At 47.6% G+C, this 115,343-nt stretch carries 108 protein-coding genes and 18 tRNA genes (1 of these 126 cut by a window edge); 53 read left to right on the top strand and 73 right to left on the bottom strand.

Features of this window, described 5'->3' with window-relative positions:
* From rpsI to zapE, 3 genes are all read right to left on the bottom strand, one after another.
* On the bottom strand, nucleotides 1–54 hold the beginning of the coding sequence (gene rpsI, locus MKA69_RS06975; RefSeq protein ID WP_000829823.1) for a 30S ribosomal protein S9. 339 nt of this gene lie to the left of the window's left edge; 54 of the gene's 393 nt are visible here — the first part of the coding sequence; its start codon is at nucleotides 52–54; the stop codon falls past the left edge of the window.
* A 15-nt stretch (nucleotides 55–69) separates the two neighbouring features.
* Nucleotides 70–498 carry a 50S ribosomal protein L13 gene (gene rplM / locus MKA69_RS06970; protein WP_000847599.1) on the bottom strand — a complete coding sequence of 143 codons (429 nt, stop codon included), beginning with the start codon at nucleotides 496–498 and terminating at the stop codon, nucleotides 70–72.
* Nucleotides 499–721: 223 nt separating this feature from the next.
* Nucleotides 722–1,825, bottom strand: a complete 1,104-nt coding sequence (gene zapE, locus MKA69_RS06965; RefSeq protein WP_000188006.1) for a cell division protein ZapE — start codon at nucleotides 1,823–1,825, stop codon at nucleotides 722–724.
* Between the two features lie 153 nt (nucleotides 1,826–1,978).
* On the opposite strand from zapE, the gene zapG reads away from it, so the two are divergent.
* The 3 genes from zapG to degS all read left to right on the top strand — a co-directional run bounded on the left by zapG (nucleotide 1,979) and on the right by degS (nucleotide 5,163).
* Nucleotides 1,979–2,419, top strand: a complete 441-nt coding sequence (gene zapG, locus MKA69_RS06960; protein WP_055029848.1) for a Z-ring associated protein ZapG — start codon at nucleotides 1,979–1,981, stop codon at nucleotides 2,417–2,419.
* 130 nt (nucleotides 2,420–2,549) lie between these two features.
* Nucleotides 2,550–3,917, top strand: a complete 1,368-nt coding sequence (locus tag MKA69_RS06955) for a DegQ family serine endoprotease (RefSeq protein ID WP_055033955.1) — start codon at nucleotides 2,550–2,552, stop codon at nucleotides 3,915–3,917.
* Nucleotides 3,918–4,101: 184 nt separating this feature from the next.
* Nucleotides 4,102–5,163 carry an outer membrane-stress sensor serine endopeptidase DegS gene (degS, locus tag MKA69_RS06950; protein WP_000911598.1) on the top strand — a complete coding sequence of 354 codons (1,062 nt, stop codon included), beginning with the start codon at nucleotides 4,102–4,104 and terminating at the stop codon, nucleotides 5,161–5,163.
* Nucleotides 5,164–5,266: 103 nt separating this feature from the next.
* On the opposite strand, the gene rplS is transcribed toward degS, so the two are convergent.
* From rplS to ffh, 5 genes are all read right to left on the bottom strand, one after another.
* Nucleotides 5,267–5,620, bottom strand: a complete 354-nt coding sequence (rplS, locus tag MKA69_RS06945) for a 50S ribosomal protein L19 (protein ID WP_000065250.1) — start codon at nucleotides 5,618–5,620, stop codon at nucleotides 5,267–5,269.
* A gap of 41 nt (nucleotides 5,621–5,661) precedes the next feature.
* Complete coding sequence (trmD, locus tag MKA69_RS06940) at nucleotides 5,662–6,405, bottom strand: tRNA (guanosine(37)-N1)-methyltransferase TrmD (protein ID WP_000270020.1); 744 nt, start codon at nucleotides 6,403–6,405, stop codon at nucleotides 5,662–5,664.
* A 26-nt stretch (nucleotides 6,406–6,431) separates the two neighbouring features.
* A complete protein-coding gene (rimM, locus tag MKA69_RS06935) occupies nucleotides 6,432–6,986 on the bottom strand; it encodes a ribosome maturation factor RimM (protein ID WP_000061901.1) in 555 nt (184 codons plus the stop codon).
* A gap of 24 nt (nucleotides 6,987–7,010) precedes the next feature.
* On the bottom strand, nucleotides 7,011–7,259 hold the full coding sequence (rpsP, locus tag MKA69_RS06930; protein ID WP_000256449.1) for a 30S ribosomal protein S16: 249 nt from the start codon (nucleotides 7,257–7,259) through the stop codon (nucleotides 7,011–7,013).
* Nucleotides 7,260–7,494: 235 nt separating this feature from the next.
* Complete coding sequence (ffh, locus tag MKA69_RS06925; protein ID WP_305847743.1) at nucleotides 7,495–8,883, bottom strand: signal recognition particle protein; 1,389 nt, start codon at nucleotides 8,881–8,883, stop codon at nucleotides 7,495–7,497.
* 211 nt (nucleotides 8,884–9,094) lie between these two features.
* Between ffh and MKA69_RS06920 the strand changes: the two genes are divergently transcribed.
* Nucleotides 9,095–9,889, top strand: a complete 795-nt coding sequence (locus MKA69_RS06920) for an inner membrane protein YpjD (protein ID WP_000369276.1) — start codon at nucleotides 9,095–9,097, stop codon at nucleotides 9,887–9,889.
* 82 nt (nucleotides 9,890–9,971) lie between these two features.
* Entirely contained in the window at nucleotides 9,972–11,252 is a 1,281-nt protein-coding gene (locus MKA69_RS06915) for an HlyC/CorC family transporter (RefSeq protein ID WP_305847742.1), read from the top strand.
* An 83-nt stretch (nucleotides 11,253–11,335) separates the two neighbouring features.
* Here MKA69_RS06915 and luxS read toward each other — a convergent pair whose 3' ends face one another.
* The 27 genes from luxS to cysP form a co-directional block, all read right to left on the bottom strand.
* Nucleotides 11,336–11,854: an S-ribosylhomocysteine lyase gene (luxS, locus tag MKA69_RS06910; protein WP_055031748.1), complete on the bottom strand. Its 519-nt coding sequence runs from the start codon at nucleotides 11,852–11,854 to the stop codon at nucleotides 11,336–11,338.
* 52 nt (nucleotides 11,855–11,906) lie between these two features.
* Entirely contained in the window at nucleotides 11,907–13,481 is a 1,575-nt protein-coding gene (gene gshA / locus MKA69_RS06905) for a glutamate--cysteine ligase (RefSeq protein ID WP_055064079.1), read from the bottom strand.
* A 111-nt stretch (nucleotides 13,482–13,592) separates the two neighbouring features.
* Nucleotides 13,593–16,448 carry a pitrilysin family protein gene (locus MKA69_RS06900; RefSeq protein ID WP_305847741.1) on the bottom strand — a complete coding sequence of 952 codons (2,856 nt, stop codon included), beginning with the start codon at nucleotides 16,446–16,448 and terminating at the stop codon, nucleotides 13,593–13,595.
* Between the two features lie 9 nt (nucleotides 16,449–16,457).
* Complete coding sequence (locus MKA69_RS06895; RefSeq protein WP_305847740.1) at nucleotides 16,458–16,919, bottom strand: YqaA family protein; 462 nt, start codon at nucleotides 16,917–16,919, stop codon at nucleotides 16,458–16,460.
* Nucleotides 16,913–17,863, bottom strand: coding sequence for an NADP-dependent oxidoreductase (locus tag MKA69_RS06890; protein WP_305847739.1), 951 nt, complete (start codon nucleotides 17,861–17,863; stop codon nucleotides 16,913–16,915). Before MKA69_RS06890 ends, MKA69_RS06895 begins: the two co-directional genes overlap by 7 nt.
* A gap of 122 nt (nucleotides 17,864–17,985) precedes the next feature.
* A complete protein-coding gene (locus MKA69_RS06885; RefSeq protein WP_055029838.1) occupies nucleotides 17,986–19,116 on the bottom strand; it encodes a sodium ion-translocating decarboxylase subunit beta in 1,131 nt (376 codons plus the stop codon).
* A 9-nt stretch (nucleotides 19,117–19,125) separates the two neighbouring features.
* Nucleotides 19,126–20,907, bottom strand: a complete 1,782-nt coding sequence (oadA, locus tag MKA69_RS06880) for a sodium-extruding oxaloacetate decarboxylase subunit alpha (protein WP_305847738.1) — start codon at nucleotides 20,905–20,907, stop codon at nucleotides 19,126–19,128.
* 25 nt (nucleotides 20,908–20,932) lie between these two features.
* Nucleotides 20,933–21,193 (bottom strand): oxaloacetate decarboxylase subunit gamma, encoded by a 261-nt coding sequence (locus MKA69_RS06875; RefSeq protein ID WP_000581307.1) that lies wholly within the window; start codon nucleotides 21,191–21,193, stop codon nucleotides 20,933–20,935.
* 367 nt (nucleotides 21,194–21,560) lie between these two features.
* A tRNA-Arg gene (locus MKA69_RS06870) sits at nucleotides 21,561–21,637 on the bottom strand.
* Between the two features lie 71 nt (nucleotides 21,638–21,708).
* A tRNA-Arg gene (locus MKA69_RS06865) sits at nucleotides 21,709–21,785 on the bottom strand.
* A 55-nt stretch (nucleotides 21,786–21,840) separates the two neighbouring features.
* Nucleotides 21,841–21,917: transfer RNA gene (locus tag MKA69_RS06860), tRNA-Arg, on the bottom strand.
* Between the two features lie 71 nt (nucleotides 21,918–21,988).
* Nucleotides 21,989–22,065 (bottom strand) — tRNA-Arg (locus MKA69_RS06855).
* Nucleotides 22,066–22,120: 55 nt separating this feature from the next.
* Nucleotides 22,121–22,197 (bottom strand) — tRNA-Arg (locus MKA69_RS06850).
* Nucleotides 22,198–22,263: 66 nt separating this feature from the next.
* Nucleotides 22,264–22,356: transfer RNA gene (locus tag MKA69_RS06845), tRNA-Ser, on the bottom strand.
* A 22-nt stretch (nucleotides 22,357–22,378) separates the two neighbouring features.
* Nucleotides 22,379–22,455 (bottom strand) — tRNA-Arg (locus tag MKA69_RS06840).
* Nucleotides 22,456–22,488: 33 nt separating this feature from the next.
* Nucleotides 22,489–22,581 (bottom strand) — tRNA-Ser (locus MKA69_RS06835).
* 181 nt (nucleotides 22,582–22,762) lie between these two features.
* On the bottom strand, nucleotides 22,763–22,960 hold the full coding sequence (gene csrA, locus MKA69_RS06830; protein ID WP_000906485.1) for a carbon storage regulator CsrA: 198 nt from the start codon (nucleotides 22,958–22,960) through the stop codon (nucleotides 22,763–22,765).
* Nucleotides 22,961–23,051: 91 nt separating this feature from the next.
* Complete coding sequence (locus MKA69_RS06825; protein WP_000743112.1) at nucleotides 23,052–24,239, bottom strand: aspartate kinase; 1,188 nt, start codon at nucleotides 24,237–24,239, stop codon at nucleotides 23,052–23,054.
* Between the two features lie 203 nt (nucleotides 24,240–24,442).
* A complete protein-coding gene (gene alaS / locus MKA69_RS06820) occupies nucleotides 24,443–27,025 on the bottom strand; it encodes an alanine--tRNA ligase (protein ID WP_305847737.1) in 2,583 nt (860 codons plus the stop codon).
* Between the two features lie 172 nt (nucleotides 27,026–27,197).
* Nucleotides 27,198–27,656, bottom strand: coding sequence for a recombination regulator RecX (recX, locus tag MKA69_RS06815; protein WP_055033962.1), 459 nt, complete (start codon nucleotides 27,654–27,656; stop codon nucleotides 27,198–27,200).
* A 128-nt stretch (nucleotides 27,657–27,784) separates the two neighbouring features.
* The gene (recA, locus tag MKA69_RS06810; protein WP_000344156.1) at nucleotides 27,785–28,849 is read right to left on the bottom strand and encodes a recombinase RecA; all 1,065 of its coding nucleotides are present in this window, start codon (nucleotides 28,847–28,849) and stop codon (nucleotides 27,785–27,787) included.
* Nucleotides 28,850–28,982: 133 nt separating this feature from the next.
* Nucleotides 28,983–29,489 carry a nicotinamide-nucleotide amidase gene (pncC, locus tag MKA69_RS06805; RefSeq protein ID WP_095468479.1) on the bottom strand — a complete coding sequence of 169 codons (507 nt, stop codon included), beginning with the start codon at nucleotides 29,487–29,489 and terminating at the stop codon, nucleotides 28,983–28,985.
* A gap of 63 nt (nucleotides 29,490–29,552) precedes the next feature.
* A complete protein-coding gene (locus MKA69_RS06800) occupies nucleotides 29,553–30,404 on the bottom strand; it encodes a bile acid:sodium symporter family protein (protein ID WP_055043657.1) in 852 nt (283 codons plus the stop codon).
* Between the two features lie 133 nt (nucleotides 30,405–30,537).
* The gene (locus MKA69_RS06795; protein ID WP_248341198.1) at nucleotides 30,538–31,668 is read right to left on the bottom strand and encodes a sulfate/molybdate ABC transporter ATP-binding protein; all 1,131 of its coding nucleotides are present in this window, start codon (nucleotides 31,666–31,668) and stop codon (nucleotides 30,538–30,540) included.
* A complete protein-coding gene (gene cysW / locus MKA69_RS06790) occupies nucleotides 31,665–32,528 on the bottom strand; it encodes a sulfate ABC transporter permease subunit CysW (protein ID WP_305847736.1) in 864 nt (287 codons plus the stop codon). Before cysW ends, MKA69_RS06795 begins: the two co-directional genes overlap by 4 nt.
* Nucleotides 32,529–32,538: 10 nt before the next feature.
* Nucleotides 32,539–33,390 (bottom strand): sulfate/thiosulfate ABC transporter permease CysT, encoded by an 852-nt coding sequence (gene cysT, locus MKA69_RS06785; protein WP_000531809.1) that lies wholly within the window; start codon nucleotides 33,388–33,390, stop codon nucleotides 32,539–32,541.
* Nucleotides 33,391–33,466: 76 nt separating this feature from the next.
* A complete protein-coding gene (gene cysP, locus MKA69_RS06780) occupies nucleotides 33,467–34,468 on the bottom strand; it encodes a thiosulfate ABC transporter substrate-binding protein CysP (RefSeq protein WP_305847735.1) in 1,002 nt (333 codons plus the stop codon).
* A 256-nt stretch (nucleotides 34,469–34,724) separates the two neighbouring features.
* Between cysP and cysM the strand changes: the two genes are divergently transcribed.
* Entirely contained in the window at nucleotides 34,725–35,612 is an 888-nt protein-coding gene (gene cysM / locus MKA69_RS06775) for a cysteine synthase CysM (protein WP_305847734.1), read from the top strand.
* A gap of 266 nt (nucleotides 35,613–35,878) precedes the next feature.
* Nucleotides 35,879–38,467, top strand: a complete 2,589-nt coding sequence (mutS, locus tag MKA69_RS06770) for a DNA mismatch repair protein MutS (RefSeq protein ID WP_305847733.1) — start codon at nucleotides 35,879–35,881, stop codon at nucleotides 38,465–38,467.
* A 78-nt stretch (nucleotides 38,468–38,545) separates the two neighbouring features.
* On the opposite strand, the gene rpoS is transcribed toward mutS, so the two are convergent.
* The 11 genes from rpoS to folB form a co-directional block, all read right to left on the bottom strand.
* A complete protein-coding gene (gene rpoS / locus MKA69_RS06765) occupies nucleotides 38,546–39,556 on the bottom strand; it encodes an RNA polymerase sigma factor RpoS (RefSeq protein ID WP_055029829.1) in 1,011 nt (336 codons plus the stop codon).
* Nucleotides 39,557–39,629: 73 nt separating this feature from the next.
* Nucleotides 39,630–40,568, bottom strand: coding sequence for a murein hydrolase activator NlpD (nlpD, locus tag MKA69_RS06760; RefSeq protein WP_305847732.1), 939 nt, complete (start codon nucleotides 40,566–40,568; stop codon nucleotides 39,630–39,632).
* The gene (locus MKA69_RS06755) at nucleotides 40,568–41,194 is read right to left on the bottom strand and encodes a protein-L-isoaspartate(D-aspartate) O-methyltransferase (protein ID WP_095457710.1); all 627 of its coding nucleotides are present in this window, start codon (nucleotides 41,192–41,194) and stop codon (nucleotides 40,568–40,570) included. Before MKA69_RS06755 ends, nlpD begins: the two co-directional genes overlap by 1 nt.
* Entirely contained in the window at nucleotides 41,187–41,939 is a 753-nt protein-coding gene (gene surE, locus MKA69_RS06750; protein ID WP_055029827.1) for a 5'/3'-nucleotidase SurE, read from the bottom strand. Before surE ends, MKA69_RS06755 begins: the two co-directional genes overlap by 8 nt.
* 1 nt (nucleotide 41,940) lies before the next feature.
* Nucleotides 41,941–43,026, bottom strand: coding sequence for a tRNA pseudouridine(13) synthase TruD (truD, locus tag MKA69_RS06745; protein WP_055035068.1), 1,086 nt, complete (start codon nucleotides 43,024–43,026; stop codon nucleotides 41,941–41,943).
* 29 nt (nucleotides 43,027–43,055) lie between these two features.
* Nucleotides 43,056–43,532: a 2-C-methyl-D-erythritol 2,4-cyclodiphosphate synthase gene (gene ispF / locus MKA69_RS06740; protein WP_305847731.1), complete on the bottom strand. Its 477-nt coding sequence runs from the start codon at nucleotides 43,530–43,532 to the stop codon at nucleotides 43,056–43,058.
* A complete protein-coding gene (gene ispD, locus MKA69_RS06735) occupies nucleotides 43,529–44,227 on the bottom strand; it encodes a 2-C-methyl-D-erythritol 4-phosphate cytidylyltransferase (protein WP_305847730.1) in 699 nt (232 codons plus the stop codon). Before ispD ends, ispF begins: the two co-directional genes overlap by 4 nt.
* Nucleotides 44,224–44,508 carry a cell division protein FtsB gene (gene ftsB, locus MKA69_RS06730; RefSeq protein ID WP_055029823.1) on the bottom strand — a complete coding sequence of 95 codons (285 nt, stop codon included), beginning with the start codon at nucleotides 44,506–44,508 and terminating at the stop codon, nucleotides 44,224–44,226. Before ftsB ends, ispD begins: the two co-directional genes overlap by 4 nt.
* 114 nt (nucleotides 44,509–44,622) lie before the next feature.
* Nucleotides 44,623–45,426, bottom strand: a complete 804-nt coding sequence (locus MKA69_RS06725) for an undecaprenyl-diphosphate phosphatase (RefSeq protein WP_305847729.1) — start codon at nucleotides 45,424–45,426, stop codon at nucleotides 44,623–44,625.
* Complete coding sequence (gene folK, locus MKA69_RS06720; protein ID WP_055033971.1) at nucleotides 45,423–45,929, bottom strand: 2-amino-4-hydroxy-6-hydroxymethyldihydropteridine diphosphokinase; 507 nt, start codon at nucleotides 45,927–45,929, stop codon at nucleotides 45,423–45,425. The genes MKA69_RS06725 and folK overlap by 4 nt, the downstream gene beginning before the upstream one ends.
* Nucleotides 45,926–46,279: a bifunctional dihydroneopterin aldolase/7,8-dihydroneopterin epimerase gene (gene folB, locus MKA69_RS06715; protein ID WP_055027872.1), complete on the bottom strand. Its 354-nt coding sequence runs from the start codon at nucleotides 46,277–46,279 to the stop codon at nucleotides 45,926–45,928. Before folB ends, folK begins: the two co-directional genes overlap by 4 nt.
* 188 nt (nucleotides 46,280–46,467) lie before the next feature.
* Between folB and plsY the strand changes: the two genes are divergently transcribed.
* On the top strand, nucleotides 46,468–47,070 hold the full coding sequence (gene plsY, locus MKA69_RS06710; RefSeq protein WP_055029818.1) for a glycerol-3-phosphate 1-O-acyltransferase PlsY: 603 nt from the start codon (nucleotides 46,468–46,470) through the stop codon (nucleotides 47,068–47,070).
* 82 nt (nucleotides 47,071–47,152) lie between these two features.
* On the opposite strand, the gene MKA69_RS06705 is transcribed toward plsY, so the two are convergent.
* Together MKA69_RS06705 and tsaD are read right to left on the bottom strand one after the other, a co-directional pair.
* Complete coding sequence (locus MKA69_RS06705) at nucleotides 47,153–47,965, bottom strand: alpha/beta fold hydrolase (protein ID WP_305847728.1); 813 nt, start codon at nucleotides 47,963–47,965, stop codon at nucleotides 47,153–47,155.
* 153 nt (nucleotides 47,966–48,118) lie between these two features.
* On the bottom strand, nucleotides 48,119–49,138 hold the full coding sequence (gene tsaD / locus MKA69_RS06700) for a tRNA (adenosine(37)-N6)-threonylcarbamoyltransferase complex transferase subunit TsaD (RefSeq protein ID WP_055029816.1): 1,020 nt from the start codon (nucleotides 49,136–49,138) through the stop codon (nucleotides 48,119–48,121).
* Nucleotides 49,139–49,378: 240 nt separating this feature from the next.
* Between tsaD and rpsU the strand changes: the two genes are divergently transcribed.
* The 7 genes from rpsU to MKA69_RS06665 all read left to right on the top strand — a co-directional run bounded on the left by rpsU (nucleotide 49,379) and on the right by MKA69_RS06665 (nucleotide 57,638).
* Complete coding sequence (gene rpsU / locus MKA69_RS06695) at nucleotides 49,379–49,594, top strand: 30S ribosomal protein S21 (RefSeq protein ID WP_001145625.1); 216 nt, start codon at nucleotides 49,379–49,381, stop codon at nucleotides 49,592–49,594.
* Between the two features lie 29 nt (nucleotides 49,595–49,623).
* Complete coding sequence (locus MKA69_RS06690; protein ID WP_001173865.1) at nucleotides 49,624–50,067, top strand: GatB/YqeY domain-containing protein; 444 nt, start codon at nucleotides 49,624–49,626, stop codon at nucleotides 50,065–50,067.
* A gap of 90 nt (nucleotides 50,068–50,157) precedes the next feature.
* Entirely contained in the window at nucleotides 50,158–51,921 is a 1,764-nt protein-coding gene (dnaG, locus tag MKA69_RS06685; RefSeq protein WP_055029815.1) for a DNA primase, read from the top strand.
* Between the two features lie 98 nt (nucleotides 51,922–52,019).
* Nucleotides 52,020–53,906, top strand: a complete 1,887-nt coding sequence (gene rpoD, locus MKA69_RS06680; protein WP_055027877.1) for an RNA polymerase sigma factor RpoD — start codon at nucleotides 52,020–52,022, stop codon at nucleotides 53,904–53,906.
* Nucleotides 53,907–54,048: 142 nt separating this feature from the next.
* Nucleotides 54,049–54,124, top strand: a tRNA-Ile gene (locus MKA69_RS06675).
* A 418-nt stretch (nucleotides 54,125–54,542) separates the two neighbouring features.
* Nucleotides 54,543–56,303: a lysophospholipid acyltransferase family protein gene (locus tag MKA69_RS06670; protein ID WP_095475094.1), complete on the top strand. Its 1,761-nt coding sequence runs from the start codon at nucleotides 54,543–54,545 to the stop codon at nucleotides 56,301–56,303.
* Nucleotides 56,304–56,558: 255 nt separating this feature from the next.
* The gene (locus tag MKA69_RS06665; RefSeq protein ID WP_305847727.1) at nucleotides 56,559–57,638 is read left to right on the top strand and encodes a TRAP transporter substrate-binding protein; all 1,080 of its coding nucleotides are present in this window, start codon (nucleotides 56,559–56,561) and stop codon (nucleotides 57,636–57,638) included.
* A gap of 60 nt (nucleotides 57,639–57,698) precedes the next feature.
* On the opposite strand, the gene glmS is transcribed toward MKA69_RS06665, so the two are convergent.
* Both glmS and MKA69_RS06655 read right to left on the bottom strand, forming a co-directional pair.
* Complete coding sequence (glmS, locus tag MKA69_RS06660) at nucleotides 57,699–59,531, bottom strand: glutamine--fructose-6-phosphate transaminase (isomerizing) (RefSeq protein WP_055035062.1); 1,833 nt, start codon at nucleotides 59,529–59,531, stop codon at nucleotides 57,699–57,701.
* Between the two features lie 65 nt (nucleotides 59,532–59,596).
* Nucleotides 59,597–60,367, bottom strand: coding sequence for a DeoR/GlpR family DNA-binding transcription regulator (locus MKA69_RS06655; protein WP_305847726.1), 771 nt, complete (start codon nucleotides 60,365–60,367; stop codon nucleotides 59,597–59,599).
* 428 nt (nucleotides 60,368–60,795) lie between these two features.
* Here MKA69_RS06655 and pykF point away from each other — a divergent pair, with 428 nt between their 5' ends.
* Nucleotides 60,796–62,208: a pyruvate kinase PykF gene (gene pykF, locus MKA69_RS06650; protein WP_305847725.1), complete on the top strand. Its 1,413-nt coding sequence runs from the start codon at nucleotides 60,796–60,798 to the stop codon at nucleotides 62,206–62,208.
* A gap of 612 nt (nucleotides 62,209–62,820) precedes the next feature.
* On the opposite strand, the gene MKA69_RS06645 is transcribed toward pykF, so the two are convergent.
* Nucleotides 62,821–63,516 (bottom strand): oxidative stress defense protein, encoded by a 696-nt coding sequence (locus MKA69_RS06645; RefSeq protein ID WP_055028456.1) that lies wholly within the window; start codon nucleotides 63,514–63,516, stop codon nucleotides 62,821–62,823.
* A 100-nt stretch (nucleotides 63,517–63,616) separates the two neighbouring features.
* Nucleotides 63,617–64,513, bottom strand: coding sequence for a LysR family transcriptional regulator ArgP (locus MKA69_RS06640; RefSeq protein ID WP_305847724.1), 897 nt, complete (start codon nucleotides 64,511–64,513; stop codon nucleotides 63,617–63,619).
* A gap of 166 nt (nucleotides 64,514–64,679) precedes the next feature.
* On the opposite strand from MKA69_RS06640, the gene MKA69_RS06635 reads away from it, so the two are divergent.
* The gene (locus tag MKA69_RS06635) at nucleotides 64,680–65,315 is read left to right on the top strand and encodes a LysE/ArgO family amino acid transporter (RefSeq protein ID WP_055032129.1); all 636 of its coding nucleotides are present in this window, start codon (nucleotides 64,680–64,682) and stop codon (nucleotides 65,313–65,315) included.
* A gap of 131 nt (nucleotides 65,316–65,446) precedes the next feature.
* On the opposite strand, the gene mscS is transcribed toward MKA69_RS06635, so the two are convergent.
* The 5 genes from mscS to MKA69_RS06610 all read right to left on the bottom strand — a co-directional run bounded on the left by mscS (nucleotide 65,447) and on the right by MKA69_RS06610 (nucleotide 72,275).
* Entirely contained in the window at nucleotides 65,447–66,310 is an 864-nt protein-coding gene (gene mscS / locus MKA69_RS06630) for a small-conductance mechanosensitive channel MscS (RefSeq protein ID WP_055032130.1), read from the bottom strand.
* A 287-nt stretch (nucleotides 66,311–66,597) separates the two neighbouring features.
* Nucleotides 66,598–67,674, bottom strand: coding sequence for a class II fructose-bisphosphate aldolase (gene fbaA / locus MKA69_RS06625; RefSeq protein ID WP_055028334.1), 1,077 nt, complete (start codon nucleotides 67,672–67,674; stop codon nucleotides 66,598–66,600).
* Between the two features lie 153 nt (nucleotides 67,675–67,827).
* The gene (locus tag MKA69_RS06620) at nucleotides 67,828–68,991 is read right to left on the bottom strand and encodes a phosphoglycerate kinase (protein WP_000111264.1); all 1,164 of its coding nucleotides are present in this window, start codon (nucleotides 68,989–68,991) and stop codon (nucleotides 67,828–67,830) included.
* 148 nt (nucleotides 68,992–69,139) lie between these two features.
* Entirely contained in the window at nucleotides 69,140–70,165 is a 1,026-nt protein-coding gene (gene epd / locus MKA69_RS06615) for an erythrose-4-phosphate dehydrogenase (RefSeq protein WP_305847723.1), read from the bottom strand.
* 151 nt (nucleotides 70,166–70,316) lie between these two features.
* Nucleotides 70,317–72,275 carry a ligand-gated channel protein gene (locus tag MKA69_RS06610; RefSeq protein WP_305847722.1) on the bottom strand — a complete coding sequence of 653 codons (1,959 nt, stop codon included), beginning with the start codon at nucleotides 72,273–72,275 and terminating at the stop codon, nucleotides 70,317–70,319.
* Nucleotides 72,276–72,419: 144 nt separating this feature from the next.
* Between MKA69_RS06610 and MKA69_RS06605 the strand changes: the two genes are divergently transcribed.
* Complete coding sequence (locus tag MKA69_RS06605; RefSeq protein ID WP_001153529.1) at nucleotides 72,420–73,316, top strand: LysR family transcriptional regulator; 897 nt, start codon at nucleotides 72,420–72,422, stop codon at nucleotides 73,314–73,316.
* Between the two features lie 71 nt (nucleotides 73,317–73,387).
* Here the strand turns inward: MKA69_RS06605 and tkt are convergent, their stop codons facing one another.
* Nucleotides 73,388–75,385, bottom strand: coding sequence for a transketolase (gene tkt, locus MKA69_RS06600; protein ID WP_305847721.1), 1,998 nt, complete (start codon nucleotides 75,383–75,385; stop codon nucleotides 73,388–73,390).
* Between the two features lie 329 nt (nucleotides 75,386–75,714).
* Here tkt and metK point away from each other — a divergent pair, with 329 nt between their 5' ends.
* The 7 genes from metK (at nucleotide 75,715) to ruvX (ending at nucleotide 81,236) form a co-directional block, all read left to right on the top strand.
* Nucleotides 75,715–76,872 (top strand): methionine adenosyltransferase, encoded by a 1,158-nt coding sequence (gene metK, locus MKA69_RS06595; RefSeq protein ID WP_000985187.1) that lies wholly within the window; start codon nucleotides 75,715–75,717, stop codon nucleotides 76,870–76,872.
* 110 nt (nucleotides 76,873–76,982) lie between these two features.
* Nucleotides 76,983–77,471: a SprT family zinc-dependent metalloprotease gene (locus tag MKA69_RS06590; RefSeq protein WP_305847720.1), complete on the top strand. Its 489-nt coding sequence runs from the start codon at nucleotides 76,983–76,985 to the stop codon at nucleotides 77,469–77,471.
* Between the two features lie 127 nt (nucleotides 77,472–77,598).
* On the top strand, nucleotides 77,599–78,294 hold the full coding sequence (gene xds / locus MKA69_RS06585) for an extracellular deoxyribonuclease Dns (protein WP_305847719.1): 696 nt from the start codon (nucleotides 77,599–77,601) through the stop codon (nucleotides 78,292–78,294).
* A gap of 138 nt (nucleotides 78,295–78,432) precedes the next feature.
* Complete coding sequence (gene rsmE, locus MKA69_RS06580; RefSeq protein WP_305847718.1) at nucleotides 78,433–79,164, top strand: 16S rRNA (uracil(1498)-N(3))-methyltransferase; 732 nt, start codon at nucleotides 78,433–78,435, stop codon at nucleotides 79,162–79,164.
* Nucleotides 79,165–79,177: 13 nt separating this feature from the next.
* Nucleotides 79,178–80,134, top strand: coding sequence for a glutathione synthase (gshB, locus tag MKA69_RS06575; RefSeq protein ID WP_000593310.1), 957 nt, complete (start codon nucleotides 79,178–79,180; stop codon nucleotides 80,132–80,134).
* 35 nt (nucleotides 80,135–80,169) lie between these two features.
* A complete protein-coding gene (locus MKA69_RS06570; RefSeq protein WP_305847717.1) occupies nucleotides 80,170–80,733 on the top strand; it encodes a YqgE/AlgH family protein in 564 nt (187 codons plus the stop codon).
* An 80-nt stretch (nucleotides 80,734–80,813) separates the two neighbouring features.
* Complete coding sequence (gene ruvX, locus MKA69_RS06565; protein ID WP_000091869.1) at nucleotides 80,814–81,236, top strand: Holliday junction resolvase RuvX; 423 nt, start codon at nucleotides 80,814–80,816, stop codon at nucleotides 81,234–81,236.
* Nucleotides 81,237–81,274: 38 nt separating this feature from the next.
* Here the strand turns inward: ruvX and tyrS are convergent, their stop codons facing one another.
* The 4 genes from tyrS to MKA69_RS06545 all read right to left on the bottom strand — a co-directional run bounded on the left by tyrS (nucleotide 81,275) and on the right by MKA69_RS06545 (nucleotide 85,737).
* Entirely contained in the window at nucleotides 81,275–82,555 is a 1,281-nt protein-coding gene (tyrS, locus tag MKA69_RS06560; protein ID WP_305847716.1) for a tyrosine--tRNA ligase, read from the bottom strand.
* A gap of 108 nt (nucleotides 82,556–82,663) precedes the next feature.
* The gene (locus tag MKA69_RS06555) at nucleotides 82,664–83,461 is read right to left on the bottom strand and encodes a helix-turn-helix transcriptional regulator (protein ID WP_057567699.1); all 798 of its coding nucleotides are present in this window, start codon (nucleotides 83,459–83,461) and stop codon (nucleotides 82,664–82,666) included.
* A gap of 117 nt (nucleotides 83,462–83,578) precedes the next feature.
* The gene (locus tag MKA69_RS06550; protein ID WP_305847715.1) at nucleotides 83,579–84,685 is read right to left on the bottom strand and encodes a PilT/PilU family type 4a pilus ATPase; all 1,107 of its coding nucleotides are present in this window, start codon (nucleotides 84,683–84,685) and stop codon (nucleotides 83,579–83,581) included.
* A gap of 14 nt (nucleotides 84,686–84,699) precedes the next feature.
* The gene (locus MKA69_RS06545; protein ID WP_000350195.1) at nucleotides 84,700–85,737 is read right to left on the bottom strand and encodes a type IV pilus twitching motility protein PilT; all 1,038 of its coding nucleotides are present in this window, start codon (nucleotides 85,735–85,737) and stop codon (nucleotides 84,700–84,702) included.
* Nucleotides 85,738–85,762: 25 nt separating this feature from the next.
* On the opposite strand from MKA69_RS06545, the gene MKA69_RS06540 reads away from it, so the two are divergent.
* The 7 genes from MKA69_RS06540 to hemW all read left to right on the top strand — a co-directional run bounded on the left by MKA69_RS06540 (nucleotide 85,763) and on the right by hemW (nucleotide 90,564).
* Nucleotides 85,763–86,473, top strand: a complete 711-nt coding sequence (locus MKA69_RS06540; RefSeq protein ID WP_001256647.1) for a YggS family pyridoxal phosphate-dependent enzyme — start codon at nucleotides 85,763–85,765, stop codon at nucleotides 86,471–86,473.
* A gap of 52 nt (nucleotides 86,474–86,525) precedes the next feature.
* Nucleotides 86,526–87,344, top strand: coding sequence for a pyrroline-5-carboxylate reductase (gene proC / locus MKA69_RS06535; RefSeq protein WP_305847714.1), 819 nt, complete (start codon nucleotides 86,526–86,528; stop codon nucleotides 87,342–87,344).
* Nucleotides 87,345–87,398: 54 nt separating this feature from the next.
* Complete coding sequence (locus MKA69_RS06530) at nucleotides 87,399–87,956, top strand: YggT family protein (protein WP_009356065.1); 558 nt, start codon at nucleotides 87,399–87,401, stop codon at nucleotides 87,954–87,956.
* Complete coding sequence (gene yggU, locus MKA69_RS06525) at nucleotides 87,956–88,246, top strand: DUF167 family protein YggU (protein WP_305847713.1); 291 nt, start codon at nucleotides 87,956–87,958, stop codon at nucleotides 88,244–88,246. The genes MKA69_RS06530 and yggU overlap by 1 nt, the downstream gene beginning before the upstream one ends.
* A gap of 45 nt (nucleotides 88,247–88,291) precedes the next feature.
* The gene (locus MKA69_RS06520; protein ID WP_001233671.1) at nucleotides 88,292–88,723 is read left to right on the top strand and encodes a DUF4426 domain-containing protein; all 432 of its coding nucleotides are present in this window, start codon (nucleotides 88,292–88,294) and stop codon (nucleotides 88,721–88,723) included.
* 69 nt (nucleotides 88,724–88,792) lie between these two features.
* Nucleotides 88,793–89,395, top strand: coding sequence for an XTP/dITP diphosphatase (locus MKA69_RS06515; RefSeq protein WP_305847712.1), 603 nt, complete (start codon nucleotides 88,793–88,795; stop codon nucleotides 89,393–89,395).
* Complete coding sequence (gene hemW / locus MKA69_RS06510) at nucleotides 89,389–90,564, top strand: radical SAM family heme chaperone HemW (RefSeq protein WP_305847711.1); 1,176 nt, start codon at nucleotides 89,389–89,391, stop codon at nucleotides 90,562–90,564. The genes MKA69_RS06515 and hemW overlap by 7 nt, the downstream gene beginning before the upstream one ends.
* Nucleotides 90,565–90,628: 64 nt before the next feature.
* On the opposite strand, the gene glsB is transcribed toward hemW, so the two are convergent.
* Both glsB and trmB read right to left on the bottom strand, forming a co-directional pair.
* Complete coding sequence (gene glsB, locus MKA69_RS06505; RefSeq protein WP_305847710.1) at nucleotides 90,629–91,549, bottom strand: glutaminase B; 921 nt, start codon at nucleotides 91,547–91,549, stop codon at nucleotides 90,629–90,631.
* Between the two features lie 110 nt (nucleotides 91,550–91,659).
* Complete coding sequence (gene trmB, locus MKA69_RS06500; protein WP_055043573.1) at nucleotides 91,660–92,379, bottom strand: tRNA (guanosine(46)-N7)-methyltransferase TrmB; 720 nt, start codon at nucleotides 92,377–92,379, stop codon at nucleotides 91,660–91,662.
* A 239-nt stretch (nucleotides 92,380–92,618) separates the two neighbouring features.
* Here trmB and mutY point away from each other — a divergent pair, with 239 nt between their 5' ends.
* From mutY to MKA69_RS06435, 13 genes are all read left to right on the top strand, one after another.
* The gene (gene mutY / locus MKA69_RS06495; protein ID WP_305847708.1) at nucleotides 92,619–93,680 is read left to right on the top strand and encodes an A/G-specific adenine glycosylase; all 1,062 of its coding nucleotides are present in this window, start codon (nucleotides 92,619–92,621) and stop codon (nucleotides 93,678–93,680) included.
* A gap of 13 nt (nucleotides 93,681–93,693) precedes the next feature.
* Nucleotides 93,694–93,966, top strand: coding sequence for an oxidative damage protection protein (locus MKA69_RS06490; protein WP_000124737.1), 273 nt, complete (start codon nucleotides 93,694–93,696; stop codon nucleotides 93,964–93,966).
* 110 nt (nucleotides 93,967–94,076) lie between these two features.
* Entirely contained in the window at nucleotides 94,077–95,204 is a 1,128-nt protein-coding gene (mltC, locus tag MKA69_RS06485) for a membrane-bound lytic murein transglycosylase MltC (RefSeq protein WP_001230174.1), read from the top strand.
* 109 nt (nucleotides 95,205–95,313) lie between these two features.
* Nucleotides 95,314–95,389: transfer RNA gene (locus MKA69_RS06480), tRNA-Phe, on the top strand.
* Nucleotides 95,390–95,437: 48 nt separating this feature from the next.
* Nucleotides 95,438–95,513, top strand: a tRNA-Thr gene (locus MKA69_RS06475).
* A gap of 10 nt (nucleotides 95,514–95,523) precedes the next feature.
* Nucleotides 95,524–95,599: transfer RNA gene (locus tag MKA69_RS06470), tRNA-Phe, on the top strand.
* Between the two features lie 37 nt (nucleotides 95,600–95,636).
* A tRNA-Asn gene (locus MKA69_RS06465) sits at nucleotides 95,637–95,712 on the top strand.
* 258 nt (nucleotides 95,713–95,970) lie between these two features.
* Nucleotides 95,971–97,596, top strand: a complete 1,626-nt coding sequence (locus MKA69_RS06460; RefSeq protein WP_305847707.1) for a methyl-accepting chemotaxis protein — start codon at nucleotides 95,971–95,973, stop codon at nucleotides 97,594–97,596.
* Nucleotides 97,597–97,888: 292 nt separating this feature from the next.
* Nucleotides 97,889–97,964, top strand: a tRNA-Phe gene (locus MKA69_RS06455).
* Between the two features lie 41 nt (nucleotides 97,965–98,005).
* Nucleotides 98,006–98,081 (top strand) — tRNA-Thr (locus MKA69_RS06450).
* A gap of 19 nt (nucleotides 98,082–98,100) precedes the next feature.
* A tRNA-Asn gene (locus MKA69_RS06445) sits at nucleotides 98,101–98,176 on the top strand.
* 28 nt (nucleotides 98,177–98,204) lie between these two features.
* A tRNA-Thr gene (locus MKA69_RS06440) sits at nucleotides 98,205–98,280 on the top strand.
* A gap of 18 nt (nucleotides 98,281–98,298) precedes the next feature.
* Nucleotides 98,299–98,374 (top strand) — tRNA-Asn (locus tag MKA69_RS06435).
* 135 nt (nucleotides 98,375–98,509) lie between these two features.
* On the opposite strand, the gene djlA is transcribed toward MKA69_RS06435, so the two are convergent.
* Entirely contained in the window at nucleotides 98,510–99,364 is an 855-nt protein-coding gene (gene djlA, locus MKA69_RS06430; protein WP_055065174.1) for a co-chaperone DjlA, read from the bottom strand.
* Nucleotides 99,365–99,522: 158 nt separating this feature from the next.
* On the opposite strand from djlA, the gene lptD reads away from it, so the two are divergent.
* The 6 genes from lptD to apaH all read left to right on the top strand — a co-directional run bounded on the left by lptD (nucleotide 99,523) and on the right by apaH (nucleotide 106,316).
* The gene (gene lptD / locus MKA69_RS06425; RefSeq protein WP_305847706.1) at nucleotides 99,523–101,865 is read left to right on the top strand and encodes an LPS assembly protein LptD; all 2,343 of its coding nucleotides are present in this window, start codon (nucleotides 99,523–99,525) and stop codon (nucleotides 101,863–101,865) included.
* A gap of 52 nt (nucleotides 101,866–101,917) precedes the next feature.
* On the top strand, nucleotides 101,918–103,213 hold the full coding sequence (gene surA / locus MKA69_RS06420) for a peptidylprolyl isomerase SurA (protein ID WP_305847705.1): 1,296 nt from the start codon (nucleotides 101,918–101,920) through the stop codon (nucleotides 103,211–103,213).
* On the top strand, nucleotides 103,203–104,195 hold the full coding sequence (gene pdxA / locus MKA69_RS06415; RefSeq protein ID WP_000095766.1) for a 4-hydroxythreonine-4-phosphate dehydrogenase PdxA: 993 nt from the start codon (nucleotides 103,203–103,205) through the stop codon (nucleotides 104,193–104,195). Before surA ends, pdxA begins: the two co-directional genes overlap by 11 nt.
* A 13-nt stretch (nucleotides 104,196–104,208) precedes the next feature.
* On the top strand, nucleotides 104,209–105,024 hold the full coding sequence (gene rsmA / locus MKA69_RS06410) for a 16S rRNA (adenine(1518)-N(6)/adenine(1519)-N(6))-dimethyltransferase RsmA (protein ID WP_001243263.1): 816 nt from the start codon (nucleotides 104,209–104,211) through the stop codon (nucleotides 105,022–105,024).
* A 73-nt stretch (nucleotides 105,025–105,097) separates the two neighbouring features.
* The gene (gene apaG / locus MKA69_RS06405; RefSeq protein ID WP_000383334.1) at nucleotides 105,098–105,478 is read left to right on the top strand and encodes a Co2+/Mg2+ efflux protein ApaG; all 381 of its coding nucleotides are present in this window, start codon (nucleotides 105,098–105,100) and stop codon (nucleotides 105,476–105,478) included.
* A gap of 10 nt (nucleotides 105,479–105,488) precedes the next feature.
* Nucleotides 105,489–106,316: a bis(5'-nucleosyl)-tetraphosphatase (symmetrical) ApaH gene (apaH, locus tag MKA69_RS06400; RefSeq protein ID WP_055035045.1), complete on the top strand. Its 828-nt coding sequence runs from the start codon at nucleotides 105,489–105,491 to the stop codon at nucleotides 106,314–106,316.
* A gap of 27 nt (nucleotides 106,317–106,343) precedes the next feature.
* Here the strand turns inward: apaH and folA are convergent, their stop codons facing one another.
* The 6 genes from folA to rplU form a co-directional block, all read right to left on the bottom strand.
* Nucleotides 106,344–106,826, bottom strand: coding sequence for a type 3 dihydrofolate reductase (gene folA / locus MKA69_RS06395; protein WP_055033235.1), 483 nt, complete (start codon nucleotides 106,824–106,826; stop codon nucleotides 106,344–106,346).
* Nucleotides 106,827–106,838: 12 nt separating this feature from the next.
* On the bottom strand, nucleotides 106,839–107,312 hold the full coding sequence (locus MKA69_RS06390) for a threonine/serine exporter family protein (protein WP_305847704.1): 474 nt from the start codon (nucleotides 107,310–107,312) through the stop codon (nucleotides 106,839–106,841).
* On the bottom strand, nucleotides 107,312–108,073 hold the full coding sequence (locus tag MKA69_RS06385) for a threonine/serine exporter ThrE family protein (protein WP_000444262.1): 762 nt from the start codon (nucleotides 108,071–108,073) through the stop codon (nucleotides 107,312–107,314). The genes MKA69_RS06390 and MKA69_RS06385 overlap by 1 nt, the downstream gene beginning before the upstream one ends.
* Nucleotides 108,074–108,204: 131 nt before the next feature.
* Nucleotides 108,205–109,377, bottom strand: a complete 1,173-nt coding sequence (gene cgtA, locus MKA69_RS06380) for an Obg family GTPase CgtA (RefSeq protein ID WP_055033236.1) — start codon at nucleotides 109,375–109,377, stop codon at nucleotides 108,205–108,207.
* A gap of 208 nt (nucleotides 109,378–109,585) precedes the next feature.
* A complete protein-coding gene (gene rpmA / locus MKA69_RS06375) occupies nucleotides 109,586–109,846 on the bottom strand; it encodes a 50S ribosomal protein L27 (protein WP_000940598.1) in 261 nt (86 codons plus the stop codon).
* A gap of 20 nt (nucleotides 109,847–109,866) precedes the next feature.
* Nucleotides 109,867–110,178 carry a 50S ribosomal protein L21 gene (rplU, locus tag MKA69_RS06370; protein ID WP_000271393.1) on the bottom strand — a complete coding sequence of 104 codons (312 nt, stop codon included), beginning with the start codon at nucleotides 110,176–110,178 and terminating at the stop codon, nucleotides 109,867–109,869.
* Between the two features lie 270 nt (nucleotides 110,179–110,448).
* Between rplU and ispB the strand changes: the two genes are divergently transcribed.
* A complete protein-coding gene (gene ispB / locus MKA69_RS06365; protein WP_055031028.1) occupies nucleotides 110,449–111,420 on the top strand; it encodes an octaprenyl diphosphate synthase in 972 nt (323 codons plus the stop codon).
* A gap of 145 nt (nucleotides 111,421–111,565) precedes the next feature.
* On the opposite strand, the gene MKA69_RS06360 is transcribed toward ispB, so the two are convergent.
* On the bottom strand, nucleotides 111,566–112,972 hold the full coding sequence (locus tag MKA69_RS06360; protein ID WP_305847703.1) for a basic amino acid/polyamine antiporter: 1,407 nt from the start codon (nucleotides 112,970–112,972) through the stop codon (nucleotides 111,566–111,568).
* Nucleotides 112,973–113,308: 336 nt separating this feature from the next.
* Nucleotides 113,309–114,244: a malate dehydrogenase gene (gene mdh, locus MKA69_RS06355; protein ID WP_000861560.1), complete on the bottom strand. Its 936-nt coding sequence runs from the start codon at nucleotides 114,242–114,244 to the stop codon at nucleotides 113,309–113,311.
* 327 nt (nucleotides 114,245–114,571) lie between these two features.
* On the opposite strand from mdh, the gene argR reads away from it, so the two are divergent.
* Nucleotides 114,572–115,042: a transcriptional regulator ArgR gene (gene argR, locus MKA69_RS06350; protein WP_001246635.1), complete on the top strand. Its 471-nt coding sequence runs from the start codon at nucleotides 114,572–114,574 to the stop codon at nucleotides 115,040–115,042.
* The last annotated feature ends 301 nt before the right edge of the window (nucleotides 115,043–115,343 follow it).

Below are 115,343 nucleotides of genomic sequence, written 5' to 3'. Positions count from 1 at the left end.
ACGAGCAGCTGAGCTTTTGCGACGGCCAGTGCCGTAGTATTGATTCTCTGCCATTTCCGAAATCCCCGATTAGATGTCCAGTACTTTTGGTTGTTGAGCAGCATGGTTGTGCTCAGCGCCAGCGTAAACTTTTAGCTTACGGTACATAGCACGGCCTAGAGGACCTTTTGGCAACATACCTTTAACCGCTAACTCAAGTACCATTTCTGGCTTACGCTCAATCAGCTTCTCGAAGCTGAATGATTTCAGGCCACCTGGGAACTCAGAGTGACGGTGGTACATTTTGTTCTTAGCCTTGTTACCTGTAACAGTAACTTTCTCCGCATTAACAACGATGATGTAATCACCAGTGTCAACGTGAGGAGTGTATTCAGCTTTGTGTTTGCCACGTAGGCGAGATGCAATTTCACTTGCTAGACGGCCAAGAGTTTTACCTTCAGCGTCTACAACGTACCAGTCGCGTTTTACAGTTTCTGGTTTAGCAACGAAAGTTTTCATGCTAATAATAACCCGTTAATTTAAATTTACACTTCAAGGAGCTTTCGCTCCCACTGTCTAAGAGCCCAGTCATCACCCCTTCGAGTGGGTGGCACTCTCGGCCACAAAGGACCTGCAGTAACGGTGGGTCGCAGGATTATAGAGAAGAGCGCAGAAAAAATCACCTCTTTTTACGTAAAATCTGAAAAAAATCCAACGCCAAAGCTGCCAGATGTTTTTCTGTTTAAACTAGGTGCTCTTTCGCCAAATAATCATGGCTTTGCATCTCAATTAGTCGTGATTGGCAGCGTTTGAACTCAAACTCTAATAAACCGTGTGAGTAAAGTTCAGAAACAGCGACTTCCGCAGACACAATCAATTTTACATGCCGTTCGTAAAATTCATCCACCAAGGCAATAAAGCGTCTAGCCGCATCATCGTTGTTTTTATTCATCTGTTTTACATCGGCAAGAAGAACAGTGTGGTAGATTTTCGACAACTCAATATAGTCATATTGGCTACGCGCGGTTTGGCATAATTGAGCAAACGTGGCATACAACACACCATCACAAGCCGCATTAACTGGCACTAAACGGTGGTTCACTTCAATATGATCATCTGGTTTATGCTCAGAACTGATCAACTGCCGGAAATAACGTTGCAAGTTATCTGCAGCTTTTTCATCTAATGGATAATGATAAATTTCGGCTTGTTGTAAGGTTCGCAGACGGTAATCCACACCACTATCGACATTTAGAATATGGCAATGGGTTTCGACCAGAGCAATCGCAGGTAAAAAGCGAGCGCGTTGCAGCCCGTTACGATACAAATCTTTCGGAGCAATATTTGAAGTAGCGACCAAGACCACTCCGCGCCTAAATAGCGCTTCGAACAAAGTGCCGAGAATCATGGCGTCGGTAATATCTGAGACAAAGAATTCATCAAAACAGATAATATTCGCTTCGGCACAAAAACGATCCGCCACGATTTCGAGCGGATCACTCACTTCCGATAACGAGCGCAGCTCATCATGAACTCGATACATGAAACGATGAAAATGGACTCGTAATTTCTTGTCATTCGGCAAGGATTCAAAAAAAGTATCCATCAGATAGGTTTTGCCACGCCCAACCCCCCCCCACATATACAGCCCTTTAGGCGGAGGCGTGGGTTCGATACGCTTACCCAATAACTTATGCCACAGAGAAGGTCGTACCACTGGCTGATTTAGATAATCGATCCACTGGTGATACAGATTATCTAGGGCATCCACGGCACGAGCCTGTGCTTCATCACTATAAAAATCAGTGCGTTGCAAATCTTTTTTATATCGCTGCTTCGGAGTCATACTGGTCTACTACAGTTACAATGAGAGCCATAAACGCAAAACCACTCACATGCATTTTGCTTTATCCAACCTGACTCTCATAGTAACATGTCCCTCGTACATGTGTAACCGATGGGTAAAAAACATGTTAAATAACAACAATAAGGAGCTGTTATGCCTTGGATCTATGCCATTGCTGGATTGCTAGTGGGGATTGCTGTCGGGATGCTGATTGCTCGTTTGACTACCCCTCAATATAAGACGCAGAAGAATCTGCAAAAAGAACTCGAGAGCGCTAAATTCACTTTAGAGCAACAGCGCCAAGAGCTGTCGGATCACTTTGCTCAAACAGCAGAAATGCTCGACACCCTAGGAAAAGATTACACTAAGCTGTATCAACATATGGCGAAAACGGCTACCGATTTGATTCCCAATTTGCCAGAGCAAGACAACCCATTCAGTAAGTTGGCTCAGCAAAAAGAGAGCGAAAACAAACAACCAGAAGAACTGGAACAGCCACCCAAAGATTATGCTTTAGGTGCTACGGGTTTATTGCGTGGCGAGGAAAAAGCCATTATCCGTTCAGCGGATTTGGTGAATGCCAAAGCTAGTTAATCAATTCACACATTTCGTGGTGAACTTTGTAAAGGTTTTTGAGTCATAACTCGCAGACTGTCAGTTGAAGTTTCTTTAAGTGAACATATTTCTACTTCAACCAGACGTTAAATTGCACGAGGAGTTTATGATGAAAAAACCTTTACTTGTTTTGACTGCTCTGTCACTCAGCTTGAGTTCCATTCTCACGCCATTATCGGCAACAGCAGCACTCCCTCTCTCTGTGAGTGGAGAACAAGTCCCTAGCCTAGCCCCTATGCTCGAAAAAGTGACCCCTGCGGTAGTCAGCATTGCCGTTGAGGGTACTCAAGTTTCAAGGCAGCGCTTACCTGATCAATTTCGTTTTTTCTTCGGCCCGGATTTCCCAACTGAACAACTCCAAGAAAGACCATTTCGTGGTTTAGGTTCAGGGGTCATTATTGATGCAGCCAAAGGTTATGTCGTGACTAACTATCATGTCATTAATGGTGCGGAAAAAATTCGCGTTAAATTGCATGATGGAAGGGAGATCGACGCAGAACTCGTCGGTGGTGATGAGATGTCAGACGTCGCTTTGCTCAAGCTCAGTAAAGCCAAAAACCTCACAGAGATTAAAATTGCCGATTCAGACACACTACGGGTCGGTGACTTTGCAGTGGCCATTGGTAATCCTTTCGGTTTAGGGCAAACCGTAACCTCTGGTATTGTGTCTGCTTTAGGTCGTAGCGGTTTGAATATCGAAAACTTTGAAAACTTTATTCAAACCGATGCCGCGATCAACAGCGGAAACTCTGGTGGTGCACTCGTAAACCTCAATGGTGAACTCATCGGTATCAATACCGCCATTCTTGGCCCTAACGGTGGCAATGTCGGGATTGGTTTTGCTATCCCGTCAAATATGATGAAGAACCTTGCGGATCAAATCCTAGAGTTTGGTGAAGTTAAACGTGGCATGCTCGGCGTTCAAGGTGGGGAGATCACCTCTGAGTTAGCGGATGCATTAGGTTACGAGTCATCCAAAGGAGCATTTGTTAGCCAAGTCGTTCCAGATAGTGCAGCAGATAAAGCGGGGATCAAAGCGGGTGATATCATCACCTCACTCAATGGTAAGAAAGTTGATACTTTCTCTGAATTACGCGCCAAAGTGGCCACATTAGGAGCGGGCAAAACCATTACGCTCGGCATATTGCGTGATGGACAAGCCAAGAATATTGATGTCACTCTGGGTGAGCAGCAAAATTCCAAAACGAAGGCGGAATCACTCCATCAGGGATTGAGTGGCGCAGAATTAAGCAACACCACTGAGAGTGACCCAATCCAAGGTGTTAAAGTCACTGAGGTGCAAAAAGGTTCGGCTGCTGAATCCTATCAACTGCAAAAAGATGACATCATCATTGGTGTGAACCGTAAACGAGTAAAAAATATTGCTGAATTACGGGCGATTATGGAGAAATCACCAAATATTTTAGCGTTAAACATTCAACGCGGAGATCGTACGATTTATCTTGTTGTTCGCTAATTCACTCACCGTTACCGCCCACTTGGGCGGTAACTCCCCCACTCTTAGCCATCACCTTCCTCCTAATTATCCTAATTATCCCTTGCTCATTATGGTTCCAATGCAATTTTGGCGAAATTCATTTCCAGTGTTATTCTTGCTGACTCACAGTGAGGAATTTATTCAATATTGAGTTGAGGAAACTATGCTGAAATTTTGGGTTCGCTCAATCGGCTTCGGGCTATTGGCTGCGATTATCATCATTTTTGTCACGCCCTCACTGCGTTCAAAACTCATTCCTGCTGTTCATTCTCAGCCACGTAACATTGGCGCATTACAGATATCGTTTAACGAAGCAGTTCGTAAAGCCGCTCCTGCGGTAGTGAATATTTACAACCGCAAATACAGTGAAAATGATCGCCAGAAATTATCGACTCAAGGCTTAGGCTCTGGAGTGATAGTCAGCGAAAAAGGCTACATTATTACCAACTACCATGTGGTAGCCCAAGCAGATCAAATTGTGGTGGCATTGCAAGATGGAAGGGCTGCCGCCGCACAATTAGTCGGTAAAGATCGTCGAACCGATATTGCGATATTACGAGTAGAAGGCACTGGGTTACCGGTGATCCCACTCAACCCTGATTACCATCCCAAGGTAGGCGATGTCGTGTTAGCTATCGGCAACCCATACAATCTCGGGCAAACCACTACCTTTGGCATAATTTCAGCGACAGGTCGTTCCTCGATCAGCGCCGATGGACGCCAAGCCTTCATTCAAACCGATGCAGCGATCAATGATGGCAACTCAGGGGGAGCTTTAGTCAACACGCAAGGTGAGCTAGTAGGTATCAATACCGCCTCTTTTCAGCAAGCGACTGACCTAGAGACTTACGGCATTTCATTTGCCATACCCTATTCTCTTGCCAGTAAAATCATGACTAAAATTATTGCAGATGGACGAGTGATCCGAGGTTATATCGGAGTTGATGGTCAAGATATTAATTCAATGACCTCACGCCTACTCGGTAATGAGCATGTGGGTGGAATTATTGTTTTAGGGGTTGATCCAAATGGCCCCGCAGCGCGAGCAGGTTTTTTAGAGCAAGATATCTTACTGAAAATTGATGGTAAAAAAGTCAATGGGCGCCAAAATGTCACTGATACAGTGACCGATTTACGCCCCGGCACCGTAGTCGATTTCACCTTACTGCGTAAAGGCGAAGAGATTGTACTGCCTGTTACGATTGGAGAGGATTCTCGCGAGTAACGGAGATTTACGTTTTCACTAAGACACACTTTAGTGATCAATGAACACAAAAAAGCGGAGCCCTTGGGCTCCGCTTTTTACTACGAGAACGAGAGTTCTAGCATTACTTCTTAGCAAGCTTCTCTTTGATACGAGCAGCTTTACCAGATAGGTCACGCAGGTAGTACAGTTTGGCACGACGTACTGCACCGCGACGCTTAACTTCGATGCTATCAACTACTGGAGAGTGAGTTTGGAACGTACGCTCAACACCTTCGCCGTTAGAGATTTTACGAACGGTGAATGCTGAGTGCAGACCACGGTTACGGATTGCGATTACGATGCCTTCAAAAGCCTGTAGACGCTCACGGTCACCTTCTTTTACCTTAACTTGAACCACAACAGTGTCGCCTGGTGCAAATTGAGGCAGGTCTTGTTTCATTTGCTCTTGTTCTAGAGCCTTGATGATGTTACTCATTGTCTAAATTCCTAGAATAAACTGATACTAAATTTAATAGGTTACTGATGCTGAGTCTCTTTAATGTACTCGGCCAGTAATTGTTCCTGTTCGTCAGTCAGAGCTAGGTTTTCCAGGAGCTCCGGTCTTCTAAGCCAGGTACGGCCAAGCGACTGCTTGAGTCGCCAACGACGAATGTCCTCATGATTGCCGGATTTCAGTACCATTGGCACCTCTTTTCCATCCAATACTTCAGGACGCGTGTAGTGCGGACAATCCAACAAACCATTCGCAAAAGAATCTTCTTCTGCTGACGCAAAATCCCCTAATACTCCCGGAATAAACCGCGAGACAGAATCAATCAACGTCATGGCTGGGAGCTCCCCACCCGTCATTACGAAATCCCCAATTGACCATTCTTCGTCAACTTCAGATTCAATAATGCGTTCATCTACCCCTTCATAGCGGCCGCAAATCAGAATCAGATTCTGGTTTTGCGCCAGCTCTTCCACACCTTGTTGGTCGAGTTTTCGACCTTGCGGAGAGAGGTAAATCACTTTCGTCTTACCCGGTGACGCTTGTTTCGCAGCATGGATGGCATCGCGCAAAGGTTGCACCATCATCAACATGCCGGGACCGCCACCGTAGGGTTTATCATCGACAGTGCGACGTTTGTCATGAGCGAAATCACGAGGATTCCAAGCTTCAACTGACAATAACCCTTTTTTAACCGCCTGACCTGTTACTCCAAAATCGGTAACGCTGCGGAACATTTCAGGAAATAGGCTAACAATGCCAACCCACATGTTTCCTCGCTTATTCGATTTTTGAGTTAAAACGCAGGATCCCAGTCAACTTCGATCCGTTGAGCTTGGCGATCAACAACTTTGATCACTTGCTCTTCAAGAAACGGAATTAACCGTTCCTTTTGGCCGAAAGCATCTTTCAGATTCGCTTTCACCACGAGAACATCGTTGGAGCCTGTTTCCATCATATCGGTTACGACACCAAGGTCGTAGCCGCTGCTGGTCACAACTTGCATACCAAACAATTCACGCCAGTAGAATTCATCTTCTGACAATTCAGGTAGTGATGCGGGGTCAATCGCAATTTCAAAGTTAGTCAGCAGGTGTGCATCTTCACGGACATCAAGCCCTTGAAGTTTTACCACCCAACCTTTGTTGTGGCGTTTCCAGCCTTCTACTTTGTGCTCAACCCACTCACCCTTTTGGTCAATAAACCAAGGGCTGTAATCAAAAATACTTTCTGGATTGTCTGTGTAGGAAAAAACTTTAAGCCAGCCACGAATGCCGTAAGAAGAACCTAATTTTCCCACAACCAATCTTTCGTTTTGCTTGCCCATCGTCTCTTTACCTTTCATCGACATAAACTAGTTACTTAACAGTAATAATTAAGCCGCTTTTTGAGCGGTTTTAACTAGCTGTGCTACGCGATCAGACAGAGATGCGCCTTGTGAAACCCAATGGTTCACGCGATCTAGGTCTAGGCGCAGGCCTTCTTCTTGACCAGTAGCAGTAGGGTTAAAGAAACCTACTTTCTCGATGAAACGGCCAGTTGCTGAGTTGCGGCTATCTGCTACAACGATTTGATAGAATGGACGCTTTTTCGCGCCGTGACGTGCCAAACGAATGGTTACCATGTCGTCCTCTTTGCTTTTCAAAAATAAAATTAACCCCGAAAACCACTTTGCAAAAGTTTTACAAAATCAGTTTAGGGTCTCGTGCCAAAATAAAGCCTCGGAATTCTACTCTTATTCCGAGGCTTTGCAAGGGGTTTAGCTACTTTTTCGCCAGCTTAAAGCGCTACAAATTACCGTGACTCAGTTAACAGATTGGAAAGTTCACTGAATACTCAAGCGGTTGCGTTCGAGTGGATTAACGACCAAAGAAACCGCCGCCAAAACCACCACGGCCACCACCGCCGCCCATCAGGCCTTGCATGTTACGCATCATGCCTTTCATGCCACCTTGTTGCATTTTCTTCATCATCTTCTGCATCTGGGTAAACTGCTTGAGCAGGCGGTTTACGTCTTGCACTTGGGTACCAGAACCCGCAGCAATCCGCTTTTTACGTGAGCCCTTGATGAGATCGGGGTTTTGACGCTCTTTCATGGTCATTGAGTTGATGATGGCTTCCATCTGCTTGAAAACGCGATCATCCACTTTATCTTTCATATCCGCCGGCAGTTGAGACATTCCGGGCAGTTTATCGAGCATCCCCATCATGCCGCCCATGTTTTTCATCTGACCTAACTGCTCACGAAAGTCTTCTAAATCAAAGCCTTTCTTCTCTTTGAATTTTTTCGCGAGTTTTTCAGCTTTCTCTTGGTCAACGTTGCGCTGCAGATCCTCGATCAGCGACAGAACATCACCCATACCGAGAATACGTGAAGCAATACGATCAGGGTGGAAAGGCTCCAACGCATCGGTTTTCTCACCGACACCGATAAATTTGATCGGCTTACCGGTAATATGGCGTACCGACAACGCTGCACCGCCACGCGCATCACCATCGACCTTGGTCAGGATCACCCCTGTTAGCGGCAATGCATCACCAAACGCTTTCGCGGTATTCGCGGCATCTTGACCGGTCATAGCATCGACCACGAACAGCGTTTCAACCGGATTGATCGCTTTATGCAGCGCCTGAATCTCGGCCATCATCTGTTCATCAATCGCTAAACGACCTGCGGTATCGACAATCAGTACGTCGTAGAATTTCTTCTTAGCGTGGTCAATCGCAGCGTTAGCGATATCAATCGGTTTTTGATCCGGTGTGGACGGGAAGAAATCAACGCCTAAATCATTGGCTAATGTTTCAAGCTGCTTGATCGCCGCAGGGCGATACACGTCAGCGGAAACCACCAACACTTTCTTCTTATCACGCTCTTTTAGGAGCTTAGAGAGTTTGCCAACGGACGTGGTTTTACCCGCACCTTGCAAACCGGCCATCAAAATAACCGCAGGTGGCTGAGCGGCAAGATTCAACGCTTCGTTGGATTCGCCCATCACCGCTTCTAATTGTTGACGGACGATTTTGATGAACTCTTGACCCGGAGTCAGAGATTTAGAAACTTCGACACCAACGGCACCTTCTTTGACGCGATTAACAAAATCACGAACAACAGGCAGCGCAACGTCGGCCTCTAACAGCGCCATGCGCACTTCGCGCAGGGTATCTTTAATGTTGTCTTCAGTAAGACGACCTTTGCCGCTGATATTTTTCAGCGTTTTGGACAATCGATCGGTTAAATTCTCAAACATCTTTTTCTCTTCGCTAAGCGGCGATAAATTGGCGTGAGTATACCTTAGACAAACGGACAGGCATACCCGTAGCGCATTGCGGAGATTCACGAAAGTTCAATTGACCTGTTTTTTGTGTTCTATGCTCTCAAAAACGAAGGTGATCCAAAGTAGCCCATTGGCACAGAGCAAGGTATAATTCGCCCACTTAACCCTTATCTATGTGGCAGGTATGGACAACTTAATCGCGATTGCTGCGGCGATGTTATATCTCTTGTCGATTGCGACTATCGTACCCGGGTTGGTTAATCAAACCGGGATCCGAGCGAAAACCGTGTTTATCAGTGCAGCGATTGCATTGTTGTTTCATGGTTGGCTACTGAGTGATTTGATTCTGCACAGCGGTGGACAAAATCTGAGTATCCTCAATGTAGCATCGTTAATCAGCTTCATTATCTCTTTGGTAATGAGCGTAGCCATGTTTAAAACTCGGTTATGGTTTTTGTTGCCTGTCGCTTACAGCTTTTCGGCAATCAATCTTTCTGCAGCCACTTTTCTGCCTGGTACCTTTATTACTCATTTAGAGAATGATCCCAAGCTGCTGTTACACATCTCTTTGGCATTATTCTCTTACTCAACCTTGAGCATCGGGGCTTTATACGCATTACAACTGGCTTGGCTCGACCATAAGTTGAAAAATAAAAAAGTCTTCTCGATCAATCCCAACCTGCCACCGCTACTCATGGTTGAACGACAACTCTTCAAAATCATTCTGATTGGCAATCTATTACTGACAGGGACACTACTTAGCGGCTTTATCTTCGTTCAGGATATGTTTGCCCAAGGTAAAGCACATAAAGCCATTTTGTCGTTTGTGGCTTGGATTGTGTATTCCATTTTACTCTGGGGTCATTACCGTAAAGGTTGGCGTGGAAAAAAAGTCACTTGGTTTGCCGTCGCGGGAGCCACTTTGCTCACCTTGGCATATTTTGGTAGCCGCTTTGTACGTGAGATCATTTTGCGCTGAACAAGATTCATCAACCTGTCATTTGACACATAAGATAAATTCAGCCTTTAATTAAAAATCTGTCATAAGGAAAATTCGCGTTTTGGACGACATATCAACGGGTATCTTATTTGCGCTACTCGCGTGTCTCATTGTTATTTCTGCCTACTTCTCCGGTTCTGAAACCGGCATGATGGCTCTCAACCGTTACCGTTTAAAGCATTTAGCCAACAGTGGCAACAAAGGTGCCAAACGAGTTGAAAAGCTCTTGGATCGCCCAGATCGTTTGATTGGCCTAATTTTGATTGGTAATAACCTCGTCAATATTCTCGCATCGGCAATTGCGACCATTATTGGTATGCGTTTGTATGGGGACTTAGGCGTTGCGATTGCGACAGGTGCCTTGACCTTGGTGATCTTGGTCTTTGCTGAAGTGACCCCAAAAACCTTAGCCGCACTCTACCCAGAACGTGTTTCTTACGCGAGCAGCGTACTGCTGACCATTTTGATGAAAGTGCTTTCACCGCTGGTTCTGTTTATCAATGTCATCACCAATGGTCTGATCCGTATTCTGGGGATTTCACCGAAGCATAGCAAAGGGGATCACCTAAGCTCAGAAGAACTGCGTACCGTCGTGAATGAAGCCGGCGGCCTTATTCCTCGTCGTCACCAAGATATGTTGTTGTCGATCCTCGATCTTGAACATGTCACCGTAAACGACATTATGATCCCACGTAATGAGATTTCAGGGATCAACATCAATGATGATTGGAAGTCGATCACTCGTCAGCTCGCACACTCGCCTCATGGCCGAGTGGTGTTATATCGCGACAAAATTGATGAGGTGGTGGGGATCCTGCGTTTGCGTGAAGCTTCGCGCTTTATGTTGGATAAAAATGAATTTAATAAAGAGATGCTGCTGCGTGCCGCCGATGAAATCTACTTTATTCCTGAAGGAACGCCACTTAACGTTCAGTTGCTCAAATTCCAACGCAATAAAGAGCGGATTGGTTTAATCGTGGATGAATACGGCGAAATCATTGGTTTAACCACGCTCGAAGATATTTTGGAAGAGATTGTGGGTGAGTTTACCACCTCCATGTCTCCGAGCTTGGCGGATGAAATTACTCCACAAAGCGATGGCAGCTTCTTAATAGAAGGCAGTGCCAACATTCGAGATATCAACAAAAGCCTCAAGTGGAAACTCCCCACAGATGGGCCTCGTACCTTGAACGGTTTGATTCTAGAACACCTAGAAGAGATCCCCGCTAGCCATTTGAGTGTGAAAGTGGCTCAGCACAAAATGGAGATTATCGAATTGGAAGAGAACCGGATTAAGTTGGTAAAGGTTTACCCAAGAAAAACCAAAGCCAGTCTGGTTTAACATAAACGCTCAAACAAAAGCCCGAACAAACATTCGGGCTTTTGCATTCTTCGCGTTCACCGCAAAGTGCGGTAGTCATCGATTTAGTGAACCTTGAGTTCATTAAGCATAGCGTCAGGCAGCGCCAGCTCATCGTTGCGATTTACCGAGATACCCGCCGCAATCACTTTCTGCGCAATGCCTTTGGCTTCTTCTAGCGAATGCATTGCGGCTGTGCCGCATTGGTATTCGTTGAGCTCAGGAATTTTATCTTGGCTTTCCACTTTTAACACATCTTGCATCGCGGCTAGCCAAGCCTGCGCGACTTGCTGCTCTGTTGGTGCCCCAATCAGGCTCATGTAGAAACCGGTACGACACCCCATCGGAGAAATATCAATGATTTCCACTTGGCCACCATTGAGATGAGCACGCATAAAACCCGCGTACAAATGCTCTAAGGTATGAATACCGCGCTCAGACAGAATGTCTTTGTTTGGCACAGTAAAGCGCAAATCAAATACGGTAATCGTATCCCCTTTTGGGGTTTGCATGGTTTTCGCAACACGCACAGCCGGGGCATTCATCCGAGTGTGATCAACCGTAAAACTGTCTAGTAATGGCATTTCCTTTCTCCCTTTCTGGCTCGTCTTACTGCGTGCCAATCAATAACTAACCCTAAACTGTCGCCTGCAAATACGCAAAATATTGCGTTAAGTAAGCATCAAAACTGAGCGTATCTTGCGCTTCAATCTGCGCTTGCGCTTCTGTTGATCGACCCACTTCCTGTTCCATTTCTGCTTGCGAATAAAATTGATATTGATGCTGTAAATTAGCCGCTCGATATTCGTTGCCTAATGCACACCCCGTTTTCCCTAGACCGCCGTGCTGTTTAATCTCCGCTAAAATCTGAGCAGAAAGCGTTAGCTCAGGGTGATCAATCCAACTCTCCAACTTCTCGCACACGTCCTGATAAGCAGTACCGCCTAAGGATGCATCCATCGTTTCCGCTATCACACGTAAATCGGCAAACACTCGCTTCGCCCATGCTTGTAAGGTTAACACTTCGCCGTGACAACCAATTTGCAGTTCTAAGCCCGGTTTACGGCCTTCCAACACCACTTTACGCCAATTATCGCGCCAACATCCGAGTTCACAACCATCCATCGGATCCGAGTCTGAGAGTGCCGTCCAAGCCAAAAATAGATCAAGGAAACGAACCTGATCTTCATCGATACCAATTGGGCTAAATGGATTCACATCAAGCGAGCGTACTTCAATATACTCAACCCCAGCACGCGCTAGAGCTTGAGATGGGCGTTCACCACTTTGCGTCACTCGTTTCGGGCGAATCGGTGCATACAGTTCATTTTCGATTTGCAGCACGTTGCTATTGAGCTGGCGGTATTCCCCCTCAACCTTCACCCCAAGTTTTGCAAACTCTTGTGATGGCGTGCGGATCGCTTCATTCAATCCTTGCAGGTACTGTTCAATGCTGTTGAAACCAATTTGCAGCACACTTTGCGCACTGTTGGTATAACCCAAATCACTTAAACGCAGTGATGTGGCATAAGGTAAATAGAGCGTTTTACCAATCGACTCAAACGGTAGATCCGTTTTGCGCCCCTGTAAGAAAGAAGAGCAAATGGCTGGCGATGCACCAAACAAATACGGGATCAACCAACCAAAGCGGTAATAGTTACGAATGACACCAAAATAAGCGGCTGATTTACTGGCTTGGCGTGCTTGTGGATCTTGCTCGCCATACAGCGCATCCCAAAAAGAATCCGGGAATGAAAAATTGAAATGCACGCCGGAGATAATCTGCATTAGGCTACCATAGCGTCGTTTCAGCCCTTCCCGATACAAGGTTTTCATTTTCCCTGTATTGGATGAACCGTATTGCGCCAACACGATGCCCTCTTCGCTGCCCACATAACAAGGCATCGACAATGGCCACAGTTTTTCATTGCCCAGTTTGGTTTGCGCGAAATGATGAATATCCGACATCTGGGCGATAAGCGTATCCACCTCATGTGAAACCGGAGTAATGAATTCAAGCAAAGATTCGGCAAAGTCGGTGGTGATCCAACGGTGTGTTAATGCTGAGCCCAGTTCTTTCGGGTGTGGCGTTTGCGTGAGTGCACCTTCCGGCGTGTAACGCAATGATTCGCGCTCCAGTCCACGGCTAAAGTTTTGAAATACTTCTGGTTTATTTGCAACTGTTTGTAGTCGCTCGGCAAATTTACTCAAAATACGCTTCGCTTATGTCGGTGGTTATAATCGAATGCCGTCTCTTAAGCCGACAGCTTAAGTAGCATAGCGAGTGTGGGGCGTACAACGCCCCACTAATAAATGTGTACTCTAGCGGATGATTTCAAGCTCTTCTAGCGCGATACCTAACTTTTCCAACTGGGGCTTAAGTTGCTTAGTATCACCGACCACAATGATCTGATAGTCATCGGGATTAAACCATTTCGCCGCTAACTGATTGAGTGTAGAACGCTTTACGCTTTTCACTATCTCATTACGCTGCTGCAAATAGTCACGATCTAAGCTATAGGTCAAAATGCTTGAAATCAGCTGCGCTTTTTGTGCTGGTGTTTCATACAACAACGCATCTTGTTGACCGACTGCCAAACGTAAAAATTTCATTTCTTCTTCTGTGATGCCAGTTTGACTGAATTGACGCATCTCTTTGATCATTTCTTGGATCGCGTCCACCGTCACATCTGCCCGTACTGGCGCATTGAACACAATCGCACCAATTTCACGGTTGCTCGCAAAATAACTCCCAGCACCATAGGTATAACCTTTATCCTCACGCAAGTTGAGATTAATGCGGCTATTAAAGTTACCCGCTAGGTTAAAGTTTGCCAATTGAGTTAAGTAAAGTTCATCCGTTGCATCGAAAGGAAGCCCTTTACGTACCATACGAACAATACTTTGTGGGGCTCCCGGTTTATCCACTAGGTAGATTTTTTGTTGGGTTAAATTGGGCACGACTTGAGGGTTGATCAGTGGCGCGGCTTCACCTTTCCAATCGGCAATAAATTGCAATTGCTGACGAATATCTCGTGCACTGATGTCACCCACTACCGCAATTTGTGCACCATGAGGTGTGTAATGCTGACGGTAGAATTGCTGGACATCGTTAAGGGTCAATGAAGCAACGGATGCTTCCGTTCCATCCCCAGCACGAGCAAATAGGCTGTTACCCCACAACACTTGGCGTGTAGCTTGTGAAGCCAACCAGCTCGGTTGCTGATGTTGGTACACCAGTCCTTGCAACATCTGTTGTTGTAAGCGAGCAAAATCGGCTTTGCTAAAAGCAGGGGTTAACAGTATTTCTTGCACCACGTTTAACGTTTCAGGTAGGTTTTTCTTCAAGCTAGAGACAACAATGCTGGTTGAATAAGGCCCTGCGGCGACTTGAATACTCGAACCTAACGTATCCAGTTGAGCTTGAATTTGTTCTGCGCTACGGCTTTGGCTACCTTCTTGCAGTAAGCTCGCGGTCAAATTAGCCAGTCCTTCTTTACCGATCGCGACTTGGCGCTCACCCGCTGGTAGTTCGATCTCAATCAGTACCGTGGGGGTTTCACTGGTTTGAGTGCCAAGTAGCTGCGCACCATTGTCAAAATAAACATCGTATAACGTTGGTGAACGAGCTTGCACGGCTTCGGCGACTTGTGGCATGAGTGAGCGATCAAAGCTGTCTTGCACTTCACGATACGCGAGTTGATCATCACCAATTTTTTGGTGCTCAGGCAGCTTACGAGCGGGGGTAATAAATGTTGCAGGACGCACCGCGAAATCAGTTTTGCCTTTTGCTACCACACTTAAGGTCACTTTAGGTTGGCCATCAAGGTAACGAGTAAATACTTGCTGTAGTGATGCGGGAGTGACTGCGCGGATTTTCTCAAGCTGGCTTTCGATGCGATCTGGCTGATTAAAGAAAGTCTGATTGGCTGCCAATTGGCTAACTTTGCCTTTGACACTCTCTAACGCAAAAACGGCATTGGCTTCTTCCATTCCTGTGATTTGCTCTAAGCGCTGTCTCGATATCCCTTGTTGCTTAAATTTTTCTAACGCTTGCATAGTTTCTTGATACAAGGGTGCCAACTTACCTTCCGCGCCAGAAGGCGCCATGGCATAAACATAAAAAGTACAAGCAAGCTCAGCACAATCTTGGAAGGCTCCTGCATCCACTGCTTTTTGAGTTTTGACTAACTCTTGGTACAAAAAGCTGTTGTTACCACTGCCCAAGACACTGGCCAGTGCATCCAGCGCAACTTCATCATTCGAGCCTAAATACTGAGTCGGCCAGCCGATCAGCAGCATCGGCTGCTGCACACGATCTTCTAAGGTGATATAGCGATCTTCCGTCAAACGTGCAGGCTGTTTAGGTGCATCCACCACTTCTGGGCCTTTCGGGATCGAGCCAAAGTATTTTTGAACCCAAGCTAAGGTTTGTTTAACATCCAGATCGCCACCTATGGTTAACACCGCATTATTTGGGCCATACCAACGAAGGAAAAAGGCTTTTAGATCATTAACATCAACCTGATCAAGATCGCTGACATAGCCAATGGTTTGCCAAGAATATGGATGCCCTTCGGGATAAAGCGCCTCACTCATTTTTTCCCACATCAAGCCGTATGGGCGGTTATCATAATTCTGAGCGCGCTCGTTTTTGACGGTGTCACGCTGGATTTCAAACTTACGCTGCGAAACCGCATCAAGCAAAAAGCCCATTCGATCCGCTTCTAACCACAACATTTTCTCCAGTTGATTCGCGGGTACCGTTTCAAAATAATTGGTACGGTCACGATTGGTGGTGCCATTTAATGAGCCTCCCGCTTCAGTGATCAAACGGAAATGCTGCTGATCCCCCACATGCTTCGAACCTTGAAACATCATGTGTTCAAAGAAATGAGCAAAGCCTGATTTACCTGTTTCTTCTCGGGCAGATCCGACATGATAAGTCACATCAACATGCACCAAAGGATCGGAACGATCTGGCGACAAAATTACCGTTAACCCATTATCCAAGCGATATTTCGAGTACGGGATCATCACTTTACCCGGCTCGGCTTTAACCTCTTCAACTAAGGTGACGCCTTTCGGCAGAGAAGAAAATAGAGGGAATGAGGTATCAGAAGCACTACATCCCGCCAACAACAGCAGAGAAAATCCAAACAACGCGACTTTTCTCATCACATCTCCTTAAAACAAACCGTAATACAGCGCAGCGAGTAATGAATAACGCAGAGCCTTACCAATCAAAATCATCAAAAAAGCAGGGAGCATTTTTAAACGTAGCCAACCTGCCGCGAAGCAGAGTGGGTCACCAATAATCGGCAACCAACTCCCCAGCAGCGCCCAATAACCATAACGTTGCAGCCAGAGCTTGGCTTTATGACCTTGTTTTTGCGTGGGAGTTCGATGCGGAAGCCATAAACCTAACCAATAGTTAGTCATGCCACCTAGAGTATTACCTGCCGTAGAAACAGCTACAATCAACCAAACTGAATGCTGGGCGAGCGACAAACTGGCTAACAAAGCCGCTTCAGAGCCGCCAGGTAACAAAGTGGCGCTGAGAAAGCCGCTCCAAAACAGCAAACTGAGCGGCGATTCAGCCAGTAGAGAGGTCAGTGGCGCTGAAAATTCATGCAGCCACTCTAGCATTTCATATCAAGAAGCAACTTGCCTCGAGTGTGTCCAGATTCAATCTGCTCATGGGCTCTTGCCGCATCTAACAGTGAATAGATGTGCTGAATTTCGATTTTCAGCAGCCCAACACTGACCATATACAGCATAGTGTCGAGTTGCTCAGGATTCGGGTCAACGAGCATACCCGTGGCTTCAAAACCCAGTAGTTTTGCTTTTTCACAAATCAGCTCGGCCGTTAACGTTGGAACCGTAATCACTCGCGCATTATCTTTTAAGCATTTCAGTGCATCCAAGGCGGCATCGCCACCAACCAAGTCAATCAACACATCAACCTCTTCCAGACGCTGTGAAACTGGCGCAAATTGGTAGTTGATGGCATGTGCACCAAGAGTGGCAAGATAGTCTAAATTCACCTCGCTGCAGGTGGTAAACACTTCCGCTTTAGCCGCTAGTGCAATTTGTACCGCGATGTGACCCACACCGCCTGCGCCGGCTAATATCAAGACTCGCTCACCTTCTTGTACTTGTGCTTTACTGAGTGCTTGCGCTGCCGTTTGCCCAGCCAAAGGCAAAGCTGCTGCGGCTTCGAGCGTCACAGCATCGGGGACTAAGCTCAGTTCTTGCTCAGGCACACAAATGTATTGGCTATAACCTCCACCTCGCAGTGGAAAGCCAATAAACCCTGCCACGTTATCACGCTCTTTAAGGCGGCTAACCCCCTCACCTAACGCGACAACTCGTCCGGAGATATCGTAACCTGGCGTCCACGGCAGTTTGTCTTTGTTTTGCGCAGCCGCCCAACCTAAACCAGCTCGGGTTTTCACATCGATAGGGTTAACACTCGCAAAAGCAACTTTCACTAACACTTCCCCTGCTTTAGGCGTTGGGATCGGTAAAGTGTGTACAGCCAGCACCTCTGGTGTACCAAATTGGGTAATGACGATTTGTTTGTTTTCCATTTCCACTATCCCTATCGCGCGAATAAAAAGGGATGCCGAAGCATCCCTTTGAATATATACCAATTTCTTTAAATTCGTTAACTTTGCGTTGCTATTTTGAGCAGATCGTAGCCATGTTTCCCTTAGCCAACTAAAGCAAGCAACACACCCGCAGCAACAGCAGAACCTAACACGCCTGCCACATTCGGCCCCATAGCATGCATCAATAAGAAGTTTTGCGGGTTTGCCTCTAAGCCGACTTTGTTCACCACGCGAGCGGCCATTGGCACAGCCGAAACGCCAGCAGCGCCAATCAGCGGGTTAATATCCTCTTTGGAAAACTTATTGAGAATCTTCGCCATGATCACGCCGCCAGCAGTACCAATACTGAATGCCGCCGCACCGAGCGCGAGGATGCCTAACGTCTCCAAGTTCAAGAACTTGTCTGCTTGCAGTTTTGAACCGACACCAAGACCGAGAAAAATAGTCACGATATTGATCAGCTCGTTTTGGGCGGTTTTGGATAAACGATCGACCACACCCGATTCACGCATTAAGTTTCCTAAGCAGAACATACCCACTAGAGGCGTTGCTGCTGGTAAAAACAATATGGTCATCAAAAGCACGACTAATGGAAAAATGATCTTTTCAGTTTTGCCCACATGACGCAGTTGAGCCATTTTAATTTTGCGCTCTTCTGGCGTGGTCAGTGCTTTCATGATCGGCGGCTGAATGATGGGGACGAGCGCCATGTAGCTATATGCAGCTACCGCAATCGCTCCCAGCAAATCCGGAGACAGACGGCTCGCGAGGAAAATCGCCGTCGGGCCATCTGCACCACCGATAATCGCAATCGATGAAGCGTCCGCCATGGTAAACTCCATTCCCGGTACAAAGTTCAGCAAGATCGCACCAAACAAGGTGGCGAAAATACCTAACTGAGCTGCAGCCCCTAACCACAAAGTTTTCGGGTTGGCGATCAACGCACCAAAATCCGTCATGGCTCCTACGCCCATAAAAATCAGCAATGGGAACACGCCAGACTCAATCCCTACGTGATAAATGTAATACAGTAAACCGCCCGGCTCAGTGAAACCTGCTTCTGGGATATTGGCAAGCACAGCACCAAAGCCTATCGGCAACAGCAGTAGCGGTTCAAATCCTTTACGGATCGCCAAAAATAGCAGCAGACAGCCAACCATGATCATGATGATCTGCCCTAACTCAAAGTTAGCAATCCCCGTTTCTTGCCATAAGGTAATTAATCCGTCCATGATTTTCCCTTATGCCAAGCTCAGCAGTGATGCACCAACACGAACACTGTCGCCTTCTTTCACATGCAGCTCATGAACGACCCCATTGCGCGCAGCACGAATTTCGGTCTCCATCTTCATCGCTTCTAGCACGATCAGAACATCGCCTTCAGCCACTTCAGTACCTTGCTCCACTTCAATTTTAAAAATAGTTCCAGCAAGTGGTGCGGCAATGGCTTCTGTGGACTGAGAACTTGTCGGTATCACTGGCTGTGATGCCGCTTTTTGCGCTGCAGGCACAACAGAGGTCAGTTGACCTTGTGGACCCACTTCAACGTCATACACAACACCGTCCACTTTCACACTGTAACTCTCGATACCCGCAGCAGGTTTGGTAGTTGGAGCCACCGTTAATGCAGGCTCTTTACCTGGTGCAGGTTCAAACGCTTCTGGATTATGGCGATTCTTCAGGAACTTCAGGCCAACTTGTGGGAACAGTGCATAAGTCAGAACATCGTCTACCTGCGCATCCGCTAAGGTGATTTTTTCGGCCTGCGCTTTTTCAAGCAACTCTTTGGTCAGATGCTCAAGTTCATCTTGCAAAAGATCGGCAGGGCGGCAAGTAATCGCTTGTGAGCCGTCTAATACTCGCGCTTGCAACTCAGCATTCACGCTAGCAGGCGTTGCACCGTATTCCCCTTTCAGAACACCGGCAGTTTCTTTGGTAATGCTCTTGTATCGCTCGCCGGTCAAAACGTTAATCACCGCTTGAGATCCAACAATCTGAGAGGTTGGCGTCACTAACGGGATAAAACCAAGATCTTGGCGTACACGTGGGATCTCTTCCAATACTTCATCAATACGATGGGCGGCACCTTGCTCTTTCAACTGACTTTCCATATTCGTCAGCATTCCACCAGGTACTTGCGCAATCAGGATCCGCGAGTCAACCCCTTTTAATTGACCTTCGAACTTAGCGTATTTCTTGCGCACATCACGGAAGTAAGCCGCGATCGGTTCAAGCTGTTCCAGCTTCAGTTGAGTATCGCTTGGTGTCTCTTGTAGCATCGCAACCACTGTTTCCGTGGGCGTATGACCATAAGTCTGGCTCATTGAGGAAATCGCGGTATCAAGAATATCAATCCCAGCTTCCACCGCTTTTACTGCCGTAGCCGTAGATAAGCCGGTTGTCGCGTGACAATGCAGCGCCAAAGGCACCGCGCAAGACTGCTTAATTCGTGTGATCAATTCTTCGGCTTCGTACGGTTTTAGTAGCCCTGACATGTCCTTAATACACAAGGAGTGGCAGCCAAGATCTTCCAAGCGTTTCGCCAAATCTACCCATGTTTGAGTATTGTGAACCGGACTCGTGGTATAAGAGAGCGTACCTTGAGCATGCGCACCGACATCAATCGTGGCTTTCACCGCTTTTTGGAAATTGCGGACATCGTTCATGGCATCAAAAATACGGAACACATCCATACCATTGGCATGAGCTCGTTCAACAAATTTTTCAACCACATCATCGGCGTAATGGCGGTAACCTAGCAAATTTTGCCCACGCAGTAACATCTGCATCGGGGTATTCGGCATTGCTTTTTTTAAGGCACGTAGGCGCTCCCAAGGGTCTTCACCCAAGAAACGAATACAGGCATCAAATGTGGCCCCGCCCCACGTTTCTAAGGACCAGTAACCAACCTTATCTAACTCTGCGGCGATCGGCAGCATATCTTCGATACGCATACGCGTAGCAAAGAGTGATTGATGGGCATCACGAAGAACCACATCCGTTATTGCAAGCGGTTTAGACATGCTCATTAACTCCTTTTAATCCAGACTACTGTTTCACTGCCGCTGCGCGGTATTGATGTACCGCAGCAGAAATAGCGGCCACAACTTGTGGGTTGACAGAATCAGTGATCGGTTGAACTTTTTGACTTTTCTTGGGCGTTACAGCTGCTTCAGGAGCCTCTTGAGGTATAAAACGAGACATGAGCTGAACGAGATAAACGAGAACAGTAAGAAATAGGAATACCACAGCCATTCCGGTGACCATCAGAGTGGCGGCATCCATAAGTAGACTTCCAATATGTATCATGTTGCTTCCTTTGCGTGTCATCCTGACATTTTCTGCTAATGCTTATTTTTCATTCACATTACAGAAGAACTGGATTATCTCGACTGAACAATAATTGTCAATTTGGTTACAAGCACTCTTTTAGCTTGGACACAAACTGGAACAATAAATCATCAAATCCAGCGCCAAGATCCCTCGAAAGAACAAAGAAAAGAGGCTGTTTTTTCACCCATTTCATTTAAGTTACAGCGAAAAAGGGCTAAATTCTGCGATGAAGTTAATATAGCGGGAAATACTCTCAACAAAACAATAAGTTGTAAATCAAGAGTAAATGAAGTGATCGAGAGATGTAAAAAAGCCCTGCATTTTCATGCAGGGCTTTTAATAGTGGCGCGCTCGAGAGGATTCGAACCTCTGACCGCCTGGTTCGTAGCCAGGTACTCTATCCAGCTGAGCTACGAGCGCGCAATATATAATGATTCGATACCGACATTTCAGTATCAGGGTATTACCCTTCTCTCTTAACGAGATAAGAGTGGCGCGTCCGAGAGGATTCGAACCTCTGACCGCCTGGTTCGTAGCCAGGTACTCTATCCAGCTGAGCTACGGACGCGCAGGCTTTGATTGCTTTCACAATCGACTCCCGAAACTTCAGGAGCTTTAAATAGTGGCGCGCTCGAGAGGATTCGAACCTCTGACCGCCTGGTTCGTAGCCAGGTACTCTATCCAGCTGAGCTACGAGCGCGCAATATATAATGATTCGATACCGATATTTCAGTATCAGGGTATTACCCTTCTCTCTTAACGAGATAAGAGTGGCGCGTCCGAGAGGATTCGAACCTCTGACCGCCTGGTTCGTAGCCAGGTACTCTATCCAGCTGAGCTACGGACGCGCAGGCTTTGATTGCTTTCACAATCGACTCCCGAAACTTCAGGAGCTTTAAATAGTGGCGCGCTCGAGAGGATTCGAACCTCTGACCGCCTGGTTCGTAGCCAGGTACTCTATCCAGCTGAGCTACGAGCGCGCAGGTTGTGAACTATATCACAAATATTTTCTTCTAGAACAAAAAAATTGACCATAGGCCAATAAATGGCGGTGAGGGAGGGATTCGAACCCTCGATACGGCTATAAACCGTATACTCCCTTAGCAGGGGAGCGCCTTCAGCCTCTCGGCCACCTCACCACTTTCATATTCTAGAAGAATATGGCGCGTCCGAGAGGATTCGAACCTCTGACCGCCTGGTTCGTAGCCAGGTACTCTATCCAGCTGAGCTACGGACGCGCTGTGGCTTATCGAAATAAGCATTGCAAGAAATGGCGGTGAAGGAGGGATTCGAACCCTCGATACGGCTATAAACCGTATACTCCCTTAGCAGGGGAGCGCCTTCAGCCTCTCGGCCACCTCACCGTCTTGCGGAGGCACATATTACGATTTACCAAAAATATGTCAAACACTTTCTTGGAGAAAACTCGGCAAAACAACTCAACCGTTGGCAATTTAACCAAAGCGATGAGAATTTGCACTTTCTAAATAAAAACACGGGGATAAACAAAAAGGTCGGCATTAGCGGCCGACCTTTCTTCGATAATTAGTAGTTGCCAGACGCAACGCCACCATTACCTTTTTCAGCTTGAATGCGCATGTAGATTTCTTCACGGTGCACAGACACTTCTTTTGGTGCATTCACACCAATACGAACCTGGTTACCTTTTACGCCCAATACTGTCACGGTCACTTCGTCACCGATCATCAGGGTTTCGCCAACGCGGCGAGTCAAAATAAGCATTCTTAGCTCCTTGAGTAATCTCTGTATTTTCTTGCAACTACACTATTATCCATCAAAAGTTATGACATCGTAAACTCTCAAAGGTGCCCGTTTAACCTAAAAAGGTTTGTTTTATAGCAAACTCTTGGGGGATTTCTGATGTCACATAGGTGTCGTGCAACAGATTAGCCGCACGATCCACATTTGTAGGATCTAACATTAGCATAGATGATTGTTCCGTGGCCGAGACATAACGCACATCGATGCCATGTTCAGCCAAGGTCTTACGAGCATGAGGCACTAACGCACTCGCTTGAAGTCCAACCTTAGTGAGCAGACTGACGGGCTCTAAACCTCGGACTTTATCTGCACAAACCAACTGTAATTTGGCATAGGCATCACGCTTAATCACCAACGCACTCTTTTCAAGCTCTTCCTGTGTCGTAAATACTTCGACACCAAGCATTTGACATTGTTTGAGTATATTCGATAACGCCTCACTCTCTACCGTAACCAAGGTCATATCACGCTGAATCGCAATACCGCACACCGCATGAGTGATGGTATTGCCTTTTATTAAGCTACCTTGATTGACTTCAAAAGTAGAAAGCACTCGCAACGGTACCGAATATTTCCAAGCATACTGCACACACGGCAAATGTAGGACTTTAGCTCCTTTACGTGCCATTTCTTCCATCGAGGGAAAATCAATTACATCCAATTTACGTGCAGTAGGCACAACTCTAGGATCACAAGTGTATACGCCATCGACATCCGTGAAGATTTGGCACTCATCGGCGTTGAGCGCCCCAGCCAATGCTACCGCACTGGTATCTGAGCCACCACGACCCAAAGTGGTGATATCCCCATTTTCATTGACTCCCTGAAAACCCGCGACTATCACAATAAAATCTTGCTCAAGCAGCTCGGTAATCGTTCGAGTATCAATATGTTTAATCGTCGCGTCATTGTGTTGATTATCCGTCACAATTTTCGCTTGAGCTCCGGTTAGTGAGCGGGCTGCGTAGCCCATTTTGTGCAGTGTCATCGCCACTAAGGCCATTGACACCTGCTCACCAGCAGAGAGCAAAACATCAAGTTCTCTCGCGTTTGGCACACTATCGACTTGCTGAGCTAAGCTCACCAGTCGATTGGTTTCTCCTGCCATGGCAGACACGACTACTACAACTTGATTGCCATCATTCTTCGCCTTAATGATGTGTTCGGCTACGGTTTGCATTCTTTCAATTGAACCCACCGAAGTTCCACCGAACTTTTGCACGATAAGGGGCTTTTTCACCAGTATTCACCTTCCCAAGACCAAAGTCTCATCGGGATCAAAATGCTCTGACATACTTGTCGGAAAATATTTGATCGTTACTAAAATAAAACCAAGCGGCTAATTGGCTTCGTCTTTATTTGCGCCAATTAAACCACTTGGTTTGCTCGATAAAATTACGCTCAATCAACAAATATTGATTGAGCGTAAACTATTTATCACTGTTATAGACGCTCGGCAATCCAAGCGTCAACAGACTCTAAGGCCGACGGCAGAGCGTGAGCATCTGTCCCTCCAGCTTGAGCCATATCTGGGCGACCACCGCCTTTACCACCGACTTGTAGGGCGACCATGTTGACCAACTCACCGGCTTTGACTTTGCTTGTTAAATCATTAGTCACACCAGCGATCAAGCCCACTTTGCCATCCGCCACGTTGCCTAGCATGATGATGCCGCTGCCAAGTTGATTTTTCAGATCGTCCACCATGCCACGCAGTGCTTTGTTGTCAGCGCCATTCAACCCTGCAACCAACACATTCACACCGGCGATCTGCTTAACTTGATTGATAAGACCAGCGCTCTCTTTGGCCGCCAGTTTATCTTTCAGTTGCTGAATTTCTTTCTCTAACAGTTTGGCTTTAGCGGCCATCTCAACAACTTTTGCGTCATGCTGTGCTTGCTGCGCTTCGATATAATCAAGCGCACCTTCACCAGTCACCGCTTCAATACGGCGAATACCGGCTGCAATACCACCTTCAGAGATGATTTTGAACAGGCCAATGTCTCCCGTGTTGCTCGCGTGGATACCGCCACACAGCTCAGTTGAGAAATCGCCCATCGACAGTACGCGCACTTGGTCATCATATTTCTCACCAAACAGCGCCATCGCACCTTTCGCTTTCGCTTCATCAATGTTCATGATGTTGGTTTCGATGTGATGATTACGACGAATTTCTTGGTTCACTAAACGTTCCACTTCTTTGATCTCTGCAGCGGTCATCGCTTCCAGATGAGAGAAGTCAAAACGCAGTGTTTCAGCACGAACCAGTGAGCCTTTCTGCGCCACGTGTTCACCCAATACTTTACGTAATGCTGCATGCAGCAAATGAGTTGCAGAGTGGTTAAGTGAAATTGCAGCGCGACGCTGTTCATCGACAATCGCTTCTACCTGATCGCCTTTCGCTAAGACGCCCTGAGCTAAAATGCCGTGATGCGCAATTGCGTTACCCAACTTGTGCGTGTCTTCTACATGGAAAATACCCGCTTCGGTTTTGAGTACGCCAGTATCGCCACATTGGCCACCAGACTCAGCATAAAATGGCGTGTTATCCAATACGATGATCGCTTTATCACCCGCTGAAAGAGCAGAAACTTCTGCGCCCTCAACGAACATTTCACGCACCACGCTTTGACCACGGCTCGCCGTGTAACCGCAGAATTCGGTATTGGTTGCAGATTTGATCAGCGAGTTATAGTCAGTACCAAATTGGCCCGCTTCACGAGCACGCTGGCGCTGCTCTTCCATAGCTTTTTCAAAACCGGCCTCATCAATGCTAAAGCCACGTTCACGCGCAACATCATTGGTTAGATCTGCTGGGAAGCCGTAGGTATCATACAATTTAAATACGGTTTCACCGTCTAGCACTTGGCCCGGCAGTTGGTCCAGCGCGTCATTTAGAATGCTCATGCCGCGATCAAGAGTACGACCAAAATTCTCTTCTTCGATGCGAAGGACTTTTTCAACCAGAGCCTGCTGCTTTTTCAGCTCAGCACCCGCGGTACCCATCACTTCCGCTAGCGGTCCTACCAGCTTGTGGAAGAACGCACCTTGCGCACCAAGTTTGTTGCCATGACGAACTGCACGACGAATGATACGGCGCAGTACATAACCACGACCTTCATTCGACGGCATCACGCCATCAACGATCAAAAATGCGCAAGAACGAATGTGGTCAGCCACAACACGCAGTGATTGATTGGTCAAGTCTTGGTAACCAATCGCTTCCGCTGCTGCTTTGATCAGAGTCTGGAATACATCGATTTCGTAGTTTGAGTGCACGCCTTGCATGATCGCAGAGATACGCTCAATACCCATGCCCGTATCTACAGACGGCTTAGGTAATGGCTCCATCGTGCCATCTGCATGACGGTTGAACTGCATGAAAACGTTGTTCCAAATCTCGATGAAACGATCGCCATCTTCTTCAGGCGAGCCTGGAGGTCCACCCCAAATGTGGTCGCCGTGGTCATAAAAGATTTCGGTACATGGGCCGCAAGGACCGGTGTCACCCATCTGCCAGAAGTTGTCAGAATCAAACTTCTTGCCACCTTTTTTATCGCCAATACGAATAATACGGTCTGCAGGAATGCCGACTTTTTTATTCCAAATATCAAAGGCTTCATCATCGGTTTCATAAACCGTTACCAGCAAGCGCTCTTTCGGCAATTGCAGTACGCCAGTCAGAAACTCCCATGCATACTGGATAGCATCTTCTTTGAAATAGTCACCGAAGCTGAAGTTACCCAGCATTTCGAAGAAAGTGTGGTGACGCGCGGTGAAACCGACGTTTTCTAGGTCGTTGTGCTTACCGCCTGCGCGGACACAACGTTGAGCTGTGGTAGCGCGAGTGTAGGCGCGCTTTTCCAAGCCCAAGAAACAGTCTTTAAATTGGTTCATCCCTGCGTTGGTAAACAGCAGGGTCGGATCGTTAGCAGGCACCAGAGAAGAACTTTCTACAATTTGGTGACCTTTGCTTTCAAAGAATGAGAGGAACGCGCGGCGCACCTCATCCGTGCTCATAAACATGCAGCTCTTCCTGAAATACTCAAGTTAGAATTTTGCGCTATTGTAAAGCAAGGATAAGAGTTCGCCTAGTTTCTTCTCTTTAACAAACTGAATGTGTATCGATCGACAGCTCAACCCAAATGAATAAAATCTAGATCGGGATTAACAAGGGGAATATAGAGGGGGAAAGCGATTACTGATCGCTCTCACTGGCTTGAAGTGCGTATCGTATTTGGTCAAAGTTGAAGCCACGGTACTGCAAATAACGAACTTGCTTGGCGTATTGTGAGCGTTCGAAGCTTATCCCAGCTTTGAATTTCTTGTGTGCCACTTCTTTTGCTAGCTCAAACCAATCGATTGTTTGTTCTGCGAGCACTTGTTCAATCACCGCTTCCGCCACTCGTTTCTCTTTGAGTTGCTGGCGCAAACGCTGCTCACCATACCCTTTATGCACCATTTGCCGCGCTTGACTTGCTGTGTAGCGAACATCACTTAAATACCCTAACTCTAAACAATATTTCACCACTTCATCCACGACCTCATGGACATGCCCTTTAAGCGTTAGCTTTTGGTGTAACTCATACTCGCTATGATCACGGCGGCTAAGCAGTTGCAGAGCGCTTTGTCGGCAAGCCGTTAAGTCGAGACTCATGGAATTCTCCTGTTAGGCTAACGGTGAGTTTTGATTCACTAAATTGGCAGCCAAAAAGAAGCCCTGCATTGCAGGGCTTCATAAAATCGATACTTAGACGCTGAAACTCTCTGAGTTCAGCCAGTCGATTAAAACTCTTCTGGTACTGCGCCAAATTCGACATCATCAGCGGCAGAAGCCGTTTCACCAGTCAGTTGCATGTTCTCTGGGTTAAGCAGCATTTCACGCAGTTTTTTGTCTAGCGTCTTAGCAATCTCTGGATTTTCTTTCAGATATTTGCACGCATTCGCTTTACCTTGGCCGATTTTATCGCCGTTGTAGCTGTACCAAGCACCTGACTTTTCAACCATTTTGTGTTTCACGCCAAGATCGATCAATTCACCTTCGCGGTTAAAACCTTGGCCATACATAATTTGAGTATTAGCCTCTTTAAACGGTGCCGCAATCTTGTTCTTCACTACTTTGATGCGAGTTTCGTTACCCACCACTTCCTCGCCTTCTTTGATTGCGCCAGTACGACGAATATCAAGACGGACAGAAGCATAGAATTTCAGTGCGTTACCGCCAGTGGTCGTTTCTGGGTTACCAAACATCACACCAATCTTCATACGAATTTGGTTGATGAAGATACACATACAGTTGGATTGCTTGAGGTTACCCGTCAGTTTACGCATTGCTTGCGACAACATACGCGCTTGCAGGCCCATGTGGCTATCGCCCATTTCGCCTTCAATTTCCGCTTTTGGTGTCAAAGCCGCTACTGAGTCAACCACGATGACGTCAACCGCACCAGAGCGAGCCAGAGCATCACAGATTTCCAGTGCTTGTTCACCCGTATCAGGTTGAGATACCAGTAGCTCATCGATATTCACGCCCAGCTTCTTGGCATAAACCGGATCCAGCGCGTGCTCTGCATCAATAAACGCACAGGTTTTACCTTCACGCTGCGCTGCAGCAATCAGCTCCAGAGTCAGTGTTGTTTTACCCGAAGATTCAGGGCCGAAGATCTCCACGATACGCCCCATTGGCAGACCACCTGCACCCAATGCAATATCCAGAGACAGAGAACCGGTCGAGATGGTTTCTACGTCCATCGCGCGGTTGTCGCCTAGGCGCATGATGGAACCTTTACCAAATTGCTTTTCAATTTGACCGAGGGCGGCCGCAAGTGCCTTCTGTTTATTCTCGTCCATTACTCTCTCCGGATAGTCACTCTCAGGTGATAGGTAATTGTGTCGAAATCGGGTCGACGCTGATTTGTCATGTTGGGGCTCATTATACTGTTGATTTGTACAGTGTCCACCCCTGTATAGAAAAAAGTTTGGCTCAGTTAACGTTTTGAGCGTCACGCAAAGTAAGGTGCTGGATTAGGCTTTGCAACACATGTTCGATGGCTTGCTGACGCACCTGTTCGCGATCACCTGTAAAGTGGCACGTTTCTATCTTGAGCCAACCTTGTACGCTAGCAAAACCAAAACAGACGGTGCCGACCGGCTTTTCTGCGCTACCACCACCGGGGCCAGCAATGCCGCTAATAGCTGCCGCCAGCGTAGCCTTTGAATGCAAAAGTGCGCCGAGCGCCATCTCTTCAACGGTCTGTTCAGAAACTGCACCAAATTGTTGTAATGTTGCTTCTCGAACGCCGATCATCTCTTGTTTGGCTTCATTACTGTAAGTCACAAAGCTGCGATCAAACCATGCAGAGCTTCCGGCCACTTCTGTCACCCAGTAAGCCACACCACCACCGGTGCAAGATTCCGCCGTGGTCAGGATCTGCTGCTGCTTGGCGAGTAAGAGTCCTAGCTGTTGACTCATTAATAATGGTGTTCTCATGCTCAGTTTTCTCGTCTATTTAGCATCACTAACGCGGATTTAGAATTGGCCCAACACACACACTTAGGCTTTCACTGTTTTTTGTTTATTCCATGCTATTAACATGACTGCAGGAAGATTCATCAGCACACCATACAATAAAGGCGTTAATGCCAATTCCGGTTGCTGAAGTTGGACAATCGCCACAAAAATTGCCGTGCCCGCATTTTGTATCCCCACTTCAATGGCAAAGGTTTTGGTTAGCTTCGCATCACCAGAGAGAAGCTTAGCGCAAACCACCCCAAGCCCCATGCCTAACAGGCAAAGCAGCAGTACCATTAATGCGGCAATAGAAAATAGCTGTGTAAAAACGGCAGTATTCGCCGCCAGAGTCACGGCAACGGTAAAGAACAATGCCCACAACGCCGTTTTTCCAGCGAATGCCGAGAACTGGTGAAAGCGCTCACCTTTGCAAAAATGGTGTAACAACATGCCCAACGTGACGGGCAACAGAGTCACGACCATCAGCTGTAAGATGGCGGTTTTTAAAGGAATAACCGTAGAAACTTCCGTTAGCACCAGAGGTAATAGCAACGGCAAACTAAAAGGAATAATTAAGCTACTCACTGCCGTCATCGTGATCGAAAGTGCGGCATCCCCTCCCGCTAAATGGCTAATCGCATTTGATGATGCCCCCCCCGGAGCCAAGGCTAAAATCCACAATCCAACAGCCACCACTTCTGGCAGAGCAAAAGTATGAATCAGCAGATAAGCAATAAGCGGTAACCCAATCAGCTGCGCAGTAAGCCCAAGGGCAATTTTGCCTGGGTATTCACTCACCCGTTTGAAATCTGCCACTGACAAGGTAATACCGACACAAAACATCATCCAAGCGAGCGCGATAGGAAGCCCAATCGTTAACATTAATTGCGCCATACTTTCCCCCTTCAGGTTTGCTTTTTCACAAAATTTGCATGTTATTGGGTAAAAAACATCAGCAAAGCTACCGGATTAAGAAGGAATTGCAATCCTCATAAAAACAAAGAGTGCCTTTGGGCACTCCTCTCAATCAGATTTCAAACATCAAGCTACCCGGAGCCAAGAATGGCCAGCGTAGGACGCTCGGGCTACTTTGCCCTTCACTGGCAAAGAAATAGCCCACTTGTGGTGTGGCGAAGACTTGATCGCCGCGACTCAAGCGTTTTTCGCTTAGAGAGCGATGTGAAAGTTTGGCTTCCCACAGCTCTTGGCTTTGCCAACCGACAGGCGCTAACTCAACGCGCACTTCTGCCCCAACCGGGTTAATCGAGACCACTTCAAACGGCAATGAGGCTTGGCTGTTCTCTTTATCCGACAGCGCCAACTCATGGCTGCGCACATAGAGCAAACCACTTTGACGCGTCGCGTCACTCTCTGGTGGCTGAATAAAGGCAGAGCCATTGACCCACTGACCATTTTGCCACTCACCCGCAAACTGATTGACGTTCCCAAAGAAATCAAACACAAAGCGGCTATTGGGCTGAGCATAAAGCTCAACGGGTGAGTCGATCTGCTCAATTCGTCCATTGCTCATCACCACTACGCGATCGGAAAGCTCCAACGCTTCATCCTGATCGTGGGTCACAAACACGCTGGTAAAACCTAACTCGTCATGCAGGCTACGCAGCCAACGGCGCAGCTCTTTACGCACTTTGGCATCCAAAGCACCAAACGGCTCATCCAACAGTAGCACTTCAGGTTGGGTTGCCAATGCGCGAGCCAGCGCAATACGCTGTTTTTGACCACCAGAAAGCTGCTCTGGATAACGATGCGCCAAATGGCCAAGCTGTACGATTTCAAGCAGTTGCTTCACACGCTTTTGAATTTCCGCCGGATGAGGACGCTGAGCACGCTCCATCACCTGCAAGCCAAACGCTACGTTATCGGCCACCGTCATATGACGAAACAGCGCATAGTTTTGAAACACAAAACCGACTCGGCGATCGCGAACATGCACGTTGGTTACGTCACGATCTCGAAAATGAATCGTACCGGAATCCGCCCCTTCCAAACCGGCAATAATACGCAGCAAAGTGGTTTTTCCTGAACCAGATGGCCCTAACAAACCAATCATTTCACCATCTTCAATCTTGAGAGAAAGCGGGGCAAGCGCCTGAAACTGGCCAAAATGTTTAGAGATATTATCTAGACGAATGCTCATAAGGTTCCCTGCTCATTATGCTCGACCGCCTGAAGGCGCTCTTGACGCCACTCGACCAAAGCTTTCAGTAATAGTGTTAATAGGGCGATAAACGCCAGTAGCGAAGCGCTAGCAAAGGCCGCTTGCGATTGATAATCCTCGTACAGAAGCTGTACATGCAAAGGCAAGGTATTGGTTTCACCACGAATGTTGCCTGAAACCACCGCTACCGCGCCAAACTCCCCCGCCGCGCGAGCATTGGTGAGGATCACGCCATAAATCAGCGCCCACTTAATGTTAGGCAGAGTGACTCGGCGAAACAGTTGCCACCATGATGCGCCCAAAATCACCGCGGCTTCTTCATCCGAGCGTCCTTGCTGCTGCATAAGTGGAATTAGCTCACGCGCCACAAACGGACAGGTCACAAACACAGTCACCAGTACAATGCCCGGCCAAGCAAACATGATTTGCAGATCGCGCTCATACAACCATTCGCCCAACCAGCCACTGGTGCCATAGAGCAGCAGGTAAAGTAGCCCCGCCACCACCGGAGAAACAGCGAACGGAATATCAATCAAGGTGATCAAAAACTTGCGACCAACAAATTCAAAACGGGTCACTAGCCAAGAGAGCAGCACACCAAACACCAGATTGATTGGCACTGTCAGTAGCGCCACCACCAGAGTTAACCCTATCGCGTGGCGCGTATCGGGGTCATTAAAATAACTAAAATAAGCGCCAATGCCGTTGGCGAACGCTTGTTGGAAAATGCTCAGCAGTGGGATCAGCAGCAACACAGCCACCAATAACAGAGCCAATGCGATCAAACTCCATTTCACCCACGGCTTTTCACCGACACGTAAAGGCTGAGAATGTGCCATAAACTGATTCCTATCGTCCGTGAATGCGGCGCAGATAAGCGCCTTGCCAGAGGTTAATCATCAGCAGTAACAAAAGTGAGGTCAGCAGCACAACCGAGGCAATAGCACTCGCCGCTGGGAAATCAAACTCTTGCAGACGTACGAAGATCATTAACGAGGTAATTTCGCTGATGTAAGGCATGTTGCCGGCAATAAAGATCACCGCTCCGAACTCCCCTAAACTGCGCGTAAAAGACAACGCCGTTCCGACCAATAAAGCGGGTTTGAGTGAAGGAAGAATCACTTTCCAAAACACAGCAGCGTCGGATGCGCCCAACGTCATGCCCGCTTCTTCTTCCTCACGGGAAATTTCTTCTAACACTGGCTGAACCGTGCGCACCACAAAGGGAATACTGGTAAAGGCCATCGCCACAATAATACCAAGTGGCGTATAAGCGACCTTGATGCCCAACTCGGCAAGTACACTACCAATCCAGCCGTTGGCCGAATACAGCGTTGCCAAGGTAATCCCAGCCACCGCGGTGGGCAGCGCAAAAGGAAGATCGACCAGCGCATCAAGAATACGTTTGCCGGGAAAAGTGTAACGCACCAACACCCAAGCAAGCAGCAAACCAAACAAGCCATTAAACAGTGAAGCAATCAAGGCCGAGCCAACCGTCACTTTATAACTTGCCACCACACGAGGGTCGGCAATCACTTGCCAATACTCGCTAAAGGTCATGTTGCTGGTCTGCATGATAAGCCCAGTCGCAGGCAGCAGCAGGATCAAGCTGACAAACAGCAAAGAGACACCGAGGCTCAACGCAAAACCGGGTAAAACCCGTTGCTGGCGCGGGCGAGAGTGTGCAAGCGTTTGACCCATAAAACCTCTTTCGATACATCAGGGAGAAATTAGGGTTGCCCATCCATTGGGCAACCTAGCGAAATTCAAGACAAGATTAGCGGCGCAGCAGTTGATCCAACTTTGCACCATTGGCGAACTGGGTTTTCATCGCTTGTTCCCAACCACCGGCGATCCCTTCCACAGTTAGCAATTCAACGGCAGGAAAACGCTCAGCAAACTCAGCTTGTACCTTGGCATCGTGCACTCGGTAGTTGAACTCGGCTAGCAAACGCTGTGCTGGCTCACTGTACAGGTATGAAACATACTCGTTTGCTACCTCAGTCGTACCATTACGTTTTGCCACTTTCTCGACAACCGCGACTGGGAATTCAGCCAAAATCGAGGTTTTCGGCACCACGACTTGGTAATCATCCGCGCCGTATTGTTGGCGAATGTTATTCACTTCCGATTCAAAGGTGATCAGCACATCGCCAATCCCACGCTCAACGAATGATGTAGTTGCACCACGGCCGCCAGTATCAAATACCGCGACATTTGCCAGAAACTTCTTCAAAAACTCATCTTGCTGCGCTTGGTTATCCTGACCAAATTGTTTTTGTGCAAAGCCTAGCGCTGCCAAGTAGGTGTAACGCGCATTACCTGAGGTTTTCGGGTTCGGGAACACACTTTTCACATCATCACGCACTAAATCATTCCAACCTTGGATGTTCTTTGGGTTGCCTTTGCGCACCAAAAATGCGGTGGTGGAGTAATAAGGTGAGCTCGCATTTGGCAGTAAGGTTTGCCAGTTTTCTGGGATCAGCTTGCCTTTGTCGTGCAGAATTTGCACATCGGTCACTTGGTTAAACGTCACCACATCCGCCGCGAGGCCTTGCAGAATAGAACGCGCTTGAGCCGATGATCCAGCATGTGACTGTTTAATTTCGACCGTCTTCCCTGTTTTTTGTTGCCAATGCTCAGCAAACACAGGGTTGTAAGCCACAAACAGCTCACGAGCAATATCATAAGATGAGTTGAGAATGGTTTGATCAGCCGCAGAGGCTTGGAACGAGCCTGCTAGCAGTAACGCTGTTAATGTCGATTTAATTCGGTTCATGTTGTTCTACTCCAGAATCACTATGCCAAGATGGCTTCCTTGATGAGACTAGATTATGAGGAATTTCGTTTATAAAAAAGAACATTAATAGAACGTTTTGGAATAATTTCTAGCAATAAATTGTATGCCGAAGATAAAGTCGTTCTTATACTGCTGACATGAAAATAACGCCGCTTGCAAAGAGTCGTCTTACGCTTGCGCCCTCAATCAACAGAAGCTTTATCGGTTGTCACTATTAGAATAGAAGGATCGCTCTGTGTCTGATTTCCCCACTCTTGAAGATTATGTAGGTCAAACGCCCTTGGTGCGTTTACAGCGCCTCAATGCAGGCCACTCTACGGTATTGGTGAAGCTCGAAGGCAATAATCCAGCGGGTTCCGTGAAAGATAGACCGGCGCTTAATATGATTGTGCAAGCCGAAGCGCGCGGCAGTTTGCAGCCCGGAGATACCATTATTGAAGCCACCAGTGGTAATACTGGCATAGCGTTGGCTATGGCTGCCGCCATCAAAGGCTACAAGATGATTCTGATCATGCCCGATAACGCCACTCAAGAGCGCAAAGATTCGATGCGCGCGTATGGCGCTGAGCTGATTTTGGTCAGCAAAGAACAAGGGATGGAAGGCGCACGCGATTTAGCGTTACAGATGCAGCAAGAAGGTAAAGGTAAAGTATTGGATCAATTCAATAACTTGGATAACCCCGACGCGCATTTTCGCTCCACAGGGCCGGAAATCTGGCAGCAAAGCCAAGGCAAAATTACCCATTTTGTTTCAAGCATGGGCACCACAGGTACCATCATGGGAGTATCTCGTTACCTGAAACAGCAAAATCCGCAGATCCAGATCATCGGCTTACAACCCTCGGAAGGCAGTGCAATTCCCGGTATTCGCCGTTGGCCACAAGCCTACCTGCCCGGCATTTTTGATGCGGCAAGAGTCGATCAGGTGCTGGATGTAACTCAAACTGACGCCGAACAAACCGCACGCGCCCTTGCACGTGAAGAAGGAATATGCGCCGGCGTCAGCTCTGGCGGAGCCGTTTTTGCCGCTTTGCAGATTGCCCAGCAAAATCCGGGATCCGTAGTGGTAGCGATTGTGTGCGATCGTGGCGACCGTTATCTATCCTCAGGATTATTTTCCTAACTGAGCTTTCCGACACTCGGCTTAGGCTGAGTGTCGAAACCGGTTTGACTTGGTATCCATATCACGCTCCCTACGCGCTTTTCGGTAAACCTCTTGCGGCGATGGCCTGATAAACCGTAAGGTCATCACCATGCAAAGCAAGAGCTCAATTGCCCCGCCCTAGTCAGGTTTGCTATTCTCTGTAACCGTTTTTAAGTGACCCATGCCGCCTTGTTGTGAAACGCAGCTCGGCATCAGCAGATGATGATAACCAGCGATATAAAATTATGATGAATTCGAACGCCTCACCGAGCGAGTCTCTTTCGCACCACACTCCGATGATGCAACAGTATTTAAGACTCAAGGCAGAAAACCCAGACATTTTGCTGTTCTATCGCATGGGTGATTTTTACGAGCTGTTTTATGACGATGCGAAACGCGCCTCTGAACTGCTGGATATTTCCTTAACCAAACGCGGTGCATCGGCGGGTGAACCGATCCCGATGGCGGGTGTGCCATTTCATGCGGTAGAAGGTTATTTGGCAAAATTGGTGCAGATGGGTGAATCGGTCGCAATCTGTGAACAGATTGGCGATCCCGCCACCAGCAAAGGCCCCGTTGAGCGCAAAGTGGTGCGGATTGTGACACCGGGAACGGTGACCGATGAAGCCCTACTCTCAGAGCGGGTCGATAACCTGATCGCGGCAATTTATCATCATAATGGTCGTTTCGGTTATGCGACGATGGATATTACCTCCGGTCGCTTTCAGCTCAGTGAGCCGCAAACCGAAGAAGAGATGGCCGCCGAGCTGCAACGCACTTCGCCTCGTGAACTCTTGTTCCCTGAAGATTTCGCACCAGTGCATTTAATGGCCAATCGCCAAGGTAACCGCCGTCGCCCGATTTGGGAGTTTGAACTCGCCACCGCCAAGCAGCAACTCAACCAACAATTTGGTACGCGCGATCTGGTCGGCTTTGGGGTTGAGCAAGCACAACTAGGCTTGTGCGCAGCTGGTTGCTTGATCCAATACGTGAAAGATACTCAGCGCACAGCGTTACCACACATTCGTTCACTGACTTGGGATCGTCAAGATCAATCGGTGATTTTGGATGCAGCGACACGGCGCAATCTTGAGCTCACTTACAACTTGGCAGGTGGAACAGATAACACGCTCGCGGATGTACTCGACCATTGTTCGACACCAATGGGCAGCCGTATGCTCAAACGTTGGATCCACCAACCCATGCGCGATAACGCCACTCTCAATCAGCGCTTAGATGCGATTGGTGAACTGAAAGCAGCCGCGTTATATGCCGAACTGCATCCCATACTCAAACAGATTGGTGATATTGAACGTATCCTCGCCCGCTTGGCGCTGCGCTCAGCGCGTCCGCGTGATTTGGCTCGCCTACGCCACGCCATGCAGCAGTTGCCAGAATTACATTCTGTAATGAGCGAACTGGCACAACCTCACCTTGCCGAGCTGCGCTCACACGCCCAGCCGATGGATGAGCTTTGCCATTTATTAGAGCGTGCGATTAAAGAAAACCCACCTGTGGTGATCCGCGACGGTGGTGTGATCGCCGATGGTTATAGTGCCGAACTCGATGAATGGCGCGATTTAGCCAACGGCGCAACCGAATTTCTGGAACGCTTGGAAGCCGAAGAGCGCGATCGCCATGGCATCGACACCCTAAAAGTGGGCTATAACAATGTGCATGGCTTCTACATTCAGGTTAGCCGCGGCCAGAGTCACTTAGTACCACCCCATTATGTGCGCCGCCAAACCTTAAAGAATGCCGAACGTTACATCATCGAAGAACTTAAACAGCATGAAGATAAGGTACTCAATTCCAAATCTCGTGCTTTAGCCGTTGAAAAACAGCTGTGGGAAGAGTTGTTCGATTTGCTGTTGCCGCATCTTGAGCAGCTGCAACGACTGGCGGCTTCCATTGCCCAATTGGATGTGCTGCAAAACCTTGCGGAACGCGCAGAAAGCTTGGAATACTGCCGCCCAACGTTAGTCAAAGACGCCGGAATCCATATTCTTGGTGGACGTCACCCAGTGGTTGAGCAAGTGATGAACGAGCCGTTTATCGCCAACCCGATAGAGCTCAACCCACAGCGACGCATGCTGATCATCACTGGCCCCAATATGGGCGGTAAATCAACGTATATGCGTCAAACCGCGTTGATTGCTCTTATGGCGCATATCGGCAGCTATGTACCAGCGGAATCGGCGCAAGTTGGCCCGCTAGATCGCATTTTTACTCGTATCGGCGCGTCAGATGATCTCGCCTCTGGTCGTTCCACCTTCATGGTGGAAATGACCGAAACCGCCAACATATTGCACAACGCGACCAGTCACAGCTTAGTGTTAATGGATGAAATCGGCCGCGGCACCAGTACCTATGATGGCCTGTCACTGGCTTGGGCTAGTGCAGAATGGCTAGCGCGTGAAATTGGGGCGCTTACCCTATTCGCCACTCACTACTTTGAGCTAACCGAACTACCTAACAGCTTGCCACATTTAGCCAATGTTCACCTTGATGCGGTAGAGCATGGCGACAGCATCGCCTTTATGCACGCGGTACAAGAAGGGGCAGCCAGCAAATCATTCGGTTTGGCAGTCGCTGGGCTCGCGGGTGTACCAAAGCCTGTGATCAAAAATGCGCGAGCCAAACTTCAGCAACTTGAGCTATTAAGTTCACAACCTGCCGAGACTCGTAAACCTAACCGAGTGGATATCGCCAACCAACTGAGCTTAATTCCGGAGCCTAGTGTTATTGAACAAGCGCTAGCAGAGTTGGATCCCGATGAACTGACACCACGTCAGGCACTTGATGCATTGTATCGCTTGAAAAAAATGCTTTGATCCTGTTTTTTTCTTATGCTGGAAAACTAAAGGCACTCCGAGGAGTGCCTTTATATTTAAATACAGAAGAAAAATGGGTTAATTGACGTCATATTCAACGTTAAACAGTGCTTCCATATTCAAACCTTGTTTGACCAGAATCTCACGCAGACGACGTAAGCCTTCCACTTGAATTTGACGCACACGTTCACGAGTTAGATTGATCTCACGCCCCACTTCTTCCAAGGTGGACGGCTCATAACCCAACAGACCAAAACGACGAGCCAATACTTCTTTCTGTTTTGGATTGAGTTCATCTAACCAGTTGAGCAGCGATTCACGGATGTCATCATCTTGAGTGGAAAACTCAGGATCCGCATTATTGGAATCTGGCAAGATGTCTAGCAACGCTTTATCACCATCGCCACCAATTGGTGTATCCACAGAGCTGATGCGTTCGTTGAGTCGCAACATTTTGGTCACATCATCAACGGGACGATCCAGCTCAAGAGCAATTTCTTCTGGCGTAGGTTCGTGGTCAAGACGTTGGGACAATTCACGCGCAGTACGCAGGTAAATGTTCAGCTCTTTGACGACATGGATAGGCAGACGAATAGTGCGGGTTTGGTTCATCAGCGCACGTTCGATGGTTTGACGAATCCACCATGTGGCGTAAGTTGAGAAGCGGAAGCCACGTTCAGGATCGAATTTCTCAACCGCACGAATCAAACCGAGATTGCCTTCTTCAATCAGATCAAGCAGGGCTAACCCACGGTTGCTGTAGCGACGTGAAATTTTAACCACTAAACGCAAGTTACTTTCAATCATGCGTTTGCGTGCTGCTTCGTCACCACGTAGAGCGCGGCGAGCATAGAGCACTTCTTCTTCGGCGGTAAGGAGTGGTGAAAAACCAATCTCGCTGAGATACATTTGGGTGGCATCAAGACTTTTCGCAGAAGCATCAAACTCCTCACGAACATCGTCACTTGCCCCTTCAACAGCAACTAATTCTTCATCACTAGAGAGTTCATCATCCGCTTCTAGCACTTCCAGTGCTTCATCTTCAAAATCGAACTCTTCTACTTTGGTTACAGTATTGCTGACACTCATAGCGGCCTCCCCCTGGCAACTTTGCGAGTCATTGCGAGATACAACCTTTGCAGTATGACATTAGCAATATGAGTTAAGGTAAGTAGCGTTTAGGATTCACTGACTTCCCTTGATAACGGATCTCAAAGTGCAAGCGTACACTATTGGTTCCAGAGCTTCCCATGGTGGCGATTTTCTGGCCTGCTTGCACTGTTTGTCCTTCCTTTGCTAGCAGCTGATCATTGTGGGCATAGGCACTTAGATAGTGCTCATTATGTTTTATGATGATTAGGTTGCCATAACCACGTAGTGCGTTGCCCGAGTACACTACCGTTCCCTCTGCAGTGGCAACGACAGCCTGACCGCGTTGGCCAGCGATGTCTATCCCTTTGTTGCCTTGATCACCCGCAGAAAAGTTTTTTATGACTCTACCTTTGGTCGGCCATAGCCACTTCGCTATCTTCTCATTCGAAGGTTTAGCATTTGCCACATTAACATTAACATTTTGTTTACCGACAGGTTCAACATACTCCTTTGTTTTTGTTTGATCAACCGCCTTGGTTGGATCTTTTTTAGTCAAATTTTGACTATTGTTTGATCCTTTTTGTGTGTTTTTGGCATTAGAGCTTTTACTCACAGATTGAGCAGCATTGGTCGCCGAAGCCGCTTTTCCAGTCGCGGTTGTAACGCTTGAAACGGCAGCCACATTAGCTGCGCCACCGATTCCACCATAAGCAGGAGGGGTGTAATTGGGGATCCACAACTTCAGTTTTTGCCCTGGATGAATGGTGTAAGGTGCAGAGAGATCGTTGTAACTGATCAGATCGTTTACATCTTTATCTGTGAGGTAAGCGATGAAATAGAGCGTGTCGCCTTTTTTAACTTCATAATAACTTCCGCGATAGCTGCCTCGTTCTATCGCATTATAATCTTTACCCAATCCGGAAACTGGCGCAGGTGTATGAGCGGTACAGCCAATCAAAAGACCACTCAGCAAGCACAAGAGAACCAAACGGAAAGAGTAAAGCCTCATTACGCTAAATCTCCAGCCACTAAGGGAACAAAGCGAACCGCTTCCACTCGTTGAGAGAGATATTGATCGCCTTGGCGCACGATTTTATACAAATGCTGCTCATCTTCTCCCACAGGGATCACCATTCGGCCCCCCTCTGCGAGCTGCTCTAATAAGCCTTGTGGTACTTTTGCCGCCGCCGCCGTCACCAGAATCGCATCAAAGGGAGCACGCGCAGACCAACCTTGCCAACCATCACCATGTTTGGTCGATACATTATAAATATCGAGCTGCTTAAGACGTCGTTTCGCATCCCATTGCAGGGTTTTGATTCGTTCAACGGTGAACACATGATTAACGATTTTGGCGAGCACCGCGGTTTGATAGCCTGAACCTGTACCGATTTCTAGCACTTTGGTTTCTGGCGTCAGCTCCAACAACTCGGTCATTCTCGCCACAATGTAAGGCTGTGAAATGGTTTGCCCTTGACCAATCGGTAATGCATTGTTGTCATAGGCTTGATGCATCATCGCTGGTGCAACAAAAAATTCGCGTGGCAGTGCATGGATTGCTGCCAACACTTGTGGCGAGGCAATCCCCTGCTCTGTTAAAAATTGAATCAGTCTGTCGGCTTTTGGATTAGCCATTCACCTTTTCCTTTAACCAGTGATCCATGCTGCGTAGTGACTCATGTGCCGTGAGGTCAACCTGCAAGGGAGTCAGAGAGACCAAACCGCGCTCGATAGCATGAAAATCGGTACCTTGACCTGCATCTTGCTCTTTGCCTGGAGGTCCTAGCCAATAAATATCATGCCCGCGTGGATCTTTCTGCTTTATCATGCTTTCCGCGTGATGACGCGCACCCAAGCGAGTAACTTCAATACCTTGAATTTGCTCTAAAGGCCGATCCGGAATATTCACGTTTAATAAGCGATTGGTCGGAATAGGGTTCGCGAGATGTTGTTCAACCAGTTGACGTACAAAGTGCGCCGCCGTAGCAAAATGCGTTGAGCCCGCGAGAGAGAATGCGATCGACTGCACGCCCAGAAAATGCCCTTCCATCGCTGCTGCAACCGTACCTGAATAGAGCACATCATCGCCCAAATTGGCACCATGATTAATTCCACTCAGAACCAGATCCGGCAGATCCTCTTTCATCAGCTCGTTGAGTGCAAAGTGTACGCAATCGGTCGGGGTACCTTGCACCGAATAGGTGTTGTCGGCGATTTTCGAAACGCGCAATGGATGCTCTAAGGTCAGTGAATTCGAAGCACCGCTACGGTTACGATCCGGCGCGACAATCACAATCTCGGCTAAATCTCGCAAAACCTCCGCCAAAGCATGGATGCCTTGTGCGTAAACGCCATCATCGTTACTGAGCAGGATCTTCATCTTAATCTTCACTCTCAGAATCGCGGTTTTCTTGCTCGTTACCTTGATCGTAATGACGCACCACGGGGATCTCTTCAATCAATTCACGTACCAGTGACGTCGCAAAACTGCCCGCATCCAATGCAAAACGCAGGGTGATTTGATCCTCTTGCACTTGCCAGCTTAAGTTTTGTGCTTTGAGGGCTATGGCACGGCGATCATGGCGCATGCGATTTCCACGGATCAAGGCCATTAAATCTGGCTCCGCATCGAGTTCAGCTTGTTCAAGTTGCAAGGCTTGAGCGGTAGTCGGCAGTGCATTATCGCCCGCCAAAGCCGCTGAAATCGCCGCATCTCCAGCTTGCAAACGCTGATCCCAAAGTGCTAAATCATCTGCCACGCTGAACATTTGTTGCTCGGCTAAAGCAATATCACCTTCGATAAAGCGAGCAAAACAGCCTTGCTCGATCCTCTTAGAGACAATCTGATTGAAAATCCATGAACGAGCAGCAGAGAGATACAAACTGCGTTGATTCTGATTACGCGAACGGACATTGTCACGCCCCCAACGGCGCGCTTCACTGAGGTTATTGCCATGACGTCCAAAACGCTGGCTACCGAAGTAATTGGGAACGCCCAGTTCAGCAACCGTTTCCAAACGGCTTAATACGGCTGCAACATCGCTCACTTCCGATAAGGTGACGGCAAATTCATTACCTTGCAAATCGCCCGGACGCAGCTTTTTGTCGTGACGAGTCACCTCTAGAATTTCAATGCTAGGGTATTGCGCCAGAAACGCGGAGAAATCCGGCGTTTCGCCATTCGGCAAGTGCACGCTCAGCCACTGCTCGGTAACGGCGTGCCTATCTTTCAACCCCGCCCAACTCACCGCGCGCGAAGGTACGCCACAGGCTTTGGCTAATTCATTGGCCACAAAGCTGGTGTTCTCCCCTGTTTTACGAATACGCACCATCAAGTGCTCGCCCAGTCCCGTTAAGGAGTACCCCAACACTTCATTGACTTGGAAGTGTTCTGGTAGCGCTTTGAGTTTGGCTTTCGCAGTCGGTTTTCCGCACAAATAAGCCAGAGGAGAGAGAATATCAGTCATCTTAGTTCCAAAATTTTTTATAGGCTGAGTTAAGCTTTGCGCAAAAGTACAACCGCTTCACAGGCAATACCTTCTTTACGTCCGGTAAAGCCCAGTTTTTCTGTCGTGGTCGCTTTAACATTGATGTTGCCCAGATCGGTTTCCAGATCTTCGGCAATCGCCGCGCACATCGCCTGAATGTAAGGGGCCATTTTCGGTGCTTGAGAAATAATCGTGACATCGGCATTACCCAGCACATAGCCTTGCTCTTTCACTCGACGATAAACATCTTTGAGTAGCTCGCGGCTGTCAGCCCCTTTCCATTTATCATCGGTATCAGGGAAATGGCGGCCAATGTCTCCTGCAGCAATCGCACCAAGTAAAGCATCACTTAAGGCATGTAGTGCTACATCACCATCAGAATGGGCAATTAAACCTTGCTCATAAGGAACCGTTACTCCACCAATAATGATGGGGCCTTCGCCGCCAAAACGGTGTACATCAAAGCCGTGGCCAATTCTGATCATGATTTTTCCTTATTACGACTTAAATAGAACTCGGCTAACGCGAGATCTTCAGGTTGAGTGATTTTAAGGTTATCCGCCCGCCCCGTCACCAAGGCGGGTTTCTCCCCTCGCCATTCAAAAGCAGAGGCTTCATCGGTGATCGCTACTTGATGGTGTAAAGCCTCAATGAGAGCACAGCGCAATGGCGCGGCTCGAAACATTTGTGGCGTAAGGGCATGCCACAACGCGGTGCGATCAACGGTATGATCAATCTGCTGTGCATTATCGCCTCGCTTCATGGTATCGCGCACTGGAGCAGCAAGAATTGCTCCCACCGGGTGAACTAAAGCCGTAGCGATCAATTGAGAAATATCAGCATGAGTCACACAGGGGCGCGCCGCATCATGCACCAACACCCATTCGCTAAGCGCATGCTGACCAATATAGTTAAGCGCAGATAAGACGGAGTCTGCACGCTCTTTTCCTCCCGCAACCCGAATAACACGAGGATTCTGCGCGAGTGCTAAGGTTGAAAAATAAGGGTCATCGGCACTTAAGGCGACCACCACTTGCTCAATCTGTGGATGAGCCAAAAGCTGCTCGACGGTGTGTTCTAACACCGTTTTGCCTAACAACGTTAAATACTGCTTAGGTCGATCCGCCTTCATACGACTGCCAACCCCTGCAGCCGGCACAATCGCGATCATTTTGTTCATTGACGCGACTCCTCACCAATGATGCGGTAAAAAGTCTCGCCATCTTTGACCATACCGAGTTCATTACGGGCGCGTTCTTCAATGGCATCTAACCCTTGGCGCAGATCATCGATTTCAGCAAACATTTCTTGGTTACGTAGGTGCAAGTTAGCATTCACCTGCTGTTGCACCTCAATTTCTGCGTTCACAGCCCGAAAATCCATCACACCGTTTTTCCCCCACATCAGGGTATAAAGCAGCCAGACCAACAGTAGGCTTAGGGCCAAAGCAAATACTCGCATCACCAATCCATCTTTCTTTCAAAACCAACGCCACATAATCGTGGCGTTGGTTACTCGCTCGAATGCTGCCTATTTATACCATAAAGCCCAGAAAATGAGCTCGCTGTCGCGTGATTATTGAGTTAATAAAAACGCAAACAGACCAGCGCCAAGTAATAAACGGTAAATCACAAATGGGGCCATTCCCATACGTGAAATCAGCTTCAGGAAGAAGTGAATGCAGATATAAGCACTAATAAATGAAGTAATAATGCCCGTGAGCAAAAAGCCAACATGGATCGGCTCACCACTGGTCACCAATTTCAAGCCAAGATAGCTACCAGCCAGAACAATGATTGGGATCGACATTAAGAACGAAAAACGTGCCGCCGCTTCACGAGTAAACCCCAAATAGAGCGCAGCAGTAATCGTTGCGCCAGAGCGCGATGTGCCTGGAATGATCGCCACCGCTTGTGCCAAACCGATAAACAGTGCCTTTTTCCAATCCGCTTGATATTCATCCGCGTTGAGTGCCGAGTTCTTATCGACATACCACAGCAGAAGGCCAAACACGATAGTGGTCGTCGCGATCACCCAAGCACTACGCAAGTAAAGCTCGACAATGTCTTTCATCAAGAAGCCAAATACACAAGCTGGAATCGTCGCTAAAACAATCAACCAAGCCAATTTGGCTTCTTTACTACGATCACCTTTAAAAATTGAGGCGAAAAAAGCACTCAGTAGAGAGACCACTTCCTTGCGAAAATAGATAACGACCGCCGCTAACGTACCAAGGTGTACCGCGACATCAAAAGCTAAACCTTGATCGGCCCAACCTAAAATCGCCGAAGGCAAAATCAGGTGTGCAGAACTCGAAATCGGTAAAAACTCCGTAAAACCTTGAATTAAAGCCAGAATGAATGACTCGAAATAACTCATGATTGTTTCTTCTCTTCAATAGAAAACCAAATTGGTACAGGGGTGAGTGATGCTAAACCCTGCGCATTTTGCCAAATTTGCTCAACAGTTCGACCATCGCCAGCAATCACTCGCTGCGGACAAAGCTCATATAAAGGTTGAATCACAAACGGGTAGCGATAAATGTCGGGACGAGGCAAAACGGGCTCTTTTTCCGATACCCGATCGCCGTACAACACAATATCAAGATCCAGTGTTCGATCCTGATACTTTTGCGCATTCGGTAAGCGGCCATACTGCTGCTCGATCGCTTTCAACTGCGCCATTAATGCAGGTAAAGATAAGGTTGTCTCTATCTCTACCATCAAATTAAAAAAGGGATGGCTAGCAAATCCCACCGATGGGCATTCATAAATGGTGGAGAGGCGCGAAGCACTCGCGAGCTCAATCAGCGCTCTAACTCCTGCTTCTATCGACTGATGTCGATCTTGATTCGATCCCACACCAATATAAGCAGTGATCATCCACGCGCTCGCTCGATGATCACGCCCACCCCTTTGGCTTGCGGCACTGCGCCCGGCTTGGTCAAACGGATGCGGATCCAAGGCACAGAGAAACGGTTCATGATCAGCTCTGCAACTTCTTCAGCTACGCGTTCTACCAATAAAAAGCGACCTTGCTCAATATGCTCAAGCACCGCTTGGCTGACTTGGGCATAGTCCAAAGCATCGGTCACATCATCACTTTTTCCCGCAGGACGGTTGTCATGCGCCATTTCCAGATCCAGCACCAGTTTTTGCTTAATCTGCTGTTCCCAGTCGTAAACACCGATCGTGGTGATCACTTCCAACTGTTCAATAAAGACTTTATCCATGCTCAATCGCTTCCTGTTCACAGGTCGGATACCCAAACCAATGAAAAAATCGTACTATCCACTCAATCGCGATATGATATACCCAAACCTGTTCAAGATGCTAAATCCTAAAAGATTTTTTCTTATTCAGCAGGGAATACAAATACTTATTCGAGATAACTTTTCGAAACACGCACTTTGAGGCTGTTATGACTCCACTGGCGCTCAGCATGATCATTTTTGCCTATCTACTGGGGTCAATCTCCAGCGCGGTGCTGATCTGCCGAGTATTGCGCCTGCCGGATCCGCGCGATGTGGGCTCACAAAACCCCGGAGCGACCAACGTGCTGCGTATCGGCGGTCAAAAGGCCGCTGTCGCCGTTTTATTGTGTGACATGCTCAAAGGCACCATCCCAGTCTGGGGCGGCTACTTCCTCAATATTGAACCTTTTATGTTGGGATTGGTGGCGATTGCCGCTTGTCTTGGGCATATGTACCCGATTTTTTTCCATTTCAAAGGTGGAAAAGGCGTGGCAACCGCTTTAGGGGCAATCGCTCCGATTGGACTCGATTTAACGGGAATGGTGATAGCCACATGGTTAGTCGTGGTTGTTTTGTTTCGCTACTCTTCACTTGCAGCCTTAGTCACTGTGCTGCTTGCGCCGCTCTATACTTGGCTTATTAAGCCACAATATACGCTTCCAGTCGCGATGCTGTGCTGCTTAATCGTGTTGCGCCATCATCAAAACGTCAAGCGTCTATTTGCAGGCACTGAACCCAAAGTGGGTGAGAAAAAAAGCCACCAACCTTAAAGGTCGCCTTAGCGTTTACAAGAAGGGCCGCCAATCACTCAGCCTTAGCGACGGTATCGGCGGCGATTTCAGACAGGAGCTATCAGTACACGCTCGCTAAAAATGCACTTAAATGATGAATGACCTGATCTGGCTGCTCTAGGCTGCTGATATGCCCTGCACCATCAATCAATTCAAGTCGACTGCCACGAATGGCATCTTGCATGAGATAAGATTCTAAAACTGGGCGTGGCGTGTCTTCACTCCCCACCATGATGAGTACAGGCAGCGTTAAACTTTCAATTTCATCCATCAAATCACGACGCCCGAAAATCATGCGCCCTAAACGCGCCACTTCAACAGCACGCTCGCCGCTCAAACCTTGCAGAGCCGAGCGAAATTGCGCCACAACAGGCAACTCGTTTTTCAACGTGTTAGATGCAAAAAACATAGGAACAACCGCCTCCACAATCGGAGCGGGCACCGCTTGTAGCTGAGCAATGGTATCTAACATGGCGAAGTATTTTTTGTGGGTCACTTCCGGTTCAAGACCCACGAAAGTATCCATCATAACCAGAGACTGAACTCGCTTTGGCGCGAGTAAGGCTAGCTCTGCGCCCCACATTCCCCCCACCGACAAGCCAATCACAGAGAAATGCTCAATCTGCAGATGATCCATCAGCGCCAACATATGTTGAGCGTAATCTTCGAGATTGCTCATTGCAGCGGGGGCTGCCTCTGAAGCGCCATGCGCCCAAAAATCTGGAACAATACAACGATAGCGTTGACTTAACGCCGCCACTTGCGGAGCCCACATGTGGTGATCCCACAAATAGCTGTGCCCAAAGAGCAACACTTCGCCTTCCCCGACATCAAGGTAAGCCATTTTTTGGCCATCAATCAGCATCGAATTCATTTTAGTTATTTATCCATCAATAAAGTAGACGCTGACTGTAACATGAGATGCAAAGCAGACAACTCTGAGCAGAAATTCAGCATTATCTAATTCATTCTTTTGTTTAGAAAAAACGGCCACTAGCGCGACCGTTTCAATACTATTTCGTAGTACTTATTTCTGAATTGACGTTAACTGATCAATCGGCCAACGCGGGCGAGCTTGCAAGCCAAGTTCACACACATCACCATTTTTCAAACGTTGCATGCCCGCATAAGCGATCATCGCTCCGTTATCGGTACAAAACTCAGTGCGCGGATAATACACTTCGCCGCCGATTTTCTTCGCCAGCTTTTCTAAATCCGCACGTAGCTGTTTATTCGCACTCACACCACCTGCAATCACCACGCGTTTTAAACCGGTTTCTTCCAATGCACGTCGACACTTAATGACCAAAGTGTCACACACCGCTTCTTGGAAAGCGTAAGCAATATCGGCGCGCGTTTGTTCATCATCACCATTAGCGGCAATCGTGTTCGCGGTAAAGGTTTTTAAACCAGAGAAACTCATATCAAGCCCAGGTCTATCCGTCATTGGACGCGGGAACTTAAACCGCCCCGCAGTTCCTTTTTCCGCCAATTTCGCCAGTAACGGTCCGCCAGGGTAATCGAGCCCCATCAGCTTGGCTGTTTTATCAAAGGCTTCACCGGCTGCATCATCAATCGACTCACCCAAAATACGGTATTCACCAATATTTTTTACTTCCACCAGCATGGTGTGGCCACCTGAAACCAGCAAAGCCACAAACGGAAATGGCGGTGGATTATCTTCCAACATCGGAGCTAGCAGATGGCCTTCCATATGATGAACCGGCACCGCAGGCACATTCCATGCGTAAGCCAAACTACGTCCGATAGTGGCTCCGACTAACAGAGCGCCCACTAAACCGGGCCCAGCGGTAAAGGCCACGCCATCCAAATCTTGTGGCGTCACATTCGCCTCTTCCATCGCCGCCTTGATCAGCGGAATGGTCTTTTTAACATGGTCACGCGATGCCAACTCCGGCACGACACCACCGTAATCGGCGTGAAGTTTTACCTGACTGTAGAGCTTATGAGACAGCAGTCCTTTTTCGTCATCGTAAATCGCGACACCCGTTTCATCACAAGAGGTTTCAATACCAATAATGCGCATAGTTTTCTCAGCACGCTGCCATTAAAAATCAAATATGGCGTCATGTTACCTTGCCTTGGCGCGACAAACAAACCTTGTCCAGAATGTAAGCGACAAAGTACTTTACAAAGGAAGGACGATCGGATTAAAATTCCGCACCATTTTGATCTGGCTGATTATCGACTTGGCGCACAAGAGTTCTTGCTGCTCGGGTCACCAAAATATCAGCATTAACGAATTAACCCCTGAGGTGAAAGGCATATGCCAGTAGTTAAAGTACGTGAAAACGAACCGTTCGACGTAGCTCTGCGTCGTTTCAAACGCTCTTGCGAAAAAGCAGGTATCCTTTCTGAAGTGCGTCGTCGTGAGCACTACGAAAAGCCAACTACCGTTCGCAAACGCGCTAAAGCAGCTGCTCAAAAGCGTCACGCTAAGAAGCTGGCTCGCGAAAACGCACGTCGCGTTCGTCTGTACTAATAACAATTTCCTAAACTAAGGAATTTGTTATGGCTCTGATTGATAGTCTCAAAGAAGAGCAAAAACTAGCGATGAAAGCCAAGGATAAACAACGCCTTGGCACTATCCGTTTAGCGTTGGCCGCAATTAAACAACGTGAAGTCGATGAACAGATCACTCTGAGCGATGACGACATTGTTGGCGTGCTGACCAAAATGGTCAAACAACGTCGCGACTCTGTAAGCCAATACGAAGCAGCCAATCGTCAAGATTTGGCTGATGCGGAAAAGATAGAAATCACCGTGCTTGAGGAATTTATGCCTCAACCTTTGACGGATGAAGAAGTAAGTGCACTGATTGACAGTGCTATAACCGATTCTTCCGCCACTGGCATGCAAGACATGGGCAAAGTGATGGCTGTACTGAAACCGCACATTCAAGGGCGTGCAGACATGGGTAAAGTAAGCGGTTTAGTCCGCGCTAAACTGGCTTAATCCCAACCCAATTACAGCAAGCCGTGCAATCCTTTGGAACGCACGGCTTGTTTGTATTTGACCCTCTCGTTTTCGGTGCACGCAAGATTTATGGCAGGACACATCCCACGCAGTTTTATTGATGGTCTCCTCGCTCGACTCGATATTGTCGACGTCATTGACGCACGCGTAAAACTGAAGAAAAAAGGCAAAAACTACGGTGCTTGCTGCCCTTTCCATAACGAAAAAACCCCTTCATTCAGTGTCAGTCAGGAAAAACAGTTCTATCACTGCTTCGGCTGTGGTGCGCATGGTAATGCCATCGACTTTGTCATGGAATTCGAGCGAATGGAGTTTCCTGAAGCCATTGAAGAGCTTGCCTCGACAGTAGGCTTGGAAGTCGAGCGAGAAGAACGCACACCTTCAAGCCCCTTTGCCAAGAATACTCCAGCAGTAAAAAGTGAAGAGAAACGCAGCCTGTATGACCTCATGGGCAGCATCGCACAATTTTATCGTCAACAACTCAAAGTACCGACCAACAAACACGCGATCGAGTATTTAAAAAATCGCGGGTTATCCGGTGAAATCGTCCAAAAGTTTGGTATCGGTTACGTAGCTGATGAATGGGATCTGGTACGTCGCAACTTCGGCCAACAACGAAACAGCGAAGACATGCTCGTTACCGCTGGTATGCTGATTGAAAGTGATAATGGCCGCCGCTATGACCGTTTTCGTGGCCGAGTGATGTTCCCGATCCGCGATCGTCGTGGCAGAGTGATCGGCTTTGGCGGACGGATTACCGAGCAAGGCACGCCAAAATACCTAAACTCACCAGAAACACCGATTTTCCATAAAGGCAAAGAGCTGTATGGCCTTTATGAAGTCCTCCAAGCGTACCGTGAACCACCACAAATCTTAGTGGTGGAAGGTTATATGGATGTCGTCGCACTCGCTCAATATGGCGTAGATTATTCCGTCGCGTCTCTTGGTACCTCAACCACGGGTGATCACTTACAACTGCTGTTTCGCCAAACCAACCAAGTGGTATGTTGCTACGATGGTGACCGAGCTGGGCGAGATGCCGCATGGCGTGCACTCGAAAATGCACTGAGCTATCTCAAAAGTGGAAATATCTTAAAATTTTTGTTTTTGCCGGATGGTGAAGACCCTGACAGCTACGTACGTAAATACGGTAAAGCAGATTTCGAACAGCAACTCGCCAATGCGACACCGCTGTCGCAATACCTGTTTGATAATCTTATTGAGCTTCACCAGCTCAATTTAGGATCCCATGAAGGGAAATCGGCATTACGCGCATTAGCTACGCCACTTATCGACAAAATCCCGGATCCTTTTTTACAAGAGATCCTCGAAAAATTACTCGATGAACGGACGGGATTTGATCACCAATTACGTCGCAAAAAAGCGCGTAATTCAGAAAATCGACCCGCACCACATAAAGCAATAAAACGTACGCCAATGCGTGATGTTATTGCGCTCTTAGTACAAAATCCAAGCTATGCTGAATTGGTACCCGATCTGAGCAGTGTTCGTCATTTAATGCTTCCTGGGCTCGATACCTTCAGTGAAGTACTTGAGAAATGTCGACAATATCCCCATATCACTACGGGTCAATTGCTCGAACATTGGCGAGACTCAAAAAATGAGACGCTTCTGTCTCGTCTAGCAAGTTGGGACATTCCCCTTGTCGAAGACAATCAAGAAGAACTATTTTTAGACTCATTGGACAAAATTCTTGCCCAGTGCGTAGAAAAACAAATTGAAAATTTGCAGGCTAAAGCGCGAAGTGTCGGTTTATCAACCGAAGAAAGAAGGGAGCTCCAAGATTTGATCTTAAAAGGCTTGAAAGCGTAACCCAGTTGAGATAGTCAGCAAAGAATAAATTTGTTAGTATACGTGGTTTGCATTGCGCATACTTATTCCTTCACCAGATACGAAGTTGGATACCGTCTATGGATCAAAATCCGCAGTCACAGCTTAAACAACTTGTCCTTCGTGGCAAGGAACAGGGCTATCTGACCTACGCCGAAGTAAATGACCACTTGCCTGCTGAAATCGTTGATTCAGAGCAGGTGGAAGATATTATTCAGATGATCAATGACATGGGTATCAAGGTAGTTGAAACTGCTCCTGATGCCGATGATCTTGCCCTCAGCGATGATACCACCATCACTGACGAAGATGCTGCCGAAGCGGCAGCCGCGGCGCTTTCTAGCGTAGAGAGTGAGATTGGCCGCACCACCGACCCAGTACGTATGTACATGCGTGAAATGGGTACGGTTGAGCTTTTGACACGTGAAGGTGAAATCGATATCGCCAAGCGCATTGAAGATGGTATTAACCAAGTTCAAAGTGCGATTGCTGAGTATCCTGGAACCATCCCTTACATTCTTGAGCAGTTTGATCGCGTTCAGGCAGAAGAACTCCGCCTAACAGATCTGATTTCGGGTTTCGTTGATCCTAATGATATGGAAACCGAAGCACCAACCGCCACTCACATCGGTTCAGAACTTTCTGAAGCCGATCTCGCCGATGAAGATGACGAGATCGCGGCTGAAGAAGATGATGAAGACGAAGATGAAGACGAAAACGGCGAAGGTGAAAGCAGCGACAGCGAAGAAGAAGTCGGTATCGACCCTGAACTCGCTCGCGAAAAATTCAATGAGCTGCGCGGCAAATTCCAGAATCTGCAATTAGCAGTGAATGAATTTGGTCGCGACAGTAACCAAGCGTCTGAAGCCTCAGGTCTGGTATTGGATATTTTCCGCGAATTTCGCCTAACACCAAAGCAATTTGACCATTTGGTGGAAACGCTGCGTACCTCGATGGATCGCGTGCGTACTCAAGAACGCCTAGTGATGAAAGCGGTTGTTGAAATCGCGAAAATGCCAAAAAAATCGTTTATTGCTCTGTTTACTGGCAACGAATCGAACGAAGAGTGGCTAGATAAAGTCCTCGCTTCTGATAAGCCTTACGTGCAAAAAGTACGTGATCAAGAAGAAGATATCCGTCGTTCTATCCAGAAACTGCAGATGATCGAACAAGAGACTTCACTGTCTGTTGAACGTATCAAAGACATCAGCCGTCGAATGTCAATCGGTGAAGCAAAAGCTCGTCGTGCGAAGAAAGAGATGGTCGAAGCAAACTTACGTCTGGTTATTTCGATCGCGAAGAAATACACCAACCGCGGTCTGCAATTCTTGGATTTGATCCAAGAAGGTAACATCGGCCTGATGAAAGCTGTAGACAAGTTTGAATACCGTCGTGGCTATAAGTTCTCAACTTATGCGACATGGTGGATCCGCCAAGCGATCACCCGTTCAATTGCAGACCAAGCACGTACAATTCGTATTCCAGTACACATGATCGAAACGATCAACAAACTGAATCGAATTTCACGTCAAATGCTGCAAGAGATGGGTCGTGAGCCTCTGCCTGAAGAATTGGCAGAACGCATGCAGATGCCAGAAGACAAGATCCGCAAAGTGCTGAAAATCGCAAAAGAGCCAATCTCCATGGAGACACCAATCGGTGATGATGAAGATTCGCATCTGGGTGATTTCATCGAGGATACCACCCTCGAACTGCCGCTGGATTCAGCGACGGCAACCAGCCTCAAAGCCGCAACTCGCGATGTATTAGCAGGCCTAACACCTCGCGAAGCGAAAGTGCTGCGTATGCGCTTTGGTATCGATATGAATACTGACCATACTTTGGAAGAAGTGGGTAAGCAGTTTGACGTAACCCGTGAGCGTATTCGTCAGATTGAAGCGAAAGCGCTGCGTAAGCTGCGTCATCCAAGCCGTTCAGAGGTTCTGCGCAGCTTCTTGGATGAGTAATCCGCATTAGCGATAAAGAAAAAGGTGGGCTTACGCTCACCTTTTCTTTTTTACACACGCTAAGTGAATAAATTGTAAGCACTATTAAGCCTGCTTTGGCTAGACACACCAACCCCCTTCCCCTATAATCTGACACCAATTTGGCCCCTTAGCTCAGTGGTTAGAGCAGGCGACTCATAATCGCTTGGTCCCCAGTTCGAACCTGGGAGGGGCCACCAAATTCCAGAAGGTTAGTAAGTCTAGTGCTTACTAACCTTTTTTTGTACCTGACGAATTTGGGTCAGATAATGGGTCAGGCCGCTCCTAGCCGCTTTATCTCACGCTTTGAAGTATTTATCTCGCTATAAAAAGCAACGGGAGCATAAGCTCCCGTCTATTCCAGATCAGCAAAACAAAGGTGTAATATCGTTGTCGTTAGTTGCGTTTTACCCGCTCAAATAAACTAGCACTAAAATTCTCGGCGCATCACAATTTTTGTACAAATTGTGAGCAAAAGGACTTATTTCTGAAAATACCTCGCGTATTTCAACTAATTTTCACCCATCTCACTCACGCAATAAAAATCTCATCAGACTGTCGCCATTTTGCAATCTGCTCACACTAGCCTCTGGATAATTCATCAAATAAGAGGTTGCTATGCTTTCTACTTCACCATTCGTTTTACCACGAAAAACCCCATTTGGTTTAGGTGAGCACTTAGCAGAATGGGCTACGGGATTGAAGCGTCTCAATCAATTCTACGCACAACGCCCAGCAGGCGGTGATACTCGCGAATTTCTACGCTTTACTCTTGATGTGCTCGGGATCGATTATCAAGTGGTGCGGGGTCAGCTCGCTAATGTGCCATCACAGGGGGCGACTATCGTCGTCGCTAATCATCCACTCGGTTGTGTAGAAGGCGTCATTCTGGCCGAGCTATTGCTTTCGGTGAGATCGGATGTGCAAATCTTAGCCAATCAATATTTAAAGCTGGTTCCCGAACTCGCCTCTTTGTTTATTGGGGTGGATGTGTTTGAAGGTGCTGAGGCCACAAAAGCCAATCTGCATGCACTACGCCAAGCTCATAAGCACTTGGAACAAGGTGGATTATTACTCATGTTTCCAGCCGGTGAGGTTTCCCAATTAGTCGACAGTAAGCAAGGTCGATTGGAAGATAAAGAATGGAGTCAATCCGTCAGTCGCTTAGTCAAAAAACACCAAGCTCACACCGTACCTGTTTATATTGATGGACAAAACTCAACGCCATTTTATCTTGCCGGTAAAATTCACCCGATGCTACGCACTCTGATGCTAGGCCGCGAACTACTCAATAAAAAGCATGCTGCCATCCGCATTGCGCTTGGCGAAACCATTTCACACAATGAAATACAACATTTGTGTGATCAGCAGTTGGTTAATTATCTGCGCCTCAACACTTACCTTTTACAGCCCTCTCCTGCGCGCAATAAGACGGCCTATGATCAATCTTTGCCACCCGTTGCAGAGCGTCTACCACTCGATGACCTACTGGAAGATATTGCTCAGCTTCCTTATGGCGACCATATGCTGCGTCATAACCAATTTGATGTGTACTGCACAACTGCCGAAAACATTCCGTCGTTAATGCATGAAATTGGACGAGTTCGTGAAATCAATTTCCGTGCGGTAGGAGAAGGTACTGGTTGTGCCTTGGATATTGATCGATTTGATCGCGATTATTTACACCTGTTTATTTGGGATCGTGAGCAAAACCAACTGGTTGGAGCCTATCGCTTAGGGCTGGTCGACCAACTCATGCAAACCAAAGGGATCGATGGCCTCTATTCCAGCACGCTGTTTCACTACGATCAGCGTTTTCTGGCAAAAATGGACAGCGCAATTGAAATGGGTCGCTCAGTGATTGATAGCCAATACCAAAAAAGCATGGCTGCACTGCTTTTACTCTGGAAAGGAATTGGTACCTACATTCAACGCCACCCTCAATACACCCATCTGTTTGGTCCTGTTAGTATCAGCAATGATTACAGTGAACAAGCCCGGCGTTTACTTGCCGATACCATGACCTTGCACTACTACGACACTGAACAAGCCGAACTGGTCATGGCGACCAATCCATTACCTATCGATCAAGTACAATGGAATGCAAGTCTGTTGACCTCTCTCGCCGATTTACAGCTGCTGTCGCGAGTCATTGCCCGTATTGATGAAGGGAAAGGCATTCCCGTTCTCCTGCGTCAATACCTTGGGTTAAATGGAAAGTTGGTCAGCTTTAATGTTGATCCTGCGTTCAATAATGCGCTGGATGGGCTGATTGTAGTTGATCTGCGCAATGTGCCAACCAAAACGCTCGCACGCTACATGGGACAAAAAGAAGCGCAAAGCTATCTCGCAATGCATCAATATTTCAGCGCAATTTAATTGATCACGCCAAGATCCACCGATCTTGGCGTGACCTATCAGACACTTCTTTAATCAAAATAAAATACTAGTCTTTGATGAGAGTATCTCTGTGTTCTGCATTTTTGACCAACAGAACCACTCATCATGCTTGTTTTTCGCTCATGATTAGTGATTCACACTAAATAATACTCTCAATATCTGGCGTAGCTTGATTGACTCTTTTTTCAGCAACTTAGACTCTACAGCTTCAATAACGATAACAACGAGGAAGTTATGCCAATCACAACTTATTTCACCAAAACTCGCGTAGCACTGACACTGATTCTGAGTGCTCTTCTCGGTACTGCGCAAGCTGACGATAAACCTATCTATAAATTCACTCTCGCTGAAACTTGGGGGGCAAATACTCCCATTCTTGGTGACGCGCCAAAAAACATGGCGAAGTTGGCGGCTGAAATGTCCAATGGCCGCATTCAAATCCGTATCGATTCAGCTAACAAGCACAAGGCACCACTAGGTGTATTTGATATGGTGAAATCCGGTCAATATGATTTGGGTCACTCCAGCTCTTATTACTGGAAAGGTAAGGTACCCAATACCCTTTTCTTCTCTTCAATGCCATTTGGGATGATTGCCACTGAGCAATACGCTTGGTTCTACTATGGTGGTGGCATGCAGTTAATGGAGAAGGTGTATGCGCCACACAATCTGCTCTCCTTCCCCGGCGGAAACTCGGATATTCAAATGGGCGGATGGTTTAAAAAAGAGATCAACAACATTGAAGACCTCCAAGGGTTAAAAATGCGTATCCCCGGATTTGCGGGTGAAGTGTTAGCAAAAGTCGGGGCTAAGCCCACCAACATCGCGCCGGGAGAGCTGTACACATCACTGGAGCGTGGCACAATCGACGCACTGGAATGGGTTGGGCCAGCCTTTGATCTGCGAATGGGTTTTCATAAAATTGCCCCTTATTACTACACCGCATGGCATGAGCCTGGCTCAGAAACGCAATTTTTGGTCAACAAAAAGAAATGGGATACGCTACCAAAAGACATCCAAGTGATCTTAGAAACCGCTTTCCGTGTCGCCGCTTTCGATATGTACAACCAAGCGATCGATGCGAATGCGACGAGCTGGGCAGCGATGAAAAGTGAGTACCCAGACATCAAAGTTCGTGACTTTCCACCCGCAGTACTTGCCGCGCTACGCCAAGCCAACAACGAACTTCTGCAAGAGCAGGCAGCAAGCGATCCACTCGCTAAAGAGATCATCGACTCTCAACAAGCTTACTTAAGCAAAGTGCGTGATTGGACTCGTATCTCGACACAAGCGTACTTAAATACCAATCCTTAATTGTAATGCGCTGGATAAACAAAGGGCTACCAGATGGTAGCCCTTCGATTTATTGAGTATTTACTCGACGGTTACCGCTTTGGCAAGGTTACGAGGTTGGTCAACATCGGTACCTTTGATTAAAGCCACATGGTAGGACAGAAGCTGCATCGGGATGGTGTAATAAATCGGAGCCACAATTTCGCTGACATGTGGCATTGCAATGATTTTCATCGTTTCGTCTGCTTCAAAGCCTGCCACTTCATCGGCAAACACATACAGTAAACCACCACGCGCACGCACTTCTTCAATATTGGATTTAAGCTTTTCTAACAGTTCATTGCTTGGTGCAACCACAACGACTGGCATATCTGCATCGATCAACGCTAATGGGCCATGCTTCAATTCACCCGCGGCATAGGCTTCCGCATGAATGTAAGAGATCTCTTTTAACTTGAGTGAGGCTTCTACCGCAATCGGGTAGTACTCACCACGCCCCAAGAAGAGAGTGTGGTGTTTATCGGCAAAGTCTTCCGCGAGCGTTTCGATCTGCTTTTCAAACAACAATGCGGTTTCAATCTGCTTCGGTAGTTGATGCAATGCCTGTACGATCTCTGTTTCTAACTCACGGCCAATACGTTGCTGTTGCTTACCTAGCGCAGTCACCAGCATCAGTAACGTAACAAGCTGAGTAGTAAAGGCTTTAGTTGACGCCACACCAATTTCCGTTCCGGCACGGGTCATAAACGCGAAATCGGATTCACGCACGAGAGAAGAGCCCGCAACGTTACAAATCGTCATCGCTGCCATGTAACCTTTCTCTTTCGCTAAACGCAGCGCGGCTAAGGTATCGGCCGTTTCACCGGATTGCGATAAGGTAATCAGCAAGCTGTTAGGACGGGTAACAAATTTTCGGTAGCGGAATTCAGACGCAATTTCGACATCACAACTCACACCCGCTAACGATTCAAACCAGTAACGTGCCGTCATCCCTGCGTTGTAAGAGGTACCGCAGGCGACGATCTGTACATGTTCCACTTTCGCCAAAATTTCTGCTGCGTGTACACCAATACTTTCGACCACCACGCTGTCATGGGTAATACGCCCTTCCATGGTGTTGATCAGCGCCTTTGGCTGCTCGAAAATCTCTTTTTGCATGTAGTGGCGATAGTGACCTTTGTCCGCGGCATCGTGCTCTAAGTTCGATTCGCGGATTTCACGTTGCACAGCGTGACCTGCAGCATCAAACACGTGAACTTCACGGCGAGTCATTTCCGCAACATCACCTTCTTCGAGATACATAAAGCGGCGCGTTACATTAAGTAGCGCGAGTTGATCTGACGCGAGGAAGTTTTCACCAATACCAAAACCAATCACAATTGGGCTTCCTGAGCGCGCCACAACTAAGCGCGAAGGGTCTTTACGATCCATCACTACCGTGCCATAAGCGCCGGTAAGTTGTTTCACTGTTGCTTGCACGGCTTCCAACAAAGAAGCCGCGCTGCGCAGTTCCCATTCCACCAAATGGGCGATCACTTCAGTATCGGTTTGCGAAGTAAACACATAACCACGCTCTTGCAGCATGGTACGTAACATTTCATGGTTTTCGATAATGCCGTTATGTACCACGGTAATATCACCAGAAAGATGCGGGTGCGCATTAATTTCTGAAGGTTCGCCATGGGTTGCCCAACGGGTATGTGCAATACCCGTTCCGCCCGCGACTTGCGCCGCTTCAACGGCATCGGCCAGTTCTTGCACTTTGCCCAATCGGCGTACACGAGTGAGTTGTTTATCACTATCGACTACCGCAATACCCGCTGAGTCATACCCTCGGTATTCAAGACGGCGCAAGCCTTGTACTAAAATTTCAGCAACATCGCGTTGTGCAACCGCACCAACAATTCCACACATATTTAAAACTCCATATTTTTATACTGTCGCGCTTTTACTCAACGTGAATAGCGCTGAAGGATTTTTTATTTCACCGTGGCACGAATAACCCGAACTTGGTGAGATTCAATCTGTTTGGCAAATTCGTCACTCAGCTCATGGTCGGTGACTAACACATCGATACAATCCCAACTCAATTCTAAGTTCGGGATCTTGCGTCCGACTTTGTCTGATTCAATCATCACAATCACTTCGCGTGAGACTTCGGCCATCACTTTGCTTAGCCCAACCAACTCATTAAACGTGGTTGTGCCACGGTCGAGGTCGATGCCATCTGCACCGATAAACAGTTGGTCAAAATCGTAGGAACGCAGTACCGATTCCGCGACTTTGCCTTGGAAGGATTCAGAATGGGTATCCCATGTACCGCCAGTCATCAGCAGTGTGGGTTCGTTTTCCAGCTCATTTAAAGCATTGGCAACGTGCAATGAGTTGGTCATCACGACCAAGCCACGTTTGTCATTTAATTGCTGAATTAAGGCCGCGGTTGTACTGCCGCTATCGATAACAATTCGGTTATGGTCTCGGATCAATTTAGCAGCAGCCTTAGCCAGAAAAATCTTTCGAACTGAAACTTTTTCATTCATTTCATCATGCATGACTTCTTTTGGCAGAGCGATCGCACCACCATAGCGGCGTAACAACTGACCATTTTTCTCAAGAGAAGCGAGATCTTTACGAATAGTGACTTCTGAGGTTTCAAACTGAGAAGAGAGAGCTTCAACACTCACCTCACCTTGCTCGTTTACTAACTTCACAATAGTGTGTCTTCTCAGTTGTGTATTTCGTTTCGACATTTACAAACACATTTTAAGTTACGAATCGAAAGCAATTATAGTTAGGTCGAAACAATTAAGTCCATTTATTTCGATACAAAAAATTAATATTTCACGCTAAAACCTTGTCCTAAGACAATTCTTAGACAGTGATATTGCTATCATTCAGTGGTAGAATTCGGCCTCGAAAAGAAAAAAAATTACAGAACTGAGTAAAAAGTACGCCTACAGCCCCCAGTACATTGGCGCTAAGTGGCGAATTTTCTGAAATTTTTGATCAAACAGTCAGTCATAAAATGACTAAATCTGTTGAAAGACTTTCAGTTTTGGAGTGCGAGAGACTCGTGAGCTAGACTTGGCAATTGACGAAATAAAGTTGCCACCACCGAGAACACTTCAGAACTAACAACCAACTTCAAAATCATTTTGTTTATCGGAGAAACTCTTCCATGAAAAAGACCAAAATCGTATGTACGATTGGCCCTAAAACTGAGTCTGTAGAGAAGCTAACTGAACTGGTTAACTCAGGCATGAACGTAATGCGCCTGAACTTCTCTCACGGTGACTACGTTGAGCACGGCACTCGTATCGCTAACTTCCGTAAAGTAATGGAAGTGACCGGTAAACAACTGGCGATTTTGCTAGATACTAAAGGCCCTGAAATCCGTACTATCAAACTGGAAAACGGTGATGATGTGGATCTGGTTGCGGGTCAAGAGTTCACTTTCACAACAGACATTACTGTTGTAGGTAACAAAGATCGCGTAGCGGTAACTTACTCTGGCTTTGCTAAAGACCTGAACGTTGGCAACCGTATTCTGGTTGACGATGGTCTAATCGAAATGGAAGTGCTTGCAACAACAGACACTGAAGTGAAGTGTAAAGTTCTGAACAACGGTGCTCTGGGCGAAAACAAAGGCGTTAACCTGCCAGGTGTTTCTGTCAATCTGCCAGCACTGTCTGAAAAAGACAAAAATGACCTGAAATTTGGTTGTGAGCAAGGCGTTGATTTCGTTGCTGCTTCTTTCATCCGTAAAGGTTCTGACGTAAAAGAAATCCGTGAAGTTCTAGCTGTTCACGGCGGTCAAAACATCCAAATCATCTCTAAAATCGAAAACCAAGAAGGCTTGGACAACTTCGATGAGATCCTTGAGCTGTCTGACGGCATCATGGTTGCTCGTGGCGACCTAGGTGTGGAAATCCCAGCGGAAGAAGTAATCTTCGCTCAAAAGATGATGATCGAGAAATGTAACCGCGCACGTAAAGTGGTTATCACTGCAACTCAAATGCTGGATTCTATGATCAAAAACCCACGTCCAACTCGTGCAGAAGCGGGTGACGTTGCTAACGCGATCATGGACGGTACTGACGCTGTAATGCTGTCTGGCGAAACTGCGAAAGGCAAGTACCCAGTTGAAGCTGTGAAAATCATGGCGCAAATTGCGAACCGTACTGATTCAGTACTGAAAGCTGAGCTAGGCTCACGCCTAGATAGCCCACGCCTGCGCATCACTGAAGCAGTATGTAAAGGTGCGGTAGACACCGCTGAGAAACTGGCTGCTCCACTGATCATCGTGGCAACTGAAGCGGGTAAATCAGCGCGTTCAATCCGTAAATACTTCCCAACTGCAAACATCATTGCAGTGACCACTAACAAGAAAACCGCGGCTCAGCTTGTGCTGTCTAAAGGCGTAACTCCTGTTGTGGTTGAATCAATTGACAACACTGACGCTTTCTACCACTTAGGTAAAGAGATTGCTCTGCAATCTGGCCTAGGTAAGAAAGGCGATATCGTAGTGATGGTTTCAGGCGCACTGGTTGCTTCTGGCACAACAAACACTGCTTCAGTACACGTACTGTAATCGAATGATGCGGCGGTACTAAACCCGCCGCTGAAAACGATATAAAAAACGGAGCCTATTGGGCTCCGTTTTTTATTACCAACCGAAAAACTCTTTGTGATGGGTATTGAGCAAAAGCACCATAGGTAAAAAATAAAGTGCGCTGAGCTTAATGCCTAATACCAACAAACAGCCTATTGTCAGCCTGACCAGAAGATGATTCAACATACACTGCCTCTCAATTGCTCAGTGTGTTTGATTTCCGATGCCTAAGCAGGGCAGAAAGTCACTATGACTTTCTTTCAATCAACGAGCATTACTGATGAAAAAGTCAGCAGTTTACTTATTACCCAGATTAGCTCAATAATTCGGCAAAATTAGACTTTAGTCTAACTGTAATGAAAATATGACAACCATCAAATTAATATGAAATCACAATGAGATAGATAATCTCATTGTGATTTCTGACTTGGGAAGTCGGGGAGCTGGCATCAAGAACCCCCTTCACCACTAGCCTAACTCGCAGTTTAAGACTCAAACATCACCACCACTAAAAGCGGTAGTTTAGGAATGACAAAAAAGAGAGGGATTCATATCACCTCTCTTTCATTCATCTTGCTGGTAAGCTACCGACTATGGAGCCAGTTTGTACACCACATCGACTCGGTCACGGATCACTAAAGATGACTCTTGATAGGTATCCGCTACATCCATTTTTTCGCTCAGATTCGCAGAACGCATCATGATCGGCTCAACACTCGGAGTGTTGTAATCCACTCGCCAAACACCTTCCAATTTACGTTCAAAACCTTTAGCCAAAGATTGTGCTTTTAACTTGGCGTCTTCAATCGCTGCCATGCGCGCTTGCTGCTGGTATTTATCTTGATCTCGTACCTTAAGTTGAATGCTATTGACTTGATTGATGCCAGACTCTAACGCGATATCGAGATATTGATTGAGCTTACTCACCTCTTCCACTCTCACGGTAATCGAGCGAGAGGCTTGATAACCCACTAACTCTGGCTTGCCATTTGCTGGGTAGTGATATTGCGGGTTGATGTACAGATTCGAGCTAGAGATATTCTGCTGCGCCACACCAGATTTCACCAATTTTGAAGTGAATTCAGTGACCGCTTTATCCACCGCCGCTTTCGCTTGTTCGGCATTCATTGTCGATTCAACAACCTTAACCGAAAACTCTGCCATATCAGGTACCGCAGTGACTTCACCATAACCTGAAGTCGAAATATGTGGAAAATCCCATTCCTGCGCAAAAGTAGGGGTTGAGAGAACAGATAAAAGTAAAACCACTGGTGCAAATAATTTCATCGTTTCGATCCTTAATGTCATCGACTGCCCACATCATAAGCTAAGCAGTGCATAGATTCAGTGTCTACGCATAAAAATCACACAACTTTGACTCGACCGATTATTGGGGAAGAACACTCTTCGCATACCTTGTAATCGCTTGACTGATTTCAAGTAACACGCCTGTTTCTAGCTGCCAGTGATGCCAAAATATCGGATATGACAACATAAACTCCGGTGTCATATTGATTAACGCTCCACTTTCCAATTCCGAAATGATCTGCAAACGAGGGATCAAACAGTAAGCCGCACCAGACAGCGCTAAACGGACAAAAGCTTCTGAGCTACCGACGGTATGGTTAATCACTTTATCGCGCGGCACTGCAAAGTAGTCCCATAAGAATTTATTGTGCAACTCGTCATATTGATCGTAAGAGACCGCTGGTGCTTTGATTAATGAACGCGGGTTGACCCCCTTCGCGAAGTATTTTTGATAAAACTCTGGGCTTGCAACGCACAAATACTCCATTTGACCTAAATACTCAGCGCTACACCCAGTGATCGGCTGTGGTTCCAAACTGATTGCGCCCACCACCTCACCATTTTTGAGCTTATCGAGGGTCCGTGACTCACCATAAATCACCAGATTCAATTCCACTTGGCGGCTTTTCATCACCTTATCCAACGCGGGTAACAACCAAGTCGCTAAACTATCCGCATTGGTGGCAATCGACATAGAAACCGGGCGAACATGCTCTTGATTAGTTAACTCCGGAACCAACTCTTGCTCAATTAAACAGACTCGGCGATAGAGCCCAAGCAACTTTTTGCCGACCAAGGTCGGCCTTGGTGGCTGCTCACGAATCAACACTGGCTGGGCTAAATATTTTTCTAACTGTTTAATCCGTTGTGATACTGCAGATTGAGAGATAAACAGCTGCTCAGCCGCTCGTTCAAAACTACCTTTACTCACCACACTATCTAGAGCTTCAATCCATCGATAATCCAGACCACGCATTGCTTCTCCGTTCCATTTATTAGCTAAGTTAATATGATATTAAAATCATTAATTATACTTATCCACTTCAAATTATTATCTTGCTCAGCCTATCCCTTTCCGACTTAGCGTTGCGGCTTCAAATCGGAACGAAATAACACTCCAATCATGCGGTATGAGGTAAAAAATGAACTGGTGGATTCTGCTACAAGGATTCAGCTTGGGTGCAACCATGATTATTCCCATTGGCGCTCAAAATGCTTATGTATTAAATCAAGGGATTAAACGTCATCATCACTTAACCACCGCAGCCACTTGTGGGGTGCTGGATATGATTTTTATCACGCTGGGGATTTTTGGTGGTGGTGCTCTCATCTCGCAAAATACCAGCTTGTTAATTGGTGTCACCTTGGGCGGCATTTTGTTTCTCTGTGCTTATGGTTTCCTCTCACTCCGTGCCGCACTCAAGCCCACACAAACCTCGAATTCATCCTCTAGCCTTACATCGACTGGGCGTAAAGCGGTGATCTTCGGTGCTTTTGCCGTCACCGTGTTTAACCCACATCTCTATTTGGATACGGTGGTGATCTTGGGATCAATCGGTGGCCAATTCCAAGGTGATGAGCGTATCTCATTTGCCATTGGTACCATTCTCGCCTCATTCGTGTGGTTTTTTACCCTATCACTCGGTGCGGCTAAACTCAGCACTACACTCTCTAAACCGAGGGTGAGACAAGTGATTGATATGGCAGTCGCAGCAATGATGTTCATTATTGCCTTTGCTTTGACTAAGAACTTATATCTCAATCACTGGTTAAACTAATTAAGATTCACGTTATAACCAAACGACTTGGAGTTGTACGTGGCCAACATTGATGCAGCTTCAAGTAGGAAAAGGATCTCAAAGATAAAAAAAGCGGAGTAAACACTCCGCTTTTTTGTATTGCACAACAATTAGTTGAGTTTGTTGAGATGCACATCCATTTGTGGGAATGGAATTTCAATACCGTTGGCATCCAGTGCTTCTTTGATCGCTTGCATTGAATCAAAGTACACCGCCCAGTAGTCCGATGTTTTACACCATGGACGTACGACAAAGTTGATTGATGAATCCGCCAGAGTCAGCACACCAATCGTCATATCAGGATTTTTTAGGATACGAGGATCTTTTTCCAGCGTCTCACGCAGAACACGCTTAGTTTTCTGCAGATCAGACTTGTAAGACACACCGATCACCATATCGACACGACGCGTCTCATGACGTGAATAGTTGGTGATCGCACCGCCAATGACCGCCGAGTTTGGCACCACAACCATTTTGTTATCTGGGCTTTTCAGAACCGTTTGGAAAATTTGAATAGAATCAACCGAGCCGGCGACGCCACCAATTTCCACATAATCACCGGATTTGAATGGACGGAATGCCACAATCAGTACACCTGCCGCAAAATTAGACAGCGAACCTTGTAGAGCTAAGCCAACAGCCAGACCCGCAGCACCGATCACCGCTACGACAGAAGCCGTCTGGACACCAATACGACTCAACGCTGCAATCAACACAATAATAAACAGCGTGTAACGTACAAGACCGTGGATAAACTCCACGACAGCCTTATCCATCTCTTTCTTTTTCAATACGTTGGCAACGCTACCTGCTACCGCTTTAACCACAAGGTTACCGATAAACAAGATCAGGATAGCGGAAATCACATTCACACCATACTGAACCAAAAGATCCGAATTATTGGTTAACCAAGTGTTGACCTGATTAAAACTCTCAACGATAGGTGCTTCTACACCAATCGATTCACCAGCCATAGTGTTTTCCTCTCAGAATTGATGAAATATTAGCGGGAATTGCGAAAGCTCAACAAGAGAACGCACAAAGCAACCGCCAAATGTCAGAATTTTGGCACAATAACGCAAACTCAAACTTTCGCAAAGTCAGAATTTGGTAAAGAATCACAAACAGTTACGTAGAATTTGCTACGCCACGGTTACAGGTTAAACAATATTCTAGCACTCCGCTATCCATCAAAATGAGATAGCGTAAAAAAAGAAACCCGCTCAAGGCGGGCTTCTTAATCATAAAGACTTAATGCAAATTACAGTACGTCAATCGCATTCAGGTCAGCAAATGCTTTCTCTAGGCGAGCAACCATTGCCGCTTGACCAGCACGCAGCCATACGCGTGGATCGTAGTATTTCTTGTTCGGTGCATCTTCACCCGTTGGGTTACCGATTTGACCTTGCAGGTAGTCATGGTTTTTCGCTTCATACAGACGAATACCATCCCATGTTGCCCACTGAGTATCAGTATCGATGTTCATTTTGATTACACCGTAAGAGATAGACTCACGGATTTCTTCCAGAGAAGAACCTGAACCGCCGTGGAATACGAAGTTCAGTGAGTTTTCTGGCAAACCAAACTTCTCAGAAACGTATTTTTGAGAATCGCGTAGGATAGTTGGAGTCAGAACTACGTTACCTGGCTTGTAAACGCCGTGTACGTTACCGAAAGAAGCAGCGATAGTGAAACGATGGCTGATTGCATTCAGTTTCTCGTAAGCGTATGCCACGTCTTCTGGAGAAGTGTACAGTTCAGAAGAATCCATGTCAGAGTTATCAACACCGTCTTCTTCACCACCAGTACAACCCAGTTCGATCTCCAGAGTCATGTTCATTTTCGCCATGCGCTCTAGGTATTTTGCAGAGATTGCAATGTTCTCTTCCAGAGACTCTTCAGACAGATCGATCATGTGAGAAGAGAACAGTGGTTTGCCCGTTTCTGCGAAGTGTTTTTCACCTGCGTCTAGCAGACCGTCGATCCAAGGAAGTAGGTTTTTCGCTGCGTGGTCAGTGTGCAGGATCACTGGAATACCGTAAGCTTCTGCTACAGAGTGAACGTATTTTGCACCTGCAATCGCGCCTAGGATTTGCGCTTTTTGACCTTCAAGTTTCAGACCTTTACCAGCAAAGAATGCTGCGCCACCGTTAGAGAACTGAACGATAACAGGCGCTTTCACTTTTGCTGCTGCTTCTAGAACGCCGTTTACAGAGTCAGTACCTACACAGTTTACTGCTGGAAGTGCAAAGCCATTTTGTTTTGCTACTTCAAAAACTTTCTGTACGTCATCACCAGAAATAACACCAGGTTTTACAAAATCAAAGATCTTAGACATGGATGGAATCCTATTTTCTGTCGTTTTAAAAATAAAAACGGTAAGTTTCAATTCTTGCAAACGTTTGCTCACCAATCGCGGCATTCTACCAAAGAAATACTCGCCGTGCAGCAAACAAGAAAGCGGGAGTTGTCTCCCGCTCTCATTTGATCATTACGCTTTAGCGCGCGCTTCCAGCATTTCAACTGCAGGCAGTTTTTTACCTTCAACGAACTCAAGGAATGCACCGCCGCCTGTTGAGATGTAAGAAACATCGGCTTTGATGCCAAACTTGTCGATCGCCGCTAGCGTGTCACCGCCACCCGCAACAGAGAAGCCTTCAGATTTCGCGATCGCTTCTGCGATACCACGAGTACCCGCTTCAAAGTTCTTGAATTCGAATACGCCTACTGGGCCATTCCACAGGATAGTTTTCGCGTTTTTCAGGATCTCAGCCAGTTCAGCCGTTGAATTTGGACCCAAGTCGAAAATCATGTCGTCGTCTTGAACTTCAGAAACGTGTTTGATTTCTGCTTCTGCGTTCTCATCGAATGCTTTGGCACACGCTACGTCAGTTGCAACAGGAATTGCACACTCTTCCATCAGTTTCTTCGCTGTTTCAACAAGGTCAGCTTCGTACAGAGACTTACCTACGTTGTGACCCGCTGCCGCGATGAAAGTGTTCGCGATACCACCACCAACAACCAGTTGGTCAGCAATTTTTGACAGTGACTCAAGTACAGTCAGTTTAGTAGAAACTTTTGAACCACCAACGATAGCCACCATTGGACGAGCTGGTTTGTCCATTGCTTTGCCTAGCGCTTCAAGTTCGTCAGCCAGTAGAGGACCTGCACAAGCGATAGGAGCAAACATACCAACGCCGTGAGTAGAAGCTTGAGCACGGTGCGCAGTACCAAACGCATCCATCACGAATACGTCACACAGTGCTGCGTATTTCTTAGACAGTGCTTCTTCGTTTTTCTTTTCGCCTTTGTTGAAGCGAACGTTTTCCAGAACAACCAGTTCACCTGCGTTCAGTTCAACACCATCGATGTAGTCTTTAACTAGGCGAACTTCGCAGTCTAGTGCGTCGTTCAGGTAGTTAACCACTGGTAGTAGAGAGAACTCTTCAGCATACTCACCTTCAGTTGGGCGACCCAAGTGAGAAGTGACCATTACTTTAGCGCCCGCTTCCAAGCAGTGCTTGATTGTTGGTAGAGACGCAAGGATACGTGCATCAGAAGTCACTTTGCCGTCTTTTACTGGTACGTTCAGGTCAGCACGAATAAATACGCGTTTACCTGCAAGATCCAGGTCAATCATCTTGATTACAGACATGATTTGTCCTCTCAAACTATTTAAAGAAATGAAAATTCTGCAACTCGGCGACCCTGCCGAGTCGGTAAAATCTTAGCTGTTTACCGATATGGGGATGCGTTCTTCAGGTTTCAATATCCAAACCTGATTTGATGTGCATGCTTAGCCTTTACTGCGTGGCTTGCATTGCCAATGCGGTATCTAACATCCGGTTGGCAAAGCCCCATTCGTTATCACACCAAACGAGCATTTTTACTAACTGCCCGTTACTGACTCTCGTTTGTGTTCCATCCACAATCGCGCTGTGCGGATCGTGGTTAAAATCGATGGAAACCAAAGGCGCTTCAGTATAGTCAACAATGCCACGTAATGTACACTGAGATGCGTTCACAATGGTTTGATTTACGTCATTAACTTTCACATTTGATTTAATTGTGACACTTAAATCCATCGCGGTCACATTTACTGTCGGTACACGCACCGAAATCGCTTCAAATTTGTTAGAAAATTTCGGAAATATTCTTTCTATACCTTTGTGCAGCTTGGTATCCACCGGAATGATGGACTGGCTCGCGGCACGAGTACGACGCAAGTCGGTATGGTACGCATCAATCACTTGTTGATCGTTCATTGATGAGTGAATCGTGGTAATGGTGCCTGAATCAATGCCAAATGCGTCATCCAATACCTTGATGATCGGCACAATGCAATTCGTGGTGCAGGATCCGTTAGAAACGATTTTATGCTCAGAGGTTAGGGTTTCATGATTCACACCATAAATGATGGTGTTGTCGAGATCGCTGGCGCCAGGATGGGAAAATAAAACTAACTTTGCGCCCGCATCAATGTGTTGCTGACCATCCTCTTGGCAACCATACACACCTGTACAGTCGAGGACTAAATCCACGCCTAAATCACGCCAAGGTAAGAGAGGAATTTCAGAAAGATGCAGAATGCGGATTGAGTCATACTCACCATTTTGATGGTGAACATAGATATGCTGCTGATCATGGCTGATTTTTTTGCCAAAGCGACCGTGGCTAGTATCGTACTGCAGGAGGTGTGCCATCGCATCTGGCTTGGCAAGCTCGTTCACCGCAACCACTTGAATGCGGTCACGTTTACCACTTTCATACACTGCACGTAATACGTTACGCCCAATGCGCCCAAAGCCGTTAATTGCTACCCTCAGCATCGTATCTCGCCTATCGCTCTCAGATTGGTTGGCAATAGTAACCGATACTCTACGCTTTGGCACGGCGATCCTGTGCAATAAATGATTCCACCGCCGATCGCAAAACAAGCAGAGGATTGGCGCTGCTGCCAATCCTCTGAACCTCTAACAATTAGAAGGCGATGTCTAAGCCCAACCAGTAGCGGCGACCATCTTCGACATAGCCATACTCCGCGTAATTCACCTCTTGATCAAACAGGTTGTATACCGCGGCTTTAATCGTTGCACTATCGGTGAGTGCGTAAGTCACACCGGTATCGATAAAGGTGTAGCTTGGCGCGATGAAATCATTGTTCGACGCCCCGCCTTCCGGCTGCATCTCCTTGCCACGATAATTGAGATTAGCCCAACTATTGAGGCGATCTGTGGTTTGCCAGCTCAAGTTGGCATTGAACAGATGCTTCGGTAACTGCAGCAGGGGACGGCCAGAAAATTCTCCGGTTTTCTGCTCCGAATGGGTGTAAGTGTAGCTAGATGACAACTCAACGCTTTCGGTGATCGGCAGACTTAACGTAGCTTCTGCACCATAGGTTTCCGCTTCATCGATATTGACTCGATAAGTAGGATCTGCGCCCCATTGGTTTGGACCATCAGTACAGATATTGGCAGGGCAAGCGACGCGAGTGATTTTATCTTTAAAATCATTATGGAAAGCGGTCAACGATGCCGCCAGACCTGAACCAGCGCTGTACACCAAGCTCAACTCTTTATTAACCGATGTTTCAGGCTTGAGATTAGGGTTGCCGTAAATATTACCGCCGCCACTGACTTGTCCCCAATCCGGCGTTACTTCACGTAACTGCGGTGCACGGAAGCCAGTAGAAACGCCGCCTTTTACTGTCCACGCTGGATCGAGATTCCATACTCCATACACACGTGGGCTGAAGTGGCTGCCGTAGTTTTTATCATGATCCAGACGACCACCAAAGGTCAGGCGGAACTGTTCAGCAAGCGCCCATTCATCTTCAATGAATCCCGCCCACTGACTGTTTGAAATATGCGTACGAGACGAAATTTTGTTGGAAGTGCTATCCTCTAAACTTTCGTATTTTCCCTCTAAACCGAAACTCAGCATATGTTCGCCGATCGGTGCCACTAACGTGGATTTGAATACCGTATTATCAATGCTCATTTCACGAGACTGATTGGTGTTTTCTTCGTATTGCAGATAGGTATCGGACTGCCCAACATCCTGCCAATCCCCTTGGTGAGAAACGGCAATATGGTTGCGGCGGTACTGGTTATCGGTATTGCTGCATGTACCTCGGCATCCGCTGGATTGCGCCGACTTGCCCACGTTATTTTCGCGATCTTGCGCTGATACACCGGCTTCCAGTTGCAGTTGATGATCTGGATTAAGCTGGTAGTTGAGCTTTGAGGTTAAGCTGCGCAGTGATTTATCGCCGTAACCATGCTCAATTTCGTCTTCATCGCGTTGCGTGGTTTGTCCGTAGACTTGCAGCGATAGAGCTTCACTTAAAGGTCCCGTTACGAAGAAATTAGCGCTTTGTTCATCGCCTGAGGCGCGATTTTCTTGTACCACGGTCGATAGCTGCACATTGCCTGACCACTGCTGCTGATCTTTACGAGTGATGATGTTGATCACGCCGCCAATCGCATCCGAGCCGTACAGCGTAGACATCGGGCCACGGATCACTTCAATGCGCTCAATCGCTTGCAGTGGCGGTAACCAACCTTGCTCAATGCCCGGGCCGTCGCTGTTTGGACGGGTCTGGCGTGAGGTTTGGCGCTTACCATCCACCAAGATAAGGGTATAGTTTGAACCCATACCACGAATGCTGATGTCGGTAGTATCGCCACCTCCGGTGACTGTCACACCCGGTACGCTTTTTAGCGCATCGGTCACATCACGGTAATAGCGAGATTCCAGATCTTCTCTTGAAATCACACTGATACTGGCTGGCGCATTTTGAATCACTTGCGCGTATCCCGCCGCAGTGACCACCATGGTTTCATCCGTTTTCGTCGCGTCTTGAGCAAAAGCGCTAGCCGAAAACATTAAGCCTAGTGTCACAGATAAACTGACGGGGGATGGATTGAATCTGGACATTTACCACTCCTTTAAATGATAATTATTCTTAATTTCAGAAGCGGATTATTCATATATTCTGTACTGGAGATAGATCGACACATGGAATAGTTCGGTCCAAATATGGAACGTCTGTGGTAATTATTCTTTAAGGGTCAAATACCTATGCAAGATCTCAGCGCCGTAAAAGCTTTCCATGCGCTTTGCCAACATAAGAGCCTGACTGCCGCTGCCAAAGCGCTTGAACAGCCTAAATCCACCCTGAGTCGCCGTTTGGCGCAACTTGAAGAGGACTTGGGACAAAGCTTGTTGATGCGTCAAGGCAACCGCTTAACACTCACCAAAGCAGGAGAAGTGTTTGCGGTTTACTCGGAGCAGCTACTTGAACTGGCCAATAAAAGTCAGGAAGCGTTGCAAGAATTGAACAATCAAGTGACTGGCGAACTCACGCTGGTGGTACACCCCAATTTGATCCGCGGCTGGCTCAGCCAAGTACTGGATGAGTTTATGCAGCAGCATTCGACATTGAAGATCCGTCTACTCAGCCAGTTTCAACACAGTGATGAGGTGTTTGAGCCCGATTTGATCATTTGGATTGAACACGCTGCCCCCATGGGTTATCGCAAAGAGCGCTTAGGCTATTGGCGCTATGCCGCTTACGCCTCTCCAAAATATTTGGCCCATCGAGATAAACCGACCCATCCTCGTGAGCTGATCCATCACCCATGGATTGATTTTATTGCTTGTCGGCGCGCGGAGCTTGAACTACACCATCCAGAGTTCGGCAGTTATTCACTGCCAGCACTAGAGAGTCGTTTACAAAGCGATAATCTTGCGATGCAAGCCGATGCGATTGCTAAAGGTCGTGGTATTGGTTTGCTCCCCACTTGGTTTGCCAATGGTTTTGAAACGGCGCATCCGGGCAGCCTAATTCCTTGCGTCAACGGATGGCAATCACAGCCAACAGAAATCAACTGCTTCTATCCGCTCGGTCGTCATCCACTTCGGCTGCGCCTATTTATTGATGCGCTCCGTCAAGCAAGGCCTGATGAGTGGCAATAAAAAATCCCGCTGCAGCGGGATTTTTTATCATCGATTTTTCTTTGCGTAACAAAGAAATGAATCGCTTTTAATTACGCCAGCAGTTCTTTGGCTTGTTTCACTACGTTTTCAGTCGTGAAACCAAACAGTTTGAACAGCTCACCCGCTGGTGCTGATTCACCGAAGCTAGTCATACCGATGATGCGACCACCAAAGCCAACGTACTTGTACCAGAAGTCGGCAATGCCCGCTTCAATCGCGATACGCTTGGTGACTGCAGATGGCAGAACGGCTTCGCGGTAAGCGGCATCTTGCTTATCAAACGCGTCGGTGGATGGCATAGAGACCACGCGAACGGCTTTGCCTTCGGCGCTCAGTTGCTCGTAAGCGGCAACCGCCAGTTCAACTTCAGAGCCGGTCGCAATCAGGATCAGTTCAGGTTGGCCTGCACAATCTTTCAGGATGTAACCGCCTTTGGCGATGTTCGCGACTTGCTCAGCACTGCGTGGTTGCTGCGCGAGGTTTTGACGTGAGAAAATCAGCGCAGATGGCGCATCTTTACGCTCAATCGCCAGTTTCCAAGCCACTGCCGATTCCACTTGGTCACATGGACGCCATGTGCTCATGTTTGGCGTCATACGCAGAGAAGCAATTTGCTCAACCGGTTGGTGGGTTGGACCATCTTCACCCAGACCAATCGAGTCGTGCGTGTACACTTGGATGTTTTGCACTTTCATCAGTGCCGCCATACGCATCGCATTACGCGCGTATTCCATGAACATCAGGAAGGTCGCACCGTAAGGGACAAAACCGCCGTGCAGCGCGATACCGTTGATGATGGCGGTCATGCCAAACTCACGCACACCGTAGTGGATGTAGTTGCCTGAGAAGTCTTCTGCCGTCAGTGACTGAGAGCCAGACCACATGGTGAGGTTAGAAGGCGCTAGGTCAGCAGAACCGCCCATAAATTCTGGCAGCAGTTTGCCGAACGCTTCTAGCGCATTTTGTGATGCTTTACGCGATGCGATGTTGGCAGGGTTCGCTTGCAGATTGGCGATAATTTCGCTGGTGGCGGCTTCCCAATTCGCTGGCAGCTCGCCCGCTACGCGGCGTTTGTATTCAGCAGCTTCTGCTGGATAAGCTTTCGCGTAAGCGGCGAATTTCTCATCCCAAGCGGCTTCTTTGCTTGCGCCTGCTTGTTTTGCATCCCACGCTGCGTAGATGTCAGCCGGGATTTCAAACGGAGCGTATTCCCAACCCAAGAATTCACGCGCAGCTTTGATTTCATCGTTACCCAGAGGCGCGCCGTGACAGTCGTGTGAACCCGCTTTGTTTGGTGAACCGAAACCGATGATGGTTTTGGTACAAATCAGCGTTGGGCGAGAGGTTTCTGCTTTCGCCGCTTCAATCGCAGCGTTAATGGCATCGGCATCGTGACCGTCAACCGCTGGGATGACATGCCAGCCGTAGGCTTCAAAACGTTTTGGCGTGTCGTCTGAGAACCAGCCTTCAACGTGACCATCGATAGAAATACCGTTGTCATCCCAGAACGCAATCAGTTTGCCAAGGCCCAGCGTACCCGCCAGTGAACAGGCTTCGTGCGAAATACCTTCCATCAAACAGCCATCACCCATAAACACATAAGTGAAATGGTCAACGATGTCGTGACCCGGTTTGTTGAACTGCGCCGCCAGTGCTTTTTCTGCAATCGCCATACCTACGGCATTGGTGATGCCTTGGCCTAGTGGGCCCGTAGTGGTTTCGATGCCCGGTGCATAACCGTACTCTGGGTGACCCGGTGTTTTTGAGTGCAGTTGACGGAAGTTTTTCAAATCGTCAATCGACAGCTCATAGCCGCTCAGGTGCAGCAGCGAGTAAATCAGCATAGAGCCGTGGCCGTTAGACAGCACAAAACGGTCGCGGTCAGCCCAGTTTGGGTTTTGTGGGTTGTGGTTTAAGTGTGAACGCCACAGCACTTCGGCGATATCCGCCATGCCCATTGGGGCTCCCGGGTGGCCAGAGTTAGCTTTTTGAACGCCGTCCATGCTCAGGGCACGGATAGCATTGGCAAGTTGTTTGCGAGAAGACATGTCGACTCCTAAATGGGAAGTAAGCGAAATGAACAGATGCGGAAAATCAGTGGCGGCTATTGTCGCAAAGCCCCCCTGCTGCTGCAAACGATTTACTGGTGCTTTGCTCCGATTTTGTCACACTTTTTAGCACATTCTCGCTTTGTAGTGGCAAAGCTGACTTTTTTAAGCAAACGTTTGGTTATGAGCTAAACAGAAAAAGAGCTTGTAATTTGAGCGCTCGACACTAGAATAGCCGTCTAGATGTAGAAACGCCTACAAAATGTACGAAATTGATCGGTAGCGCCACTTCATGCCGTTACCGAATAACCACAAATATTGGAGCTATCATGGCGATTAAGCACCTGTTTACTTCAGAATCAGTATCAGAAGGCCATCCAGATAAAATTGCAGACCAGATCTCTGATGCAGTGTTGGACGCGATTCTTGAGCAAGATCCTAAAGCTCGCGTTGCTTGCGAAACTTACGTAAAAACTGGCATGGTGATGGTAGGTGGTGAAATCACTACTTCCGCTTGGGTTGATATCGAAGAGTTAACTCGTCAAACCGTTCGTGAAATTGGTTACGTGCACTCAGACATGGGCTTTGATGCCAACTCTTGTGCGGTACTGAACACCATCGGTAAGCAATCGCCAGACATCAACCAAGGTGTTGATAAAGCCGATCCTAAAGAGCAAGGCGCAGGCGACCAAGGCATCATGTTTGGTTATGCGACCAACGAAACTGAAGTGCTGATGCCAGCACCGATCACCTATGCACATCGTCTGATGCAACGCCAAGCAGAAGTTCGTAAAAACGGCACGCTGCCATGGTTGCGTCCTGATGCAAAATCTCAGGTGACCTTCCAGTACGACCAAGGCAAGATTGTGGGTATTGATGCCGTGGTTCTGTCTACTCAGCACTGTGACTCTATTTCAACGCCAGATCTGCGTGAAGCGGTGATGGAAGAGATCATCAAGCCAGTTCTGCCAGCAGAATGGTTGAGCAAAGAGACCAAATACTTCATCAACCCAACCGGCCGTTTCGTGATCGGTGGTCCAATGGGTGACTGTGGTCTGACCGGTCGTAAGATCATCGTTGATACCTACGGCGGCGCAGCGCGTCACGGTGGCGGTGCATTCTCTGGTAAGGATCCATCCAAGGTTGACCGTTCAGCGGCTTACGCAGCGCGTTACGTTGCGAAAAACATCGTTGCTGCTGGTATGGCTGATCGTTGTGAAATCCAACTCTCTTACGCAATCGGTGTTGCTGATCCAACGTCTATCATGGTGGAAACTTTCGGTACTGAGAAAGTGTCGCAAGAGATCATCATTGAAGCCGTTCGCCAGTTCTTCGACCTGCGTCCATACGGTCTGCAAGAGATGCTGAACCTGCTGCAACCTATCTACAAGAAAACCGCAGCTTACGGTCACTTCGGCCGTGAAGAGTTCCCTTGGGAAGCGACAGACAAAGCCGCGCTACTGCGTGACTTCGCTGGTCTAAAGTAAGCATTATTTCAAGTCATCGCTGACAAACGGCGAGGATTGCAATACAGTTCAAGGCTCTTTCTAATGAAAGGGCCTTTTTTATGACGTTGCAATAAAAGTGAGTACTCGTAATGGTTCGTTTTGATCTGCACTGCCAAGCTGAGCAGAGAGTCAAACAGTGTATCGCCACCGCCAGCGAGACTTTGCAACGCCCTTTTAAACTACCTAAGCTCAACTACCGTTTACGCGGGCGCGCCGCGGGTAAAGCCTATTTACAGCTGTGGGAAATTCGTCTTAATCCGGTGCTGTTTGCCGAAAACATCGATGACTTCCTGCAGCAAGTGATCCCACACGAAATCGCGCATCTCATTACTTATCAGCTTTATGGACGAGTACGTCCACATGGTGCCGAATGGCAACAAGTGATGAGCCAAGTCTTTAATCTTGAGCCAAAAACCACTCACACGTTTTCTGTCGCTTCAGTACAGGGCAAAACCTTCCATTACCGCTGTGCGTGCCGCGAATATCCACTCACCATTCGTCGCCACAATAAAGTGCTGCGCGGTGAAGCCACGTATCGCTGCCAAAGCTGCCAACAAAACTTGATCTACCAAGCCTAACCGAAAACTCGCTGAGGCCACTTCTATAGGCATTGCCTTGCCCTCGCTAAAAACTAACAAAAGCATCAACGACAAATGTAATTTATGAGTGTTAGACTGATAAAAAACCTACTTATCTACGTCTATCATGCTGATTATCCGTTTAATAACCGCTTTTATGGCGAGCTTGCCTCTCCTCACCTTTGCCGCCCCTATGTCTTTTAGTCATGCCAAAAATGAAGCGGTGAAGATTTATCGTGATCATCCGGTCTCTTTTTACTGTGGCTGCGACATTCGCTGGCAAGGCAAAAAAGGCATCCCGGATTTGGAGAGTTGCGGCTATCAAGTACGTAAAAATGAGAATCGTGCTTCGCGTATTGAATGGGAACATGTAGTCCCAGCTTGGCAATTTGGTCATCAGCTACAATGCTGGCAACAAGGTGGCCGCAAAAACTGCACCCGTACTAGCCCTGAGTTCAATCAGATGGAAGCGGATCTGCACAACCTCACTCCGGCGATTGGCGAAGTGAATGGCGATCGCTCCAACTTCAGTTTCAGTCAGTGGAATGGTGTCGATGGCGTCACCTACGGCCAGTGCGAAATGCAAGTGAACTTCAAAGAGCGTAAAGCCATGCCTCCTGAACGAGCGCGCGGGGCGATTGCGCGCACTTATCTGTACATGAGTGAGCAGTACGGTTTGCGACTTTCCAAAGCGCAAAACCAATTAATGCAGGCATGGAACAATCAGTATCCGGTCAGCGAATGGGAATGTGTGCGTGACCAACGGATTGAAAAAGTGCAAGGCAACTCGAACCGCTTTGTGCGTGAACAATGCCCGAACTGATTGGTAGAATCTCACCCTGCCCCCTTGTATTTTGCCCCACTTGCATCCATGTTAGAGGCCAGATATCCCTCTTCCTGCTGAAGTCGCCGCTTTAAGTTGGAAGACGGTAACCTCTTTTAATGATTAGGAATTATCCGCATGCGCATCCCACGAATTTATCATCCAGAACCGATCCACCAGCTTGGCACCGTAGCCCTGAGTGAAGATGCCGCTGGGCATATCGGTCGCGTATTGCGTATGCAAGCTGGACAAGAAGTGCTGCTGTTCGATGGCTTTGGGGCTGAATTTCCAGCCGTGATCAGTGAAGTCGGCAAAAAACAGGTGTTGGTCAATATCACTGAGCGCGTGGAAAACAGTATTGAATCGCCCCTCGATCTGCATCTTGGTCAGGTGATTTCACGCGGCGATAAGATGGAGTTCACCATCCAAAAATCGGTGGAATTGGGTGTCACTACCATCACCCCTCTGCTTTCTGAGCGTTGTGGCGTGAAGCTGGATGAAAAACGCTTCGAGAAGAAGATTCAGCAGTGGCAGAAAATTGCGATCAGTGCCTGTGAACAGTGTGGCCGTAATACCGTGCCGGAAATCCGCCCAATTATGGATCTCGAAGCTTGGTGTGCAGAGCCAACCGAGGCACTGAAACTCAATTTGCACCCACGCGCTAAATACTCGGTCAACACCTTACCCACCCCAGTGAGCAAAGTTCGTTTGCTGATTGGTCCTGAAGGCGGCTTGTCAGCGGAAGAAATTGATATGACTCGCCGTTACCAGTTTGAAGAAACCTTGTTAGGCCCACGCGTACTGCGCACAGAAACGGCGGCGCTCACGGCGATAACTGCACTACAAGTTCGTTTCGGCGATCTTGGCTAAATGGAGATAAACCATGATTAAACTCGGTATTGTGATGGACCCCATCGCTTCCATTAACATCAAAAAAGATTCCAGCTTTGCCATGATGCTTGAAGCGCAGCGTCGCGGTTATGAAATCCATTATATGGAAATGAATGACCTACACTTAGAGCAAGGTGTGGCACTGGCCGATACCAAGGTCGTCGAGCTGAAAGAAGATCCAAACGGTTGGTATCAATTCAAATCCGAGCAAACCATCGCCCTTTCTGAATTGGATGCGATTTTAATGCGTAAGGATCCGCCGTTCGACACCGAATACATCTACGCAACCTACATTTTGGAGCGCGCGGAAGATGAAGGCGTATTGGTAGTGAACAAACCACAAAGCCTACGCGATTGTAATGAAAAACTGTTCACCGCTTGGTTCCCAGAGCTGACGCCGATCACCATGGTGACGCGTAAAGCCGAGAAGATTAAAGCCTTCCGTGAACAGCACGGGGACGTGATCCTAAAACCCCTCGACGGTATGGGCGGCGCTTCGATTTTCCGTGTTAAAGAGGGCGATCCTAACCTCTCAGTGATCATCGAAACCTTAACCAATCACGGACAGAATTACTGCATGGCGCAGACCTTTGTGCCAGATATCAGCAATGGCGACAAACGCATTTTGGTGGTCGATGGTGAACCTATGCCTTACTGCTTGGCGCGTATTCCAGCCAAAGGGGAAACCCGCGGTAACTTGGCGGCCGGCGGTCGTGGTGAGCCACGCCCACTGAGTGAAACCGATAAGAAAATTGCCCTAGCGGTCGCACCGACTCTCAAAGAGAAAGGGCTGCTGTTTGTAGGCTTAGATGTCATTGGCGATAAACTGACCGAAATTAACGTCACCAGCCCAACCTGCATTCGAGAGATTGAAGCTGCGTACGATATTTCAATCACAGGCAAGTTGATGGATGCCATTGAGCGTCGCTTAAAAGCGACGGCGATGTGAGCAACCATAGCAGTGACATAGAGGTTGGACACAGTATGAATCTTACCAATCATTTTCTGGTTGCCATGCCGAGCATGAAGGATCCTTACTTCAAGCGCAGCGTGATTTATATTTGCGAGCACAACCAAGACGGCGCGATGGGTTTAATGATCAATGCGCCGATCGACATTACGGTCGGCGGCATGCTCAAGCAGGTCGATATCGAGCCGGCTTACCCACAGTCACACCAAGAGAGTCTGAAAAAGCCAGTGTTCAATGGGGGGCCGGTGTCGGAAGATCGCGGGTTTATTCTGCATCGTCCGCGCGATCACTACGAATCGAGCATGAACATGACTGATGACATCGCCGTCACAACCTCGAAGGATATTCTCACTGTACTCGGTACCGAGGCGGAACCTGAAGGCTACATTGTCGCGCTTGGCTATTCTGGTTGGTCTGCTGGCCAGTTAGAGGTGGAACTCACCGAAAACTCGTGGCTAACCATAGAAGCAGATCCTGAGCTGATTTTTAATACGCCCGTGCATGAGAAATGGCAAAAGGCTATTCAAAAACTCGGCATCTCTCCTGCGCAGCTTTCCAGCGAGGCCGGACACGCCTAACCATATCCAAGGCTGCGATCACGCAGCCTCATTTTTACTGTCATTTTTTATTGAACATTTTTTATTAAAAGAGAAATCGCATGTCACGTACCGTTATGGCCTTTGATTACGGCACCAAAAGCATTGGCAGTGCAATCGGTCAAGAGATCACGGGCACGGCGTCTCCGCTGAAAGCGTTTAAAGCCAATGATGGCATCCCCAATTGGGATGAAATTGAAAAGCAGATCAAAGAGTGGCAACCCAATTTATTGATTGTTGGCCTGCCTACCGATCTGCACGGCAAAGATCTGGACACCATCACCCCACGCGCGAAGAAGTTCGCTCAGCGTTTGCATGGCCGTTTTGGTTTGCCCGTGGAACTGCATGATGAGCGCCTTTCCACCACCGAAGCGCGCGCAGAACTGTTCGCCATGGGCGGTTACAAAGCACTGAGCAAAGGCAATGTGGACTGCCAATCGGCGGTGATCATTCTGGAAAGTTGGTTTGAAAGTCAGTGGGGCTAACCCCACTGCTTTTTCTTGGCCAAGTGTAATCGCTGTAATTACTCAGCCAAACCTTCCAATTTGATCAAAGCAAACTGCTTCTTACCACGTTGCAACACGTAGTAGCGATCAAACAGAGCAAAGCCTGATAACACGCCCTCTTGCTGTACTCGCTCACCATTGACACGGATCGCACCATTCTCCAACCACTCGCGCGCTTGGCGCTTGGAACTGGTTAAGCCTGAGGTAAGCAGCAAATCGAGTAAGGAATCGGTGCGCGATGCCGCCACACAAGGCAAACCATCCAACTCTAACTGAGCCAACTCACTTAAGCTGAGATAGCTGACATCGCCGCTAAACAGCGCTTGAGTAATCCGCTGCGCCGCAGCGAGTCCCTCTTCACCATGCACAAAACGGGTCACGTGTTCGGCCAAAATCTGCTGCGCTTGTGGCTTGCCTGCGCGTAACGTATCGGCTTGACGGATTTCCTCAATCTCAGCGGTACTCAAAAAGGTGTAATACGCCAAGAAACGGTACACATCCGCATCATCACTGTTTAACCAAAACTGGTAGAAACGATACGGCGAGGTTTTGCTGCTCTCAAGCCACACGGCACCACTTTCGGTTTTGCCAAATTTAGTGCCATCGGATTTGGTTATGAGCGGCAGAGTTAAACCACACACTTCAGCCCCATTCAGGCGACGGGTCAAATCAATTCCGCTGACAATATTGCCCCACTGATCATTACCACCGATTTGCAGTGTGCAGCCAAACTCACGATTGAGATGCGCAAAGTCATAGGATTGCAGCAAAGAGTAACTGAACTCAGTAAAAGAGATGCCTTGATCCGGACGCGCCAAACGCTGCTTTACCGATTCACGATTGATCATAGTATTGACTGAAAAGTGCTTGCCCACATCGCGGAAAAAATCGATCAGATTGATCTTGCCGATCCAATCAGCATTATTGACGGTCATCAGCGATGCGCAGTTTTCGCTCTGCGAGGCCATCAATTGCGTGATTTGCTGGCTTAAATCACTCACCCACTGCTGCACGGTTTGCGCACTATTGAGCACCCGCTCGTTAGCTTTAAAGCTTGGATCACCAATCATGCCTGTGGCACCACCGATAAGCGCAATCGCTTGGTGTCCGGCGTTTTGAAAACGCTTAAGCATCAGCAGTGGCACCAAATGACCGATGTGCAAACTGCCTGCAGTGGGGTCAAAACCGCAATACAGCACTTGCGGTGTAGCAAAGCGCTCAACCAGCGCCTCCAGAGGTGTGCTTTGCGCGATCAAACCGCGCTGCTGTAAATCATCAAAAAGTTGCTGTGAATTCATTCTACCTCCCAAAAGTCTTGGCAAGCAGAGTAACCAACTTTAAACCTGAGGAGCGATGTCCCTAAAGGGACAATCTTGGTAATTGATGACCGAAGGAAGAGAGACAGCCTAATCCGCGGCTGCGCCAATCAGATGATTGAGAAACAGTTGAAACAGCTCGCTTAACGAGCTGACATGCAGCTGCGCATAAATGCGTTTACGATGATTTTTGACTGTGCCGTGGCTGATGGCCAGTGCCTCGGCAATCTCTTGTGAGTCTAAACCTTGGATGAGCAGTGCAGTGATCTCCTGCTCACGCGGGCTTAAACGCTGCGCGCCAAAACTCTGGATCGCCTGTTCAACCCAAGTCCGTAACTCTTGGCTTGGCTGCGCACTTTCCGCTAACCGCAGTGGCTGCTGCTGCCAATGCTGCTGACACAAGGCTTGCAACACAGTAAACCGCTGTTGCAACGCGGCTATCTGTTCACGAGGAAAAGAGCGCGGCTTAAAGCAGCCGAGATACACCACAATCGCACGCTCGCCATCGAGATTGACCACCAAACTCACTTCATCTTGCCAACCGGTTTGCGCATAAAACTGGTGTTGATAGGCTTTTTGCTGTGGATTGAGCGGCATTAAATCGGAAAGATGAAACACCCCTGAGCGCGTGTTGTGCTGCAAAGCGCTATAGAAAGGATCATCAAGATAAGCATGAGTCAGATAACGCTGAAACAGCAGCTCACGCTGGGTCGAGAGCGAGTCATACAGATAAATCGGATGTTTGTTGGGACGATAGCCCAAGATCACCGCGCAATCAAAATCGGCAATACAGCGTAGCACTGCCACAAGATGCGACGTAAATTGCGGCGTCTTTAACGCCGCAATCGCGTCACCTAATGCGAGATATTCTTGAGTCGTGATCGGCATGCGCACTCCACCCATTCAGCCGAGAAAGTGGCAGTATGCCCAATCCAGACTCGAAGCTCTATCCCAAATTCGCTTGAGTTGCAGGGCGTAAAAGGAAAGCGCACAAAGTAACCATCGCTACTCCATATCAATCTTCACATTCTGCAAAGAGCCGCTGCCGTAGTCATCACCACGCTTGGTTTTGAGCATCAAACGCAGATCGTTGGCTGAATCGGCACTGTGCAGGGCATCTTGCTCACTGATTTTGTCATCCACCACTAGCTGGTATAAGGCTTGGTCGAAAGTCTGCATGCCAACTTCTTTAGAGCGCGCCATCGTTGCTTTAAGCTCATGCAGATCGCCGCGGCGAATCAAATCCGCGACTCGTGGACTATTGAGCAACACTTCAAACACTCCATGTCGCCCTTTGCCGTTTTTATCGCGCAACAGTTGCTGACCAATCACCCCTTTTAGGTTGAGTGACAGGTCGAGCAAGAACTGCTCACGCTGCTCTTTCGGTACTAAATGCAAAATCCGCTCTAACGCTTGGTTGGCGTTATTGGCGTGCAGCGTGGCCATACACAAATGCCCCGTTTCCGCGAAAGTCATCGCGTATTCCATGGTTTCTCGGCTGCGAATTTCACCAATCAAAATCATATCGGGGGCTTGGCGCAGCGAGTTTTTCAGCGCCACTTCATAACTTTCGGTATCGAGCCCCACTTCTCGCTGCGTCACGATACAGCGCTTATGCTCATGTACAAACTCAATCGGATCTTCGACCGTCAAAATATGCCCGGTGCGATGCTGATTACGATAGCCAGTCATGGCTGCCATAGTGGTCGATTTACCCGAACCGGTTGCGCCAACCACCAACACTAAACCGCGTTTGGCAATCGCCAAATTTTGCAGCACTTCAGGCAATTTCAGTTCTTCAAAGGTGGGAATGCGCGTTTCAATCCGGCGGATCACCGCCCCCGGCAATTCACGTTGGAAAAATGCACTGACCCGAAAACGGCCACTGTCACGCACCACAGCAAAGTTCGCTTCGCGCGTCTGCTTAAATTCTGCTTGCCTTGCGTCATCCATCATCGCATGCAATAAGGCCGTCACATCCGCCACGCTGAGCGCTTCACCTTGTGCACGCAATTCACCATCGACTCGATACAAAATCGGTGCACCCACCGTAATGTACAGATCCGATGCTTTATGAGTCAGCATGCCATCCAGATATTGATTCAACTCCATCTGTCTTTACCTACCTAAAATGCTTTTAAATCCAACTCGATTTTGCTCTGTACTTCTTGCGCATCCACCACACCACGCGCGATCAGCTGTTTGGCGTTTTGCTCCATGGTTTGCATGCCGTGTGCGGCACCGGTTTGGATGATCGAATACATCTGCGCCACTTTATCTTCACGGATCAAGTTCCGAATTGCCGGCGTCGCCAGCATGATTTCATGACACGCGACACGGCCACCCCCGACGCGTTTTAGGAGTTTTTGCGCAATAACCGCACGCAGCGATTCCGACAACATGGAACGCACCATGTCTTTGTCGCTGCCCGGAAAAACATCGATAATCCGGTCAATGGTTTTCGCCGCCGAGCTGGTGTGTAGAGTGCCAAACACCAAGTGACCGGTTTCTGCCGCGGTAAGCGCCAAGCTAATCGTTTCTTGGTCACGCAGCTCACCAACCAAAATCACATCTGGGTCTTCACGCAATGCCGAGCGCAATGCATTTTTAAAACTGTGGGTATCACGGTGCACTTCGCGTTGGTTGATCAAACACTTATTGTTGCTGTGCACAAATTCAATCGGATCTTCAATAGTCAAAATATGCTTATTGTGATGGGCATTGACATAGTTCACCATCGCCGCCAAGGTCGTCGACTTACCCGACCCCGTTGGCCCAGTCACTAAAACTAACCCTTTTTCATAATTGGCAATTTTGCTGAAGATCTCAGGAGCATCCAGTTGCTCTAACGTCGGGATAACAGTGGGAATGGTACGAAACACCGCCGAGCATCCGCGCGCTTGATGAAACGCGTTAACCCGGAAACGGCCAACATTAGGCAGTTCAAAAGAAAAATCGACTTCTAATTTCTCTTCATATTCACTGCGCTGGGCATCATTCATGATCTCAAAAATCAAGCGATGTACATCAGAATGGGTAAAAGCAGGCACGCCAAGCTTCCTAACTTCGCCATCAATCCGTACCATAGGCGGAACACCTGCGGAAAGATGTAGATCTGAGGCGTTATGTTTTACACTAAATTCCAGTAACTCAGCGATATCCATTTAAATTCCTTAATAAAGTCTGGCTATGCGTAGTATTCAACAAAACATTGAACATATCACTGCACAGATTGAGAGCGCACAACAAAAGTGTGGACGCGCTCGAAGCAGTGTGCAACTTCTCGCGGTAAGTAAAACTAAACCCGTCGAGGCAATTCTTGAGGCGACTCAAGCAGGTCAACGCTACTTTGGTGAGAATTATGTGCAGGAAGGCGTGGATAAAATCCGCTATTTTGCCGAACATCACCCGCAGTTAGCACTGGAGTGGCACTTTATCGGTCCACTACAGTCGAATAAAACGCGCTTAGTGGCAGAGCATTTTGACTGGGTTCACACCATTGATCGCGAGAAAATTGCCTTGCGCCTCAGTGAACAGCGCCCTGTGGATATGCCACCGCTGCAAGTGCTGATTCAGGTCAACACCAGCGGTGAAGCCTCAAAATCAGGCATCGAACCGCAGCAATTATTTACATTAGCTGAATTGATTTCTCGTCTGCCAAACCTCACCTTAAGAGGGCTGATGTCAATTCCTGAGAACGTGCCGGATTACCCTGCGCAACTGGCGGCATTTTCCCAATTAGCCGAATTGCAGCAACAACTGGCTCAGAAATACCCACAGATTGACACCTTATCCATGGGTATGAGTGGCGATATGCAAGCAGCGATTGAAGCAGGCAGCACCATAGTGCGTATTGGTACCGCGATTTTCGGCGAGCGCGATTACAGCCGCAACGCTTAACGTTTGGGATGCTCGTTGCAACGAGTGCCCCTTTTAGATTTGAGAGTATCGAATGGAACAGAGAAGCATCGCCTTTATTGGCGCAGGTAACATGGCACGCGCCATCATTGCGGGATTGATTGCCAGTGGTTACGCCGCCGATAAGATCATTGCAACCGCCCCTTCACTCACGCGCCGCGAGCCTCTTGAAGCGCAATACGGTATTCGCACCACCAGCGATAACCTTGCTGCGGCGCAACAAGCGGATGTGGTGGTGTTAGCGGTCAAACCGCAACTGATGGCGGAGGTATGTAAGCCACTGCAAGCGGTCGATTTCTCTGGAAAATTAGTTATCTCGATTGCCGCGGGAGTCTCAGTAAAAAGACTCAATGAAATGCTGGCAACCCAGCTCAATTTAGTGCGTGTGATGCCAAATACCCCATCACTGGTGAACCGTGGTATGAGTGGCTTGTATGCGCCAGATTCAGTGAGCGAAGCGGATAAAACCTTTACCACTCAACTGATGCAAAGCGTCGGTGAAGTGTGCTGGGTAGAAAACGAATCAGGCATCAACAGCGTGATTGCTGCCGCAGGTAGCGCTCCCGCTTATTTCTTCTTGTTTATGCAAGCCATGCAGCAAGAAGCCATGGCACAAGGCTTTGATGAAGCGACCGCGCGCTTGCTGGTACAACAATCGGCGCTCGGTGCCGCAGAAATGGTCAAAGCAAATCCAGAAACATCACTGACGACACTGCGTGAACAAGTAACATCAAAAGGCGGTACGACAGCGCAAGCGATCCAAACTTTTAATGATCACAAGCTTAGCGACATCGTCGCCAAAGCAATGCAAGCGGCCGTCGCTCGTGCGCAAGAAATGGAACAACTATTTTAATCTTAAGGCAGCTCTCATCAAGATGAGCAGCTGCCAAATCAATAAGGGCAACTTATGAATTCAATGAGCTTTCTCATCAATACCCTGTTTGACCTCTACATCATGGTGGTCATTTTGCGCATTTGGCTGCAAGCCGCGCGCGCTGATTTCTACAATCCGTTTTCTCAATTTATTGTTAAAGCCACACAGCCTGTGGTTGGCCCCCTACGCCGCGTGATCCCGTCATTGGGCAGCATGGACCTCGCCACCGTACTGTTTGCGTACGTACTCTGCGTGCTGAAATACGTGGCTTTGGTACTGATTGCCTCTGGCGGAGCCGTCACTTTCAGCGCTGACTTCCTATTCCTTGGCTTGCTCTCTCTGATCAAAGCCGCGGGAGGCTTACTGTTCTGGGTTCTCTTGATCCGCGCTATCCTAAGCTGGGTCAGCCAAGGCCGTAGCCCAATTGAGTACGTATTCAACCAACTCACTGAACCTATGCTCGCACCGATCCGCCGCATTATTCCGGTGATGGGCGGCTTTGATCTCAGCGTACTGGTGCTGTTCATTGTGCTGCAATTTGCCAACTTCCTGATGGGTGACCTAATTGGCCCAATCTGGTATCAGTTGTAATGGCAGCCGTATGGCGCGAAGGGAATGATTTACTGCTGCGGCTCTATATTCAACCAAAAGCGAGCCGCGACAGCATTGTCGGCCTGCATGGTGAGGAACTCAAAGTCGCCATCACCGCACCGCCGATTGATGGTAAAGCCAACGCACACTTGAGCAAGTTTCTCGCTAAGCAGTGCAAAGTAGCAAAAGGTTCGGTGGTGATCGAAAAGGGCGAACTGGGACGCCACAAACAAGTGCGTATCCTACAACCAAGCCAGATCCCAGCTGAAATTGCAGCACTGATTGAATAATCACACTCCCTCTCTGAGGGAGTTTTTTCACAAGGAGAATGAATTATGCGTAAATGGATGATGTCACTACTGCTCTCCCTATTGGCTTTGCCTGCTAGCGCAGAGCAGCTACAAACCATTAAAGATATTGAAGTGCACTATTCGGCATTCAACTCAACCTTTTTAACCCCTAAGGTGGCGAGCAGTTATCAGCTGACGCGCAACGGCTATACCGCAATTCTCAATATCAGCGTGTTAGATCGCGCGTCACTCGGTAAACCGGCGACCGAAGCCAAGCTGACCGGCCATGCCAAAAACCTGATTGGTAACTTGCGTGAACTGAGCTTTAAGCAAGTCAAAGAAGGCAACGCGATTTACTACTTGGCGGAAGTGCCGATCAGCAATGAAGAGATGCTGACCTTTGATATTGATGTCGATGCTGGTCTGAAAGGGGCGGGAAAACTGACCTTCAGCCAAAAGTTCTATACCGAACAGTAATTTTATAGAAGACATGGGGAATCCACGACGCAGCCGTCGGGTTTCCCCATATAAACCACAGAGAACAGCATGAAAAAGATCGTTTTAGCCACGGGCAATCAAGGCAAAGTGCGTGAAATGGCGGACCTATTGTCCGATTTTGGGTTTGATGTCGTCGCGCAAAGCGAATTCAACGTCCCTGAAGTGGCAGAAACAGGCACCACTTTTATCGAAAATGCGATCATCAAGGCACGTCATGCCTCGCAAATTACCGGATTACCGGCGATTGCCGATGATTCCGGTTTGGAAGTGGACTACCTAAACGGTGCGCCGGGCATCTATTCCGCGCGCTACGCGGGCGAGCATGCCAGCGACGGCGACAATCTCAAGAAGCTACTAGTGGCGATGCAAGATGTGCCAGACGAACAGCGCAGCGCGCGTTTTCATTGTGTACTGGTGTTAATGCGCCACGCCGATGATCCAACGCCTATCGTTTGCCACGGCAAATGGGAAGGCAAAATCCTCACCGCACCACACGGTAGTAATGGCTTTGGTTACGATCCTATTTTCTGGGTTCCGGAAGAAAAATGCGCTTCTGCTGAGCTAGAACCGGTGCGCAAAAAGCAGCTATCCCATCGCGGTAAAGCTCTGCAAAAACTGTTCAAAGCGATTGAAGAGCAGCGTACATGCTAACGCCTCCACCGCTTAGCCTATACATTCATATTCCGTGGTGCGTGCAGAAATGCCCGTACTGCGATTTCAACTCGCACGCGCAGAAAGGCGAGATTCCTGAGCAAGAGTATTTGGATGCGCTGCTGCAAGATCTGGATCGCGACATCGAACGTTACCAGCTCAAGGGAGATCCTCGCCTGCTGCACTCAATCTTTATTGGCGGCGGTACACCAAGCCTTATCTCTGCTGAAGGTATCGCGCGTTTGCTGCAAGGCGTTGCCGAGCGTATTACGTTTAAGCCAGACATTGAAATCACCATGGAAGCCAACCCCGGCACGATTGAAGCACAGCGTTTTGCTGGCTATCGCACCGCTGGGGTCACGCGCATTTCGATTGGTGTGCAGAGTTTTGAGCCAGAAAAATTAGCGCGTTTAGGACGCATCCACGGCCAGCAAGAAGCGGTGCGCGCCGCACAGTTAGCACACCAAATTGGCCTCAACAGCTTTAATTTGGATTTGATGCACGGTTTACCGGATCAAACTCCCGAGCAAGCGCTAGCCGATTTGGATCAGGCGATCGCGCTCAATCCGCCGCATCTCTCTTGGTATCAACTGACCATTGAACCCAACACGCTGTTTTATTCCAAGCCGCCTAAGCTGCCCGATGAAGATGCGCTATGGGATATTTTCGAGCTAGGACATCAAAAGCTCAATGATGCAGGGTATGTGCAGTATGAGATTTCTGGCTACAGCAAGCCGGGCTATCAGTGTCAGCACAACCTCAACTATTGGCGCTTTGGTGACTATCTCGGGATTGGCTGTGGCGCGCACGGTAAACTGAGTTTTGCAGATGGACGCATTGTCCGCACCACCAAAACCAAGCACCCGCGCGGCTACTTGGCAGCGTTGAACAATCTGGCCAAAGCCTACTTGGATAGTGAGCAGTTGGTTGCCGATCAAGACAAACCATTTGAGTTCTTTATGAACCGCTTTCGCTTGATTGAACCGTGCCCGAAAGCCGATTTTACCGCCACCACGGGACTGGCGATTGAAGTGATCCGTCCAACCTTAGATTGGGCGCTGAATGAAGGTTATCTCAGTGAAGATGATCAGCATTGGCAAATTACTGAGAAGGGCAAACTGTTCCTCAATGATCTGCTCGAAGCCTTTATGGCCGATGAAGAAGAATAACCAAGAGGCGCGTGCGCCTCTTTATTTTTATCTTTTATAGCCACACGACTTGGAAAGGGATAGCTTAAAAAATCGAGCGGCCAATCCGCTGCGCTAAAAGCTCTAACGCGCGAGTACCCGCAAGCGAGTTACCCGATTGATCCAACGCAGGGGACCATACCGCAATCGTCATCTCTCCCGGCACCACAGCAATAATACCACCGCCGACACCTGATTTTCCGGGCATACCGACTCGATAGGCAAACTCTCCTGCCCCATCATACAAGCCGCAAGTCGCCAACAAAGCGTTAGTTTGTTTGCTTTGGGTTGGGGTGATCACCGTCTCGCCCGTCACCACAGAAACACCTTTGTTAGCCAGATAGCTGAAGGTTTTCGCTAGCTCAACACAGCTCATTTTCAATGCGCAGGCGTGAAAATAGTTGTGCAGTACCGGAATAACCTCATTGTGGAAATTGCCAAAAGAACGCATCAAATAGGCAATCGCCGCGTTGCGATCACTGTGCATCATCTCCGATGCTGCCACGACTTTGTCATAAGCAATTTGCGGCTCGCCGCTGAGCTGGCGTACAAACTCCAACAAACGCTGGCGAGGTGCAGAAAGGCGACTTTGCAGCATATCGCACACCACAATCGCGCCCGCATTGATAAATGGATTACGCGGAATCCCCTGCTCCATTTCAAGCTGAATCAATGAGTTAAACGCTTGACCGGAAGGCTCTTTACCCACGCGACTCCACAGTTCATCCGGCTGATACAAGCCCATCGCGAGCGTCAAGCTAAGCACTTTAGAGATCGATTGAATCGAAAATCCTTCCTGCGCATCACCGGCCGTGATGACTTCCCCTTGGTTGGTAAACACAGCAATACCCAATTTATCACTCGGTACTTTCGCTAGTGCGGGAATGTAATCTGCTACGTTGCCTTTGCTAGTGAGCGGGCGAACTTCGTCAAGAATGCTGGCTAAAATGTCTGCTGTTGGCTTCATGGTTGACTCTTTATTATTAGTTTGTCTCAAGCTACTTCAGCTTATCCGTAGCCTGAGGATTAGGGTCAAAAAAGCCAACATCAAATGTTGGCTTAAGCAAAATTCTCTCTTTACGCAGTGCGCTGGTACTTGATGTCCCACACGCCGTGGCCTAAACGGTGACCACGCTGCTCAAACTTGGTCAGTGGGCGCTCATCAGGGCGCGGGATGTAATCGCCATCGGTTGCCAAGTTAGCAAAACCGGGCGCTTGATTCATCACTTCAACCATGTGTTCTGCATAGTTTTCCCAGTCGGTTGCCATATGGAATACACCGCTGCCGATAATCAGCTTTTGGCGTACCATTTCAGCAAATTCAAGCTGCACGATACGGCGCTTGTGGTGGCGTTTCTTATGCCAAGGATCTGGGAAGAACAATTGTAAAGTGTGCAGGCTGTTGTCTGGGATCATGTGCGCAAATACTTCGACTGCGTCATGGCACATCACACGCAAGTTAGTGACACCCGCTTCACGCGCTGAAGCCAAACAAGCACCAACCCCTGGGCTGTGTACTTCAATACCGATGAAGTTTTTCTCAGGTGCATTTTTCGCCATTTCGACTAAGGACGCGCCCATGCCAAAACCAATCTCCAGCACAACCGGATTATCGTTACCAAACACTTGTTGCCAATCCAACAGCTCTGGCTGGTAATCAATTCCCATGGTTGGCCAGCACTCTTTCATTGCGGCTTCCTGGCCTTTGGTCAAACGACCTTCACGACGAACAAAGCTACGAATACGACGCAGCACTTTGCCATCTTCGGTAAATTCCTGGGTGATTACTTCGCTCATTTCTATTGCCTGCACATTGCTAAATCAGAGCGGGAATTATCCAAAGAATCGTCAACGGTGCAAGTGTTATTACTGACCGTTCACCATCCAGCCCTCAAACTCTTTGCCGTTGCCGTCAACACCGCCACAGCTGCAAATAGGAAAGAGGAGAATATCCCCAATGTTTGTCGGTTTTACTTCACCACCAATCTGTGGTGCAATTTTGCTCCACTAGTTTAGACAATAATAATGAGCAAGTCGTGACTCCTTTTGCACAGGCCATCCTTACTTGGTATGACGCCTACGGCCGCAAAAACCTGCCGTGGCAACAAAATAAAAATGCGTATCGCGTTTGGTTATCGGAAATCATGTTACAGCAGACCCAAGTCGCGACCGTGATCCCCTACTTTGAACGCTTTTTAGAACGCTTCCCGACCGTACAAGCCCTCGCGGCAGCACCGCAAGATGAAGTGCTGCATTTCTGGACGGGACTTGGCTACTACGCGCGCGCGCGCAATCTACATAAAGCGGCGCAAACCGTAGTGAGTGAATATGGCGGCAAGTTTCCGACCGATTTAGAGCAGATGAATGCGCTACCCGGTGTTGGCCGTTCCACTGCGGCAGCCGTGCTCTCTTCTGTGTATAAAAAACCACATGCGATTTTGGATGGCAACGTGAAGCGCACTTTGGCGCGTTGCTTTGCCGTTGAAGGCTGGCCGGGGCAAAAAAGTGTCGAGAACCAACTTTGGCATTATGCGGAAATGCATACACCAAGTGTGGATGTTGATAAATACAACCAAGCCATGATGGATATGGGTGCAATGATCTGCACTCGCAGTAAGCCCAAATGCAGCCTATGCCCGGTGGAATCTTTCTGCCTTGCCAAACAGCAAGGCAATCCCCAAGAGTATCCGGGCAAGAAACCGAAAACGGACAAGCCCATCAAAGCCACTTGGTTTGTCATGCTCTATCACGACAATGCCGTCTGGCTTGAGCAGCGCCCGCAAAGCGGAATTTGGGGCGGATTGTACTGCTTCCCGCAGTCAGAGGTTGCCAATATTCAAACCACCATAGATCAGCGCGCCATCGGCGATAGCACAATAAAATCGCAGAAAACCCTGATCGCATTTCGTCACACCTTTAGCCACTACCATCTCGATATCACGCCGATTTTGCTGCAATTAAGCCGCAAACCGGACATCGTCATGGAAGGGAGCAAAGGTCTTTGGTATAACTTAAGCCAACCCGATGAGATTGGTCTGGCGGCACCAGTGAAACAACTGTTGCATAGCTTGCCTTTCGACATTGATAGCCACATTTAAAGAGGAAGAGTGAATGGCTCGCACCGTATTTTGTACCCGATTGCAGAAAGAAGCCGATGGCTTGGATTTCCAACTCTATCCCGGCGAACTGGGCAAACGCATTTTCGATAACATCTGCAAAGAAGCTTGGGCGCAATGGCAAAGCAAACAGACCATGCTGATCAATGAGAAAAAGCTCAACATGATGGATCCTGAGCACCGCAAATTGCTTGAACAAGAGATGGTGAACTTCCTGTTCGAAGGTAAAGAAGTCCATATCGAAGGTTATACTCCGCCTGCAAAGTAAGAAATTTCGGATTTCATCTGCTCGCAAAAAATGACATCATGCCGCTCGGTTATGATGTCATTTTCGTATCAGGAGCAGCGAAAGTTCGCTTTTTCGCTTTAAGGAGGCGCATGAGAAAGTTAGTGTTATGTATCACCGCTCTACTATTGAGCGGCTGTAGTCGTGAATTTATCGAGAAAATTTACGATGTCGACTACGAACCCACTAACCGTTTCGCCAAAAACTTAGCCGAATTACCCGGACAGTTTCAAAAAGACACCGCCGCACTGGATGCCCTTATCAACAGCTTCTCCGGCAATATCGAAAAACGTTGGGGACGCCGCGAGCTAAAAATCGCCGGAAAAAATAACTACGTCAAATACATAGACAACTACCTTAGCCGCTCTGAAGTCAACTTCACCGAAGGTCGAATCATAGTAGAAACCGTTTCACCTATCGATCCTAAAGCTCATTTACGCAATGCGATCATCACCACCTTACTGACTCCCGATGATCCCGCGCACGTTGATCTTTTCTCCTCGAAAGACATCGAACTCAAAGGCCAACCCTTTTTGTATCAACAGGTGCTCGATCAGGATGGTCAGCCAATCCAATGGTCATGGCGCGCTAACCGCTATGCCGATTACCTCATCGCTAACCACCTGAAAGTAAAGCAGGTTGATTTCAAAAAAGCCTATTACGTCGAAATCCCCATGGTCAAAGATCAAATCGACATCCGTGGCTACAAATACGCCAGTATCGTGCGTAAGGCCTCTCGCAAATACGATATCCCGGAAGATCTGATCTACGCGATCATCAAAACCGAAAGCAGTTTCAACCCCTATGCAGTGAGTTGGGCCAACGCTTATGGCTTAATGCAAGTGGTTCCTAAAACCGCAGGACGGGATGTGTTCAAGCTGGTCAAAAACCGCTCTGGTGAACCCAGCCCCGAGTATCTATTTAACCCAGAAAACAACATTGATACCGGTACCGCCTATTTTTACATCCTGAAAAATCGCTATTTGAAAGAGGTACGTCACCCCACATCTCTCGAATACAGCATGATTTCTGCTTACAACGGCGGAACAGGCGGTGTATTAAATACCTTTAGCAGCGATCGCCAGCGCGCCATGCGTGACCTCAATGCCCTGCAACCTAACCAAGTCTATTGGGCATTAACCAAGAAACATCCGAATGCGGAAGCGCGCCGTTATCTGGAAAAAGTGACCAAATTTAAGAAGGAATTTAATGCGGGATAACTAAAAAGCCGCAGTTTGCTGAAAATAGCGGCAATCAAACTGATTTTTCGATTTTTTTTAAAAAACAGGTTGACGGGTAAAGGGAAAATCCGTTTAATAGCGCTCCGTTGCCCGGATAGCTCAGTCGGTAGAGCAGAGGATTGAAAATCCTCGTGTCGGTGGTTCGATTCCGCCTCCGGGCACCACGAATTTTAGATTGTTGGTGTAAGACACAAACAGCAAAGGTTACGTGTGCCGGCTTAGCTCAGTAGGTAGAGCAACTGACTTGTAATCAGTAGGTCGCCAGTTCGATTCCGGCAGCCGGCACCACTTAAAATTTGCCTCGATAGCTCAGTCGGTAGAGCAGAGGATTGAAAATCCTCGTGTCGGTGGTTCGATTCCGCCTCGAGGCACCACTATTAAAAGTTGTGCCATAGACACAATAAAAATTGTTCCTCCTTAGCTCAGTCGGTAGAGCGACGGACTGTTAATCCGCAGGTCGCTGGTTCGAGCCCAGCAGGAGGAGCCACTTTTAGAAACCCAGTCATTGACTGGGTTTTTCTTTATCTGCATTTTGGATTTCGCTTCTCACTTCGCAAACATCCCGCCTCTCACTTAACTCATCGTTCTCACCTCTTCTTTTTTTATTTCGAGGCAAAAATTTAATCCAACTCATACTTTCACACTTACTTCGTATCAATAAATAAGCAAGCTCATTACTATCTCGCCGACATCAAACCGTCACAAAAATTTAATCTGCTTACACCTTCCCCATAGGGTTCAAACTATGAAATTAAAAACCCAAGCTTATTTATTATCTGCCATCATTCTCGCCGCTCTTCTCGCGCTAACCGCGACCGGACTGTGGACGTTACGTGTGGCCAGCAATCTCGATAACAAAGCGCGTGTAACCGAGCTGTTTAATAGTGCCTACAGTATTTTGACTGAGGTAGAGAAACTGGCTCAAGAAGGCAAGATGTCGGAGCCAGAAGCCAAAGCGCTCGCCACCCGCCTAATGCGCAGCAATCTCTACAAAGATAATGAATATGTGTATGTGGCAGATGAAAATATGACTTTCGTGGCGACGCCGCTCGACCCACAACTGCACGACACCAGTTTTCACGATTTTAAAGATGGTAAAGGCAATAGTGTTGGCCGCTTAATTCAAGATGTGCTGCGTCATCAATCCGGCAAGTTAGTGGAATACACATGGACACAAAAGCAAGCAGATGGCTCGATTGAAGAAAAGCTCTCCATCGCCCGCAAAACGCCACACTGGGGCTGGGTTGTCGGCACGGGTATTGGTTTTAACGAAGTGAATGCGCGTTTTTGGTCTACCGCGCAATGGCAACTAAGCTTATGTGTGGTGATCGCCGTTGCGATTTTATCTCTGCTACTGGTCGCGATTCGTAAAATACTGCTGATTATCGGCGGTGAACCCAATGAGGTACGCAGCGCAGTACAAGCGGTGGCACAAGGCCGCATTCGTCGTGAATTTGCGATAAAAGCCCCTAAAGAGAGTATTTATGGTGCAGTGCAGCAGATGAGCAGCTCACTTGCAGACTTGGTGGCTAAGCTTGAGCAATCCATGGTTGCTTTACGTTCTGAATTAGCCGGCGCAGGTACTCGTGCCAAAAGCATTGCCGAATTAACGGATAACCAGCAGCAATCTACCGCCATGATTGCCACTGCAATGACCGAAATGGCCTCTTCAGCGAACCAAGTCGCCGATTCTGCGCGTGATACCGCATTCAACACCGATCAAGCGGATCAGCAAAGCCAGCATACGCAAAAGCTCATCCACAACACGGTAAGCAATATTCAAGGCTTGGCGACCCAATTACAAACTGCGAGCACCGCGGTTGCCGATCTGGATCAGGATGTGAAAAACATCGCCAAAGTGCTAGACGTAATTGGCGATATTGCAGAGCAAACTAATTTACTGGCACTCAATGCGGCCATTGAAGCGGCTCGTGCCGGTGAACAAGGCCGAGGCTTTGCGGTAGTAGCTGATGAAGTGCGTAACTTAGCGGGCCGAACGCAAACGAGCACTAAAGAGATCCAACAGATGATCCACAATCTGCAAGAAGGCTCGCGCAATGCGATTCAAACCATTCAGATTTGTGGGCAAACCAGCCAAAGTAGCGTGCAAGAGTCAGAAAATGCCGCTTCCGCACTCGCATTGATTGTTGATGCGTTGGAAAGCGTCTCTTCGATGAGTCATCAAATTGCCACCGCAGCGGCAGAACAAACCCAAGTCAGTGATGATATTTCTCGTCGCATCAATATGATTGAAGAAAGTGGCACAAAATTGAGCCATGTGGTGACAGAAAGCCATAACAGCACCCAAACCCTGACTAAGCTAGCGCGTGAGTTAGAACAGTGGGCGGCACACTTTTCGGTAACACGCTAGATTGCATTTAAAATGCAACTACGGGGAGTAATAGCCCTGAACTGACTGGCTATCCGCCGTTGTTTACTAGAAATGTTTATCAAGCACGTATTTTTACGTGCTTTTTTTATTTTTATGGTTTGATAAAACCCATTGCTCTCTTTTGAAAATGAACTTTGTTGTCGATTCGGCGATAATTTGGCAAGCAAAATGGACAAAAACAGGCCATTAAGTATAGAAAAACAACAAACGATATTTTTTTTGGATTTTCATGTTGACGACTACCGCGAAAACCCTTTTAATACACCTCGTCGCCCGGATAGCTCAGTCGGTAGAGCAGAGGATTGAAAATCCTCGTGTCGGTGGTTCGATTCCGCCTCCGGGCACCACAATTTTGATTGTTGGTGCTTGCACGAACAATAATAAATGTGCCGACTTAGCTCAGTAGGTAGAGCAACTGACTTGTAATCAGTAGGTCACCAGTTCGATTCCGGTAGTCGGCACCATTACATTAAAAAGAATAATTCCTCCTTAGCTCAGTCGGTAGAGCGACGGACTGTTAATCCGCAGGTCGCTGGTTCAAGTCCAGCAGGAGGAGCCAATTTCCAACTTGCATTGCAAGTTGATTTGCCGACTTAGCTCAGTAGGTAGAGCAACTGACTTGTAATCAGTAGGTCACCAGTTCGATTCCGGTAGTCGGCACCATTACATTAAAACAATAATTCCTCCTTAGCTCAGTCGGTAGAGCGACGGACTGTTAATCCGCAGGTCGCTGGTTCAAGTCCAGCAGGAGGAGCCACTTTTAGAAACCCAGTCTTTGACTGGGTTTTATTTTATCTGTCGAAAACTGCCCCACTCCAATTGCTCTTTTGACTGCAAAAGAAAGGCAAACGGTTAAGTTTGCCTTAGAAAAGGTAAGCGCATAATGATGAGCTTACTTAATGCCTTTCTCCTTTCGGATCAGCTCATAAGCATGTTGGATTTGCTGTGATTTTTCTTTCGCTACGTTCATCATCTCTGGCGGTAAACCTTTCGCCATCAGTTTATCTGGATGGTGTTCATTCATTAGCTTGCGATAAGCTCGCTTAACCTCTTGCGCACTGGCGGTTTCACTCACGCCAAGCACTTCGTAGGCATCTGCCAGTTGGTTACGCGATGAGGGTTGCTGCCATTGCTGCCCACCACTAGATTGCTGTTGCGAACCGCTGAAACCGCCACCTTGCTGAAAACGGAATGCGGCTTCTTGCATGCGTAAACGCCGCTCTAGCTGTTCAGAAGAGAAACCTAAGCCGCGCGCAATACGGTGCAGTACATTACGCTCACTCGGGTGCACATCACCATCAGCAAATGCGGAAGAGACTTGCAGCTCAAGGAAAAACTGTAGCAGGTCAAAACGCCCGCCCGTGGCGATTTTCACGCGCTCTAACACTTGCTCTAGAGGAAAATCGCTTTCTTTCCCGTCACGAAACGCATCTTGTGCGGCACGTTTTTGCTCTAGAGTCAGGTTCATGCGATCCATCATAATGGTCGCGAGTTGGATTTCTTCTTTAGTCACTTGCCCCTTGGCTTTCGCTACATGCCCCATCACCGAAAAAGCAGCTTTAAAAAACTCTTCCTGACGTTCAGCTTGGCTTGGGCCTGCACCAAAAGAACCGCTTTGAAACCCCGCCTGGTTTAGGCGGCGCGCTTTATCGAATTGATGCCCTAAAAAGAGTCCAAAAACGGCACCGAAAGGCCCACCAAACAGGAAGCCAAAAAAAGCGCCAAGAATTTTGCCAAAAATATGCATTATGTGCTCTCAATCTATGAATTTTTCTGGAGTGAAGCGGTCTGATAGTGGCGCAAGCGTCAATTTCCTTTATGATAAGGACCGTTTATATTTCAGGCTCCTAAGTTCGGAATCCATCAAGTTCAACAGGCCACAAGTTCAACAGGATGTACAACCCAATGTCATGCTTTTCCCGCACGTTTTTAGCCGCCTCAATTAGCGCTGCACTCTTTGCACCTCAGATACAAGCAGAAGCGAGTGTGGATGACAATCGCGCTCAATTACCTAATGGCGAACAGTGTTTAGTCAACCAGCCTGAGCCAACTAACCCTGGCCAACAGCCTATCAATGTCGAAGCGGATAAGCTAGAGGCAATCAATGGGCAAAAGGCCACCTACTCCGGTAACGTCGTTGTCGTGCAAGGTAAAAAACGCATTGCGGCCGATAATGTCACGTTGCATCAACAAGAAAATGTCGTGGTGGCCGAGGGTAATGTTCAGTTTAGTGATGGTGAGATCAAAACCCTATCGACCAAAGCAACCAATCATCTTAATACGGATGAAATGACGCTGGAAAACACCAGCTACAAGTTCTTGTGTGAACCGGGGCGTGGCGAAGCGGTGTATGTTTCGAAAACGGGTAAAGCGGTGTATGAAATTGAAGATGGATCGATCACCTCATGCCCAGAAGGCAATAATGCGTGGCGCATGCGCGCTTCTAGCATTGATGTGGACCAAAATGAAGAGATTGCCACTTTCTATAACCCGCGTCTTGAAGTGCAAAATGTGCCGGTGTTCTATCTCCCTTATTTAACCGTGCCGATTGGGGATACACGTAAAACCGGTTTTCTATACCCTACTGCATCTTATGGTTCGCGTAACGGCTATGAAGTTGAAGTACCATTTTATTGGAATTTAGCCCCCAATTACGATTTAGAAACCACGCTTAACTACATGCAAAAGCGTGGTACACAACTCAATAGCGTATTCCGTTATCTGACCGATTTTGGTGAAGGGCAAATCAAGTCAGAGTATTTACCAGATGATCAACTGCATACAGAGCAGGGGAATCGCTGGGCGTTTCAATATGAGCATAGTGGCATTTTCCAACAAGCTTGGAAATTTGAAATTGATTACTCAAAAGTCAGTGATATCAACTACTTCTCAGACTTAGACTCCGGTATTGGCAACCGTGAGGATGGACAACTCATTCAAGAGGGTCGCGCGACTTACCGTAGTCAAAATTGGGATTCATCACTGTTAGTCCGTGATTTCCAATTGCTCACCGACAACACCTCTAGCTCCAACTTGCCTTATCGATTGATGCCGCAGCTCACCTATAACTATTACGCTCCAGAGCTGATGAAATATCTCGATCTTGACCTTATCAGTCACATTTCGCGTTTTGAGACGGATGCAGCAGGCAAGCCCTCTGCGACTCGTGTACATATTGAACCGGGACTAAAAGTTCCTTTTAGTAACACTTGGGGGAATTGGACAACGGAAGCGCGCTTGCTCGGCACTTATTATCAGCAAGAATTAGATAACACCAACGATGCTAATTTAGAAGAGAGTGTCACGCGCGTTATTCCTGAGTTTAAGAGTGTTGCGAGTATTGTTCTTGAACGAGATACAGTGCTGTTAGACAACTACACTCAAACTCTAGAGCCAAAAATTCAGTATCTCTACGTACCAGAAAAATATCAGGACAATATTGGTTTGTATGACTCTACCCTGCTGCAAACGGATTACTACGGCTTATTTCGTAGTCGCAAATACAGTGGCGTAGACCGAATTGAGTCCGCTAACCAAGTCAGCTACGGTGCATCGACTCGTTTCTTTGATAGCAGCTATAAAGAACGCCTCAATATCGCGTTTGGTCAGATTTTCTATCTGGATAGTAAACTCAATCCATCAAATAATAATAGCAATGACAAAGAATCTAGCTATTCAGCCTGGGCCGTTGAGATGGACTTTAATTTTGCTGACTATCTGTTCTACCACGGTGGGATTCAATACGATATCAATAGCCAAGCAGTTCAGCTTGGTAACAGCACTTTGGAATACCGTTTTTCTGGTGGCTACCTCCAAGCGAACTACCGTTATGTTACAGAAGACTATATTTGCAGTACGGTACGTGGAATCGACTGTAGTGGTGACTATAACCCATTAACCGAAGATGGCATATCGCAAACTGGTCTTTTAGCAAGCTATAAGTTAAGTCCTAAATGGTCAGCCAAAGGCCAGTATTTCTATGATATGACTACCAATGAAGCTTTAGAGTGGCTCGCTAACCTAACCTATACATCAGATTGTTGGTATATAGGCTTTACTTATAGTAACCAGTTAAAGGATTGGCAACAAAAACAACCTTTTGAGAACCCAATCTATGAAAATAACTTCAGCTTTAATATCGGAATTATCGGCTTTGGCACCAGCATTGGCGCAGGATCGAGTATGACAGGTATAAGCAGTGCAAGTAACTCACTCCGTTATGGCCGCCCATTCTTCCTCAACAATTAATTTATCTAGCCAGAGGTAACTCTGGCTGGCAACATTTCATATAGGACTGTACATGAAATTGTGGAAAACCACGCTAATTAGCGTTATTAGCATGCTGACTTTGTTTAACGCTCATGCGGAACCGCAACAGCTTGATGGCGTAGCGGTCATCGTCAATAGTGGTGTTATTTTGCAAAGTGATGTCGATGGTGCACTCAAAACCGTGAAAGCCAACGCCAAGCAAAATAAGCAACCGTTGCCACAAGAAAGCGTTTTACGTGAGCAAGTGTTGGAAAAACTGATCATCGATACTTTGCAGCAGCAAGAAGCTGATCGAATCGGGGTAAAAATTGATGACAATCGTTTAAACGATGCGATCAAAGAGATCGCCAAAAGCAATCAACAAACTCAGGAACAGCTGATTGCTTCAGTAGCGCAAGAAGGCTTAACCTACCCAGAGTTTCGTGAACAGGTGCGCAAAGAGATGGCGGCCAGCGATGCTCGTAACGCGCTGGTTCGTCGCCGTATCAACATTTTACCCGCAGAGGTTGATACGTTAGCTGAACTGCTTGCGCAGGAAACCGATGCCACGGTGCAATACAAAATCAGCCATATTCAGCTACGCGTTGAAGAAGGGCAAGATAAAAGCGAAGCTGAATCCTTAGCCAACAAATTGGTGGGTGAATTAAAGCATGGCGCTGATTTCGCGCAAATGGCCTATACCTACTCCAAAGGACCAAAAGCGCTACAAGGTGGCGATTGGGGATGGATGCGTAAAGAAGAAATGCCGACCATCTTTGCCGACCAGATCAAAATGCAGAACAAAGGCAGCATTATCGGCCCATTTCGCAGCGGTGTGGGTTTTCACATCCTGAAAATTGATGATGTAAAAGGTCTAGAAACGGTCGCAGTAACGGAAGTCAATGCTCGTCATATTCTGATCAAGCCTACCATCATTCTTAGCGATGATGGTGCACAAAAGCAGCTCAGTGAGTTCGTACAGCGCATCAAAAATGGCGAAGTGACCTTTGCAGAATTAGCACAGCAATATAGCCAAGACCCCGGCTCTGCCGCGCAAAAAGGTGAACTGGGCTATCAAACTCCCGATCTGTATGTCCCAGAATTTAAACACCAGATTGAAACCTTACCCGTAGGCCAAATCAGTGAGCCGTTTAAAACTGTACATGGGTGGCATATCGTAGAAGTGCTCGATCGTCGCGAAGTGGACAGAACTGATTCCGCACTGAAAAACAAGGCCTACCGTATCTTGTTCAATCGTAAATTCAATGAAGAAGCCAGTGCTTGGCTGCAAGAGCTGCGTGCCAGCGCCTTTGTTGAAGTATTGAAGGACGAGAAGGATGAGCAGTAAACGCATCATTGTCACAGCTGGTGAGCCCGCGGGGATCGGTCCCGACCTTATCCTCGCACTTTCAGCTCAAGATTGGCCACACCAACTGGTGGTGTGTGCCGATAAAACCTTGCTTGCCGAACGTGCTGAACAGCTAGGCATCCATGTTAAGCTACTGGATTATCAACACAATAACCCAGTACAGCCACAACAAGCTGGCACTCTTTTAGTCGAGCATATCCCTCTGGCAGAGCCGGTGGTCGCAGGTCAGCTCAATCCAGCCAATGGGCACTATGTGTTAAAAACGCTGGAAAGAGCGGCAAAAGGCTGTATGAATGGCGAGTTTGATGCTATTGTCACCGGCCCTGTGCACAAGGGGGTGATCAACCGTGCCGGAGTGACCTTTAGCGGACATACCGAGTTTTTTGCCGAGCAATCAAGCACCCCTTTGGTGGTTATGATGCTAGCGACAGAAGGACTCCGCACTGCACTTGTCACAACCCATCTGCCACTCGCGGAAGTGCCACAAGCAATAACCAGTGAACGTCTAGAACAGATCGTTCACATTCTCCACAAGGATTTAGTCGAGAAATTTGCCATTACTCAGCCTAAAATTTACGTATGTGGTTTAAACCCACATGCAGGTGAAGACGGTGTATTAGGAATGGAGGAGATCGAAACCATCACTCCAACCCTACAGCGTTTGCGTGAGCAATATGGCATGCAATTGGTTGGCCCACTGCCAGCCGATACCATTTTTAGTGAAAAATACTTGCAGCAAGCCGATGCCGTACTCGGGATGTACCACGATCAAGTGCTTCCCGTGCTCAAATACAAAGGCTTTGGCCGCTCAGTCAATATTACTCTGGGACTGCCTTTTATCCGCACTTCGGTGGATCATGGCACTGCATTGGATCTTGCCGGAACAGGTAAAGCCGACGCAGGGAGCTTCTGGACAGCATTGGCTTACGCAATAGAATTAGTTGATAAAAAAGCGAAATAACTTCGAGAACACTATGAGAAATGATGTCCACTTAGGGCACAAAGCACGTAAACGCTTTGGTCAAAACTTCCTCAATGATCCTTACATCATTGATGGTATTGTGTCGGCGATTAATCCAAGACCGGGGCAAAACTTGGTTGAAATCGGCCCAGGATTAGGCGCGATCACAGAACCGGTAGGACGTGAAGTGGATAAGTTCACCGTCATCGAACTTGACCGTGACTTGGCGGAACGCTTGCGTAATCATCCAGAATTGGCAAGCAAACTGACTATCCACGAAGGCGACGCCATGCGTTTTGACTTCAAGCAACTGGTAAAACCAAACAACAAACTTCGTGTGTTTGGTAACTTGCCTTACAACATTTCAACACCACTGATGTTCCACCTTTTTGAATTCCACCGTGACATTCAAGACATGCACTTCATGCTGCAAAAAGAGGTGGTCAACCGTTTAGCTGCTGGCCCCGGTAGCAAAGCTTATGGCCGCCTAACCGTGATGGCGCAATACTACTGTAAAGTGGTTCCGGTACTGGAAGTTCCGCCAACAGCGTTTGTGCCACCACCGAAAGTAGACTCAGCGGTTGTACGTCTCGTTCCATACGAAGATCTACCACACCCTGCGACCAGCTTAGAGTGCTTAGATCGCGTAGTACGTGAAGGCTTTAATCAACGTCGTAAAACCGTACGTAACTGTTACAAAGGTCTGGCTGAGCCAGAAACACTGGAAGCACTGGGCATCAACCCAGGAATGCGCCCAGAAAACCTGACCCTAGCTCAGTTTGTGGCATTAGCGAACTGGCTTGATGCCAAGCACAAAACTCACGCATAATCCACAAGGACGACATTAAGTCGTCCTTTGTTTATCTGCCAATACTATCTACCACTAGGCTGAGGAGTCGCTCATGGATGTTTCGCTTCCCTGCATCAAGATTCAAGTGCAAACCCGCTACATTGAGGAACAATCCGATCCTGAATATCAGCGCTTTGTCTTTGCTTATCTGATCACAATTAAGAATCTCAGTGCTCAAACGGTACAGTTATTGGGGCGTCGCTGGTTGATCACCGATGCTGATGGTAAACAGACGGTCGTCGAAGGTGATGGCGTTGTGGGTGAACAACCCCATATCGAGCCTAACGACGAATACACTTACAGCAGTGGAACGGCGCTGGATACTCCAGTGGGTGTCATGCAAGGCCAATACTTGATGATCGATGAGCAAGGTAAGTCTTTTTCCGTAGAAATTGAACCGTTTCGCCTAGCCGTTCCTCATGTACTGAATTAATGGAGTTTGTGTGGCTAATTATATCGTTGGAGATATTCAAGGCTGTTTTGATGAATTACAGCTGCTGCTTGACCGGATTAAATTTAACCCTCACCACGATACCCTTTGGTTTGCCGGCGATTTAGTGGCGAGAGGTCCTAAATCGCTCGAAACTCTGCGCTTTGCTCATCAGCTCGGTGGTGCGGCTCGGGTGGTACTGGGCAATCATGATTTACATTTACTCGCGGTATCACTCGGCACTCATCCGGCGAAACGCCGCGATCAAACCCAACCGATTTTAGATGCGCCCGATGCTCCTCAATTGCTCAATTGGTTACGCCAGCAACCATTACTCGCCGAACATGAAGAGTTTGTACTCTGTCATGCAGGTATTTCACCACAATGGGATCTGGCTACCGCCCGCCAAGCAGCACAAGAAGTAGAACAAGTTCTGCGTAGTACACAATGGGCGAACCTGATTACCCAAATGTACAGCGATGAACCAGATGCATGGCATTCAGATCTGCAAGGGATCGCTCGCTTACGCTATATCATTAATGCATTCACCCGCATGCGCTTTTGCTTTCCAGATGGTCGTTTAGATATGAAGTGCAAGCTCCCACCTAAAGAAGTGACCGATGGTAGCCTATTGCCTTGGTTCCAATTACCGCAACGAATCTCTCTCGAAAAAGCAGTGATTTTTGGTCATTGGGCAGCGTTGGAGGGTTATTCCAGCGATGAGGTGATTGGGCTCGATACCGGCTGTGTTTGGGGCGGAACACTCACCATGCTACGTTGGGAAGATAAGCACTACTTTGTACAAACCGCGCTTCAAACTGAAAAAGAAAACACCCGTTAATACGGGTGTTGGCGATGTTATCTTTGGCTATTGGCGTTCAAAAATCACAAAATCCATTGCGTACGCATTTTTTTCATCCGCAGGATAATGCTCGCGAGCCCCCTCCTGCCACTCACTTCCCCACGCAGGAAACTGGGTGTCACCATCAAGGTTGGCCCTGATCTCCGTGATATACAGCTTGTTAGCGATGGGTAAGCAAGCTGCATACAAACTTCCGCCACCAATAATCATAACCTCATCCACAGCTCCGGCTTTCGCTAGCGCCGCGTCGATCGAAGTCACCACATCAACCCCATCAATCTGCAGATTTTCATCACGAGAAATTACAATATTGTGTCGCCCCGGTAAAGGTCGCCCAATCGATTGGTAGGTTTTACGTCCCATAATCACAGGTTTGCCTAATGTGCAGCGTTTAAACCATGCGAAGTCGGCAGGCAAATGCCAAGGCATCTGGTTATCTTTACCAATAATGCGGTTGTCTGCCATCGCGGCAATCATACTGATCATCATTTGTCTCTTACCCTAAATAATCGGCTTACGACGGTAGAATAACAGCCCTGGAACCGCTAAACCAACGGCTAAACCCGCAATGATAAACATCGCCTTGAGGAAATTCTCCATGAGCGCTTCTAATAGCTCCGGTGAAAAGCCAAGATGATTGATCTCCACTAGAGCAATCATCGCCTTAAACGCGAAAACACCGGGGACCATAGGAATGAGCGCTGCGACCGTAAACACTTTAGGATGCGCCAAAAAGCGACGTGACCAATACACCCCAACCATACCCACTAATGTTGCGGCGAAAAAGGTCGCCCATTCGATCGGTACGCCAAATTGCATCATTAAATAACGCGAGCCATGACCAAGCGCGCCACCAAGCGCACAATACTTCAATGCAGGAGCTGGCACATTAAATACCAAAGCAAACCCAACCGCCGGAATTGCGGCAAAAAACATGTCGTTGAGTAGCCCCAAAAATAGATCCCAACTTAACATTACCACCCCCAAATCCCAGTCACGCTCATTGCCGCAACAATGCCGAGAGCCGTAGCCAAGGTCAGCAAACTCGCCATCACAAAACGGGCAATACCCATATTGATATACCCTTTGAGCATATCAGCAACCGCATTAATTAAAGGAAAACCAGGGACTAGCATCAGTACCGATGAAGCCATGACTATCGTGGGTTTATTGCCGAGATGATAAATCACCGCTTGAGCTGAAATGACCGAAGTGACAAAAGCCGTGGCGGCAAAGTTGATCAGCGGGTTGAACTGACGATGACCGATTTCTTGACGCACGATCATGCCCACCGACGAGGCGATCAAAGTGATCAAAAACACCATCCAATCCCCTCCAGCTAAGCGACTAAAAGCGGCGCAGGAGAGGCCAATCATACTCACGACCAACCAACGATTGTAGCGTTCAGGACTGATTTGATTGAGCTTTTTTTGCGCTAAGCTGTGATCGAGAATGCCTTTCTCCATCATAATGCAGATACGCTGGATCTGAGTAACCACCCGCATATTGATCCCACGATCAGGGCTGCGTCTCGCGGTAGTGATGCAATGTTCTTTATAAACCGTTGTAACAACTAAAGAACTTGCCGAGAGAGAAACTTCAACCTCACTCATACCACTGGCAAGCCCCATACGGCGCATCATATCCCCCACTAGCGTACTTTCAGCACCATGCGCTAATAACATCTGCCCTGCCTGGGCGATCAAACGAGAAACGGCTCTCTGTTTGCTTTCCATGATTCCTTTCCTAAAAGCCTAAGATAAATAATACCGAACAGTGACACTTAGTGTGCCTTAAACCACACAGCAGGAATATGATTTAGACACAAAAAAGCCGCAACAAAGTTGCGGCATTATCTGTAAGTTGATTAGTCACGGACATAGATAACGTGACCGTCATCTTCTTCGTCGTCCCAGTCATCCCAATCGTCATCATCTTCCGTGATCACTTCTTGACCGGCCAAGCCATCTTTATGGTTATAATCCCATGTGAAGTTGACTTTTTCCGCTTCCGTCTGCTCTTCCGCTTCGCGCGGTAGAGTATCCATAAACTCTGCCAACTTCATGCACAGTTCTTTGGTACCTTGACGATTTGCAGCAGAAATTTTGAAGTAGTCGCCTTCCCATGCGAGTGCATCAACAATGTCTTGAATGATCTCGTCCGCTTCTTCTTCTGACATCAGATCAACTTTGTTGAACACCAACCAACGTGGTTTTTTCGCCAGCTTTTCACTGTACTGCTCAAGCTCATCAATGATAGTCAAAGCATTCTGCGCAGGATCGCTTTGATCCGCGGGCAAAATATCAATCACGTGTAGCAGCACGCGACAGCGTTCAAGGTGTTTTAAGAAACGAATTCCTAAACCAGCCCCTTCCGCAGCACCCTCAATCAAACCTGGGATATCAGCGACCACAAAGCTTTTCTCAGGCAACACGCTCACGACACCAAGGCTTGGTACAAGAGTCGTAAACGGATAGTCCGCGACTTTCGGCTTAGCCGCAGAAACGGCGCGAATAAAGGTTGATTTACCCGCATTTGGCATACCTAGCATGCCGACATCAGCTAGCAATAGCAGCTCTAAACGGATATCACGCAACTCACCTTTAGTACCCATGGTTTTTTGGCGTGGTGAACGGTTGACCGAAGATTTAAAGCGAGCGTTACCCAAGCCATGCCAACCGCCCTTAGCGATCATAATCTTCTTACCGTGCTCTGCGACTTCACCAATGATTTCATTAGTGTGAATATCGACAGCACGGGTACCTACCGGTACGCGCAGTTCTTTGTCTTTACCGCTTTTACCGGTACAGTTACCGCCACCACCATTTTTACCACGTTCAGCTTCATAAAAACGCTGGAAACGATAGTCAATCAAGGTGTTAAGGTTTTCATCGGCGACCATATACACATCGCCGCCATCACCGCCATCGCCGCCATCAGGGCCGCCATTGGTAATGAATTTTTCACGCCAGAAGCTGACAACACCGTTGCCACCATCACCAGCTTGAACTTTAATTACCGCTTCATCTACGAATTTCATTTTTCCTCCACTCAATCTCGTGGGAAATCTTAATCAGTCTAGTAAACCTGAGAACGTAGATCCCAGAAAACAATCGCCTGCTTGGATCAGGCTACATTCAGGTCTAGGGTCTAGGGTCTAGGGTCTAGGGTCTAGGGTCGACCACACTTTCGATAAATAAAAAACCCCACCAAACGGCAGGGCTTTTGAATTCATCAAGAAACTTTGCTTATTCAGCAGTTTCGATGCTAACGAATTTACGGTTCTTAGGACCTTTAGTCTCGAACTTCACTTTACCATCAGATAGAGCGAATAGAGTGTGGTCTTTACCGATGCCTACGTTAGTACCAGCGTGGAACTTAGTACCACGTTGACGAACAATGATGTTACCTGCAAGTACAGATTCACCACCGAAACGCTTAACACCTAGACGTTTGCTTTCTGAATCGCGGCCGTTACGAGTAGAACCACCAGCTTTTTTGTGTGCCATTGTTGAACTCTCCTAATAACTTAAGCGTTGATACCAGTGATTTTCACTTCTGTGAACCACTGACGGTGACCTTGTTGCTTACGAGAGTGCTTACGACGACGGAACTTAACGATTTTTACTTTATCGCCACGACCGTGTTGTACCACTTCAGCAACTACTTTACCGCCCTCAACAAGAGGAGCACCTACTTTAATGTCTTCACCGTTAGCAACCAGTAGAACTTTATCAAATTCTACAGTTGCACCAGTTTCAACGTCTAATTTCTCTAAACGAAGAGTTTGACCTTCGCTTACACGGTGTTGTTTACCACCAGATTGGAAAACAGCGTACATATTTTACTCCGCTCTTTCCGCACAGCCTATGCTTATATTTTATGCGATAAGGGTGTGCGCTAAACTAATCATCAATAGGGCGCAGATTCTACGTGAATGATGTGCCTATGACAAGCCATATTTTGAAAAAAATGGCGAAAAGCTAATCGCCAAACAAAAGTGCCGCAATCATGCCTTTAAGCCATGTATTAATCAATGATTTTTAGTGTATTATGCAGCAATTCCAGAAGACTAAATGCCTTACACGCTCTTATTTCAGCCGGATTTACGATGGATTTTAAAGCTATCCAAGCGCTTACTGCCAATGACATGGCAAAAGTGAACGAAACGATTCACGCTCAACTCAATTCTGACGTTTCCCTAATCAACCAACTTGGTTTTTATATCATCAGTGGTGGTGGGAAGCGTTTACGCCCATTGCTGGCTGTTTTATCAGCCAAAGCGCTCGGTTATCAGGGGTCACATCACACGACAGCCGCCGCTTTCATTGAATTCATTCATACGGCAACCTTGTTGCACGATGATGTGGTCGATGAATCGGATTTGCGCCGAGGTAAAGCAACGGCCAATGCTGCTTTTGGTAATGCCGCTAGCGTATTAGTTGGTGACTTTATCTACACTCGCTCATTTCAAATGATGACAGAATTAGGATCGATGAAGATCCTGAAACTGATGAGTGATGCGGTAAACGTGATCGCCGAAGGTGAAGTGCAACAATTGATGAACTGCAACGATCCTGATACTACCGAAGCTAGTTACATGCAGGTGATTTATTCGAAAACTGCACGTCTGTTTGAAGCCGCCACCCAGATCGGTGCAATCTTGTGTGACGCCTCGCCGGAAGTTGAGTTAGCGATGCAAAACTATGGCAAGTACCTCGGCACTGCATTCCAGCTGATTGATGATGTGATGGACTACACTTCAGACGGCGAAGAAATGGGTAAAAACGTCGGCGATGATCTGGCGGAAGGTAAGCCTACTCTGCCATTGCTTTATGCGATGCAGCACGGAAATTCCGAACAAGCTTCGATGATTCGTGAAGCGATTGAGAAGGCCAATGGCATGTCTCGCCTCAATGAGATTCTCGTAGCAATGGAGCAAACAGGCTCTCTGCAATACACGATCGAGAAAGCACAGCGTGAAGCAGATAAAGCCATTGCTGAGTTAGCCATTCTGCCAGAAAGCGACTACAAACAAGCGTTGATCACGCTCGCTCATATGTCGGTCAATCGCAGTAAATAAATAGTCTGAAAATTCGGTGGGATAGCAACAGCAACTCACTCAAAAATGGATTATGTTTGGTTACTAAAAACCCCCTCAGCTCCACGAGCTTGAGGGGGTTCTTTTATCCGTTGTTCAAACGACATCAATGATCACATCAACGCCTTTACCAAGCACCTTGCCACAGCATACCTGCTGCTCCCAACGCAAACAGTAATAATGTACAAGCACCAACCCGTTCTCGGCCACAGAATGCTTTGGCACCTTGTTCACGCTTCGCTTTCAAATAAAACGCAAAACCAGGCACGTATAAGAGTGTTGATAACATTAAATAATGTAAACCTGATGCGTAGAGCAACCACACACCGTAAACCGTTGCTCCTAAGCCAATCAACAGAAGTTTACCTCGGTCTTGCTGCTCAATAGCCAGCTTGAGCGTAAATGCCCCCACCAGAAAATAGGGTACCAAAATCATTTCGGAAGCAAAAACCAGCAAGGTATCGTAAGTGCTCGCGGTGTAGCGTACGAGAATCAAGGAAACTTGGATACACAAGGTCGTTAAAAACAATGCATTCACAGGGCTCCCTGCGGGGTTCTGTTTCGCGAAACGATGAGGAAAGACCTTATCTTTTGCTGCAAGGAAAGGGGCTTCGGAAGCCAAAACGGTCCAACTCAGAAACGCGCCGCAAACCGAGATCAAAAGCCCAACTGCGATGATGTACTTACCCCATGGGCCGATAATCGCGGTCAGCACTTGTGCCATTGAAGGATTCGGATATTGCGCTAGCTCATTAACCTGAATTACCCCCATCGACAATAACGTCACTAAGACATAAATCGAGAGTGCGGTAAGCAGGCCAAGAATGGTAGCTCGGCCAATATCCTTACGCTGACGAGCTCGACTCGATACCACGACTGCACCTTCAATGCCGACAAATACCCAAACCGTGATCAGCATAGTGGCTTTAACTTGCCCCAACAGATTAGCACCTGAAATATGGTGCATTCCGGAGAAATCTAAACGAAATGTCGGCCAATGGAATGCGGTAATTGCACAGAGAATAAAAAGCAGTAAAGGCACCATTTTGGTCATGGTGGTGATGAGATTGATCAGAGCAGCAGTTTGTACCCCTCTTGATACTAAACGGTGTACTCCCCACAGCAAGCATGAAGCACCACCAATTGACCACCAAGTATTACCAGAGCCAAAGATGATTTTATCTGGAGTATCAAACAGCAGCCCCAAGGTACTAAATACGATCACCAGATAAGAGACGTTAGCGACCATCGCGCTAAACCAATAGCCCCACGCGGAGCAAAAACCTGCAAAATCACCAAAACCTTCGCGAGCGAAGCCAAATACACCACTGTTGACATGGGGTTTATTGACGGCCAAATATTGAAAAGAGAGCGCCAGAAAGATCATGCCGATCCCAGTGATCGACCAACCGATCATCACCGCCAGTGGACTGGCGACTGCCGCCATATTTTGTGGCAAGCTAAACACGCCCGCGCCAATCATGGAACCAATCACTAACGCAGTGAGAGAGCCTAGACCCAGTTTTTTATCCATTATTTTTCAATCACCAATAACAGAAGTAAAAGCCATCTTCCCCTTCCAAAAAACGATAACAAACAGAAGACAATCCGTTTGCTATGGCCGAAGGGCAACCAGTCAACTCACAACGTATGAGTTGAAGAATAGAAAAAACAGCGCATCTTACACGAAAAGCAGTGATATGAAATGATAATTAGATAAGTAACATAAGAATTCACTAGTGGTAAAACACAGGGCAACATTTAATACTGTCAAATCAAATATTTAATTTAATCACTATCAGAAATACCAGATAAAAAAATACCGCTCATTCGAGCGGTATTCTTAAATATTCGAACGGAGAGTGTCGACTTATTTTACAAACTCAACACCGATTTGAATGTCGCCTTTCAGGGTATCTAACATGCCATCCAGAGCCGCTTGCTCATAAGCACTCAGCTTGCCGATCTCCAGTAGCTCTTCAACACCGTTTTTACCTAGCTTGATCGGTTGAGCAAAGAATGGAGCGTGTTCACCCTCACCTTCTACATAAGCGTACTCAACCACATTCGCTTCGCCTTGCATTGCTTTCACCAGTGCTAAGCCAAAACGACATGCCGCTTGTCCCATAGACAACGTGGCAGAACCGCCACCCGCCTTAGCTTCAACCACTTCAGTACCCGCATTTTGGATACGTTTAGTCAACGCTGCGACTTCTTCATCGGTAAAGCTCACACCTTCCACTTGTGATAGCAGAGGCAGAATGGTGACACCGGAGTGGCCGCCAATCACAGGTACACGAACTTGGCCTGGATCTTTATTTTTCAGCGCCGCAACGAAGGTTTCAGAGCGGATCACATCCAGAGTAGTAATACCAAACAGTTTACGCTTGTCATATACACCGGCTTTCTTCAGCACTTCCGCTGCGATTGGCACAGTGGTGTTAACTGGGTTAGTAATGATGCCGACACACGCTTTTGGACACACCACGGCGATTTTTTCTGCTAATGCTTTGACAATACCGGCGTTCACATTGAACAGATCAGCACGATCCATACCCGGTTTACGCGCAACACCTGCAGAAACTAGCACTACATCCGCCCCTTCCAGTGCAGGCGTTGGGTCTTCCCCCGCATAACCTTTGATAGAGACTGGCGTTGGGATATGACTCAGATCTGCTGCCACACCTGGAGTGACCGGTGCGATATCATACAGAGCTAGATCAGAACCAGCAGGAAGACGATTTTTGAGTAACAGAGCAAGGGCTTGACCAATGCCGCCAGCGGCACCAATAACAGCGACTTTCATCGTAAATCTCCTTGAGAGTAATCTCTTATAAGTTTGTAGGGTGATTAGGTGTATCCGACCGTCAAACGCTATAGTAATCACAATCTGATTACAATCAATTAACGTCAGCTTTGCGACTTTGCGCAATACTGCGAATTAAGCGTTACAGAATAGAAGACGATTATCGGTCAATGTTCAATTTAGACAAAGAGTTATAAAGCGATCTAACCTGATATCAAAAACATTTACAGTGACAGTTAAGACAAATTTAGCGAGTCGTTTGGTGTGTCATGCATAGGTATGCGAGAATATGCACAAATTGATCAATTAACCAAAGTAAGAAGAACAATGCGTAACGTAGATAAACAAGACAACCTCGTCCGAGCTTTTAAAGCTTTGCTGAAAGAAGAGCGCTTTGGTTCACAAGGCGATATCGTTGAAGCCCTGAAAAATGAAGGTTTTGACAACATTAACCAATCTAAAGTATCGCGTATGCTGACTAAGTTCGGCGCGGTACGCACCCGTAACGCCAAAATGGAGATGGTTTACTGCTTGCCTGCCGAGTTAGGCGTTCCAACCGCCAGCAGTTCACTACGTGAGTTGGTACTCGATGTGGACTACAACAACGCGTTAGTTGTTATTCGTACTGGCCCTGGTGCTGCACAGTTGATTGCGCGCTTGCTAGATTCGTTGGGTAAATCAGAAGGGATTCTAGGTGTAGTCGCTGGCGATGATACGATTTTCATCACACCAACACTCGATGTACCAGTCAAAGAGTTGTTCCACTCCGTCTGCGAATTGTTTGAATACGCAGGCTAACCCATTTATCTATTGAATATTTTTTGGTCACGTATCATTCACGTGACCAAACTCACATCTTAGACACATCATCCCTGCGCCTAATAAAAAACTAACCATTTGAAATTAAACAACAATGTTTATAGGATACTCAACATCTTGCTGTTTAATAAATGAGTCAATCACACTATAAATTTTAACAGTTGTGTAATTATCTGTTGGTTTTTTGGTATGATTCCACCGCTTTATCATTCTTTTTGACGCATAAAGCAACGTTTCTCAGGCAGGAAAGCTCGAAGCCACGCTGACGCTTTGGGACACA

Source organism: Vibrio sp. AH4 (assembly GCF_030710545.1).
Taxonomy (GTDB): Bacteria; Pseudomonadota; Gammaproteobacteria; order Enterobacterales; family Vibrionaceae; genus Vibrio; species Vibrio metoecus.
This window is presented reverse-complemented; position numbering and strand designations above follow the sequence as displayed.

Coding starts and splice junctions, on each gene's coding strand:
- zapE (WP_000188006.1), bottom strand. CDS start 1,825: ATGACTCCGAAGCAGCGATATAAAAAAGATTTGCAACGCACTGATTTT.
- ispF (WP_305847731.1), bottom strand. CDS start 43,532: ATGATCAGAATTGGCCACGGCTTTGATGTACACCGTTTTGGCGGCGAA.
- rsmE (WP_305847718.1), top strand. CDS start 78,433: ATGCGCATCCCACGAATTTATCATCCAGAACCGATCCACCAGCTTGGC.
- rimM (WP_000061901.1), bottom strand. CDS start 6,986: ATGTCGATGAAAGGTAAAGAGACGATGGGCAAGCAAAACGAAAGATTG.
- pykF (WP_305847725.1), top strand. CDS start 60,796: ATGAAAAAGACCAAAATCGTATGTACGATTGGCCCTAAAACTGAGTCT.
- plsY (WP_055029818.1), top strand. CDS start 46,468: ATGACTCCACTGGCGCTCAGCATGATCATTTTTGCCTATCTACTGGGG.
- MKA69_RS06890 (WP_305847739.1), bottom strand. CDS start 17,863: ATGGAAAACAAACAAATCGTCATTACCCAATTTGGTACACCAGAGGTG.
- ispD (WP_305847730.1), bottom strand. CDS start 44,227: ATGAACAAAATGATCGCGATTGTGCCGGCTGCAGGGGTTGGCAGTCGT.
- MKA69_RS06920 (WP_000369276.1), top strand. CDS start 9,095: ATGGACAACTTAATCGCGATTGCTGCGGCGATGTTATATCTCTTGTCG.
- folB (WP_055027872.1), bottom strand. CDS start 46,279: ATGGATAAAGTCTTTATTGAACAGTTGGAAGTGATCACCACGATCGGT.
- MKA69_RS06725 (WP_305847729.1), bottom strand. CDS start 45,426: ATGAGTTATTTCGAGTCATTCATTCTGGCTTTAATTCAAGGTTTTACG.
- MKA69_RS06460 (WP_305847707.1), top strand. CDS start 95,971: ATGAAATTAAAAACCCAAGCTTATTTATTATCTGCCATCATTCTCGCC.
- djlA (WP_055065174.1), bottom strand. CDS start 99,364: ATGCATATTTTTGGCAAAATTCTTGGCGCTTTTTTTGGCTTCCTGTTT.
- yggU (WP_305847713.1), top strand. CDS start 87,956: ATGGCAGCCGTATGGCGCGAAGGGAATGATTTACTGCTGCGGCTCTAT.
- MKA69_RS06520 (WP_001233671.1), top strand. CDS start 88,292: ATGCGTAAATGGATGATGTCACTACTGCTCTCCCTATTGGCTTTGCCT.
- MKA69_RS06385 (WP_000444262.1), bottom strand. CDS start 108,073: ATGGAAAGCAAACAGAGAGCCGTTTCTCGTTTGATCGCCCAGGCAGGG.
- MKA69_RS06490 (WP_000124737.1), top strand. CDS start 93,694: ATGGCTCGCACCGTATTTTGTACCCGATTGCAGAAAGAAGCCGATGGC.
- glmS (WP_055035062.1), bottom strand. CDS start 59,531: ATGTGTGGAATTGTTGGTGCGGTTGCACAACGCGATGTTGCTGAAATT.
- MKA69_RS06670 (WP_095475094.1), top strand. CDS start 54,543: ATGCTTTCTACTTCACCATTCGTTTTACCACGAAAAACCCCATTTGGT.
- MKA69_RS06665 (WP_305847727.1), top strand. CDS start 56,559: ATGCCAATCACAACTTATTTCACCAAAACTCGCGTAGCACTGACACTG.
- rpsP (WP_000256449.1), bottom strand. CDS start 7,259: ATGGTAACCATTCGTTTGGCACGTCACGGCGCGAAAAAGCGTCCATTC.
- rpoD (WP_055027877.1), top strand. CDS start 52,020: ATGGATCAAAATCCGCAGTCACAGCTTAAACAACTTGTCCTTCGTGGC.
- alaS (WP_305847737.1), bottom strand. CDS start 27,025: ATGTTTATGAGCACGGATGAGGTGCGCCGCGCGTTCCTCTCATTCTTT.
- folK (WP_055033971.1), bottom strand. CDS start 45,929: ATGATCACTGCTTATATTGGTGTGGGATCGAATCAAGATCGACATCAG.
- luxS (WP_055031748.1), bottom strand. CDS start 11,854: ATGCCATTACTAGACAGTTTTACGGTTGATCACACTCGGATGAATGCC.
- ispB (WP_055031028.1), top strand. CDS start 110,449: ATGGATTTTAAAGCTATCCAAGCGCTTACTGCCAATGACATGGCAAAA.
- mutS (WP_305847733.1), top strand. CDS start 35,879: ATGATGAATTCGAACGCCTCACCGAGCGAGTCTCTTTCGCACCACACT.
- truD (WP_055035068.1), bottom strand. CDS start 43,026: ATGACTGATATTCTCTCTCCTCTGGCTTATTTGTGCGGAAAACCGACT.
- MKA69_RS06875 (WP_000581307.1), bottom strand. CDS start 21,193: ATGATACATATTGGAAGTCTACTTATGGATGCCGCCACTCTGATGGTC.
- rpmA (WP_000940598.1), bottom strand. CDS start 109,846: ATGGCACACAAAAAAGCTGGTGGTTCTACTCGTAACGGCCGCGATTCA.
- proC (WP_305847714.1), top strand. CDS start 86,526: ATGGAACAGAGAAGCATCGCCTTTATTGGCGCAGGTAACATGGCACGC.
- MKA69_RS06795 (WP_248341198.1), bottom strand. CDS start 31,668: ATGAGCATTCGTCTAGATAATATCTCTAAACATTTTGGCCAGTTTCAG.
- xds (WP_305847719.1), top strand. CDS start 77,599: ATGCTGATTATCCGTTTAATAACCGCTTTTATGGCGAGCTTGCCTCTC.
- recA (WP_000344156.1), bottom strand. CDS start 28,849: ATGGACGAGAATAAACAGAAGGCACTTGCGGCCGCCCTCGGTCAAATT.
- rpoS (WP_055029829.1), bottom strand. CDS start 39,556: ATGAGTGTCAGCAATACTGTAACCAAAGTAGAAGAGTTCGATTTTGAA.
- MKA69_RS06635 (WP_055032129.1), top strand. CDS start 64,680: ATGAACTGGTGGATTCTGCTACAAGGATTCAGCTTGGGTGCAACCATG.
- pdxA (WP_000095766.1), top strand. CDS start 103,203: ATGAGCAGTAAACGCATCATTGTCACAGCTGGTGAGCCCGCGGGGATC.
- MKA69_RS06570 (WP_305847717.1), top strand. CDS start 80,170: ATGAATCTTACCAATCATTTTCTGGTTGCCATGCCGAGCATGAAGGAT.
- lptD (WP_305847706.1), top strand. CDS start 99,523: ATGTCATGCTTTTCCCGCACGTTTTTAGCCGCCTCAATTAGCGCTGCA.
- pncC (WP_095468479.1), bottom strand. CDS start 29,489: ATGAGAACACCATTATTAATGAGTCAACAGCTAGGACTCTTACTCGCC.
- trmB (WP_055043573.1), bottom strand. CDS start 92,379: ATGAGCGAAGTAATCACCCAGGAATTTACCGAAGATGGCAAAGTGCTG.
- ruvX (WP_000091869.1), top strand. CDS start 80,814: ATGTCACGTACCGTTATGGCCTTTGATTACGGCACCAAAAGCATTGGC.
- epd (WP_305847723.1), bottom strand. CDS start 70,165: ATGCTGAGGGTAGCAATTAACGGCTTTGGGCGCATTGGGCGTAACGTA.
- MKA69_RS06640 (WP_305847724.1), bottom strand. CDS start 64,513: ATGCGTGGTCTGGATTATCGATGGATTGAAGCTCTAGATAGTGTGGTG.
- MKA69_RS06390 (WP_305847704.1), bottom strand. CDS start 107,312: ATGTTAAGTTGGGATCTATTTTTGGGGCTACTCAACGACATGTTTTTT.
- MKA69_RS06610 (WP_305847722.1), bottom strand. CDS start 72,275: ATGTCCAGATTCAATCCATCCCCCGTCAGTTTATCTGTGACACTAGGC.
- MKA69_RS06545 (WP_000350195.1), bottom strand. CDS start 85,737: ATGGATATCGCTGAGTTACTGGAATTTAGTGTAAAACATAACGCCTCA.
- MKA69_RS06755 (WP_095457710.1), bottom strand. CDS start 41,194: ATGGCTAATCCAAAAGCCGACAGACTGATTCAATTTTTAACAGAGCAG.
- ftsB (WP_055029823.1), bottom strand. CDS start 44,508: ATGCGAGTATTTGCTTTGGCCCTAAGCCTACTGTTGGTCTGGCTGCTT.
- MKA69_RS06955 (WP_055033955.1), top strand. CDS start 2,550: ATGAAAAAACCTTTACTTGTTTTGACTGCTCTGTCACTCAGCTTGAGT.
- mdh (WP_000861560.1), bottom strand. CDS start 114,244: ATGAAAGTCGCTGTTATTGGTGCCGCTGGCGGCATTGGTCAAGCCCTT.
- MKA69_RS06590 (WP_305847720.1), top strand. CDS start 76,983: ATGGTTCGTTTTGATCTGCACTGCCAAGCTGAGCAGAGAGTCAAACAG.
- oadA (WP_305847738.1), bottom strand. CDS start 20,907: ATGTCTAAACCGCTTGCAATAACGGATGTGGTTCTTCGTGATGCCCAT.
- MKA69_RS06885 (WP_055029838.1), bottom strand. CDS start 19,116: ATGGACGGATTAATTACCTTATGGCAAGAAACGGGGATTGCTAACTTT.
- argR (WP_001246635.1), top strand. CDS start 114,572: ATGCGTAACGTAGATAAACAAGACAACCTCGTCCGAGCTTTTAAAGCT.
- MKA69_RS06550 (WP_305847715.1), bottom strand. CDS start 84,685: ATGGAGTTGAATCAATATCTGGATGGCATGCTGACTCATAAAGCATCG.
- trmD (WP_000270020.1), bottom strand. CDS start 6,405: ATGTGGGTTGGCATTGTTAGCCTATTTCCTGAAATGTTCCGCAGCGTT.
- dnaG (WP_055029815.1), top strand. CDS start 50,158: ATGGCAGGACACATCCCACGCAGTTTTATTGATGGTCTCCTCGCTCGA.
- MKA69_RS06605 (WP_001153529.1), top strand. CDS start 72,420: ATGCAAGATCTCAGCGCCGTAAAAGCTTTCCATGCGCTTTGCCAACAT.
- cysW (WP_305847736.1), bottom strand. CDS start 32,528: ATGGCACATTCTCAGCCTTTACGTGTCGGTGAAAAGCCGTGGGTGAAA.
- mltC (WP_001230174.1), top strand. CDS start 94,077: ATGAGAAAGTTAGTGTTATGTATCACCGCTCTACTATTGAGCGGCTGT.
- rpsU (WP_001145625.1), top strand. CDS start 49,379: ATGCCAGTAGTTAAAGTACGTGAAAACGAACCGTTCGACGTAGCTCTG.
- rplM (WP_000847599.1), bottom strand. CDS start 498: ATGAAAACTTTCGTTGCTAAACCAGAAACTGTAAAACGCGACTGGTAC.
- rsmA (WP_001243263.1), top strand. CDS start 104,209: ATGAGAAATGATGTCCACTTAGGGCACAAAGCACGTAAACGCTTTGGT.
- MKA69_RS06620 (WP_000111264.1), bottom strand. CDS start 68,991: ATGTCTGTAATCAAGATGATTGACCTGGATCTTGCAGGTAAACGCGTA.
- MKA69_RS06360 (WP_305847703.1), bottom strand. CDS start 112,972: ATGGATAAAAAACTGGGTCTAGGCTCTCTCACTGCGTTAGTGATTGGT.
- cysT (WP_000531809.1), bottom strand. CDS start 33,390: ATGGGTCAAACGCTTGCACACTCTCGCCCGCGCCAGCAACGGGTTTTA.
- rplS (WP_000065250.1), bottom strand. CDS start 5,620: ATGAGTAACATCATCAAGGCTCTAGAACAAGAGCAAATGAAACAAGAC.
- mscS (WP_055032130.1), bottom strand. CDS start 66,310: ATGGCTGGTGAATCGATTGGTGTAGAAGCACCTATCGTTGAGAGTTTT.
- fbaA (WP_055028334.1), bottom strand. CDS start 67,674: ATGTCTAAGATCTTTGATTTTGTAAAACCTGGTGTTATTTCTGGTGAT.
- MKA69_RS06800 (WP_055043657.1), bottom strand. CDS start 30,404: ATGGCGCAATTAATGTTAACGATTGGGCTTCCTATCGCGCTCGCTTGG.
- glsB (WP_305847710.1), bottom strand. CDS start 91,549: ATGAAGCCAACAGCAGACATTTTAGCCAGCATTCTTGACGAAGTTCGC.
- apaG (WP_000383334.1), top strand. CDS start 105,098: ATGGATGTTTCGCTTCCCTGCATCAAGATTCAAGTGCAAACCCGCTAC.
- MKA69_RS06705 (WP_305847728.1), bottom strand. CDS start 47,965: ATGAATTCGATGCTGATTGATGGCCAAAAAATGGCTTACCTTGATGTC.
- surE (WP_055029827.1), bottom strand. CDS start 41,939: ATGAAGATCCTGCTCAGTAACGATGATGGCGTTTACGCACAAGGCATC.
- nlpD (WP_305847732.1), bottom strand. CDS start 40,568: ATGAGGCTTTACTCTTTCCGTTTGGTTCTCTTGTGCTTGCTGAGTGGT.
- MKA69_RS06645 (WP_055028456.1), bottom strand. CDS start 63,516: ATGAAATTATTTGCACCAGTGGTTTTACTTTTATCTGTTCTCTCAACC.
- csrA (WP_000906485.1), bottom strand. CDS start 22,960: ATGCTTATTTTGACTCGCCGCGTTGGCGAAACCCTGATGATCGGTGAC.
- MKA69_RS06900 (WP_305847741.1), bottom strand. CDS start 16,448: ATGAGAAAAGTCGCGTTGTTTGGATTTTCTCTGCTGTTGTTGGCGGGA.
- MKA69_RS06530 (WP_009356065.1), top strand. CDS start 87,399: ATGAATTCAATGAGCTTTCTCATCAATACCCTGTTTGACCTCTACATC.
- ffh (WP_305847743.1), bottom strand. CDS start 8,883: ATGTTTGAGAATTTAACCGATCGATTGTCCAAAACGCTGAAAAATATC.
- tkt (WP_305847721.1), bottom strand. CDS start 75,385: ATGTCTTCTCGCAAACAACTTGCCAATGCTATCCGTGCCCTGAGCATG.
- rplU (WP_000271393.1), bottom strand. CDS start 110,178: ATGTACGCTGTTTTCCAATCTGGTGGTAAACAACACCGTGTAAGCGAA.
- MKA69_RS06540 (WP_001256647.1), top strand. CDS start 85,763: ATGCGTAGTATTCAACAAAACATTGAACATATCACTGCACAGATTGAG.
- gshB (WP_000593310.1), top strand. CDS start 79,178: ATGATTAAACTCGGTATTGTGATGGACCCCATCGCTTCCATTAACATC.
- MKA69_RS06655 (WP_305847726.1), bottom strand. CDS start 60,367: ATGTCGAAACGAAATACACAACTGAGAAGACACACTATTGTGAAGTTA.
- MKA69_RS06895 (WP_305847740.1), bottom strand. CDS start 16,919: ATGCTAGAGTGGCTGCATGAATTTTCAGCGCCACTGACCTCTCTACTG.
- cysP (WP_305847735.1), bottom strand. CDS start 34,468: ATGAACCGAATTAAATCGACATTAACAGCGTTACTGCTAGCAGGCTCG.
- metK (WP_000985187.1), top strand. CDS start 75,715: ATGGCGATTAAGCACCTGTTTACTTCAGAATCAGTATCAGAAGGCCAT.
- MKA69_RS06515 (WP_305847712.1), top strand. CDS start 88,793: ATGAAAAAGATCGTTTTAGCCACGGGCAATCAAGGCAAAGTGCGTGAA.
- tyrS (WP_305847716.1), bottom strand. CDS start 82,555: ATGAATTCACAGCAACTTTTTGATGATTTACAGCAGCGCGGTTTGATC.
- folA (WP_055033235.1), bottom strand. CDS start 106,826: ATGATGATCAGTATGATTGCCGCGATGGCAGACAACCGCATTATTGGT.
- tsaD (WP_055029816.1), bottom strand. CDS start 49,138: ATGCGCATTATTGGTATTGAAACCTCTTGTGATGAAACGGGTGTCGCG.
- recX (WP_055033962.1), bottom strand. CDS start 27,656: ATGAGTCTCGACTTAACGGCTTGCCGACAAAGCGCTCTGCAACTGCTT.
- MKA69_RS06555 (WP_057567699.1), bottom strand. CDS start 83,461: ATGCCGATCACGACTCAAGAATATCTCGCATTAGGTGACGCGATTGCG.
- hemW (WP_305847711.1), top strand. CDS start 89,389: ATGCTAACGCCTCCACCGCTTAGCCTATACATTCATATTCCGTGGTGC.
- surA (WP_305847705.1), top strand. CDS start 101,918: ATGAAATTGTGGAAAACCACGCTAATTAGCGTTATTAGCATGCTGACT.
- cgtA (WP_055033236.1), bottom strand. CDS start 109,377: ATGAAATTCGTAGATGAAGCGGTAATTAAAGTTCAAGCTGGTGATGGT.
- zapG (WP_055029848.1), top strand. CDS start 1,979: ATGCCTTGGATCTATGCCATTGCTGGATTGCTAGTGGGGATTGCTGTC.
- MKA69_RS06690 (WP_001173865.1), top strand. CDS start 49,624: ATGGCTCTGATTGATAGTCTCAAAGAAGAGCAAAAACTAGCGATGAAA.
- degS (WP_000911598.1), top strand. CDS start 4,102: ATGCTGAAATTTTGGGTTCGCTCAATCGGCTTCGGGCTATTGGCTGCG.